This is a genomic window from Streptomyces sp. NPDC048338, from assembly GCF_043201055.1.
In the GTDB taxonomy this organism is placed as follows: Bacteria; Actinomycetota; Actinomycetes; order Streptomycetales; family Streptomycetaceae; genus Streptomyces.
The window spans coordinates 111,620-224,316 of the sequence record NZ_JBICYQ010000003.1 but is presented as its reverse complement, the minus strand read 5'-3'; the positions used below and the strand labels follow the sequence as shown (position 1 = coordinate 224,316).

Genomic DNA, 112,697 nt, shown 5'->3' with positions numbered 1-112,697 from the left:
CGGCGAGCGGGCGGCCGGGGCGAACGGTGACGGCGTCGACGTCTCTCGTACGGGCAGGTGAATGGTCCATCAGAACTTCCTCGTCGCAGGTGGGCTCGGTGGTGGGGCTCAAGGGGCGGGTCGACGGCGGCCAGCGCAGGCGGAGGGCCGTTCAGGGACCGGTGAAGGGGGAGGGCGGAGTGACGTCCGGCACGGCCACATCCACTCGATGGTCTGTGGAGTCGAGGAGTTGACCGGCCTGGGTGCGCAGCGTCCAGGCGGGCCCGGCCAGGCCGACGAAGGCGAGGAAGGCCAGAGCGATCCGGCTGCTGCGGTCCGTCCGCATGTGGGGCTCGGGGCGGGGAGCGCGGTGACGCGCACCGTTCATGAGGTCCCGCCGAGGGCGGTCTCGTGCTTGTCGAGAAGGTGGCAGGTCTGCGCGTGCAGCCGTTCCAGCTCGGCCGAGGTGAGGACGAGGGCTCCCTCGGAGGACGAGCCGTCCTCGAAATGGATCGTCACGGGCACAGAGCCCTGGCGGGAACGCGGATCGTAGACCGCGTCCGGGCCGGGCAGCAAGGTGGCGTGGGTCGCCTGCGCCTGCACCGGGCGCAGCGTCGTGCCGTCCCGCGGTGCCGACCAGGCGGGCCCGCCGCCTGGCGGGCGCAGGTGGTAGGTGGTGGCGGAGTCCTCACCGGGAAGGGTGACCACGACGCCGATCCGGCCCTCGCGGGCGGTGTCGGCGGCAAGGTCGCCGAGTCGGGGGAAGAAGGGAGCCGCTGTCCCTAACTCGGCTCCCTGTGAAGGGAGATGGGGAAGCCGTTGTCCGGTCATGGCTCGAAGTTAGGGACGGCCGAGACCCCGAGTATGAGCCGGAGGAATACGACCCCTATCCGTCCAGGTGGAAGCGGTCGGACATCCGCCGCAACTTCTCTCTCGTGGCTGCCCGTTCGGCATAGACGATGCTGCGGAGCGTGGAACGGGCGATGGGGTGGTTCCGTACGAGCTGGGGAGCGATCCGCTCGGCGGTCTCCAGCTCGACGAGGGCCTTGTCCCGGTTGCCGTCCCACAGCCAGGCCCGCGCGATGTCCATGTGGTGGTGTCCCTGACGGGAGTTGGGAAGGGATCCGACCAGCTCCGGGCTCGTGCGGCGGTTGATCTCCAGGGCCTTGCCCTGCTCGCCCATCTCCAGTGCGACGCTGATCGCGTGGATCTGTACGTTCCCGGCGGAGAACGTCAGCGAGTGCCGGTCGTACACCGGTGCCCCAGCGTAGGCGTCCATACGCTCGGCGGCGTCCTTCGCGTACCTGATCCGGTCCTCCGCCTCGGTCGCGTGGCCGGCGCGGGCGGCCGAGACCGCTGCCCGGAGCTGGAGGGTGCCCCAGACCCGTACGGCCAGCGGCTCAGCGTGCTCGAACGCCTGCTGAACTGAACTGATCGCCTTGTCCGAGAGCGTCAGCGCGTCCGACCAGTCGGCCGTCGCCCACATGTCCCAGACCCGCATCCAGTCCGCGACCGCCGGCAGCACCGGATCCCCGGACAGACGCGCCGACCACGCCGCCCGCTCACAGGCCATCGCCACCAGCTCGGGGTGGCCGAGGGAGTGGGCGGCGGTGTGGGCGAACTTGCAGCACACCGCGTAGATCGCGTACGCCTCCTCCCGCTCGTGCCCCTCCGACACCTCCGCCAGAGCCCGCGCCTCTCGAAACAGGTCGGGCAGGACGCGGAGGATCGCCACGTTGGAGGCGGTGTCGCGAAGCCGGTGCAGCCGGGTGACTTCACGCCACAGCTGCGGGGCGGGCCGCGGCGTCCCGTCGAAGACCGGGGAGAGGTCGTAGCGGCGCAGCTCGCGAAGGATCGAGGAGGCGGCTATCTGCCACTGGTTGTCGTTCGGGGAGCTGCTGTACGGGCGCCCGATCAGGTCGTTCGGGTGGACGTGCAGTTCGGCGGCGATCTGGTTGAGCAGCCCGACCCGGTCGAGCTCGATCAGGCCGCGCTCCATCTTCGACACCCAGCCCTGCGACCTCCCCAGGGCCGTCGCGAGGTCCGCCTGCGGCATCCCGAGACGCAGCCTCGCCCTGCGGACACGCCGGCCGATCTCCTCGGCTTCCTCCAGCATCAGGACACCTCCCCAGCGGTCGGGTCGTCCAGGGTGGGAGTCGCCGGCCGGTCCGTACAGAGTTCGTCACCAGCACGGTACCCAGATGGACGCCGGTCCGAGAGGCGTCAGGCGGATTGTTGCTGTGACGCCGTATCCACGGAGGTGGTTCATTGGTTGGAACCATGAAGAAGATCATCTCCGTGGCCGCCCTGGCCCTCACGAGCCTGGGGCTGGCCGCCCCCGCCCACGCTGATAAGGAAGGCAATCTCGGGCCGGGGGCAACGCCGCCAAGAATTTGGAACGTCAGTGCCGCAGCTGTCTGCTTCCAGGAGTTGGGGGTCGTCCCGGTTGACGGCGCCTGGAACGGCAACACCGCCAGCCACTGCGCCGACGGCAACGTCCTCAACCACGGCAACGGCTAGCCGCTCCGCTGCGGTGTTCACTCAGTGAACGTAGGCGGCGTTCACTCAGTGAACGCCCTTGTCGTTCACTGAGTGAACGTGTGAGCGGGTCGCCTGGGGCCGTTTCGGTGTCACCGGCTCCTTGGCCGGGCACCATCCCGTGCCCCGGCAGCTGCACTACGTCGCCGAGGCCACCGCGCATCTCGGCAAGGTCTGTGTCATCAGGCCAGGGTGAGCAGGGCCTGGGCGATGGAGCGGGTTTCGGGTGCGAGGCCGTCGAGGATGTCCCGCGTGTAGGGGGTGTCGGGCCGGGTGGCGAGGTCCTGAATGACGGTCCAGTTCTCGGCGATGAGATGGAGAGCTTGCCTGGATCGCTGGATGGTGTCCCGTCGGTGGACGACGAACTCCTCGGCACGCTGGTACGCCTCGGCCAGGGTGATGTCTCCCCGTTCGACGAGTTCGGCCAGGGGCGGGGTGGTGTCGCCATCGGCGAGGCGCACGGTGTCGGCGGTGATCACGTAGTGCCGGAGCCGTTCCGCTTCCAGCCGCTCGTTCAGCATAGCTGTGGCCTCGGCGACGGTGGTCTGGCCCTCGGTGACCTGTTCAGCGAGGTCAGGGGCGTGCTGGCGGAGTCGGTCGTATCGCTCCTGGAGCGCGGCGGCTGTGGCCTTGCGCTCGCGAGCGATGTCGTAGGCGATGTCGAGGGTGGTGGTCCCGGTGCGAACCTGTTCGGCGAGGTCGAGGGCGTGCTTGAGGACGACGTTGGCGGCGGAGAGACGGCTGCGGCTGAGGCCGTGGAGCTTGGCCAGGTCCCGCAGGGAGTGTCCCGAAACGGAACGCAAGGCCATCGCCGTGATCATTGCCTGCTGTCCCTTGCTGATGTGCCGGCGGACCACGTTGTTGGAGAGGATCAGCGCCGTGGGGTTGCTGCCGGTGTAGGTGGTGAAGCGGGGTTCGACGCCGGCGATCTCGCAGGCGGCGAGGCGGTTGCGTCCGTCGAGGAGGACGCCGTCGGAGTCAAGAATGATGGGCTTGTGCTGGCCCTCGGCCTTGATGGACTCGGCGAGGTCGAGCAGCTCGTCCGGGCTGAGCATCGGGAACATGCTGGCGGTGGGGTGGATCTTCAGGGTGTGCTCCTTGTCGGATGGCGGGATGGGGTTCAGCGCGTGCGGCGCTGCTGGTCGGTGCGGACGGGGCGGTAGGGAGCCGACTGGGTTGCCTGGGCACGGCTGTTGGTGCGTCGCGTCAGGTCGGCGAGGCGGTGCAGCCGCCAGGTGAGGACTTCACTGACGCTGGTGGCAGTGTCGAGTTCTCGCCTGGCGGTGGCTTCGATGAGGAGGGTGGCGGGGTTGTGGCCGGCGGTGCCGGCTTGGGTGAGGGTGGCTGCGAGGGCGGGCCAGCCGGGCTCGGCGAGGATCTGTTCGGCCTGTTCTGGGAGCGCTCGGCGCACGGTGGCCGCCTGCTGACGGTGAAGCCACTCGGGTAGCTGGGTTCCTCGCTGGTGGATCACGGCCAGCGGCTGGGCCGCGGCGGCCGTGTAAGCGGTCCGAAGGTGCTCGGCTGCCTGTCGTGCGGCCTCGGCCTGTTGGTTGTGGCCGCGGGTGCGGTGCCAGTGCTGCGCGGCCACGGCCGCCAGCAGGACGGCGTCGATGAGGGCCGCGAGGAGTGCTCCGTCCTTCGGGGCGGGTTCACGCAGGATCGCCTTGACTGCCCGGCGGGTGGCCTGAGCCTGCTGGTGCTGGGCGCGGATGCGGGAGCGGCTGGCCCGCTCGAAGGCGGTAGCTGCCTGCAGGAGTCCGGTCCGCAGGGCCGTAGGGGCGGCGAGTGGCAGGATGTCGAGGGTTTCGGCGAGGACGGTGATGTGTGCCTGGCCGACCTCGTCCGCGCTGTGGTCGAGGAGCTCGGGCACCTGGTCGGTGGCCTGGGCGAGGCGACGCCAGGCATGGGACTTGGACGGTGTCGCTGGTCCTGTGTCGGTGGCGGTGAGGCGTTCGCGGATCTTGGGGTAGGAGAGGTCGGGGGCGAGAGTGGAACCGGAGAACCAGACGGGCTGGCCGTCCTTGTTGGTGTCGTCGGCGAGTGCGACCTTGTAGCCGCGGATGTCGCCGGAGGGGAACCGCTGCATCTCCACGGCAACCCCGGAGCCTTCGAGGAGGCGGAAGAACTCCTCCGGTGTCGTGGCTGCTGCGAGGACGGTGCGGACGGTGGTGCGCAGGCGTTCGCGGGCGGTTGTGGCTCGGCCCGTGCGCTGGGCCTTCTCATGTTCGGCCCGGGTGGGCCGCTTGGCGGCGGTGCGATCGCCGCGCGGGACCCGGCGGAGCCCGTACTCCTTCTCGACGGCGACGAGTTCTTTGTCGGCGCGTAGGTAGTCGTTCCAGTTCCTCGGTGGGCGGAGGTCACCTCGGACCTTGGTGGCGACGATGTGGATGTGGTCGTCGGCGTGGCGGACGGCGATCCAGCGGCAGGCGTCGGGGTCGCCGGCCGGGGCGATGCCGGTGGCGTTGAGGACGCGGCGGGCGATGGTGGCCCACTCGTCGTCGGTCAGGTGGCGGTCCTCGGGCGCGGCGCGGATTGAGCAGTGCCAGACGTGGTTCTTCGGCGCCTTGTGGCTGGCCTGCTTGACCCGCAGGTCGAGGGCGGTGGCGAGCTGGGTGAGGGTGGCGTCGGGGTCGCGGCCGGGGTCGGGGGCGAAGTCGTCCCATGAGGCGACGAGGTGGGGGTCGGTGTGTTCGTTGGCGCGGCCGGGCCCGTAGAGGTAGTTGAGGACGCCCCTGGTCTTGTGGCCGGGCTTGACGATGTTCGCGATCAATCAGGCCGCCCGACGGTCCGTGGCGGACACATCGGCGGCGGTGTCGACAGCCGCGACCCCCTGCTTCACTGCCACCACGAGCTGGCGAGCTTCGGCGAGCACGGCGGCGTCCACAAGGTGTGCATCGCCGCCGGCGTTGAGGCGGTGGGCGATCTGGTTCGCGTTCGTGCCGATCCTGGAGAGCTCGGTGCGCAGTGCGGCGTACTCGTCGATCAGGTCGTCGTTGGCGGTGCGCTCTGCGGGCAGGGCAAGGTCGTCGTTCAAGTGGGCCATGACGATGGCGCCGACAAGGTGTGCGCCGGCCAGGCCGAGGCGACGGGCTTCGTCGAGGATCGCCTGCTTCTCGTCGACGCTGTAGCGCACGTCGACGCGCTCCTTGCGCTGCACGTCCCGGCGGGCGCGACGGCGGGCGACACGGCGCAGCGCGGCCTCGTCGGCGGCACGCACGCCCCCTGTCCCCGGTGCGCCCTCGCGCCGGGGACCGGCCTCCGACACCCCTGGGGCGGAGGCTTCCGCGTTGGACCGGCCCTTGGACGGTCCAACGTCATACCTTGCTCCGCCTGGGGCTGGGACAGCGGCGATTGCCTGGTGTGGGGTGGGGCGTGTGTCGTGCATGGGTGCTGTCTCCTGAGGTTGATGGTGGAGGGGACTGTGGCAGCCTGATCTGCGCCGATCCGGTGGGGACCGGTCCCGGGTCCCCACCGGGACCGGTCCCCGGTCCCCGTGCGCGTTTTCGGTCCCGAGCCGCTGCCTGCTTGGGTTCCCGATCACTCGGGAACCGGTCCCCAGTCCCCGGGCGTCTCACGGTCCCCGGGTCTCGTTGTCCGGTGGCCCCCGGTCCCCGGACGGTACCCACTCGGTCCCCGACGGGTTTGGGGAGCGGTCCCCTGCGATATGCGGTGTGACCTGGCCGTTTGCCGGTCGTGGTCGGAGCGGCCTGCCGGGACCGGACGTTGACAGTCGCGGTCCCCGTTACACGGTCCGCTGCGACGGTCGAGATGCTGGAGCCGGTCCCCGGACGGTCCCCGGTCCCCGGACGGTCCCCGGTCCCGTAACTGTCCTCCGCCGGTCGTGGTCCTCAGGGGACTCGCAAGCCGACTTGGATGCCCCCTACGGCTGGCTCCGCACCTGGCACATGGTCCTCAGGGATAGGCGGCGGGGCGAGTGCGGCGGCGGTCGGGGCCGTCGAGGATGACGCGCTCGGTCATCTCGGCGAGGCGGGACGCGACGCGGTCTCCGAGAGCGGTGCGTAGGTCGGCGGTGGGTAGGTTGGTCGTGATCAGGGTGGGGCGCAGGTGCTCGTACCGGTGGTTGATCAGCCGGTAGGTGAGCTCCTCGGTCCACTCGCTGGTCTTGGCCGCTCCGAGGTCGTCCAGGAGCAGCAGCGGGCACTTGGCCAGGGACTGCAGCTCGCGCTCGCTGTCGAAGCCAGAGCGAGGACGCAGGCGGGCGTACAGATCGGCGGCGGTGACGGCCTCCCAGCGCAGGCGGACCCCGGCGGCGAGGAGGCCGCGGATGGCGCCGTACGCCTGGTGGGTCTTGCCGGTGCCGGTGGGGCCGGCGATCAGCAGGGACGAACCCTCCGAGATTCCCGGTGCGCCTGCTGGTCCGGGGCGGCCGGTGTGGGCGATCTCGTCCACCCAGGCTGTGACTTGGGGGTGGTCGGTGAGGGCGCGCCGGTAGCGGGCGGGGATGCGCGCGTCGGCCAACTCCAGAGCGGTGACGGGCTCTGACGGCGGCTCCTGCGCGGCGACGTCGGGGCCGATGCCCCGCTGGGTCAGGATGGTGCCGAGGCGGTCGGCTATCCGGCCGACCTGGTGCGGGTCCCGGGTGAGGGTGGCGGTCACAGGTCACCTCCGTAGGCGGCTGCGACGTCGGCGGGGTTGGTCCACGGCCGGTGGGTGGCAGCGGGCGCGGATGCGGAGGCGTTCATGGCCTCGTGGACGAGGCTGGGCAGGGTGCTCGGGTGCAGGCCCTTGGCCCGGTGCCGTGCGAGGCCCGCCCGGACGTGAGCGGGGTCGATCCCCTCGTCGAGGAGCTTGCGCACCTGCCCGCCGAGATGGCTGAGAACGTCTCGGGGCGGTCGGTGGGTGCACGCGGCGGCGTACTCGCCGATGAGGTCCTTCGCCGAGACGGTCTGCGGCGCGGGGGCGCTCGCGCCCCCCAACGGGGTAGTTCCTAGATCCCTGTTCCTAGTTCCTAGATCCGGACCCTGAGGGCTCACCGCAGGCTCCGTGAGTCCTCCCTGCACCTGAGATGAGGGCGCCGTGGATCGCCTCTGACCTGCAGATTCGCCATTCACGGCAGCCTCCCTGCTTCCTCCCTGCCCCTTCGCGGAGGGCTCCGTGACCGCTCCGTGCACCAGCGGTGAGGGCTCACGCGTGACGCCGAGGTCGTGGTGGGGGCAGGCGGGGTTCCGGACGCCGCTCGGGCGGTTGATCTTCTGGTGCTTGGCGAAGGAGACGATGTGCAGGTACTGCTTGCCGTCGCCGCCCTCGTAGCGGCAGATCAACCCGGCGGCGTCGAGCTGGGTGAGATCGTCCTCGACCTCCACCGGGCCGTGCTCGCGGCGCAGTGACCACAACTGGCCGGCGATGACGGCCGCCTGGTCACGGAACCGGCCCTGGTCGTCGGCGAGGGTGAGCAGCCCGAAGAAGGTCCGCTCGGCGGAGAGGGACACGGCCGCGAGGGACTCGGACGCGAATGCCTCGGGCTTGATCGTGCGGATACGGGCGATGCCGATCGACCACCTTTCGAAAACGGGGGCAGGGAAAACCGGCGGGGCCGGGGTGCGTGGACAACACAGCCACACCCAGGGTTCAGAAGTCCAGTGTTAGTTCTGATCCCCGACACAACTTCTTCCGGCCGCACGACGGTAGACCCGAAACCCCGGTTGGCCAAATCAACCCGAAAATTCACCGGCGTTCGGCGCATCGCTCACAGCAGACAGGAAAAGCGTTCCCAAGCGGCCCGGACGCAAGCTACAACACACCAATGCCGCCACGCCCCCTCGAAATCGGACCCGCCGGACAAGCCACAGCCCGCGCCATCGAGCGCACCCGCACCGCCTGCGGCTACTCCCAGCGCCAGCTCGCCGCACGCGTCACCGCGCTGGGTCGGCCCATGACCTTCACCGCGCTCTCCCGCATCGAACGCACAGTCCGGCGCTGCGACATCGACGACCTCGTCGCCATTGCCGCCGCCCTCGGAACCCCACCGCACACCCTCCTCGCCGGCCCTCTCGCACACCCATGGCCGGTCGGAGCGGGCGGAACATAGCCGACGATCGCCGGTTAGCCAAACCGGGGATTCTCCGCATCATTGTCCTGACGCCGAACCCGGCTGCCTGTTGTGGGGTCTCCCTTGCGAGTCCCGGAAAGGGAAACGCCTCCGTTGTCTGATCCCGTGATATGTCCGGCTCTCCCCCGCCTCCATACGGCCCGGGAAGTCGCCGAAGCCTTGGGCTGTTCCGCCTGGTGGGTAAAAGAACGCGCCCGGCGCCGACTCATTCCCTTCACGTATGTGGGCGGTGCATATCGATTCACCGCGGAACACGTCGGGGAAATCGTGCGGCTGCACGAGGAAATTCCTTCACGTCCCCGGCAGCGCCCTGTGCCGCCCGTTTCCGTGTCCGTCCCCGTGTCCGTTGCTCGCGAGCCCGGCGACGCCGCCTCGTCCGGACCCACGCTCACCGCACGGCCACCGCGTCGGCTTCTCAAGACCCAGTCCCAGTACGACATCACCGCCTAGAAAGCCCCACCGAGAGAAGGGAGGGAACACTTGGGGTACGCGGAGAAGCGCAGCACCTACTGGCGGGGCCGGTACAAGCTCGCCGACGGAAAGTACGGCACCGTCTCCGACGCGACGGGCGCCGTGGTCAAGTTCGCCACGAAGCGGGAGGCCAAGCAGGCAGCCGACGCCGAGGAGGTCGCCGTCCGGCGCGGAGAGTGGCGGGACCCCGCAGCCGGCCAGGAGACCTTCGGCGAGTACGCCAGCCGCTGGTACGCAGACCAGGATCTCGCCGCGTCTACCATGCAGAACTACCGGCGCCACATCGAGGAGCACCTCCTCCCCACCTTCGCGGACAGGTCCCTCTCCGGCATCCTCCGCTCGGACGTGGAGCGCTGGGAGAAGTCGGAGAGGGCCGTGTACGCGGCCTCCAGCGTGAAGACCTGGCGATCGACCCTGCACCTCATCCTTGAGGACGCGATCGACGAGGGCCTGATCACGTCCAACCCGGCTGCCCGTCGGCGCGGGCGCGGCAAGCGCGCTGGCCGCGCCCGCGACCGCGGCCCCGAGAAAATCATCACCGACCCGCTCGGTGTTCTTCTGCTTGCCGAGCGAGCGGCCCTGCTTTCAGGACGGGACGACGAGTTCGTGGCCGTGATCCTCAAGGCGTACACCGGCATGCGGTGGGGCGAGATCGTCGGCCTGGAGACCGAGTTCGCGCGCCCCGGCACTGTCCGGGTCGAGTGGCAGCTGTACGAGCTGGACTCCGGCGAGCTGGTGCGCGTGCCGCCGAAGGACGACAGCTACCGCACCATCGACACCACGGACTGGCTGTCCGCCCTCGTCGCCGACCACATCGCCCGTACGAAGCCGACCCCGTGCCCCTGCCACGGCAAGACCTATGTCTTCCGGGGCCAGGGTGCCGCCCGCACCAGCGGACATGGCGGCGCGAAGCTCGTTGACGTGGCTCGTCGTGCGGGCGTGTCCACCGGCACGGTCTCCAACGTGCTCAACCACCCCGAGCGTGTACGGGAGGAGAGGCGCGTCCGGGTCGAACTCGCCGTCGCCGAGCTCGGCTTCGTACGCAACGCGGTCCCCTCCCTGGAGGCCGCCCACTGGCGCCGCAACGGCTTCGCCACCTGGCTCTTCCAGCCGGCGGCCACCGGCTGGTACCCCAGGAAGGCACCCCAGGAGCCACGCCCCGTCCCGCTCCTGGGCGAGCCCTGGCCCGGCGTCCCGGCCCGTGGCCGTGGCGCGAGCCAGCGGGCCGAAGCCTGCTGGCTGCCCGTCGCCAGGGGCCTCACCCCGCACGGCCTGCGCCACTCCCACCGCACCCTCATGGAGGATCTGGGCACGGAGAAGGTCCTCATGGACGAGCGCATGGGCCACCTCGACGGCTCCGTCTCGGCCCGCTACGCGCACGTGACCCCGGGCATGCGCAAGCGCCTGCTGCTCGGTCTCACCGAGCAGTGGGAGACGGCCCTGGCCGCTCGCCGCGCGATGTGTCCTCGTTCGCCCGTACGGGTTCTGGACCGCCTCCTCGCGCTCGCGGCGTGAGGAGCGGGGCGTTGGGTGCGCCGCTGTGGCGGCTACAGAGAGGGCGGCGGGCTCGGCTCTCTGCCGTACCGAGCCCGCCTGCCCCACACGCATGTACGGCTCAGAGCCGTCGACGCACGAGCATCCGGCTCGGTCGCCGAAACGAACCAGCGAGGCGTTGCAGAGGCACGGGTCCAGGACGGGCTCGCCGTCGTTCATCAGCGTCGGCGGGCGTGAGTGGCGGCCCGCTTGCGCTCAGCCTTCCATTGCAGGTACCAGCGGACGAGCGGAACCATGGCGCACCAGGCGAGGACCCCTGCGAACGGCCCGAGGCCGGACAGGTCGGCGAAGAAGAGGTCCGGCACTGTGCACAGGGCGGAGCCGAAGGCCCACTTCGCTCGGAGCACGAGCACGGCGGGGACGCCGTGTCTGGCTCAGATGCGGGGGCGGACGAGCGCGGAGCCTCCGGAGCGGAGGAGAAACGCGTCGGCGGAGAGCAGGATGAGGACGACGGCCGCGACGAATTTCGCTTCGCCTTCGCGAGTGTCCGCTGTCCCCTGGGCGGTTCCGTCGCGGGCCACAGCGACGGCGTCGTCGCGCCACAGGGTGATGGTGACCTCGTCGCCCGGGGCGAGACGATCGAGAAGCGGTCCGGCGCTCCCCTTGTCGATCTCCTGGGTTGCCGATGCCAACCCTCCCCGCGAACCGCCTGTTCGCCGGAGGGCGGTCCGGTGGAACCGGGCGTATCCTTCGAGCCAGGTGTGCCGGGAAGCCTGGTCGGCAACAAATGTCGCCTGCCCTGGAGCCGTCGATGCCACCGCCGCTCTCGCCCCGCGAGCGCCTCAGGCGCGGTTCGCGCGCCGTGCTGCGTGGGCTCCGCGCCGGCCACGGGCCCGTCGTGGTGCGTCTGAAGGGGGATCTCGACGCCGATTCGGTGCAGCACACCACTCGGCTGCTGCAATCAGCCCTGCGTGGCGCACCGAAGTGGCTCGAGGTCGATCTCTCCCGCGTCGAACGCTTGAACGCGGACGGGATACTGCCGCTGTTCCTCGCCGCCCGTGCGGCACGGGCGCAGGGTGTAGAGCTCACTTTCACGCACGCTCAAGGCCAGGTGAGGGAGGTCATGCGCAGGATGGGCCTGGAGCGTTTCCTGTCGGCGAATGCATCCGGCCAGTAGCCGTCGCTCGGGATGCGTAGGGCAGCCGCCTCATCGGCTGATGCAGGCATCCGCGCCGGGATTGTCGCATGGTTGGCTCACCCACGGCGGCTCACTCGGTCGGTCGAGCCGACGGCTTCGCATTACGTCTGTGTCGGGTGCGGCTGCAGCGTGACGAAGCGGGCCGCGTGGTCGTGTATCCATTGAGCGAGGGTGCGGGGGCGGCGTCCGGTCAGTGTGTGAACCGTGTCGGTGATCTCCGGGCCCGCGTCGTCGCGGAGCTTTCGGAACATGGTCACGATGTTGCTCGCAAGCCAGTCCGGGGCTCCCGAGGCGGCCAGGGCTGCCCGGGCGACGTCGTCGGGCACGCTGGCGTACTGGACCTCGTGGCTGGTGGCCGCCGACAGTTCGGCGGCGACGTCGTGGTAGCTCACTGCAGTCGGGCCGGTCAGAGTGAACGTCCGGTCGTCGTTGCCGTCCTCGGTGAGGAGGACAGAGGCCGTCGCGCCGATGTCCTCGGGGGCGATCATCGCGATCCGTGCCTCGCCCGCAGGGGCGATCAACCGGCCGGTCGAGGCGACCGTGTCGGCGGCGGCCAGCAGGTTCGACATGAGGAAGCTGGCGCGCAGGCACACGCTGTGTATCCCCGAGGTGCGCAGGTGCCGCTCGATCCGGCCGTGCCAGTCCCAGAAGGCGAGGTCCGAGCCGATCTCCACGTGCGGAGAGGACAGTTTGACGATCCGTCGGACCAGGGTGGTGGATGCCGCGTCGATGACCGCGGTCTCGTGTGCGACCTTGTCCGGGCCGTCCGCGGAGGTGAGGAACACCGCGTCGGCGCCCTGCAGGGCGCGCCGCAGGGACGCCGGGTCGGCGAAGTCGCCCAGGGCCAGGTCCACCTCGAAGCCGAGAATGCGACGCGCTCTGGCCTCGTCGCGTACCAACGCCCGTACTGGCGCGCCTCGGGCACGCAGCGCGGCCACGACCGTCCGGCCGACGTTGCCCGTCGCGCCGGTCACCAGAACCGTGTTCATCGTCGCTCCCTTCCCGAAGCCCAGCTACTGGGCGGGATACCGGCGTTGAGCCGGAATACGCTGTTCGGGTCGTAGCGGTCCTTGAGGGAGGTCAGCCGAGCCAACCGTGGGTAGTGGGCCCGGGGCTCGGTCGGGTCTCGCCCGTTCGCCCCCGATGGGTAGACAGGCAACCGGCCCAGCGCCCGCACGTGCACCGTGCCTTCCCGCACACCACTAGTGTCCCGCCGGGCGGCCGCCGGCACCTTCCGGGCTCTCCCTCCCTGGCCGGCTCGGCGCCCTCACGCTCGGCACCCACCTGCCCCGTCAGGCCGTCGCCGACCACGGGGCCTCGTCGCCCGGGACTTCGCAAGCGAGCACAACCCCGATGGTGTGAAGCCGCCACCTCCAGCATCGTCCGCAAAGCGTTACGCCCTCTCGGCTTCTCCGTGTCTTCCCCTGTTTACGTTTCCGGCGACGAGACGACCACCACCGAAGGACACCTCATGCGCCGTACCCGTGCGCTCATCATCAGCACGATGGGTGCCACTTTGCTGGCGGCTGCCTGCACCGGTTGCGGCCCCGGATCCGGTGCAGAGGGCAAGGCGACGGCCTCCGCGACGCCGACTCAGGCAGCCCTGACCTCAGCCCCGGCCGCTCCCCGGTCACCCTTGGCAAGCCCCACACCCGTCCCCACCCCCATGCCGACGGTGAGCGCCACCACCCGCCCCGCGTCGCGAACTGTGGCGCCGCCGTCGAAGCCGGCCACGACCAGGCCGCCCGTCCCGACCTACCTTGCGATGAGTGCGACCGCGCCTGGCAGTCGGCTCACCTTGAGGCCCGGCGGGCCGGCACGGGAATTCAGCGTCACCCTCCGCAACGGCAACACCCGCTCCTACCGGCACGTCCTGCTCGCCTTCCAGATGGAGTCCACGCCCGGCGGTTCGGCCCACCCCGGCTACATCCTGGAGCGCTGGGACCAAGCGACGGGAACCTGGCGTCCGGCCACGCTGCGCATCGCCAACGACACCCTCCCGTACGCGTTCCATGAGGGCGGGACCCCCCTGGCCAAGAACGAGGTGACCACCCACCGCTACCGCCTCCGCGCCGCGACAGGCGCCCCGTCCGGCCCCAACCCGATTCTGATCAGTCTGATCGACACAGACACGGACGCCCGCGTCTTCTACGCCTCTCTCCCCCAGTCCACCCTCGAGTAAGGGGCTGTGTGTCTGCTCGGGCGGCCAGATGGGTAGGTGGTGGATAGGTCCCCTTAGGGAGGCTGATTCGATGCCGTGGTTCGTATGGCTGCTTGCCGCCGCGGCGCTCGGTGGCGCGGAGTTTCTCACCCTGACGCTGGTCTTCGGGCTGCTGGCGGGCGCTGCGCTGGTAGCCGCTGTGGCCGCCGGCGTGGGCATCGGCCTTCTCGGCCAGCTCGTGGCGTTCGGAGTGACGGCGGTGGCGGGTCTCCTCATCGTCCGTCCTGTCGCGCTGCGGCAGATGGCACAGGCACCCCTCGCACGTGAGGGCAGCGACGCGCTGATCGGCAGGCGGGCCGAGGTCATGCAGGAGGTCACCGCGACACGCGGCCTGATCAAGGTCTCTGGTGAGGAATGGTCGGCTCGCGCTCTCGACGAAAGCCTGGTGATCCCAGTGGGAGCGCTTGTGGATGTCATGGAGATCGAAGGCGCCACAGCGGTCGTCTACCCTCGCGAACTCCTTCCGTGAACGGCGGAACACACCCAACGGAGGAACTGTGGATCCGGTTGTCATCCCGTTTCTCGTGGCGGCGATCGTTGTCGTCTTCCTGGTGGCTGCCACGGTGCGGATCGTCCCGCAGGCGCGCCGTTACAACATCGAGCGGTTCGGCCGGTATCGGCGGACGCTGCAGCCCGGCCTGAACTTCGTCGTGCCGGTGGCAGATCGTGTCAACACCAAACTCGATGTGCGCGAGCAGGTGTATTCGTCCGCCCCCAAGCCGGTGATCACCGAGGACAACCTCGTGGTGAACATCGACACGGTGCTCTACTACCAGATCACCGACCCGCGGGCGGCGGCCTACGAGGTCGCCGACTATCTGCAGGCGATCGATCAGCTCACCGTTACCACGCTGCGGAACGTCATCGGTTCCATGGACCTGGAGGAGACGCTCACCTCACGTGAGGAGATCAATGCCCGACTCCGCGCCGTCCTCGACGACGCCACCGGAAAGTGGGGCATCCGGGTCAACCGCGTCGAGATCAAGGCCATCGATCCGCCGGCCACCATCAAAGAGGCGATGGAGAAGCAGATGCGGGCCGAGCGTGACAAGCGCGCGGCCATCCTGCACGCCGAGGGGGAGCGGCAGGCCAAGATTCTTACGGCGGAGGGAACGAAGCAGAAGGACATCCTGGAAGCGCAGGGCACGCAGCAAGCCATGATCTTGCGGGCGGACGGCGAAGCGAAGGCGGTGGAGCGGGTTTTCCAGGCCGTTCATCGCAACAACGCAGACCCGAAGGTCCTGGCCTACAAGTACCTCGAGACACTCCCGCACCTGGCCAAGAGCGACAACAACACGTTCTGGGTGATCCCGGGAGAGCTGACCGAGGCAGTTCGCGCCGTCACCCACGCATTCGGCGATCAGTCGACGATGGGGCTCCCCGCAGCCGCGCAACCGCAGGAAGCAACCACCAGCGATGCCGACGGCGCGTCGGATGAAGGCGGAGCTCCGGAACTCGAGCCAGGCTCCACGTTTTCGCTCGACGCTGCCGCGGCTGCTGATGAGGTCGCGAAGCAGGTCGACGCCGTAGTGAGCGACGCGAAGGCCGAGGCCGAGGCCGCGAGGGCATCCCAGGTGCCGGGCATGAGTCAGACGTCAGACGATTGAGCGCCGACAGAGAGGCGCCTGGGATCCCGATGGACCGCTGCAGCAGCCTTGTCCGACATGCCCGCGCGCAGGGAAGGTGTCGGTACGGCTGCGGCAACGATAGGTCTACGACGTAAAGGCAACGGGGTTCTGGACCGCCTCCTCACCACGTGATGAGGGCGAGGACCGTCACACGGGGATCTGGCGTGGTCGTACGCATGAAGGTAAGACTCTTGTCACCTGCTGAGGAGTAGCCGCCCGCGCGTCCGGCATCGTTCAATGTGGGCGGCAAGCTCGGATGCGGAAGGAAATGAACATGGGTCGGGGTGGCAGACGGCGCGGTCCGCTGTTCGCAGGAGGGCTGATCGTGGCGATCATCCTCGCGGGAGTGGGGCTCTACTGGTTCCAGCCGTGGAAGCTGTGGCAGGACGAGACAGTCGAGGAAGCGCTTCCGAGTGTGGCTCCGACAGCGGCAGGGCCGGAGCCGACGACGTCCGTGCTCCCGTCCACGTCCACGTCCCCCTCTCCGACGGAGGAGGGGCCGCGGACTGTCGCTCAGGGTTCCCTGATCAGCCACGAGCACACGACCACCGGAACGGTGAAGCTCATCCGGCTGCCCGACGGCTCGCACACGGTGCGGCTGGAGAACCTGGACACCAGCAACGGCCCGGACCTGCGCGTCTGGCTGACCGACGCCCCGGTCAAGGAGGGCAAGGCGGGCTGGCACGTCTTCGACGACGGGAAGTACGTCAGCCTGGGCAAGCTGAAGGGCAACAAGGGAGACCAGAACTACGCCGTCCCCGCGGGCGCCGACCTGTCCGGTCTCACCAGTGTCGCCATCTGGTGCGACCGCTTCGACGTCTCCTTCGGTGCTGCCAAGCTGGCATAGCACTGGCATCCGCCGGGCTTGGCTGGCGGCCCCGCCTACCAGCCACTTCACGTCCGTGTCTGTGCCGTGCGGCTACCCCGCGACAGCCGCGCCGTGGCTGTCCTCCGGCGCACGGAGGATGACGACGGGACACGCGGCATGCAGGGCGCACTGCTGGCTTACGGACCCGAGCAGCAGCCGGGCGAAGCCACCTCTGCCTCGGTTCCCGACGACCAACAGCTCGGCGCCCTCGGATGCGGTGATCAGCGCCTCGACAGCGTTCCCGCGCACCACGTGCTCCTCCACCGGTACGTCATGGAGGGGGCCGAGGACGTCTCCGATCTCGGCCTTCAGCCTGCTCTTTGCCTCCTCGGCATCGAGGGCCGCGTCCACCGCGGGGGCCGACCATCCGATCCCTCCGCCCACGTCGTACGCCGCCACCGCCTCAACGCCCGCTCCGACCATCCTTGCGTAGCGTGCGGCCCAGCGCAGCGCCGCGTAGGAGGCCGGGGAGCCGTCGATGCCCACGACGACCCGTTTACCAATTGCTTCGGCCCGCATGTCAGGTCACTCCCTCCGATGGCCGACGGTGCCAATCGAAAGCCGCGAGTCTCCCCCTAGGGCGCGTACCCAGACCGCAGCTCCGTACCCTGACCGCCGCTGCGTATCCAGGAGCTCGTGGTCGAAGTCCCCACGCCTGCCGATCAGCCGGGGGATTGCGTCTCCGCGTCGCGGGCACTCGCGTGGTGTCTTCCCAGCAGTTCGGCGAGGCCGCGGCGGGTTGCGGCGATGACCACGCGGTCCTCGGGACGTAGCACGTAGCCGGGGTGGAGGTCCCACAGCAGCTGGGGCTGCTCACCGTCGTGTCGGGTGGAGGCGAGGTCGGGACGGCGTGAGCCGGGGGAGGCGGTGTCGAGGGCGAGGACGCGCCAGGCGCCGGCACGGAAGGATTCGGCGACGGTGCGGCCCTCGAGCTGAGGGTGGCCGGCGACGAGGAGGGCGGCGAAGACGAGGACCTTTCGTTCGACCGGGATCGCGCCGAGGATCTGGCGCCCCATCATGGCCCCGGCGAACGCGGGTGCCGCGAGGTGGGTGACGCTGCGGCTGCGCGTGAGGGCGTCGGGGTGGGTGGTGCGCAGGGTGCGGTAGACGGCCGTGGCGAACTCGTCGTCGTACAGGCGCAGCGCCACACGCAGATCGGCCTTCACGGTACGTGCGTAGAGGACGGCTTCCAGGTTGGTGGTGTCGGAGCTGGTGAGGGCGAGCAGGGAGTGAGCCCGGTGGACCTTGGCTGTCTCCAGTACGCCTTCCTCGGTGACGTCTCCCAGGACGACGGGTACGCCCAGATCGCGGGCGAGAGGGATGCCGCGAGCGTCGGGGTCCTCCTCGACGCACACGACGGGGATGTCCAGTTCGCGGAGTCGGGCCAGCACCCGACTGCCGATCTTGCCGAGGCCGAGCAGGACGACGTGGCCGGACAGTCCGCGAGGCGGTCGCCGTAGCGTGCCGGCGGTGCGGAACGTGCCCAGCGCTTCCAGTGCTGCCGCGACCAGGAGCGGGAGCAGGGCGAGGCCGACGAGACCGGACAGCAGCTGCAGGACCTGGTGTGTGACCGGTGCGTCGACGGCGGGGTCGTTGATGGAGAACAGGTCGAGCAGAGTGATGTACGCAGCGTGCACCGGGTCCGCGTCGGTGAGCGCGGTGGTGGTCAGTGTCAGGGCGAGTACGGACGCGACGATGCCGGCGAGCGCCCAGCGCAGGCGGCTGGAGAAGAGTTCGCGCAGAGGCGCCCCCCGGCGTGCCAGGCGTCGTGGGGGCAGGGCGGGACCGGCGTACTGGACCGTTTCCAGAACCACGCTGCCACGACCGGTGCTGCCTGCGACGGCCCGGTCGTCGGGCAGCAGGACGGGACCCTGAGGGCCGCTGGCCTCAGAGCCTTCGGCACCTGCCGGGTCGGCCGTCGTGGACGACAGCAGCGCCAGCGTGCACAGGCCGGGGTCCCGCACCTCGCCGCGCCCGGGAGGAGTGCGCTCGGCGGCACGCAGCAGGACGCCGTCGGCCTGGACGACCTTGCTCGTGCCCGCGACGGCGGTGGCTGCGAGGGCGGGGGCTGCTGTGTCGGCATCGGACAGGACGGTCGTGGAGGCGTCGAGGACGGCCCGGTCCATGCCGGGGGAGTGCACGAGCGCTGCCTGGTCGAGCAGCTCCTCCAGGTGCTGTCCGAGCTTGCGGTTGTACATGCGGACGACGAGGCGCAGCCCTGGGCTGAGGCGGCGGGCGGCGAGCGCGGCACGCAGATTGGTCTCGTCGTCCTCGTACAGCAGCGCCAGCGCCTCCGCACGGTCCACTCCTACCCGGAGCAGTGCCTCCCGGGTGGGGGCCGGGGCGGTCGTCACCTGTACGGGGAGGATCGTCCCGCCGCTTGTTGTGCCCGGTGTCTCCGCGGCTGGTCCGGCCGTGTGCTCCTCGGCCCCTGCCTCGGAGACGACCAGGACGACCCGCTGCCGGTAGACCTCCCGCAGTTCGTCGGCCAGTCGGCGGGCGAGCCCGTCGTCGCCGCAGACCACCATGTGTCCAGCGGCGTGCGCATGCGGGTTTCCCTGGTGCGGCAGCGCCGTCATGTCTCCCCCTATGTACGTGATCCGTGGTGGTTGGGCGCGGACGGCTCTCACCGGCTCCCTCGGCCTCGCCCGCCACCGTGGACCAGAAACGCGACGGCTGCCAGGCTGGTCGGGGCCCATATGGCGATGAACGTCTCGATGGCCGGGTCCCACCCATCGAGGACGAGCAACAGCAGGAACGTCCAACCGCTCAGGCCGGCCACGGCCCAGCCGCTCCTGGCGAGCGGATGCGGCCTCCGGCGGTGTGCGGCGGCCTCATGGTGCCGGAGGTACCACTGCGACGCGTGAACGCCCCAAACTCCGCCCAGCAGGAGGATGATGCCTCCTCCGGCGAAGCCCTGCGCGGTACCTTCCGGATACGCGTCGGTTCGCTGCCCGGACTCGCCTGCCCAGAGCGCGATGATCTCGCCCCGCCAGATCGTGCCGGCGACCCGATCGCCCGGGCTTACCTGAACCAGGAACGCGCTGACACCGCTCAGCCTCGCCTCCCCGGCGGCCTCGTCGGAGCCGGAGACTTCCACCCAGCCCCCCGGGCTCTTGCCACGGTGCACTCGAACGGTGTCGACGGTGAACCAGGCTGCCCGCAGGCAGTCTCCTGTGACTGTCCCACGGCACGCGCCCGCCCCCCGGAACGCGCGCTCCTCGGCCACGGCGTGGGGGAGCCGCGTGAACAGCGTTGTGCCCGCGACGAGGGCTGCCGCTCCGGCGAGCCCGATGAGGACGGCCAGTATGCGAAGCCGCGTCCTGTCATACGGCTTGCCGTGCCGTGGATCCGGTGTCACGGCCGGACCGCCCAATCGTCCAGCTTCGCGAAGACGAGGGTCATGGCGCCGCCGCCGGCCGCGATGAGGCCGTAGATCGCGAACATGGTCCGCTGGCCCTGCTTGCTCAGCACCTCGTACTGGCCTCTGGTCACCTCGATCCTCTGCCGCTGCGGATCGGTGGTGTCGACCGCGTAGTAGCGACCCCGGACGGTGTCGGTCGCCTGGAGGCCGGAGTCGTCAGAGAACGCTCCGGTGACCAGGACGGCCCCTGACAGGGCCAGTGCCACGAGCAGGGCGTGCACCCGGCCCGGCAGGGCTTTCAGGGCACGCCACTGGTTCGACTTGCTGCTCGCGAAGCCCCTGGCTCGGAACTCGAGCGAGATGCTGCGGAAGATCGTCGCGGCGTGGAGCGGGAAGAGCAGCGCGAAGCCGACGCCGAGGAGGATCCCCTCGCCGGCGAAGGGCGGAAGGTGAGGGACGGAGCTGTAGGCGGCTGCCAGCAATGCCACTGTGGCCAGAGCCAACTGAAGCCCCGCCTGCACCTTGAAACTACGTTTCACACCGTCCCCCATCAGACTCGTGTCCCAGCCGGTGATCTCGACCTGCGCACTCGTCTCCGCTGGCGCGAATGTGGGCGGCGGGGTCGACGGCGGAGAGTCCATGCCATGGGCGACATTGCCGATGACGGCAACGGTCAACAGGCTTGATTCGCTGCCCCGCCGTCAGCAGATGTTGCCACCGAACCGCACAAGGGTTCACTGCCGGATCCCGGAAGTTCTTGACGGGTTCCTGATGCCGCTACCGCGCGCCCAACGCCTCCGACACGACCGGGGCGACCCGGTCCACCGCCTCGTCCAGGACCAGGTGCCCCGCGTACGAGCGGGTGTGGGGCACCTGCCATGCGTCGAGGCGCCTCTCGCGCCAGTCGCGTACACGGTCGTGCGCGGCCGCGCTGCGGTAGATCGACCGCATCGCGGCATCGTAGAACGGCGAAACGGGCACGGCATCGTGCCAGACACCGATCCCGGCGGGCGAGGGCGATATCGTTGCGCGGTCCATTGACGTCCTTTTGACGCCATATCGGCAGGGGAAAGGGGCGGCGCCGGTGGTCGTAACCGTGCCCCAGCGCGCACGAGCTCTCTTCACGACCCATCCCGCCCGAACGGTGGTGCTCGGGTTCGCGAGTGTGGTCGTGATCGGCACGGTCCTGCTGATGCTGCCGCTCGCGACGGAGGACGGTGGCGGCGCCGTTTTGCTGACCGCACTGTTCACATCGACCTCCGCCGTGTGCGTCACCGGCCTCGCGGTCGTCGACACCGGCACCTACTGGAGCGGTTTCGGCGAGGGCGTCATCCTCGTGCTGATCCAGGTCGGCGGCTTCGGCATCATGACCATGGCGTCACTGCTCGCTCTCCTCGTCTCGGGCCGGCTCCGGCTGCGGATGCAGCTGACTGCGCAGGCGGAGACGAAGAGCCTCGGCATCGGAGACGTACGCAAGGTCCTCCTCGGTGTGGCGGGCACGACGCTGGCGGTGGAGCTCGCCGTCGGCGCGTTCCTCGCGCTGCGGTTCCGTTTCGGGTACGGCAACGGCTTCGGCGAATCTGCCTACCTGGGGTACTTCCACTCGGTGTCGGCCTTCAACAACGCCGGGTTCGGTCTGTACGCCGACAGCCTCACGCGGTATGCCCAGGACCCTTGGGTCACGCTGCCGATCGCGCTCGCCGTCATCCTCGGCGGCATCGGCTTCCCGGTCATGCTGGAACTGCTGCGCCACCGCCACCGGGTGCGTACGACCGGCCGGAGGAACTGGACTCTGCACACCAGACTCACCGTCATCACGACCGTGGTCCTGCTGGTCGTCGGGACGGTGCTCACCGGCCTGCTGGAGTGGACCAACCCCGCCACGCTCGGGGCGCACGACGTCTGGGGCAGGCTTCTGAACAGCTTCTTCTACTCGTCGATGAGCCGCACCGCCGGGTTCAACTCCCTCGACATCGGTGCACTGCAATCCTCCACGCTCCTGATGACCTGCGTCCTGATGTTCATCGGCGGCGGCAGCGCGGGAACGGCCGGCGGCATCAAGGTCACCACCTTCGCCGTCCTGGCCGCCGCGATCCTGGCCGAGGTACGTGGCGAGCCGAACTCGGTCGTCCTCGGCCGCCGTCTCGCCCCACACGTGCTGCGCCAGGCGCTCACCGTGGCGCTCCTCGGCGTGGGCCTGGTCATGGCCGCCACCCTCGCCCTGCTGTCCCTGAGCGAGGAGCCTCTGGACGCCGTCCTCTTCGAGGCGGTGTCCGCCTTCGCCACCGTCGGCCTGTCCACCGGCATCACTGCCGACCTGCCCGTCCTCGGACAGCTCATCCTCATCGGCCTGATGTTCATCGGCCGCATCGGCCCCATCACTCTCGTCTCCGCACTCGCCCTGCGCGAACGCACACGACGCTACGAACTGCCCGAGGAGCGACCCGTCATTGGCTGACTACCTGCACAACCTGCGCAAGCGCCGGCGCCAGCGGCTGACGGAGCAGCCACAGGTCTCCGCGGATCAGCGTGTCGCTGTCATCGGGCTCGGTCGCTTCGGCTTCTCCCTCGCCAACGAGCTGATGCACCGGGGCTGGGACGTCCTCGGTATCGACTCCGATGCCCGCCTCGTCCAGAAGTACAGCGACCTGCTCACCCACGCCGTCGTCGCCGACTCCACCGACCCGGACGCCCTGGTCTAGCTCGGTGTCCATGAGTTCACCAGCGCCGTCGTCGGTATCGGCAACGACGTGGAGTCCAGCATCCTGGTCAGCTCGAACCTCCTCGAAGCCGGCGTCCCGAACATCTGGGCCAAGGCGATCAGCCGCCAGCACGGCAAGATCCTCGAACGCCTCGGCGTCCACCATGTCGTCCTCCCCGAGCACGAGATGGGCGAGCGGGTCGCCCACCTCGTCACCGGACGGATGCTCGACTTCATCGAGTTCGACGACGACTACGCACTCGTCAAGACCGTCGCCCCCCAGGTCGCGACCGGCCGGCCGCTCGGGAAGTCCCAGGTCCGCAGCCGGTACGGCATCACCGTCGTCGGCATCAAGCGCCCCGGCGAAGACTTCACGTACGCCACCGCCGACACGATCGTGGAGAAGGGCGACATCATCGTCGTCACCGGCAAGACCGCGGCTGTAGAGACCTTCACAGAGCTCCCCTGACCGTTAGGATCCCCTGCGGGTGAGCCGGGAAGTCTGGTCGGCACAGTCCTCCGCCTGCCCGGAAGAAGCCACCATGTCTCTGACCCTCGTCCTGCTCGCCGTGTGGGCGCTCGCCTTCCTGACGTTCAACACCGTCATCGCCGTACGGGTCTGGCGGCTGACCCACCTGCCCCGATGGCGCCGCGCGATGCCGGCGCTTCTGCTCTGTGCCGCGGTGGCCGCGAGCCTCAGCCGGGCCACGGGCACGACCATCGTCGCGGAGACCTTCGCGTTTCCGTTGAATGCGGCCACGGCACTCGTGGGAATCCACGAAATACGTCGGCACCGCGTATGTGCGCACGGCATCGCGCAGGGTGAGTCGGCGTGAGCCCGTGGGCGAGCTGGACGCTCCTGGCCACCGGTGCCGTCTTCGTCCTCGTGCCGAGCATCGCCCTTCTACGAGGCTGGAGACCCGGCAGCTTGCGGCGGTCCGAGGGACCTGTGCCCTTGCTCGGCTGGGCGGGTGTGGCGCTGTACGGGGTGGTGCTGACCGGAGAGGTCCCGCGCCTGGCCGGCACGTCGACCGGCGTGCGCGCTGCATGCGGGTACACAGCTCTCGGGCTTGCCGCTTTGTCCGTCGCCCTCGTTGTCCTCTACGACCACCTGGCGCATGCCTCGCGGCGGAAGCGTCGCTGAATCCTGTCATCGGGACGTGGTCAGCACGGCGGAGTGCGCCCCCGGCCGGGTGATCTCACCGTCGGGAGGCCCGGGCGACGAGTTCAGGGCGGCCGTGAGGATCAGTCCCAGGAGGGCGATGGCGGCCAGGACGACAGCGGTCACGAGTCGTGGATCACGTCGTGAGAGGCGGGCCTTCACCGATCGCTCCTGGCGCCCGGGAAACTGCTGGTTCAGCGACTCCATCATGGTGCTGAGGGCGGGATCGTCGTGTGTGAGCCCTCGCTCGATATCGGCAAGGATGCGCTCGTCATCTGCGGGGTGACTCATCGTGACCCCCTCCACCTGCCGCTGCGGGAAGTCCTACCGTCAGTGTGCCCGTCCGGTGCCGCCTCGACGCGTTGAGCGGTCACAGATCCTGGTCGGGCCACCCGAGGAGGCGGGCGCCGATGACGGCGGTCTGGAGGGCGTAGCGCTGGACGGGATCGCCGGGGTCGGCGCCTGTCAGGCGTTGGATGCGGTCGAGACGGTACGTCATGGCCCGCACGCTGAGGTTCAGGCGGCGGGCCGCCTGCGCGGTGACGCAGCCGGTGTCGAAGTACGCGGTGAGGGTGTCCAGGAGCGGCCGGGCCCCGCCGCGTGCTTGCTGGAGCGGGCCGAGCACGGTGCGTACGAGGTCGGCCATGGCCTGCCGGTCGCGCGTCAGGACGGGGTAGACGAGCAGGTCGGCGGCGTGCAGGACCGGGTCGTTCAGGTCCATGCGTGCGGCGAGGTCGAGGGCGTTGAGGGCTTCTTCGTAGGAGTGGACGACGCCGCCGGCGCCGGGGTGGGACCGGCCGATGGCCACCTGACCCCCGTCGGTGGCGGCGTACGCCTGCTTCGCGAAGTAGGCCAGTACCTCGGGCTCGTCGGCCGGGGCGACGCAGATGAGTCGGCCGTCTTTGGTGGTAAGCAGGATACGGCGGTTGCCGAAGCGTGCGACGAGCGACGACTCGACGGCGCGGGTGACCGCGTAGCCGTCGTCGTACGGCTCCCGGCCCTGCGCGACGGCCACCGCGTGGGCATGGGACAGGAGCAGCCCGAAACGCTCCGCCCGTTCGGCGAGCCTGCCGAGGTCGCTGCGGCCGTAGAGGAGATCGTCGATGAACTCGCGTCGCGCTGCCTCCTCCTGGCGCATCGCCAGGTGCTGCGCCCGGTCGTGGCCCTCGGCGAAGGCGTCCACGGCCTGCCCGACAGCGCTCAGGAGATGGGCGGCTGCCGCATGCGGCAGCTCGGGGTGCACACGCTCCGCAGCGGAGAGGTGGGCCCGGACAAGACTCCGCAGCCCGATGCCGGCCTCCGCGGCCCGCTCCCCGCGGGACCGCAGCGCATCCAGCTCGTCGCGTGTGAGTCTGCGGCGTGTCGCGCACACACTCGACAGCATCTCGGAGTACCCCTCCAGATACTGCTCGGCGGTGTCTCGGTCCGTCACGGCCCCTCCCGGATTCCTGTCGCGCCTTTGACGAGTTCCTGACGCGCGCGGTCCAAGGGTGGCATGTCGCTCTTTGGGGGCGTCTCTGGCATCAAGAAGGCGTCAAAGACTGCCGGTTCACGGCAATGCCCTCGCGGTCTCTGCTGGGACAGGATGGTCTCGCAAGAAGGTCCAGGCGCCGAGTCGCTTCCTGGATCGGGAAACTTCGAGACATCACGGGGGATCGATGCGCGAGCTCTTGAACGCTGCATTCGGCTTCCCGACGATGCTGTTCACCGCCGCTGTGATCGTCGTCGCAGGCTTCTGGCTGTTGGTCCTGTTCGGTGTGGCGGAGTGCGACGGCTTCGACTCCGACGTGGACGCCGAAGCCCTGCGTCTCGACGGAGTGCCGGTCTCCGTGGCCGTAACCCTGTCGATCGCGGTCAGCTGGCTTCTGAGCGTGGGCGGCGCAGTGCTCCTGGCGCGTGCCGGCTTGCCCGGTGTTCTTTCGCACCTGCTCTCCACGGCTCTGCTGCTGGTGGCCCCGCTCCTCTCCTGGCAGGTGACGCGGCGGCTCGTACGGCCGCTGTCGAAGCTGTTCCCCGACGAACCTGCGCTGTCGCGGCAGGACGTCGTGGGTCTGTCAGGTCCGCCCGAACGGGACCGACCCACAGCTTCTGGGCAGTGCCCTTCTGCTGTGCCGGTACGACGAGGCCGATAGCTCGTCCCGGGCGCGCGCAGCCGGTAGGGCGCCCGCCCACGTAACGCCGCCGCTTGAGCCTGCGGCTCCCTATTTCCTCCACTGACACGGGGTTTCTCATGGATGCCATCACCCCGGGCATCGGCGTGTCCGTCGCCGTTGTCCTGCTCATCGCCGTCGCTCTGCTCTTCGCCGTCACCCGGCTGTTCCGGAAGGTGGAGCAGGGCAAGGCCCTGATCGTCTCCAAGATGCGGAAGGTCGACGTCACCTTCACCGGCCAGGTGGTTCTGCCTGTGCTGCACAAGGCGGAGCTCATGGACATCTCGGTCAAGACGATCGAGATCAGTCGGACCGGCCGGGACGGGCTGATCTGCCGGGACAACATCCGGGCCGACATCCGGATCTCGTTCTTCGTGCGGGTCAACAAGACGGTCGAGGACGTCATCAAGGTTGCCCAGGCCATCGGCACCCAGCGGGCCAGCGACAAGGAGACGCTGCAGGAGCTGTTCAACGCCAAGTTCTCCGAGGCGCTGAAGACCGTCGGCAAGCAGCTCGACTTCACCGATCTGTACACCAAGCGCGAGGAGCTGCGGTTCCGGATCATCGAGATCATCGGCATCGACCTCAACGGCTACAGCCTTGAGGACGCGGCCATCGACTACCTGGAGCAGACCCCGCTCTCCCAGCTCGACCCCGGCAACATCCTCGACGCCCAGGGCATCCGCAAGATCACCGAGCTGACAGCCGTCGAGAACGTCCGCACCAACGAGTTCCGCCAGCACGAGCAGAAGGAGATCACCCGGCAGAACGTCGACGCTCGCGAGGCCATCCTGGAGCTGGAGCGGCGCCAGGCGGATGCCGAGATCAAGCAGAAGCGGGAGATCGACACCGTACGGGCACGGGAGGAGGCCGAGACCGCGCGCGTGGTGGAGGAGGAGCGGCTGCGGGCGCAGAGCGCTTTCCTCAAGACGGAGGAGCAGCTCGGGATCCAGCGCGAGAACCAGGCCCGTGAGGTAGCCGTCGCGCAGAAGAACCGCGAGCGGGTCATCGCCGTCGAGAACGAGCGGATCGAGAAGGACCGGATGCTGGAGGTCATTGCCCGAGACCGGGAGACCGAGCTCACCCGCATCTCCGCGGAGAAGGAGGTCGAGGCGGAGCGCCGGGACATCGCCGAGGTGATCCGGGAACGGGTCGCCGTGGACCGTACGGTCGCCGAGCAGGAGGAGTCCATCAAGCGGCTGCGGGCCGTCGAGGAGGCCGAGCGTGAGCGGCAGGCCGTGATCATCGCCGCCGAGGCCGAGGCGCAGGAGAAGCTGGTCAAGGACATCAAGGCCGCCGAGGCCGCCGAGCAGGCCGCCGTCCACCGCGCCGCCGAGGAACTCACCCTCGCCGAGGCCCGGAACAAGGCAGCCGACATGGACGCTCGCGCCAAGATCCGCCTCGCCGAGGGCATCCAGGCCGAGGCCGCCGCCGAAGGGCTCGCGGCCGTGCAGGTGCGGGAGAAGGAGGCCGACGCGATCGAGAAGGCCGGCCGCGCCGAGGCCGAGGCCACCGAGGCCCGACTGCGCGCCGAGGCCGTCGGCACCCGCGAGAAGGCCCTGGCGGAGGCGACCGCGATCGGCGAGAAGCTCAAGGCCGAGGCGGCCGGTCTGACCGAGAAGGCGGCCGCCATGGCCGCGCTCGACGAGGCGTCCCGTACGCACGAGGAGTACCGGCTGCGTCTGGAGGCCGAGAAGGACATTCGGCTCGCCGGGCTCGAAGTGCAGCGCCAGGTCGCAGAGGCGCAGGCCACGGTGCTCGCCACCGGCCTGGAGAACGCCGATATCAACATCGTCGGCGGCGAGTCGGTCTTCCTCGACCGCCTGGTCCAGTCGATCGCGCTCGGCAAGTCCGTCGACGGCTTCGTGGAGAACTCGCACACCGCGCAGGCGCTCGCCGGCCCGTGGTTGAGCGGAGACGGGTCCTTCACCGAGGACCTGACCAAGGTGCTCGGCTCACTGTCCACCGCTGACGTGCAGAACCTCAGCGTGTCCGCGCTGCTGGCGAAGGTCATGAAGTCCGGGGTCCTGGACATGGCGGCCCCGACCGGCACCGAGGCGCTGAACGGCGCCGTCAAGAGCTGACCGCCCACGGGGGAGCGGTCAAAGCGGGTCCGGTGCCGGCAAACGGGGGAGTTACCGGCACCGGACCCGTATCCACCACGGTACAAGGAGCGGAACGGGATGAGCGCGGGAATCGACCAGGACACGTACGCGGTGCTGCGCGACCGCCTCGTCGCGCAGGCCGGTGAGCTGGCCCGGCGCGCCGAGGCCCTCAACCAGGCGCGGATCACGGAGTTCGGTTCGGGCGAGCTGACCCTCGCGGGCACCGACCGCATCCGTACCGCGAGCAACGGCCTGGCCCGAGACATCGTCGCCGTCGGCGAGGACGTCCTGCTCCTCGGCCGCCACACGGCATCAGCGGACCGGGCCAAGACTTTGGTCTCCGATGTTTTCAACCTGTACGACCGCGAGCTGAACCCGCTGCCCGAGGGCGCGGTGCCGGGTCTCCTGGACGACCCGGACTTCGTACGGGAGTTCACCGGCCTGTACCGCTACTTCCGGGGTACGCGCCTGCTGCGGCTGCGCCGCCTGGAAGGCCGCCTCCTCGCGGTGTTCCAGACGGGGGAGCAGGCCGACGACCTCCGGGTCCTGCGCTGGTCGATCGGGCCGTCGGGCGAGATGCGTTTCCTCGACGCGCAGGGTGAGCGCGATCACGTCTTCCCTCCCTCCCACGACGTCCACTGGGTGGAGACGACCCGCGACGACCACGTGCTGGGCCGGCACCCGCACATCTCGCTCGACGGCCGCCTCTTCGTCTCCACGGTCGGCGGGACGTTGACGGTGAAGACGGAGAACGACACCGAGACCGACGAAGGCGTCCACAGCGAGCCCGTCGACGAGCCTCTGCAGTCCCTGGCCGACGCGGAGGTCGCGTACGCGACGGTGGGCGCGCTGATCGTCGTGCAGGTCCGCCCGTACAAGGAGGAGACCCGGCGGTATCTCGTCTTCAACACCCTGACGGGGACCGTGGTCCGCCTCGACGGCATCGGACAGGCGTGTCTGCGGCTGCCCGAGGACGAGGGCATTGTCTTCCCCGGGGGCTACTGCCTCGCCTCCGGCACGGTGAAGACCTTCGACATGGACCTGGGGGAGCCCACGTTCGAGCGGGTGGTCCGTTCTCCCAACGGCGAGGACATCCTGTTCGTCTTCCACGCCCAGGAGTCCGGACGCAGCCTGCTGCTCCCGTACAACCTGATCCGCAAGGAGATCGCGAACCCCGTCTCCTGCCGCGGATACGCGCTGCTCGACGACGGGACGATGGTCGTGCTGCGCGCCGAGGACGCGGAGCCGAGCCGCGTGCACCCGGCCCAGTTCTGGCGGACGCCGTACGTGGCCGACACCCATGTGACACCGCCGGGCGACGGGCCGCTGGCCCGGATCGGCAACGCGGATCTCGTCCGGGGCATCTCCGACTGCCTCGCCATCGCCCGGCAGGCCGTCGAGCTGACGCCCGCCGGCGCGGTGTACGAGTCGCTGGCCGCCGCGTGCGAGCGCGCCACCGACGTTCACCACTGGCTGGGCGATCCGGAGACGGGCGACCTGCAGGGTCCGCTGGCCGAGCTGCGGCGCACCGCCGCGCAGGTCCTCGACGAGTTCGAGACCGTGACCACACTGACCCGGCAGGCGACCGACGCGCTGGCCGAGACGACCCAGCGGATCACCCGGCTCGTTCGGCGCATCCGGGGCGAGGCGCCCGCCACGGCCGAGGAGTGGATCGCGCGGATCACCGAACTGCGCCAGGCACAAGGCCACCTGGTGACCCTGAAGGAGATGCGGTACGCCGACACGGCGAGCATCGACGCGCTCGCCGCTGACGTCGAGGCCGACATCGCCTCGGCCGCGCAGCGGGCCGTCGCGTTCCTCCAGCGCGAGGACGCCTTCACCAGCCACCACAGGGAGGCGGAGACACTCGCCACGCAGGCCGGGGATCTGACCACCGTCGCCGAGGCGGGCCCCGTCGGCGACCGGCTCGACGAGCACACCCTTGGACTGCGGACGCTCAGCGAGATCGTCGCCGGCCTCGACATCGGCGACGCGACCGTACGCACCTCGATCCTGCAGCGGATCGGAGACGTCCTCAGCTCGCTCAACCGCGCCCGTGCCGTCCTCGCCTCCCGGCGCGCCGAACTCCTCGACCAGGAGGGCAGGGCGGAGTTCGCCGCCGAGCTCGCCCTGCTGGGCCAGGCCGTCACCGGCGCACTGGCGGCGGCGGACACCCCGGAGCGCTGCGACGACCAGCTCGGCCGCCTGCTGCTGCAGCTGGAGAACCTGGAGTCCCGCTTCGCCGAGCACGACGGCTTCCTGGCCGACATCGGCGACAAGCGGACGGAGATCTACGACGCCTTCACGGCGCGCAGGCAGTCCCTCCAGGACACCCGCGCCCGCCGCGCGGAGCGTCTCGCGGAGTCCGCCGGCCGGGTGCTCGAGGCGATCGCCCGGCGTGCCTCCACCCTGGGCGACCTCGACGAGGTGCACACGTACTTCGCCTCCGACCCGATGGTCGCGAAGGTCCGTCGCATCGCGGTGGAACTGCGGGAGCTCGGGGACCGGGTACGGGCGGAGGAGCTGGACGGCAGGCTGGCAGCCGCCCGCCAGGAGGCCGGACGCGCCCTGCGGGACCGTACCGACCTGTTCTCCGACGGCGGTGACACGATCCGGCTCGGCCGGCACCGCTTCGCCGTCAACAGGCAGGCCCCGGAACTCACGCTCGTACCGTACGAGGACACCCTCGCCTTCGCGCTGACCGGAACCGACTACCGCGCCCCCGTCACCGACCCGGAGTTCGCCGCGACCCGGCCGTACTGGAACCGGACACTGCCGTCCGAGTCGCCAGAGGTCTACCGCGCCGAACACCTGGCAGCCCGCCTGCTCACTGAACACGGCCCGGACGGCCTGGCCGGCGCGGACATCGCCGAACTCGCCCGGCGGGCGGCCGAGGCCGCCTACGACGAGGGCTACGAGCGCGGCGTCCACGACCACGACGCGGCGGCGATCCTGGCGGCGGTGCTCAGGCTCCACGAGGGTGCCGGACTCCTCCGGCACCCGGCGAAGGCGCGCGCGGCCGCCCAGACCTTCTGGCGCCACTCGACCACCGTTGCGGCCCGCGAGCAGTGGACCGCGCGTGCGGTCTCACTGACCCAGGCCCGTGACCTCTTCGGTTCGGCCGCGGCCTTGGACGGACTCCAGCGGGAGCTGGCCGAGGAGATCGGCGACGCGACCGCCGCCGCGTATCTGATCGCGGAACTGGCCTCCGGGCCGCCGGGCTTCGCCGTCTCCGCCCAGGCACTCACACTGCTGGACAAGTTCCGCCGCGTCGTCGTCGACTCCGCCTACGACGACACCCTCGCCGCTCTCACGGAGCCGGCCGCGCGCCGACAGCTCGTCGAGGCGTGGCTCACCTCGTACGCATCGGCCTCCGGCGAGCAGCTCGACGAGGGCGTACTCGCCGAGGCCGTCGCCGTCGAACTCAACCCGGATCTCGACCACTACGAGGTGGGCGTCGTGACCACGGCGACCGTCACCGGAATCCTCGGCACCCACCCCCGCGTGGCACGGGGCTCGATGCAGCTGCGCCTGGACGAGTACCTGGCCAGGACGCGGGCCTTCGCCGATGTGGACGTGCCCGCCTTCCGCACCTACCAGCAGCACCGGGCGGAGCTCGTCACAGCCGAGCGCGCACGCCTGCGCGTGGACGAGTACCGGCCCCGCGTCATGTCGTCCTTCGTCCGCAACCGGCTCGTCGACGAGGTCTACCTCCCCCTGATCGGTGACAACCTCGCCAAGCAACTCGGCGCGGCCGGCGACGCCAAGCGGACCGACTCCCACGGTCTGCTGCTGCTCCTGTCCCCGCCCGGCTACGGCAAGACCACGCTGATCGAGTACGTCGCCGACCGCCTCGGCTTGCTCCTCGTCAAGGTCGACGGTCCCGCCCTCGGCCAGGACACGACATCGCTGGACCCCGCTGAGGCGCCCGACGCCGCAGCGCGCCGGGAGCTGGAGAAGATCGCCTTCGCGCTCGCGGCAGGCAACAACGTCCTGCTGTACCTGGACGACATCCAGCACACGTCGCCGGAGTTCCTGCAGAAGTTCATCCCGCTCTGCGACGCCACCCGGACGCTGGGCGGCCACGACCTGCGCGGCAAGCGATTCGCCGTCTGCATGGCCGGCAACCCCTACACCGAGTCCGGGCAGCGGTTCCGCGTGCCCGACATGCTGGCCAACCGGGCCGACGTGTGGAACCTCGGCGACGTGCTGACCGGCAAGGAGGACGCCTTCGCGCTGAGCTTCGTCGAGAACGCCCTCACTTCCCACCCCGTCCTCGCACCGCTCGCGGGCCGCGACCGCGCCGACCTGGAGCTCCTGACCCGCCTGGCGGTGGACGAGCCCACCGCACGACGCGACCGGCTCACCCACCCCTACGCCCCTGCCGAACTCGACCGGGTCCTCGCCGTCCTGCGTCATCTGCTGACCGCCCGCGCGACCGTCCTCGCCGTCAACGCGGCCTACATCGCGTCCGCCGCCCAGTCCGACGATGCCCGCACCGAACCGCCCTTCCGGTTGCAGGGCTCGTACCGCAACATGAACAAGATCGCGGCCCGCCTCTCACCCGTCATGAACGACGCCGAACTCGCCGCGGTCATCGACGACCACTACACCGCCGAGGCCCAGACCCTCACCACCGAGGCCGAGGCCAACCTCCTGAAGCTCGCGGAGCTGCGGGGAACCCTCACCGCCTCGCAGGCCGCCCGCTGGTCGGAGGTCACCATCGCCTACCTGCGGGCCCAGGCACTCGGCGGCGCCGGCGAGGACCCGCTGAGCCGGGCGGTCGCCGCCCTCGGCCTGCTCGCCGACCGCATCACGGCCGTGGAAGCGGCGATCACCCGCGCGACGGGCCCGCGCCATCTGCTAGCCCGTCCGGCAGGAAGGCATGCGGCAGGACCGGCAGAAGCTGCCCGCTAGGCAGCGTGAGGTGTCTGGTGCTGCATGCGTTCCTGCATGTGGCCGAAGAACTCCTCCGGCCGCGTCACGCCGGCCGTCACTCGGGCGAACTCGTCCTGCCCCGAGCGGCTGCGGGACGTGGCGAGGAGCAGCTCCTGCATCCCGGGGGGTGGTGGTTCCAGCGTCGCGAACTCGGCCGTGAACTCGTACATGCTCATGACCTCGGAGTCCCTCGCCTCCTGGCAGGACCGCATGGCTTCGACGAAGGGCCGGCGGCCGGCGAGCACGTCGTCGAGTGCCCGCGTGCACCGCTCCGCGTCCCGGAAGGCGTCCTGGATGCCCTGGGCGGTGATGGGATCCTTCAGATACCCGGCGTCTCCGACGAGGATCCAACCGGGGCCGAACGGCTTGCGGAAGTAGTTGGGGATGGCCATGCCGACGAACCGCTCGGCCTGAGTGGCCTTCGAGACCCGCTCGGCGAAGGCCGGGGCGCGGGCCAGTGTCGCGTGGTAATTGCCTTCGATGTCGCCCCGGTTGGCCTCGAAGTCGCGCATGGGCCAAGCGGAGATGACCATCGTCAGGTCGTCGTTGGTGGGCCAAGCGGCGAAGGCGCGGTCCTCGCGGTCGAACGCCTCGAACTGCCCGTACATCGGCAGGCCGGCCCAGTACGTGTAGTAGTACGCGTTGATCTTCGGCTTCTCCGCGTAGCTGGTGGCGGCCGTGGCCTTCGCGACGGTCGAGTGGAGTCCGTCGGCGCCGACGACGATGCGCGCGTGGTCGGTGGCGGTTCTTCCGTCCTTGCCGTGCCCTTTGATTCCGGTGACCGTCCCGCCGTCGAAGAGGATCTCCTCGACGGTGAATCCCTCGCGCACCTCGGCGCCCGACCCCGCTGCAGCATCGACGAGGATCTTGTCCAGGACCGTGCGGCGCGGGGCGTAGGAGACGTCGAAGCCCTCCCCGGCAGGGGACCCTGCGATGAGGAAGGGGCCCAGGTCGAACGCGTAGATGTCGATTGCGGGGCAGCCCGTCGCGACCACCCGGTCCAGCAGTCCCCAGCGTTCGAGCGCGGCCAGCCCGGGCGGATGGATCAGATGGGTGGAGATGGTGTCGCTGGGGAACGTCGCCCGGTCGACCAGGAGGACCCGGTGACCGAGGCGGGCCAGAAGCATGGCGGTCGGGGCACCTGCACACCGTGCGCCGACGACGATCACGTCGTAATCCTGGGTTCCGGCACCGGACGCGCCGGCCGTGCTGGCCATGGACCTCACCTGCCGATCGAGCACCGCCCGACGGAACGGTCTGCGGGCAGGCGGGGTGCCTTTCGCAGTCGCGGTGCGTCACTTCCACGCTAGACCAGGCCCGCGCGCCGTTCCCGCCGAGCCAGGGACGACTGTCTGTGGCCATCCTGCTGGACAGGGGTGTCATGTACTCAAGCCCCTGACCTGCAGAGATAAGTGCACTGTGAACGGACATCCTGTCCGGATAACGGTCACGTCACGCTTGCTGGGACTTTCGAAGATCACCGTACGTTATGTGATGTCTGTCACGCTGCGTGTCGTCGACGTCGTGGTAGGAATGCGCAACTTCGCAGGTGGCGCTACCCCTTGCCACTCCTGCGCGGTGCCGGCTCGCGCCGGCAGCACCGCTCAAGGTGATCACGCTCCGAGTCCACGGACGTGACTCCTCTGGTCGCCGATCGGACAACGGCGTTCGCTCACACACCGCACACCTACTGGCGCAGCCTCCCGCGCGCCGGTCCTGCGTTACTGAGGTCCCCACCGTGTCACTCGATTCCTTCACTCAGTCCGTCGACAAGGCTGTCAGCGGATTCTTCGAGCCCATAGCCAAATGGCTCGGAGAGGTCGTCTTCTACTCCGTCCCCGTCGGAGGTACGGAGCTTCCCCTCATCGTGGCCTGGCTCGTCGTCGCCGGTCTGGTCTTCACCGGCTGGTTCGGCTTCGTCCAGCTGCGCAAGTTCAAGCTCGCCGTGAACGTGGTGCGGGGCAAGTACGACGAGAAGGGGTCGACCGGTGAGGTCAACCACTTCCAGGCGCTGACCGCCGCCGTCTCCGGCACGGTTGGTCTCGGCAACATCGCCGGTGTGGCCGTCGCGGTCTCCATCGGCGGCCCGGGCGCCACGTTCTGGATGATCCTGTGCGGCCTGTTGGGCATGGCGACGAAGTTCGTCGAGGTCACGCTCGGCGTGAAGTACCGCGAGGTGCACGCGGACGGTTCCGTGTCCGGTGGCCCGATGCACTACCTGCCCAAGGGCCTGGCCGAGCGCTTCGGTAAGAACGGCAAGACCCTCGGTAAGGTCCTCGCGGTCCTCGCCTCGTTCTTCGTGCTGTTCTTCGGCCTGTTCGGCGGCAACCTCTTCCAGGTCAACCAGTCCTACGCGCAGCTGGTCTCGGTCACCGGCGGCGAGGACGGCCTGATGGGCGGCTCCGCGGGCGCGCTCTTCTTCGGCATCCTGATCGCGGCCCTGGTCGGCATCGTGCTCCTCGGCGGCATCCGTTCGATCGCCTCCGTCACCAGCAAGCTCGTCCCGGCGATGGCCGGCATCTACATCGCCGCCTGCCTCGTCGTCATCGCCGTCCACGTCACCGCCGTCCCGGCCGCGATCTCCACGATCATCGAGGGCGCGTTCAACCCGCAGGGCGTCGCCGGTGGTGTCCTCGGCGCGCTGATCATCGGCTTCAAGCGGGCCGCGTTCTCCAACGAGGCCGGCCTCGGCTCCGCGCCGATCGCCCACTCGGCGGTGAAGACCAAGCACCCCGCGAGCGAGGGCCTGGTCGCCCTGCTCGAGCCGTTCATCGACACGGTCGTCATCTGCACCATGACCGCGCTGACCATCGTCATCGCCAACCCGGCCAGCTATGTCGAGATCCGCGAGGGCGGTGAGTCCGTCGGCGGCGTCACCATCACGTCCGACGCCTTCGCCACCGTCCTGCCCTGGTTCCCGTACATCCTGACCATTGCGGTCATGCTGTTCGCGATCTCCACGGTGCTGACCTGGGGTTACTACTGCATGAAGGCGTGGACCCACCTGTTCGGCCGTAGCAAGGTCAGCGAGGTGACCTTCAAGGTCTTCTACACCCTGTTCGCGGTGGCCGGCTCCCTGCTGACCCTGCAGACCCTGATCGACATGGCCGACGCGGTGCTCTTCATGCTCGCCGTCATCAACATCATCGGCCTCTACCTCCTCGCCCCGGTCGTCAAGCGGGAGTTGAACTCCTTCCTCGCCTTCGTCAAGCGGCGCGACGCCGGCCTCGACACGGACGACGACACCGACCAGGAGCCGGTGAAGACCACCGTCTGACCGCCCCCGGCGGCCCGGCTCCCGAAGGGCCCTGTCCCCACCTCGCGCCTTGGTGGGGACAGGGCCCTTCACCCTTGTTCCAGCAGGTGAGAGACGCCTGGTGAGACCCTCGGCCACCCGATAGGGTGTTAAGAACGCATCAACACGATGCTGGTGTGCCGGGAAGTCTGGTCGGCGTCCGAGGGGCCTCTGCGCCCACCTGTCGACATGCCCCGGAGGCTCCTCCCCATGACCCAGGCACGCTCGCGCAAGACCGTCTTCGGACTTCTGCCCTGGCCCGAGCGCCAGGCGATCGCCGCGGCACTGCGGACGGAGACGGTCGGCGGTCTGGTCCTCCTCGCGGCAGCCGTCGTCGCACTGGTGTGGGCGAACAGCCCGTGGAGCGCGGCGTACGAGTCCGTACGGGACTTCCACTTCGGCATACCCGCCCTCGGCCTCGACCTGTCGGTCGCTCACTGGACCGCCGACGGCCTTCTCGCGATCTTCTTCCTGGTCGCGGGCATCGAGCTGAAGCGCGAACTCGTCGTCGGCGAACTGCGCACCCCCGCCACGGCGGCTCTGCCGGTGATCGCGGCCCTGTGTGGCATGGCGGTACCGGCGGCCGTCTACACCCTCGTCGCCGCGTCGGGCGGCGGAAGCCTGGACGGCTGGGCCGTCCCGATGGCCACCGACATCGCCTTCGCCCTCGCCGTCCTCGCGGTGATCAGCACCCATCTGCCTTCCGCCCTGCGGGCGTTCCTGCTCACCCTCGCCGTCGTCGACGACCTCGGCGCCATCCTCATCATCGCGATCTTCTTCACCAGCGACCTCAACTTCTGGGCCCTGGGCGGAGCGTTCGCCGGACTCGTCCTCTTCTACGCCCTCCAGCGCTTCCGAGTGCGCGGCTGGTGGTGGTACGTCCCGCTCGGCGTCGCGACCTGGGCCCTGATGTACAACTCCGGTGTCCACGCCACCGTCGCCGGCGTAGCCATGGGCCTGATCCTCCGCACCACCCGTGACAAGGGCGAAGCCGCCTCCCCGGGCGCCCGCGTCTCCCACTTCATCCACCCATTCTCCGCGGGCGTCGCCGTCCCCCTCTTCGCCCTCTTCGCCGCAGGCGTCGGCATCTCAGGCGCCGCGCTCACCCACGTCTTCACCGACCCGGAGCCCCTCGGAGTCTTCCTCGGCCTCGTCGCGGGCAAGATCCTCGGCATCTTCCTCGGCACGTACCTCGCCGCCCGCTTCACCCGGGCCCAGCTCAATCCCGATCTCGCCTGGGCCGATGTCTTCGGCCTCGCCACACTGGCCGGCATCGGCTTCACCGTCGCCCTCCTCATCGGCGAACTCGCTTTCCCGAACGCCGCCGAGGCCGAACACATCAAGGCCGCCGTCCTCATCGGCTCTCTCACCGCTGCAGTCCTCGCCGCCGTCCTGCTGCGCCGCCGCAACCGCGTCTACAAGCGTTTGTGGGAAGTGGAAGAGCGCGACGAGGACGCGGACGGCATCCCCGACATCTACCAGACAGGGCCGGCAGGCGGCAGACGGTGACCATGGGGGACGCGGGGCCGGCACTTCTCGGCACGGCTGTCGTGGTGGCCATCGTGGTCATCCGCACCGCCATAGGCGAGATGAGGGAGCCCGGGAGCGCTCGACGCGAGTGGTCCGCCCTTTGGCAACGGCCGTCCTTGGCCATCGCCGCCGCCACGGCCCTGGCCCTCGGCACACTGGGCTGGGCGCACTCCGGACCGGCAGCCGTTCCATGGGCAGTCCTCGCCGGGCTCCTGGCAGCCCGGATTTTCAGCAGCGGAAAGTGACTGATGATGTTTCAGGTCGTGTGGATCGTGCTGTGTACGGCCAGCCTGGTGCCCATCGGGATCGCCTCATTGCGCGGATGGGCCCCGCGGTGGGCGCGCGACTCCAGTACGCGCGTCACCAAGGCACGCGGCATCGCCGCGTTCGCCCTCTACGCGGGCTCCCTGACCCCGGCGGTGTTGAGCCTCGCCGGAGTGCCGGGAGACGAACTCATCCCGCTGCGGATCGCGGCCGGCCCGCTCCTGATACTCGCTGCGACGGTCCTGGTGGTGTGGGCGTCGGTGACAGACCGCCGCGACACATCGCACTGATTCAGAACCGGCGGGGCAGCAACCGATGAGGTTCGTCACCAGCTCAACGATCAGACGGGGGAAAGACCATCAGCACACGCGCGAAAGCAGTCGTCGGAGTGCTCCTCATGGTGCTCGCGGGCGGGGTTCTGTTCCGTGTCGCGGGAGGAGCGGATGAGGCTTCGGGGGACGAGCTGGAGGGTGCCTGCCGTGGGTTGATGGCGACGGACGAGGCCCGCGCTTTCTTCTCAGGGGCGGACCTGAAGGCCCGCGGCCACACCTCCGAATGGGTCGGGCACGATGTCGAGCGGTGCTCCGTCTGGGCGCGTTCGGACGCGAGCGGTCCGGTCCTGCGCCTGCAGATCCGGCCGGTGGCGGCCCACCGGACCAGCGGAGCCGCCGAGGAGGCGTCGGCGACCCCGCTCGGTCATGGCTGGAGCGGCTCTTTCCTCATACGCAAGAACCCGGAGGCCGCCGTGCTCGTGGACTGCGACTCCCTTCCGGGCAAAGGACTGCTGGTTCTGACCGAGTCCGCTGAGGATGTCGAGGACCTGTCCGAGGAGCAGGTGCTCCAGGTAGCGCGGTTCGCGACCGAGAGCGCCCGTCTCGCGGCGCAGCACTTCGGTTGCCAAGGCAGCCTGGGTGAGCGTCCTATGCGGGTCGACCGGACCGACTGGCAGAAGCGGAGCCCTGCCTCGGCTTCCGGGACGTGTCGCGGCGTGGTGGACGCCCGTAGCGCGAGCGGGGCCGGAATCACCACGGTCACGGAGAAGCCGGCCGGGCGGGCGCTGACCGAGTCGTGCTCGGTGGAGACCGCCAAGGGGGGCCACTACCGACTGACCGCGTACTACGGCGCCTCGGCCAAGCAGGAGATCCATCTGGACACCCGGTACCCAGGCAGCGTGAAGGGTGCGCTGATGCGCCCGCACACGTGCCGGGGGGCCATGGAGACGGCGTACTACAAGCTCGTCCACTACAGGCCGTCCGGTGCGTCGGACAGCGCCGGACCGGCTGGGCGAGGAGCCGTCGGCGTCCCGCAGAAGTTGCTGGAGCGCTTCGCCGCCGCATCTGCCGAAAGGCACGGTTGCCCACGGTGAGTACGGATCGGCTGCCGAGCACGAGATAGGCAGCGGCGAACTTGCCGAGCACCGGCAAGTTCGCCCTGTTTCTCGTTGCGTGTCAAGGGCCTGTCAAAGATGCGTAAGGAACGTATAAGGTCGGTAGCGGTGTGCCGGGAAGTCTGGTCGGCGAACAGGGGAGACGTCTCTGTTCTCACCTGCCGACAGGAGGACTTCCGCCATGGTGCTTGTCGCCGTCTTCGGAGCAGCGCTACTCATTGCCGTCCTGCTCTCCGGGCTCGCTGCCCGGACCGTGCTGTCCACCTCACTGCTCTTCCTGGTTGGCGGGGCGTTGGTCAGCGACGGGTTTCTCGGGCTGATCCACATCACGCCCGAGAGCGAGATCGTGTCGGTCACCGCCGACCTCGCCCTGTTCGCCGTGCTGTTCACGGACGGCATGCACGTCTCGTTCGCCAAGCTGCGCGCCAACTGGCACAACCCGGTACGGGCGCTGGGCCTGGGGATGCCGCTCGCATGCGTCGGGATGGCCCTGATCACCCACTACCTGGTGGGCCTGGACTGGACGACGTCCTTCCTCGTCGGAGCCGTTCTCGCACCGACCGACCCGGTGTTCGCCTCGGCGATCGTGGGCCGTAAGGAAGTTCCCGCCAGGCTGCGTGAACTCCTCAACGTGGAAAGCGGCATCAACGACGGGCTCGCCCTCCCGGTGGTCCTGGTCCTCATCGCCGCCGCCGGTCCGACCTCGCCCCACGCCGAGGCATCCTTCGGGAAGATCGGTCTGGAGCTGGGTCTCGGTCTCGCCTTCGGTGTGGCTCTGCCACTGCTCGCCAACCTGCTCGCAAGGGTGAGGTTCCTCGGCGCCGAGCCGAAGCTCCAGCCGCTGCTGCCGCTGGCCACCGGCGTCATCCTCTACGCGGCCTGCCACCTCACCCACGCCAACCCCTACCTCGCCGCCTTCTCCGCGGGCGCGGTACTCGCGGCCGTCTCGCCGGAGTCCCAGAAGGCGTTCGAGCCCCTGGGCGAGTCGCTTGCGGAGCTTGCCAAGTTCGCCGCCCTGCTGGTGTTCGGCGCGCTGCTCACCCCGCAGCTCTTCGGTGACCTCTCCTTCGGCGGGTACGTGGCAGTGATCCTCGCGATCGTGCTGATCCGCCCAGGGTCGCTTCTGCTGTCGCTCTGGGGGACGCGGATCGACCGGAGGGAGAAGCTGGTCGCGGCCTGGTTCGGTCCGAAGGGATTCGCGTCGGTCGTGTACGGCCTGTTGGTCCTCCAGGCCGGCATCCCGCAGGGACAGGAGGCGTACACGCTCATCGCGGTCTGCATCGCCTTCTCGATCATCGCCCACAGCAGCACGGACGTCCCCATCGCCCGTCTCTTCCACGTCGACGACCTCGTCGAGGCCGGTGGAGAGCGGAGGGAGGCTCGGTCGGAAGCCGCCGACGTGGAAGCGGGTAGCCATGCGCGCACGTGACCTCGCCCGGCGGTGTGCCTCCCTGTCGGCCGACGAGTCGGTCCTCCGTGCAGTCGAGCTACTGGCCGACGAGGGCGCGGCCGCGCTCGTGGTGGTGACCGGGGAGGGGCACCCCTTCGCGATCCTGGAGGGCCATCACATCCTGGCCGGAACTCTGCCCGACGCGGTGCGCGACGATCACCTGCGCGCCAGCGTCGTGGCCGACCGCCTCGATGGCGAAGTGCGCGCGATCATGGCCTCGTTGACGGTCGCCGACATGCTGCCCCGGCGCCGGCCCACCCTCGCGCTCGTCAGCCCCCATGCCTCGCCGCTGCAGATGTCCGCGGTCATGGCCCGCACCGGCAGCCCCGTCGTCGCGGTCGTCGAGTACGACGGCGACGACCGCCCTCACCTGCTGGGGACGGTCACCGCAGCCTCGGTGCTCGCGCATTTCCGCTGACCGCCTCGGCACTCGACCACCAAGGAGCGTTCGTGAGCAACGACGACGAGCCCGTCTTCAAGAAGAGCGCATGGGGGACGAACCGCTACTACTACAACCCGAACAACCCCATCGGTCTCTTCCTGATCTTCGCCAGCGTGGCCTTGGTCATCGTGATGATGGTGATGATGGAGAACCGCGCGGGGCCTTTCGCGCCCCCCCTCCACGCCCACCTGGAGCCCGCCCGCGTACGACGAGTCGTGGACCTACTCGCCTCGTCTACAGGCCCCGAGCTCTGCGCCTTCCGCGCAGCCGTGAAAGTCGTCAGCGGTCTTCGGCCTCCAGCCGGACGAACGGGATCTGCTCACCCGCCGTGCGGTAGGCGGCCTCGCTGCCGTCGACCGTGAGGCCCATGTAGTGGCAGAGGGTCCGTGCGGCCCGTGGGTGCCGGCGGGCGTACGCGGCCATGATCCGCCCGCCCTCCTCCGGGGAGGGGAAGCGCGCGGTGACCACCTGGTATCGGCGACCGAACTGGATCGTCGCCTGGGGCGTGTGGCGGAGGTTCCGGTACCACTGGGCATCCGGGCCGAAGCCGGAGGCGACGGTCCACGTGCCCTGGTCGCGGTCGTGCGCGACCACTTCCAGGACCACCTCGCGCGATCGGCCGGACGTCCGGCCCGTGTGGATGAGGAGCAGCAGTCGCCCTCGGAACAGTGGGCCGAGACCGCCGCGGAAGAGGCTCACCGGGAGCCGGAGGAGGCGGCGTCTCCAGCCGGAAGGAGGGCGGGGGCGCTGGGGTGCGGAAAGCATCGGCGGTTCTCCTGCGCGGCTGTGGCTACCGGGCGGCTTCGGTTCGATAACAGCTGGTGGGGCGGTGTTTCTCGATGAGGCTGAACCATTGCATAGTCTAAACGTGAGGGCGTGGGCACGACTGGGCGACAGGCTCCTCGGCTCCGCCGCGTACGAGGGCAGCCCTCCGCTGTGGTTGGTGACCGAGGGTCTTGTGGTCGCTGCCGCGGGCACCGCCCTGGTCGCTGGTGCGGGCGTCGTGGCTGTTCTCGCCGGCATGCCTCCCGCCCAAGCGATAGCCGCTGTCGCGGTGGCCGTGGCCGCCGTCGCGCTCTACCTCCTGATCACCCGGGCGGGGCATCTGCTGGTGGCGGGGACCGCGCTCCTCGGGATCCTGCTCTCCCCCGGCGTCTCGGGGGTGGCGACGGAGGCCGTGTTGACCGGGGCGGGGCGCACCCAGGACGTGGTCGTGACGGTGGTCGCGCACGAGCCGGCGGGCAGTCCTGCGTACTACTGCTCCGTCCGCCACCAGGACGGCTCTCCCGTCGGGGCGAGGCTGTGGAGGGGATGCGGCCCCTCAGTGGCGCCGGGGGACCTGATCGGCATGGTCTACGACCCGGCGGGGAGAGTAGCCCCGCGCGGGATCGAAGGCCCCGGCGCACTGCTGTGGGGAATCGGCAGGACGGCGATGCTCCTTCTGGCGTTCGCCGCGGTCTGTTTCGTCGCCGTCGTGCGGTCCTACCGCGTGCCGCCGTCCGCCCAGTCGGACCACCCGAGGGGGTGCGGGCCCATGTCCGCATCGCCGAACGCCGGTTCCTGACCAGCGGAGTTGAAGGCGTCGAGAGCCTCCACGAGGGCGCTGCGCTGAGCGGGGTCGAGGCGACGGAGAATGGCCGTGATCTCCGTACGCCGTCGGGAGGTCACGTCCTGGACGACGCGGCTCCCCTCCTCGGTGAGGCGAAGGACGGTCTCGCGGCGGTTGGCCGGGTTCGTCCGACGGTCCATCAGGCCGGAGGTGATCAGCCGGTCCACCATCCGCATGGCGGTGGACGGCTGTACGCCGAGGTGGTCGGCCAGCGCCACGAGCTTCGACGGACCGCGGGTGGACAGCACCACGAGCATCCGGAACTGCGGCAGCGTGATGCTCTCCTCGACCGTCGCCAGCGACCGGGCCGAGACCGCGACGAGCAACCGCGAGGCGGTCAGCACGGCACGCGTGACGGCTTCGATGTCGTCCTGGACCGGGTCGGTCCCCTCGTGCTCTCGCATACGAACCTTTGTACCGTGCACCGGCAGGGGGGAAATCATGCGCGGTAGCGCAGCAGCAGCATCGCGGCGTCGTCCCCGAGCGGACCGCCGGCGTGCGCGACGATGTCGCTGTGCAGGGCGTCGAGGGCGAGTTCGGGGCTGTCGGCGTTCAGCAGGTGGAGCCGGGAGTCGAGCGGATAGAACTCTCCCCGGCCGTCCCGGGCTTCGGTGACGCCGTCCGTGTACAGCAGGAGCTGGTCGCCGGGGTGGAACGCCGTACTCAGCGTCTCGGGGGACCGCGCTCCGTGTATGCCGAGTCCGAGCGGCATTGCCCGTGCCTCCGGCGTGAGGAAGCGCGCCGTGCCGTCGGCGTGGACGAGCAGCGGGGACGGGTGACCGTAGTTGAGCAGCGCCACGGTCCGGTCCTCCCGGATCTCGGCGATCACCGCCGTGACGAACCGCTCCCCGCACAGCGCTCGGTTCATCGCCCTCTCCAGGCGTGCGCTCACGCCCGCGAGGTCGGGCTCGTCGTGGGCGGCCTCGCGGAAGGCGCCGAGCACATCGGCAGCCGTCTCGACGGCGTCGAGCCCCTTGCCCTGGACGTCGCCGACGATGACCCGTACGCCTCCGGGCGAGGTCACCACCTCGTACAGGTCCCCACCGATGCGGGCCTCGGCGACGGCGGCCGTGTACGAGACGGCGGCACTCAGCTCGCCGGCGGTGCGGGGCACGGGGCGGAGCAGGACCCGCTGCGCCACTTCGGCGATCGAGCGGACGCTGGCCAGCTCCGCCTCGCGGCGACGCCGCATCACCGCCGCGACCAGACCGGCGGCGGTGACCCCGGCCACCGAGACCAGCGCCGTCGTCCCGCGCCGCCCGGGAAACAGGCCGTCGTACCAGCCGAGCGCCAGGCACAGGACCAGGGCCAGCCCTCCGATCAGGGCGGTACGGCGCGGTCCGCCGGTGAGCCCGGCGAACGCGGGCCCCAGCGCCACCAGCGGCAGCAGCCCGACGGTGGGCCCGGCGGCGATGTCGGCGATCGCGGTGACCGCCATGACGACGAAGGGAAGGAGGGAGAGGGCACGTGTTCCGGGCGGCTGCTGGTCGGTCAAGGTTCTCCCCGGTGGATCCGGTGGTGGAACCCCCGCTGCAGGCCGACACCGTCCCTGCGGCATCCGACGAGGGCGCCTGTCTACCTTTAGCCTATGCAACGATCCTGTGTGCGTCGGGACGGCTTCGCGAAGGGGTTACCGAATCGATTCCGTCGACGGAACCTGATGTGTGCCCGCCCATGGGAGCGCAAGGGGCCTCGGTGGGCGTGTCATGGACCCGGCCCGCCCTCCAGTGCGGGATGTTCGTCCCGGCGACTGGTGAGTGTGCGGAGGTGTCCTGGTGGCGGCGAGCGACGGCGAACGGAATCACCCCGAGCCCACACCCCCAGCGCCGTCGGAGCCTCCAGAGCGTCCTGCTCCTCTGAGGCGCTTGCAGACTGCCGTGGATTCCGTCGTCGCGTCGGGGCCCCCGCCGGGGCCGGCGCGGCCGGAGTTCTGGCGCAGCCCGTTGCGGGGGCTGTGGCTGACCGCGGTGCTCGGTCTCGTGCTGCTGGTCGGGGTCACGGTGTTGTTCGTGACGGGCCTGGTGTCGTACGCCGCGTACAACCCGGATCTGTCGCCGGTCAACGACCAGACGCCGGACAAGGGGTGGCTCGGCTTCTACCTGTTCTCCTGGCCGACCTCGCCGTACTGGCTCTACCGGGTGAACCAGGGTGTGCACGTCGTCCTGGGCGTCGTCCTCGTGCCGGTGCTGCTGGCGAAGTTGTGGTCGGTCATCCCGAAGTTGTTCCAGTGGCCGCCTGTGCGGTCGCTCAGCCACGGCATTGAGCGCCTGTCCTTGGTCCTGCTGGTGGGCGGCGCGATCTTCGAGTTCGCCACCGGCATCCTCAACGTGCAGCTGCACTACATCTTCCCGGGCTCCTTCTGCGTCCTGCACTTCTACGGCGCGTGGGTGTTCATCGGCGCCTTCGTCGTACACGTGGCCTTCCGGCTGACGCGTGCGCTTCGCGCGGTGAGATACGGACGCGAACTGCCGGAAGCCGGCACGGAGGAGGAGGCCGGACTGGCGTCGCCCCGGCCAGCGCCGCCGACCATCTCACGGCGTGGCGCCCTGGGTATGGTCGGGCTGGGGTCCCTGGCGTTGTTCGTGGTGACGGCCGGGCAGAGCGTGGGCGGCTGGTGGCGCCGGACGGCGCTGCTCGCCCCGCACGGCCAGGATCCCGGCTCCGGGCCGAACGGCTTCCAGATCAACAAGACCGCGGCATCCGTCGGGATCCGGCCCAGCGACATCGGCCCCGCCTGGCGGCTGACCGTACGCGGCGCCGGCCGCCAAGTCGTCCTGACCCGAGACGAGCTGCTGGCCATGGAGCAGCACGAAGCGGCCCTGCCCATCGCCTGCGTGGAAGGCTGGTCGACCCCCGACCAGCTGTGGAGAGGTGTCCGGCTCACCGACCTGGCCGCACTGGTCGGGCGGGGCACGGACACCCCACGGGCCTTGGTGGAATCGGTACAGCGGGGAGGATCGTTCAGCTCGGTCGTTCTGAGGGACAACCAGGTACGCGACCACCGTTCACTCCTGGCCGTACGCGTCAACGGCGCCGTGCTCTCGCAGGACCACGGCTACCCCGCCCGCGTCATCGTCCCGGGCGCGCCCGGCGTCCACAACACCAAATGGGTCACCCGGATCACCTTCGGAGAGCCGGCATGAGCCACATGACCGCCTTCCGTCGCCGCTACGGAGCCTCCCCGCTCCACCTGCTCCTCGTCCTGGCCTCCTTCACCCTCGCCGCCTACGCCGGCGTCCGACTGCTCAAGGGCGACACCCTGGACGTGGCCCTGTGGTTCGTCGGGGCCGCGCTCCTCCACGACCTCGTGCTGCTCCCCTTCTACGCGGTCACCGACCGGGCCGCACAGCGCCTGTTCAGGGATGGGTCAGGTGCGGGGGAGAGGCCGCCGAGGCCCAGCATCAACTACGTGCGTGTTCCGGTCTTCGCCTCGGGGCTTCTGCTGCTGGTCTGGTGGCCACTGATCCTGGGGCAGGTCGACCGCTACACGGCGTACACAGGGCTCCCGGCCGACGGGTTCCTGGAGCGCTGGCTGCTGATCACAGCCGCCCTCTTCGTCGCCTCGGCGGCGACTCTCCTCGTCCGCAGGTGGCATGAATCGGCGCCTCGCCGGCGAGCGGCCCGACGTGAGCGACGAGCACGCGAAGCCGCGCGGTGACGGCGAGGGAGCCAGGGCCTGAGCCCCGAACGGTGCCGGTCGGCTGACGGCCTCTCCCGCACGGCGCGTCGTCGGGACGTGGGGGAGAGTGGGTTCCATGACGTACGACGAAGGGCTGGCCCAGCGGATCAGGGAGGAGCTCGGTGAGCGGCCGGACCTCACCGAGAAGCGGATGTTCGGCGGCCTGGCCTTCCTGCTGGGCGGGAACATGACCGTCGGCGTCGTCGGCCAAGAGCTCATCGCCCGGGTGGGCCCCGAACACGCCGAGGAGGCCCTGGCCCGCCCGGAGGCCCGACCGATGGACTTCACCGGCAAGCCCATGCGCGGCTGGGTGACCGTCGCAGGCCCCGCTCTCGCGGACGACCGGGTCCTCGGCCACTGGATCACGACGGCTTTGGGTTTCGCGAGCACGCTTCCGCCCAAGTGACAGGGGTCGCGGACGGTTTTGCCTGCCTCGGACCTGCCGCTGCCGCAGCACCTAGAGGCGGGCGCCGCGCACGCCGAGGGCTGGCGCCGCTACGTCGGCCGGCTCGCGGTTCGCGCCGAGGGCGGCGACCCGGGCCCCGATGCCTGGATGGAGACGTCCTCGGGCTGACTCCCGCCGGTCCCGCGCCGCCGCCGCACCACGTTGGCCGCGAGAACGAGGAGGGCCGCGAGACCGTACGCGATCGCGGCCGTCGGCTCCCGTTCGGCGAAGACCCGGCCGAAGACGTAGACGGCCGGGCCCGCTAGAGCGACGCCCAGCCATTCCCAGCGTCCGTCCAGTGCGACGAGGGCGACCAGGAGCAGGGCGTACCAGGAGTAGCCGGGCGTGAGGAGGACGAACGCCCAGCCCGTGACCAGGAGCGCGCCGCTCCACGGCCGTCGCGGGTCACCGCGCCACATCACGTACAGGGACACGCCCGCCATGACGGCGAGGGTCACCGGGAGAGCCCAGCCGTCGGGCAGGACCAGGCGGAGCAGCGCGTATCGGGGTCCGGCGGCGGGGTCGTCGTAGCCTTCCTCCTCCACATAGCCGCCGAGGTAGCCGAAGACGGAGCCCTCCGAGAGGAGGACGTACGGCAGGTAGGCGAGCGCGGTGAACGCGGCGGCGGGCAGCAGCACCGCGGTCGCGTCGCGGACGCGGCGGACACCGGACAGCGCCCCCGGCAGGACGATGGCGGGCATGAGCTTGGTGGCGATGGCGGCGCCGAGGACCAGCCCACCGGCGGACCGGCGATGCGGAAGGACGGCGAGCAGTCCGAGTCCGATCACGGCCAACAGCGCCCCGAGGACGTCCACATGCGCGTTGTTGACCGCCTCGATGGGCACGACGGGGCACCACGCCCAGTACGCGGCCCGGCGCGGGTCCGCGCCCCTGCGGCGCAGGATCAGCAGCACCGCGCCGGTCACACCCAGGGAGACCAGGCCGGAGCCGATCTGGAGGGGTTTGTGCCGGGCTCTCTCAGGGGAGAGCTGGTCGACGGCCAGGAAGTACGCCTCGGCGACGGGCGGGTAGATCGTGTGCACGGCGGGCCGGTTGAGACGCGTGCAGTGCGGTACCGGTCCGGTGTGGGGGATGCGGGCACGGCCGGGGCCGGTGCAGGCCGCGCCCTTGGGGAAGAGCCACGGGTCGTGCAGCCAGACCAGCTCCGGGTCCTGCGGGGCGTGGTCGTACGGGGAGATGCCGGCCGACTGGACGCGGCCGTCCCAGGCGTAGCGGTACGAGTCGGTGCTGGTCCGGGGCGGCGCCACGAGGCCGGTCACCGTGACGGCGATCGCCCCGACCACGAGCAGGGGCACGACATGGGAGGACGGAACCCGGCGCAGCGCGAGCAGAGCGCCGGCGAAGAGCACCCAGCACCCTACGTACCACCAGAACAGCCCGCCCGGGTCGGCGCGGTAGCCGTCGAACCGGACGGTGAGTACGAGGACGGTGGTGAGGATGGCGAGGACCGTGGCGGTGAGGGCGGTGCGCGAGTTCACGTCCGCAGCGTTCCAGGAACCGTCCTGGAAGTGCGGCATGGCGTCCCGCATGTCCGTGTTTCGTAAGGTGCTCAGGGCCCCGCATGGAGGGCTGGTGTGGGTCCGCCTGCTGGAAGGGGTACGCGGGCGCGTCATGCGGGACAGCGCAAGAGGCGGCCCGTCCCGTGTCAGCCCCTCCACGCTGCGTCGTCAGCGGCGCAGGCTCACGAAGTCGCGGCCCGCGGCCTGCCAGGTGAGGGATCGGGTCCAGCCGGCTTTCGGGGCCTCGGCGCAGAGCGCCCGGGTGCCGAGCCGGGCCCACCGGAAGGGCGCTCCGCGGCCGCCGCGGCCGTCGTCGACGTGGACCTCGACGCGTTCGTCGACGTCGGCGGTGGCCACCTCGACCAGCAGGGAGCCGGACGGTGAGGCGAGCCGGGCGGCGCGGCGGAGCAGGGCGGCCGGGTCGCCACCGATGCCGATGTTGCCGTCCATGAGCAACACCGTGTCCCAGCCACCCTCGCGAGGCAGAGGATCGAAGACCGATCTGCACAGGGCGCTGCCTCCCGCGCGGACGGTGCGGGCCACCGCCTCCGGGGTGACGTCCACCCCGAGAGCCCGGTGGCCGCGTGCGGCGAGGGCAGTGACGAGGCGGCCGGGGCCACACCCGACGTCCAGGACAGGACCCGCGCAGCGGTCGAGGACGGTGGTGTCGGCCTCGTCGGGTTCGGCGCACCATCGCTCGACCTCCAGGGGCAGCAGCCAGCCGTCGCCTCGGCGCAGGTAGAGCGGTCCACGGCCGGTGCGGAGCGCCTCGGTGTACGGGTCGGCTCGCCAGGCGGGGGCGGGTTCGGCCAGTTGGGCGGTCACCGCGTCACCGCGCACAGGCCACGGTGAAGGGCGGCGAAGCGCGTGGCGGGTATGGCGGCCGCGACCTGTGCCGCGTCGGCCGGGGTGTCCACGTCGCACAGCTCGGGCAGGTCCCGTACCGTCCGCCCGGACGCGGTCAGCCGTCGGCGCTGCTCCCGCCCGGTGTGCGCCACCGACATCGGGACGCCGAGGAGCAGTGCCGGGTCCGGCTCGGCCAGGCCGAGTGCCCAGAACCCACCGTCGTCCGCCGGGCCGAACCAGGCATCCGTCTCGCTGAAGTCGAGGCCCTGGGCGAGGAGGCTCGGGGTGACCTGGGGGGTGTCCATGCCGATGAGGAGGGTCGGCCCTTCGACGTGGGAGAAGGCCGCGGCCAGTCGGGCGTCGAGGCCGCCGGCACCTTGTGGAAGGACCTCGATGCCCTCGGGCACCCAGGACCCCGGTCGCCCTTCGAGAACCAGAACACGGCGCTCGGCGGGAGCGTCGAGCACAGCCTCGAGCGTGTCCTGGAGCGCTGCGCGGGCCAGCCCGGCTGCCTGCTCCGGGGTGAAGTACGGGGTCAGACGTGTCTTGACCCGACCCGCCACGGGCGCCTTGGCGATGACGAGAAGGGTGCTCATACGGAGACCTCCCCGGCCACGACGGACCGTGCGCCGGGCGGCTCGGCGAGTACCCGGCGCATGTCGCGCACGGCATGCCAGGTGCCCCGCCACGTCCCGGTGACCTTCGACTTCCCCGAGCGGGGCAGGTACGGGACGTCCGTCTCGGCGACCCGCCAGCCCGCATCCGCGGCCCGTACGACCATTTGGAGCGGGTAGCCGCTGCGCCGGTCGGTCAGCTCCAGCCCGAGGAGGGGCTCTCGGCGTGCCACCCGCATCGGCCCGAGGTCGTGCAGCCGGAGTCCGGTGCGGTGCCGCAGCATCCGGGCGAGGGCGAGGTTCCCGGCGCGGGCATGAGGGGGCCAGGCACCTCGCCCCTGCGGGCGTCGACGCCCGAGCACCAGATCTGCCTCTCCCGCTGCCACTCGCGCGGCCATCGGGGCGAGCAGTCCGGGGTCCAACGAGGCGTCGCAGTCGCAGAAGCAGACTAGATCGGCGCGGGCCGCGAGCAGCCCGGCATGGCAGGCAGCACCGAAACCACGCCGGCTCTCGCGGACGACGGTCGCCCCGAGGCTTCGGGCGATCTCCGCGGAGCCGTCGGTGGACCCGTTGTCGACGACGATGGCCCGCCACCCGGCGGGCACCCGCGCCAACACCCAGGGGAGCGCTTCGGCCTCGTCGAGGCACGGCAGGACGAGGTCCGCGAGGGGCGGCGCGCAAGCAGATGAAGTCACCCTCCACACCGTAGGAACCGAGGAGCGGGAAACGCCCCTTCCAGTCCTTACAAAACGCGGACGCTATCCCGGAGGAGGGCTACCTGCGCCAGAGCAGCGGCCGGACGGGTGACAACCAGGGGCCATGGCAATGACTGACAGGGAGAGCCCGCGACGGGCTGGAGGTCTGCCGCCGGCTGCGCGCACGGGAGAACGGGAGCCCACCAGTCCCGGGCATCATGCTGACCGAGCGCGGTGACGAGGACGACGGATCCTGGGCCCGGAAGTTGGCGCGGACGACTACGTGACCAGTCGCCCCTGTGAGCCCACTGCCGCCCTACGGCTGCCGAGCGAGTCCGGCCTCCCACTGAGCCCCTTCCGCGCCGCCCGCGAGCTCGGCCATCCCGTCTGCGAACGGCACCGTCGAACGCCAGCCCAGCTCGCTGCGTAGCCGCGCGGAGTCGGCGGTGATGTGCCGGACGTCGCCCAGCCGGTACTCGCCGGTGACGACCGGGGACGGCCCAGCGCACGCGGCGGCCAGAGCCTCGGCCATGTCGCCGACGGTCCGTGGATCGCCGCTCCCGACGTTGTACGCGGCGAAGGCCGGCCCCTCCGGCAACGCCTCCAGCGCCGTCGCGTTGGCCGATGCCACGTCCCGTACGTGGACGAAGTCCCGCCGCTGCCCGCCGTCCTCGAAGACGCGCGGCGACTCGCCGCGCGCGAGCGCGGACCGGAACAGGGCGGCCACGCCCGCGTACGGGGTGTCGCGCGGCATTCCCGGCCCGTAGACGTTGTGGTAGCGCAGCGAGATCACGCGTCCCTCGATCGCCCGGGCCCATGAGGCCGCGAGGTGTTCCTGCGCGAGTTTGGTGGTGGCGTAGACGTTCCGGGGGTCCATTGGCGCGTCCTCCGTGACCAGACCGGGCGACAGTTCGGCGCCGCAGTCCGGGCAGCGCGGCTCGAACCGACCGGCCTTCAGATCGGCCTCGGCGCGGGGTCCGGGTCGGACCACGCCGTGCGCGTCGCACGCGTACCGTCCCTCGCCGTAGACGACCATCGATCCGGCGAGTAGCAGCCTCCGCACCCCCGCCTCTGCCATCTGGGCCAGCAGCACCGCCGTACCGAGGTCATTGGCCGACACGTATCCGGGTGCGTCCCCGAAGTCCTTGCCCAGGCCCACCTTGGCCGCCTGGTGACAGACCGCGTCGACCCCGGCCAGGGCGTCCCGTACCGCTTTCGGGTCCCGTACGTCCCGGCCGTCCTCCGCCATGTCGAACACCACTGGGTGGTGCCCGCGTCCGATCAGCTCGGCGACGACGTGCGAGCCGATGAAGCCCGCTCCTCCAGTCACAAGTACGCGCATGCCCCGAAGTTATGCCGCCCCGGTCCCGGCGAGGTGTCCGACGGGCCGCACGTCACGGATCGGTAAGACGATCCGCTTCACGAACGCACAGGAGAGCCGGACGTCGCGGTCGTGCCACACGGCAGCCGCGGCGTACCTCCCCGGGAGACTCCGACCAAGATCGTCTCCCGGATTTCTCCCAAACGATCTACAAAGCCAGTCAGGGGTCTGATTCGATCTCTCGAATCAGACCCCTGACCTGGTACTTCTCTGTCGGGGTGGCGGGATTTGAACCCACGACCTCTTCGTCCCGAACGAAGCGCGCTGCCAAGCTGCGCTACACCCCGATGTCGCTGCTCTGTTCTTCACGTCGCGGCGACATCGATTACTTTAGCCCACCGGCGCCCGGAGACGAAATCCGGTTTCGGCGGGCCCTCGGCGCAGGTCGGAAGCGGTCCCGGTCGTGGTCCCGGCGGCGGACTTCGGCGTCGGCATGACCCCCGACGCAAGAAGGTGCACGGCTCAGGCCCGTGCGGTCAGGGTCAGAAGGGTCGCCTCGGGCGGGCAGGCGAACCGGACGGGGGTGAAGCGGTTGGTGCCGCAGCCCGCCGAGACGTGCAGGAACGACGTCCGGTCCGCCACCGTGTGGGTGGACAGGCCCTTCACCCGGTCGGTGTCCAGGTCGCAGTTGGTCACCAGTGCCCCGTAGAAGGGGATGCACAGCTGCCCGCCGTGCGTGTGGCCCGCCAGCATCAGCTCGTAGCCGTCCGCCGTGAAGGCGTCGAGAGCGCGCAGGTACGGTGCGTGGACCACGCCCACGGTGAAGTCGGCCGAGGTGTCCGGACCGCCGGCCACCCGCTCGTACCGGTCCCGCTTGATGTGCGGGTCGTCCAGGCCGGTGAAGGCGAGCTCCAGGCCGGGGAGCTTGAGCCGCCCGCGGGTGTTCGTCAGGTTCACCCAGCCCGCCTCGTCGAAGGCGTCCCGCAGATCCTCCCACGGGTTGTGCACCGCGCCCTGCACCGGCTTGTTGCCGTTCAGGCCGTGCCGGCCCTGGGCCTTCTCCAGCAGGTAGAGGGCGGGGTTGCGCAGCCGGGGGCCGTAGTAGTCGTTGGACCCGAAGACGAACACGCCCGGGAAGTCCATCAGCGGCCCGAGCGCGTCCAGCACCTCGGGGACGGCCTCGGTGTCGGAGAGGTTGTCACCGGTGTTGACGACGAAGTCGGGGCGCAGCCCCGCGAGCGACTGGAGCCAGGCCCGCTTCTTGCGCTGGCCGCACACCATGTGGATGTCGGAGACCTGAAGGACACGCAGATCGCGCATTCCGCGCGGCAGTACGGGAACCGTGACGCGGCGGAGGCGGAACGAACGGGCTTCGAAGCCCGCGGCGTAGACCAGTCCCGCGGCGGCCGTCGCCGTGAGACCTGCCGTGATCTTCAGGGGGATTCCGTACCGTGCGCGCATTCCCCCATCGTCGCAGACCCCACGGGGCACTTCGGGACGGGATCGCTGCACGGCGTTAATGCGCGGGCGGTCGACGCACCTCACCTGACACACTTGTCCCCATGACCACGCTCAAGGCCAAGCTGCAGGACGACCTCAACGCCGCCATCAAGGAGCGCGACGAGCTCCGCTCCTCGACGCTGCGGCTCACCCTCTCCGCGATCACCAAGGAGGAGGTCGCGGGCAAGACCAAGCGCGAGCTCTCCGACGACGAGGTGCAGAAGGTGATCGCCAAGGAGGCGAAGAAGCGCCGCGAGGCCGCGGACGCGTTCGCCCAGGGCGGCCGCGCCGAGTCCGCCGAGCGCGAGAAGGCGGAAGGCGTCATCCTCGACGCGTACCTGCCCCAGCAGCTCGGCGACGACGAGCTGGAGCAGATCGTGGCCGCGGCCGTCGCGGAGGCCACCGGTGCCGGCGCCGAGGGGCCCCGCGCGATGGGCGCCGTCATGAAGATCGTGAACCCGAAGGTGGCCGGCCGGGCCGAGGGCGGGCGCGTCGCCGCCGCCGTCAAGAAGCTGCTCGCGGGCTGACTCCCGCAACCCGCGGGCCCGGACGGGGCCCGCCGGAACGCCGAAGGGCGCCCCCTGGACTCCAGGGGGCGCCCTTCGGCGTTCGCGGGTGTCGGCGGGGCCCTTACGGACCGTTGCCGCCGCCCCCGCCGCCCTGGCCGCGGTTGCTGCCGCCGCCGATCAGGTCCGGCGGGATCGTGATCCCGGGGAAGGGGTTGGTGTCGCCCGGCTTGTCGCCCGGCTTGTTCCTGCCCTTGTCCTTGTCCTTCTCCTTGTCCTCCGGCTTCTCGCCGCGCGGCACGGAGACGGGCACGAAGCCCGGCGTCTCGGAGGCGTTGAGCGCCCCGGTCATCGCGATCTTCCAGATCGGACCCGGGAGGCAGCCACCGCAGACCTTGTCGTAGTAGACGCCGCCGATGGTGATGTTGAACATCGAGGTCTTCTCGCCGACGTCGTCACCGACCCAGACGGCGGTGGACAGGTTCGGGGTGTAGCCGACGAACCAGGCGTCCTTGCGGTCGTTGGTCGTTCCGGTCTTGCCGGCGTTGTCGCGGTCGCTCAGGCCGGCCTTCTGACCGGTGCCGTCCTCGACCACGCCCTTCAGCATCTGGTTGACGGTGTCCGCGGTGCGCTCGTTCATCGCCCGCGAGCACTGCGTCTGCGGCACCTTCAGCTTCTCGCCGTTGGCCGTGGTGATCGACTCGATGGCGATCGGGGTGCAGTACGTGCCGCGGTTGGCGAAGGTGGCGTACACCGAGGCCATGTCGAGCGGGGTGCTCTCCTGGCCGCCGAGGGTGATGGACGGGAGCTCCTTGAGGTTCTTGCCCAGGCTCCCCTCGTAGCCCATCTTCTTCGCCATCTGCACCGTCTCGCACAGACCCGTCATCTGCTCCAGGTGCGCGAAGTAGGTGTTGATGGACTTGCCGAGCGCGCTCGTCATGTCCCAGCTGCCGGCCTCGGACTCCACTTCGTTCTGGAGGTCCCAGTTGCCGCCGCCGGCCGGGCCGCCCGCGCAGGTGGTGAACGAGTTCATCGGCACCGAGATCTTCCACGGCGTGGCGAAGGACTGGGCCGGGCTCAGCCCCTTCTCCAGGGCCGCGGCGGCCGTGATCGGCTTGAAGGTCGAGCCGACCTGGAAGCCGTACGTCGTGCCGCCCATCTTGCTGCCGACGGCCAGGTTCAGCGTGGTCTGGTGCTGCTTCTGGTCCAGGCCGTACGGACGGGACTGGCCCATCGACAGGATCTTGCCGGTGCCGGGCTTGACCTGGACCACCGAGGCGGCGACCTTGTCGTCCTCGTTGATCTTCGCCACGGCGGCCTCGTTGGCCGCCTCCTGCGCGCGGGGGTCGAGCGTGGTCCGGATGGTCAGGCCACCGAGGTTCCACAGCTTCTGCCGCTCCTCGGGCGTCTTGCCGAAGACCGGGTCGCTGAGGATCGTCTTGCGGACGTAGTCGCAGAAGAAGCCGGCCCCGTCGACGGCGGTGATGCAGCCGTTCTTCGGGGTCTTCACCTTCAGCGTGACCGGCGCGGCCTTGGCCCGGTCGGCCTCGGCCTGGCTGATGTCCTTGACGTCGGCCATCCGCTGGAGGACCACGTTGCGGCGCTTGGTGGCTTCCTGGATGTCGTTGACCGGGTCGTAGCGGCTCGGCGACTGGACGAGCCCGGCCATCATGGCCGCCTCCTCCAGCTTCAGGTCGGCGGCCGGCTTGGAGAAGTAGCGCTGGGACGCCGCCTCGATGCCGTAGGCCTGCTGACCGAAGAAGGTGATGTTGAGGTAGTTCTCGAGGATCTTCTTCTTCCCGAGCTCCTCCTCGACCTGGATCGCGAACTTCAGCTCGCGCACCTTGCGGCCGATCGTCTGCTGGGTGGCCTCGGCGACCTTCTCGGGGTCGTCACCGGCCTCCTCGACGAAGACGTTCTTCACGTACTGCTGGGTCAGCGTCGAGGCGCCCTGGGCCACACCGCCGGACTGGGCGTTGCGGTTGATCGCGCGCAGCACGCCCTTGAGGTCGACCGCGCCGTGCTCGTAGAAGCGCGAGTCCTCGATCGCGACGATCGCCTTCTGCACGTACGGAGAGATCTTCTCCAGCGGCACGACCTTGCGGTCGCGGGAGTACACCGTGGCGAGGTGGCCGCCCGACGAGTCGAGGATGGTGGTGCGCTGACTCAGCGGTGGCGTCTTCAGGTTGGAGGGGATCTCGTCGAACCCCTCGACCGTGCCCTTCGCCGCCAGCCCCAGTGCTCCGGCCGCGGGCAGGGCGATGCCCGCCAGCACGGCTCCGGAGAGCACACTGACACCGAGGAACTTGGCGGCCTGCTGGGTCCCGGTCAGACCACCGCCCGAGCGCTTCTTTGCCATGGGGGCAGCCTAATCCGTAGTGATGAGCGTTCCGTAGGAGCGGGTGCCTCTCGGAGCGTTCGAGTACCAGACCGTGACATCCGTTGGTAGCCGGGCCGTGCGGCCGCCCCGCAGCGTGACCGGCCGAGTGCGGCCCGGGCCCTGCCCTGGCCACCGACCCCGGACCGGACGCCGGAGCGTGGCACCAGCGGTTGTTCCGCCGCGCCGTGAACGGAGGGCTCACCCCCTGAACGTGACGGCGCGGCAAGGCGAGGGGCCTACGTTCTCATTCGCCGGACACGCGTATATGCCTTGGCCTAAGCTGCTCTCAACTGTCACAGCAGTGTGGTCCTGCATCAAGACCCGGGCGTGACTACGGCGTGAATTCCCACGAACCCGAATCGTGGGAAGCCATGCCCGAATACGCCCCATGCGTCACTCGACGCCCTGTGTGACTCCGTGAGAGACGGGCGAACTGTCCAGGTTCGTCGGTTTGGTGACGTATGTCCTGCGATCACTCCCCTGGGTGATCTGCCGCCTACGCATAGTCCGTTCGGGCCATTCAAGATTGGGCCCGAAGGGGGTGTTGCGCTGTGCCCGCCTTCCGTAACGTCCTCAACTGGCAGCGGTGAATATGCCGCTGCCGCCGTGGGGGAGCCTCGATTCGGGAGAGGACGGCGCCGGTATGGGCTGGGTAGCTGACTGGAGTGCGCAGGCGGCCTGCCGCACTACCGATCCGGATGAACTGTTCGTTCAGGGAGCGGCGCAGAACCGGGCGAAGGCGGTGTGCACCGGATGCCCGGTGCGGACCGAGTGCCTGGCCGACGCACTGGACAACCGGGTGGAATTCGGCGTGTGGGGTGGCATGACGGAGCGCGAGCGGCGCGCCCTGTTGCGGCGGCGGCCGACCGTCACGTCGTGGCGGCGACTGCTGGAGACCGCGCGTACGGAGTACGAGCGGGGAGCGGGCCTGCTGCCCGTGGCGATGGAGGACGACGCGACGTACGAGGCGTACGCGGCGGTGGGATAGGGCGAGCCCAGGGGTCCGCTGTGGGGGATCGTGCCGGGCCGACGTGCCCCGGTACCGCACCACGCGACGGACGAGGCGGTGGGCCGGACGCCCTCCGCCCGCAGTCGTCCGAGACCGCGTGTGAGCCGGCGACAACTCACGCCCTCGTGCGTGGTCGTCGGGGCAGGGACCCGTGCAGACCGGGCACCCGCGCCCGGGAGCGTCCGGGCCGGAGACGGCCCGCGCGGCCCAGGGGTACGTGCGGGGCCGCACTCAGTACTGGGGGATGCGCCCCGTCGTGAGGCGATCACCGATGGCCCGGAGCCCGGCGAGATCGTGCACGTCGCCGGGCAGGGCGGCCACCTCGGCGACCGGTACCTCGGGGTGGAGCGCGGTGAAGCGATCACGTGTGCGCTGTTCGCGGGCGAGCACCTGCATGCGTTCGGCGTGGAGACGGAGCAGACCTGCGGTCAGTCGCCGGACATCCGGTGCTTCCGTGATGCCCGGTACATCGGTAACGCAGTCGTGCGCGGGGTCGGCTGTGGGGGCAGCCTGGGGGTCCTGCGAGGAACGTGCGGCGGCGGTGGCGATGTCTGACGGCTCGGGGATGGTGGCCCGGGAGCCACGAATCTCAGTCTTCCCGGCCGCCGGATCCGTCATGCCGCCCTCGTCAAGATTTTCCGCGGCGGCCCGCGCCCGCTCGGCCGACAGCCGGGCCGCGCCGCTGCCGTGGACGCGGTTGAGGACGAGTCCGGCCAGCGGCATCTCCTCGGCCGCCAGGCGCTCGACGAAGTACGCGGCCTCCCGCAGCGCGTCCCGCTCCGGCGTGGCCACCACGAGGAACGCCGTGCCCGGGGCCTGGAGCAGCTTGTACGTCGCGTCCGCGCGGGTCCGGAAGCCGCCGAACATCGTGTCCATCGCGGCCACGAACGTCTGGACGTCCTTCAGGAACTGACCCCCCAGCAGCTTGCCCAGGGTCCCGGTCATCATCGACATGCCGACGTTGAGGAACTTCATCCCCGCCCGGCCGCCCATCTTCGCCGGCGCCATCAGCAGCTTGATGAACTTCCCGTCCAGGAAGGAGCCCAGCCGCTTCGGCGCGTCCAGGAAGTCCAGCGCGGAGCGGGACGGCGGGGTGTCGACGACGATCAGGTCCCACTCGTCGCGAGCCCGCAGCTGACCGAGCTTCTCCATGGCCATGTACTCCTGCGTACCGGCGAAGCCGGCCGACAGGGACTGGTAGAAGGGGTTCTCCAGGATGGCCCGCGCCCGGTCGGCGTCCGCGTGCGCCTCGACGATCTCGTCGAAGGTCCGCTTCATGTCGAGCATCATGGCGTGCAGTTCGCCGCCGTCGGATCCCTTGATGCCGTCGACCTTGCGGGGGATGTTGTCGAGCGAGTCGATGCCCATCGACTGGGCGAGCCGCCGGGCCGGGTCGATCGTCAGGACGACGACCTTCCGGCCGCGCTCGGCCGCCCGGACGCCGAGCGCCGCCGCCGTGGTCGTCTTGCCGACCCCACCGGCGCCGCAGCAGACGATGATCCGGGTCCCGCGGTCGTCGAGGAGCGGATCGAGGGCCAGCGTCGGCACGGAGTCGAGGCCGTTGCCCGGGAGGGCGCCTTCCGGCCCCCCGGAAGGCGGCACGGCGCCGTCGGAGGCGGCCGCCGGGCCGGTGTCCGCGCCGGGCCGGGTGAGGTCCCCGCCGTCCGGTGCCGGGTTCGCCGCCGCCGTCGTCGGGGCTTCCGCTCGGTCCGTCACGCGCCCACCCCTTGCTTCCGCAGTTCCTTCGCCAGCCGGTACAGGCCCGCGATGTCCGCCCCGTCCCCCAGGAAGGGCAGTTCCGACGTCGAGACGCCGAGGTCGCCGAGGCCGGCCAGGACCGCCCGCTGCGTCCGTTCCAGCTCGACCCGCTGCGCGTGCTCGGCCGCCTGCTCCACGAGCGGCTCGACCAGCTTCGTGCCGCCGGAGATCCCCGCCTCGGCCAGACTGGCCGCGATGGCGTCCCGGTGGTCGCCGGCCGCCGCCCGTACCGCCGCCTCGTCGAGGACGTGCGGGCGGACCATGTTCACGATGACCCGGCCCACGGGAAGTTCGGCCTCCCGCAGCTCCGCGATCCCGTCGGCGGTCTCCTGGACGGGCATCTCCTCCAGGAGCGTCACCAGGTGCACGGCCGTCTCGGGGGACTTCAGGACCCGCATCACCGCCTGCGCCTGATGATGTATCGGGCCGATCCTGGCCAGTCCCGCGACCTCGTCGTTGACGTTGAGGAAGCGCGTGATCCGGCCGGTCGGGGGCGCGTCCATGACGACGTGGTCGTAGGTGTAGCCGCCGTGCTTCTCGCGCCGCCGGACCGCCTCGCACGCCTTGCCGGTCAGCAGGACGTCCCGTACCCCGGGCGCGATCGTCGTCGCGAAGTCGATCGCGCCGAGCTTCTTCAGGGCGCGGCCCGCGCTGCCCAGCTTGTAGAACATCTGGAGGTAGTCGAGGAGCGCGCGTTCGGCGTCGATGGCCAGCGCGAAGACCTCGCCGCCGCCCGGGGCGACGGCGATCTTGCGTTCCTCGTACGGAAGGGCCTCCGTCTCGAAGACCTGTGCGATGCCCTGCCTGCCTTCGACCTCCACGAGGAGTGTCCGCTTGCCCTCGGTCGCGAGGGCGAGCGCGAGGGCGGCGGCGACCGTCGTCTTACCGGTACCACCCTTGCCGCTGACGACCTGGAGCCTGCTCACGTCTTCGAGCCTAACCACTGGCGCACCCGCCTAAGCAGGAGGCTGCCTGTGGCAGCGGATACAGTCGGCCCCATGACCAAGTGGGAGTACGCGACTGTGCCGCTTCTGGTGCACGCGACCAAGGCAATTCTGGACACCTGGGGCGAGGACGGCTGGGAGCTCGTCCAGGTCGTGCCCGGGCCGAACAACCCCGAGCAGCTCGTGGCCTACCTGAAGCGGGAGAAGTCGTGAGCGGGGCCGTCGAGGCCAAGCTGGCCGAGCTGGGCCTGACGCTGCCGGAGGTCGTGCCGCCGCTGGCCGCGTACCAGCCGGCCGTGCAGTCGGGCGTGTACGTCTACACCTCGGGCCAGCTCCCGATCGTGGCGGGCAAGCTGCAGCTGACCGGCAAGGTCGGCGGCGAGGTCACCGCGGAGGAGGCCAAGCAGCTCGCGGCCACCTGTGCGCTGAACGCGCTCGCGGCCGTGAAGTCGGTCGCCGGTGACCTGGACCGGATCAAGCGGGTCGTGAAGGTCGTGGGCTTCGTCGCCTCGGCCCCCGACTTCACCGGGCAGCCCGGCGTCGTCAACGGTGCGAGCGAGCTGCTCGGCGCCGTCCTCGGCGACAAGGGCGTGCACGCGCGCAGCGCGGTCGGCGTCGCGGTGCTGCCGCTGGACGCCCCGGTCGAGGTCGAGGTCCAGGTGGAGCTCGACCAGGCCTGATCCCGGTCCCGTCAGCCGTGCCGAGAGCCGGTTCCGCCCCGTCCGGGGGAGGAACCGGCTCTCGAACATCCGGACCTCCCGGCATACGATCCGCCCATGGCGAATGGTCAGTGGTACCCACCGGAATGGCCCGACCGCATCCGCGCCCTCGCCGCGGGCGAGCTCACCCCCGCGACGCCCAAGCGGGCCGCCACGGTCCTGCTGCTGCGGGACGGGGACGGCGGGCCGAGCGTGCACATGCTGCGGCGGCGTGCCTCCATGGCGTTCGCGGGCGGGGCCTACGCGTATCCCGGCGGCGGCGTCGACCCGCGGGACGAGCACCCCGTGCGCTGGGCCGGGCCGTCCCTGGAGACCTGGGCCGAGCGGCTCGGCGTCCCCGACCCGGCGCAGGCGCAGGCCGTGGTGTGCGCGGCCGTCCGCGAGACCTACGAGGAGGCGGGCGTCCTGCTCGCCGGCGAGACCGCCCTGTCCGTCGTCGGCGACACGACCGGCGACGACTGGGAGAAGGACCGGGAGGCGCTGGTCGCCCGCGAGCTGTCCTTCGCCGACTTCCTCGACCGCCGAGGGCTCGTGCTGCGCTCCGATCTGCTCGGCGCGTGGGCCCGCTGGATCACGCCCGAGTTCGAGCCCCGGCGCTACGACACCTGGTTCTTCGTGGCCGTGCTGCCGGAGGGCCAGCGCACCCGCAACGCCTCCACCGAGGCGGACCGCACGGTGTGGATCCGCCCGGCGGACGCCGCCGCCGGGTACGACCGCGGCGAGCTGACCATGATGCCCCCGACCATCTCGACCCTGCGGAGCCTGCTGCCCCTCGGAGGCGCGGCCGACGCGCTGGACGCGGCGCGGGAGCAGGACATGACTCCCGTCCTCGCCCAGGCGCGTCTGGACGGCGACGAGCTGGTCCTGAGCTGGCCGGGCCACGACGAGTTCACCAAGCACATTCCCACGGGGGGCACGGGATGACCGACGCCGCCGCACTTCCCGGTCAGCCCCGGGGCGGGGCCCTGTCCGGCCGCGCGACGGACCGTGCCGTGAACGTCCTCGCGCCGAACCCGTCCGCGATGACCCTCGACGGCACCAACACGTGGATCCTGTCCGAGCCGGACTCCGCCCTCGCGGTGGTCGTCGACCCCGGTCCGCTCGACGAGGGCCACCTGCGGCACGTCGTGGCCACGGCCGAGAAGCTCGGCAAGCGGATCGCCCTCACCCTGCTCACCCACGGCCACCCGGACCACGCGGAGGGCGCGGGGCGCTTCGCCGAGCTGACCGGGACGCGGGTGCGGGCGCTCGATCCCGCGTTGCGGCTGGGGGACGAGGGTCTCGCGGCCGGACAGGTCGTCGCGGTGGGCGGCCTGGAGCTGCGGGTGGTGCCGACGCCCGGCCACACCTCGGACTCGCTCTGCTTCCACGTGCCCGCCGACGGGGCCGTCCTGACGGGCGACACGATCCTGGGGCGCGGCACGACGATGGTGGCCCATCCCGACGGCCGGCTCGGCGACTACCTCGACTCGCTGCGCCGGCTGCGCTCGCTCACGGTGGACGACGGCGTCCACACCGTGCTGCCGGGCCACGGGCCGGTCCTGCAGGACGCTCAGGGGGCCGTGGAGTTCTACCTCGCCCACCGCGCGTCGCGCCTGGCCCAGGTCGAGACGGCGGTCGAGAACGGCCACCTGACCTCGTCCGAGGTGGTGTCCCACGTCTACGCGGACGTGGACCGCTCCCTGTGGCCGGCTGCCGAATTGTCGGTCCTGGCGCAGCTGGAGTACCTGAAGGAGCATGGCCTGATCTGACCGAGGCGGTACCCCCGGAAAGCGGAACTTTTGGCTCGTGCTTTACGCTCCGCTTACTTCTGGCCGTATCACTCGGGGGAACGCACATGTTCGTCATATCGATCCTGCTGCTCATCGCGGCGGTGGTCCTCTACTTCGTGGCCCGCGCCAACGACACGCGCGGGCTGAAGCTCGGCGCTCTCGGCGCGCTGATCGCCGGCGTCTTCTCGCTGCTGGGCTCGACCCTGTACGTCGTCAGCGCGTACGAGGTCGGCGTCCCGGTCGCGTTCGGCAAGGTGGGCACGCCGATGACCTCCGGCATGCACGTCAAGTCGCCGTTCACCGACGTCACGACCTTCTCCACCCGCCCGGTCGACCTCAACCTGTCCGACAAGGACGTCGTCGAGGTCCGCTCCTCCCAGGGCGGTGTCATGTACGCCGAGGTGACCGTGAAGTGGGCGGTGACCCCGGCCAAGGCCGTCGAGCTCTACCGGCTCGCGGGCAGCGAGGACGCGATCCAGCAGCGGCTGGTCTACCCCGACAGCCGGGAGATCGTCCGCAACGTCTTCGCGCGCTACACGAGCGAGCAGGGCTACGCCACCGACCGCGAGAAGATCAACGCCGAGATCGGCGACCTGATCAAGGAGCGGCTCGCGCCGCGCGGCATCGCCGTCACCACGGTCAACCTGCGCAACGTGAAGCCCTCGGACGCCCTGCAGGGCCAGATCGACCGGAAGATCCAGCAGCAGCAGGCGACCGAGCGCGCGACCGAGGCGGCCCGCACGGCCAAGGCCGAGGCCGACCGGCGCCGTATCGAGGCCGAGGGCATCGCCCGCGCCAACAAGATCCTGAACGACTCGCTGACGGACAAGGTCCTGATGAACCAGTGCATCGAGGCGTACAAGGAGGCTTCGGCGAAGAACCCGGTCTACGCGGTCCCCTGCGGCGGCGGCACCGGCAACCCGCTGATCGTCGACGGTTCGAAGCGCTAGTAGCTCCTGTCCTGACAGGCCCCGGGTCCGGCGGTCGGCCGGGTCCGGGGCCGGACACGCGAAGGGCCGCCCCGGTTCGACCGGGGCGGCCCTTCGCGTACGTACGGGGTGTGCCTACCGCGAGCGCTTCGCGAGCCGCTCCACGTCCAGCAGGATCACGGCGCGGGCCTCCAGGCGGAGCCAGCCGCGCTGGGCGAAGTCCGCCAGGGCCTTGTTGACCGTCTCGCGGGAGGCGCCGACCAGCTGGGCGAGCTCTTCCTGCGTCAGGTCGTGCACGACGTGGATGCCCTCCTCCGACTGCACGCCGAAGCGGCGCGACAGGTCGAGGAGCGCGCGGGCCACCCGGCCCGGCACGTCGGAGAAGACCAGGTCGGACATCTGGTCGTTGGTCTTGCGCAGCCGGCGGGCGACGGCGCGCAGCAGCGCGGTGGCCACCTCGGGCCGGGCGTTCAGCCAGGGCTGGAGGTCGCCGTGGCCCAGACCCAGCAGCTTGACCTCGGTCAGCGCGGTCGCCGTGGCGGTGCGCGGACCCGGGTCGAAGAGGGACAGCTCGCCGATGAGCTCGCCGGGGCCGAGGACGGCCAGCATGTTCTCGCGGCCGTCGGGGGAGGTGCGGTGGAGCTTCACCTTGCCCTCGGTGACCACGTACAGGCGGTCGCCGGGGTCGCCCTCGTGGAAGAGCGCGTCGCCACGGGCGAGCGTCGCTTCACTCATCGAGGCGCGCAGCTCCGCGGCCTGCTCGTCATCGAGCGCCGCGAAGAGCGGGGCGCGCCGCAGAACGTCGTCCACGAATTCTCTCCTTGTCGACCTGCTCAGGGGACGGTGCATCCCCATGATGCCGCACCGGAAAACAGTGCGATCGATCACAAGGGTCCGACACAAGTCTGACGTACCGGCGCGTCCGGTCGTGCGTCAGGGGGCCGTTTCGCCCAACTCGCCGGTGGGAGCCCGGGCCCGAGGGGCTGCACAGAGCGCCCACAAGGCGTGATTCCGCTGTGGGCGAACAGCTCCCCGGCAGCGGTGCGACGGCCGTTCGCCCGTCCCGTCCGCCCTCCTCCGGGGCTTCCTCGCTCTGCAGTTCGGTGACGGACCGCTCCCCTCCCTCTTCCTCCTCGCGGTCCGGTCCCTCCCCGCGCCCGCGCCCCCGCCGCCCGCCGTTCAGGTCCGCCCGCGCCCCCGCCGCCCGCCGTTCGGCGGCACGTCGCTGCGCTGTCCGGCGTAGCCTTCGGGCATGGCAGAGAGCAACGTCCGTACGGCGAAGCCGAAGAAGCCCGCCGCCAGGCCGGAGTCGCGGCTCGCGATGGTCCGCCGCGCCCGGAAGATCAACCGGGAACTCGCCGAGGTCTACCCCTACGCCCATCCCGAGCTGGACTTCCGGAACCCCTTCGAGCTGCTCGTCGCCACGGTGCTCTCCGCCCAGACCACCGATCTGCGGGTCAACCAGACCACGCCCGCGCTCTTCGCGAAGTACCCCACTCCCGAGGACCTGGCCGCGGCCGTCCCCGAGGAGGTGGAGGAACTGATCCGGCCGACCGGCTTCTTCCGCGCCAAGACCAAGTCGATCATGGGGCTGGCCACGGCCCTCAGGGACGACTTCGGCGGCGAGGTCCCCGGCCGCCTCGACGACCTGGTCAAGCTGCCCGGCGTGGGCCGCAAGACCGCCTTCGTCGTCCTCGGCAACGCCTTCGGCGTGCCCGGCATCACCGTCGACACCCACTTCATGCGCCTCGTCCGCCGCTGGAAGTGGACCGAGCAGGAGGACCCGGTCAAGATCGAGGCCGAGATCGCCGCGATCTTCCCCAAGAGCGAGTGGACGATGCTCTCGCACCGGGTGATCTTCCACGGCCGCCGTATCTGCCACGCCCGCAAGCCGGCCTGCGGCGCCTGCCCGATCGCGCCGCTCTGCCCGGCGTACGGCGAGGGCGAGACCGACCCCGAGAAGGCGCGCAAGCTCCTGAAGTACGAGAAGGGCGGCTATCCGGGCCAGCGGCTGAACCCGCCCCCGGACTATCCGGGCATTCCCGCCTCCCCTCTGGGAGCGGGCGCATGAGGGAACGAACCCGCACGTCGATCGCGTTGTGAACCACGGGGGTGCCTATGACGCGCACGGAAGAAGACAGGGAATCGGCCCACGGCCGGACGCACGGACCCGCGACCGCGGGCATGCTCCGGGGTGACGGGCTCCCCGGCTGGCTCGCCCCGGTCGACCGGATGGCCCGCACCGTCCGGCCCGAGCAGCTCAGCCGCTTCCTGCCGCCCGAGACCGGCGGCCGCCAGTCCGCCGTCCTGATCCTGTTCGGCGAGGGCGAGCAGGGACCCGAGCTGCTCCTCATGGAGCGCTCCGGCACCCTGCGCTCGCACCCCGGCCAGCCCTCCTTCCCCGGCGGCGCGCTCGACCCCGAGGACGGCGACCCGGAGGACGGGGGGCCGCTGCGGGCAGCGCTGCGCGAGGCCGAGGAGGAGACCGGCCTCGACCCCTCGGGGGTCCAGCTCTTCGGCGTGCTGCCGCGGGTCTACATCCCGGTCAGCCGCTTCGTGGTCACCCCCGTCCTCGGCTGGTGGCGCACCCCCACCCCGGTCGGGGTGGTCGACCCCGCCGAGACCGCCCGGGTCTTCACCGTCCCCGTGTCGGATCTCACGAACCCGGCCAACCGCGCCACGACGGTCCATCCGAGCGGCTTCCAGGGCCCCGGTTTCCTGGTCGAATCGGCTCTGGTCTGGGGTTTCACCGCCGGCGTGATCGACCGGCTGCTTCACTTCGCGGGCTGGGAGCGTCCATGGGACCGGTCCAAGCAGGTCCCGTTGGACTGGCGCTCATGACAGGCTGACCCAGGGCGACCCCGGACGAATCTGCGAGGCTATTGACGGTGAACGTGCTGGACATCCTGCTGCTGCTCGCCGCCGTGTGGTTCGCGATCATCGGCTACCGCCAGGGTTTCGTGGTCGGCATCCTGTCCGTCGTCGGCTTTCTCGGCGGCGGCCTCGTGGCCGTCTTCCTGCTCCCGATCATCTGGGACCAGCTGACGGACGACTCGCAGGTCTCGACGACGGCGACCGTCCTCTTCGTGATCGTGGTCATCGTCTGCGCCTCGGTCGGGCAGGCGTTCACCACCCATCTCGGGAACAAGCTGCGCCGCCACATCACCTGGTCGCCGGCACGCGCCCTGGACGCCACCGGCGGCGCGCTCGTCAACGTCGTGGCCATGCTGCTGGTCGCCTGGCTCCTCGGCTCCGCCCTCGCCGGCACCTCGATGCCCACGCTCGGCAAGGAGGTGCGCAGCTCCAAGGTGCTCCTGGGCGTGGAACAGGTGATGCCCGATCAGGCGTCCACCTGGTTCGCGAACTTCACCTCGACCCTCGCCCAGAACGGCCTGCCCCAGGTCTTCAGCCCGTTCGCCAACGAGCCCATCACCGAGGTCCGGCCGCCGGACCCGGCGCTCGCCGGCAGCCCGGTCGCCGCCCGCGCGCAGCGCTCCATCGTGAAGGTCGTCGGCACCGCGCCGGCGTGCGGCAAGGTCCTGGAGGGCACCGGCTTCGTCTTCTCCGACCGCCGGGTCATGACCAACGCCCACGTCGTCGGCGGCGTCGACGAGCCGACCGTCCAGATAGGCGGAGAGGGCAAGCTCTACGACGCGAAGGTCGTCCTCTACGACTGGAAGCGCGACATCGCCGTCCTGGACGTGCCGGACCTGGACGCCACGCCCCTCCGGTTCACCGAGGAGGACGCCCGCAGCGGCGACGACGCGATCGTCGCGGGCTTCCCGGAGAACGGCGCGTACGACGTCCGCTCGGCGCGTGTGCGTGGCCGCATCAGCGCCAACGGTCCGGACATCTACCACCGCGGCGAGGTGCGCAGGGACGTCTACTCCCTGTACGCGACGGTCCGCCAGGGCAACTCCGGCGGCCCGCTCCTCACCGAGGACGGCAGGGTCTACGGCGTGATCTTCGCCCGCTCCCTCGACGACCAGAACACCGGGTACGCGCTGACGGCCGACGAGATCCGGGACGACATCATCCAGGGTCGCGCGGCCGACCAGCAGGTCGACACCCAGGCCTGCGCGCTGTAGCGGAGGGGCGGACGCCGGTCAGTCGCGCGTGTGCCTGAGCCGGGCCGACACCCAGCGTGCCCGGCGGCGCAGGATGCGCGAAATGCCCATGCCCTGTACGGGATGTGAGCGGCCCTCGTCCTGCGGGCCACTCCTCTCGTGAGCGCCCGGCCCAGCGGCCGAGCGGCGGTTGCGTACCGTGTCACCGTAGTCGTGCGTCCAGCCCATACCCCGACGTCTGCCCCTGCCCCAAGGTCGGTAACCGCCCGGGGGGCCGCCAATTGGAGTATGCGCCGGGCACATGGCCGTTCGGGGAACAGGGGTTCGCGTGGGCTCAGCGGTCCGGTTCGGGGTCCTTGAGCCAGTTGACGAGCTCCGTGGAGAAGGCCACCGGATCCTCCTCATGAGGGAAGTGCCCGAGGCCGTCGAACAGCCGCCAGCGGTACGGCGCCTCCACGTACGCGCCGGACCCCGCCGCGCTGCGCGTACGCATCACCGGGTCCGTCGAGCCGTGCAGGTGCAGGGTCGGTACCCGTACCGGGCGCTTCATACGCCGGTTGAACTGGATCCCGTCGGGGCGGGCGAGCGAGCGCACCATCCACCGGTACGGCTCGATCGAGCAGTGCGCCGTCGACGGGATGCACATCGCCCGCCGGTAGACCTCGATCGCCTCCTCGTCCGGCAGCCCGGGGCCCGACCAGTCCCGGATCAGCTCCCCGACGAGTGCCGCCTCGTCCGCGACGAGCTGACGCTCCGGCAGCCAGGGCCGCTGGAAGCCCCAGATGTGCGAACCGGCCCGAGACTGCGAGAAGTCGGCGAGCATCGCCGAGCGCCAGCGCCGGGGGTGCGGCATCGAGGAGACCGCGAGCCGGCGCACCAGCTTCGGCCGCATGACGGCGGCCGTCCAGGCGAGGTACCCGCCCAGGTCGTGGCCGACCAGCGCGGCGTCCGGCTCCCCGAGGGAGCGGATCACGCCGGTGATGTCGAGCGCCAGGTTGGCGGGGTCGTAACCCCGGGGCGTACGGTCGCTGCCGCCCACGCCGCGCAGGTCCATCGCCACGGCCCGGAAGCCGGCCTCGGCGAGCGCGGGCAGCTGGTGGCGCCAGGTCCACCAGAACTGCGGGAAGCCGTGCAGGAGCAGCACGAGCGGCCCGTCGCCCATCTCGGCGATGTGGAAGCGCGCGCCGTTGGCGGCCACGTCGCGATGGGTCCAGGGCCCGTCGATGCGGATGGGACTGCCACTGCCGGTGCTGCTCTCGGGGACGGTCATGCAGACGAGCGTCCCACAGTGAGGGACTTGTCCTGGACCGACGCCGTCAGCGCCGGGCGCTCGGGCCGCGGGTGCGGCTTGGCGTTCTGCAGGACCGCGGCCGTCTGCTTGGCGGAGGCGATGGACTTCTCCGGCGGCTTGACCTTCTTGAACTTGGCGTACGAGATCAGCCCGAGCAGGCCCGCGAGCAGCACGTTCGCGGCGAACGAGAGCAGGAAGCAGACCGAGATGTGCCAGTGGCTCCAGGCCTGGATGCCGTAGGCGAGCGCGAAGCTCAGCATCGGGAGCGAGAAGAGCAGCACGGTGGCCGCGGCCCCGCCGGCCGCGCCGCCCATGACGCCTCGCTTGACGTCCTGCCTGATCTCGGCCTTCGCCAGGGCGATCTCGTCGTGCACCAGTGCGGACATCTCGGCGGTCGCCGAGGCGACCAGCTGACCGAGGCTGCGCTCGGCTCCGTTGACCGGGTCGCTCATCGCTGCTCCCTTTTCTCTTCTACGGTCCGAATTCTCTTGTGCGTCCGACCTCAGATCATGCCGGACGGTCGGCGTCGTCGCGCGACGCCCCCGCGAGTCGGGCGCGCTCGCGATGCTCGGCGGCCTTCCGCTCGTGGATCTCGGCCATCCGGAGGTGGTACCCCGGATCGTCCTGCTCGTACATGTCGGGGATGCCGTCCTGGTCCTCGTCGCGCTCCTCGTCCTCCAGCAGCGCCCGGTACCTGCGCACCCGCAGTTTGAGCAGGACCGTCGCGATCACCGCCGCGATCAGCGAGCCGATCAGGACGGCGGCCTTGACCTCGGCGGTCAGGGCGGCGTCGCCCTCGAAGGCCAGCTCGCCGATGAGGAGCGAGACGGTGAAACCGATCCCGGCGAGGGTGGCGACGGCGAGGACGTCGGCCCAGGCCAGGTCCTCGTTGAGTTCCGCCCGGGTGAAGCGCGCGGCGAGCCAGGTTCCGCCGAAGATGCCGACGGCCTTGCCGACGACCAGGCCGAGCACGACACCGAGGGTCACGGGCTGGGTGAAGACCTCGGTGACGGCCTTCCCCGAGAGGCTGACGCCGGCGGAGAACAGGGCGAACAGCGGCACCGCGAGGCCCGCGGACACGGGGCGCACCAGATGCTCGATGTGCTCTCCGGGGGAGTGGTCCTCGCCCTCGCGCCGGGTGCAGCGCAGCATCAGGCCCATGGCGACGCCGGCGATGGTGGCGTGGACGCCGCTGTTGTACATCAGTGCCCAGATGACCAGGGCGAGCGGGACGTAGACGTACCAGCCGCGGACGTTCACGCGGAGCAGCAGCCAGAAGACGGCCAGTCCCGCGAAGGCGCCGCCGAGGGCCAGGAAGTCGATGTCGCCGGTGAAGAAGATCGCGATGATCAGGATCGCGAAGAGGTCGTCGACGACGGCCAGGGTCAGCAGGAACGCGCGCAGCGCGGAGGGCAGCGAGGTGCCGATGACGGCGAGGACGGCGAGCGCGAAGGCGATGTCGGTGGCGGTCGGCACGGCCCAGCCGTCCATCGAGCCGTCGCCGACGAGGTTGGTCAGCGCGTACACCCCGGCCGGCGCGATCATGCCGCAGACCGCGGCGACGACCGGGAGGGCGGCGGCCTTGGGGTCGCGCAGTTCGCCCGCGACGAGCTCGCGCTTGAGCTCGATGCCGGCGACGAAGAAGAAGACCGCGAGGAAGCCGTCGGCGGCCCAGTGCTCCAGGGAGAGGTCCAGGCCGAGGGCGGCGGGGCCGAAGTGGACGTCCTGCGCGGAGGCGTAGCTCGCGGGGGAGGTGTTGGCCCAGACGAGTGCGGCGACGGCGGCGATGAGCAGGAGGATCCCGCCGACGGTCTCGGCCCGCAGCGCGTCGGCGAGGTACCGCCGCTCGGGCAGCGACAGCCTGCCGAGGAACTTGCGGCCGGTGGGGGGTGCGGGCGCGGGCACGGTGTCGACCTCCGGTAGGTGGGCAGGGCGGAGCACATGCCGACCAGACTTCCCGGCGCACCTGGGTCTTCGTGTCGCGTCACTGACGCGTTCCTGACCTTACCCAACGACCCGGGGAGAGCGTCCGGTGAACGTCACCCTAGGGACAAACGGCCGCCGGGGCCCGTCGGCGGCGGCCGTTCAGACGGCGGCGCCCGCCCCGGATGTACCGGGGCGGGCGCACGGGGAGACCGTCGGGTCGCTCAGTCCTCGCTGGAGGCGCTCGGCAGCTTCGTCTGGATCAGGTCCATGACGGACGAGTCCGTCAGCGTCGTGACGTCCCCGAGCTCGCGGTTCTCGGCCACATCGCGCAGCAGGCGTCGCATGATCTTGCCGGAGCGGGTCTTCGGCAGCTCCGCCACCGGCAGGATCCGCTTCGGCTTGGCGATCGGCCCGAGCGTCGTGCCCACGTGGTTGCGCAGGTCCGCGACGAGGCCGTCGTCCTCGCTCGCCGTGCCCCGCAGGATGACGAAGGCCACGATGGCCTGCCCGGTGGTCTCGTCGGCGGCGCCGACCACGGCCGCCTCGGCGACGGCGGGGTGGGAGACGAGGGCCGACTCGACCTCCGTGGTGGAGATGTTGTGCCCGGAGACGAGCATGACGTCGTCGACCCGGCCCAGCAGCCAGATGTCGCCGTCCTCGTCCTTCTTCGCGCCGTCACCGGCGAAGTACCTGCCCTCGAAGCGGGACCAGTAGGTGTCGATGAACCGCTGGTCGTCGCCCCAGATGGTGCGCAGCATCGACGGCCACGGCTCGGTCAGGACCAGGTAGCCGCCGCCTCCGTTCGGGACCTCGTTCGCCTCGTCGTCCACGACGGTCGCCGCGATGCCGGGCAGGGCGCGCTGGGCGGAGCCGGGCTTGGTCTCGGTGACGCCGGGCAGCGGCGAGATCATCATCGCGCCGGTCTCGGTCTGCCACCAGGTGTCCACGATCGGGGTCTTGCCGGCGCCGATGTGCTCGCGGTACCAGATCCAGGCCTCGGGGTTGATCGGCTCGCCGACCGAGCCCAGCAGCCGCAGGCTGGACAGGTCGAACTTCGCGGGGATGTCGTCGCCCCACTTCATGAACGTGCGGATCGCGGTGGGCGCCGTGTAGAGGATCGTGACGCCGTACTTCTGGACGATCTCCCAGAACCGGCCCTGGTGCGGGGTGTCCGGGGTGCCCTCGTACATGACCTGCGTCGCGCCGTTGGCCAGCGGGCCGTAAGTGATGTACGAGTGCCCGGTCACCCAGCCGATGTCCGCGGTGCACCAGTAGACGTCGGTCTCCGGCTTGAGGTCGAAGACGGCGTGGTGGGTGTACGCGGCCTGGGTGAGGTACCCGCCGGAGGTGTGCAGGATGCCCTTCGGCTTACCCGTCGTGCCGGAGGTGTAGAGGATGAAGAGCGGGTGCTCCGCCTCGAACGCCTCGGGGGTGTGCTCGGCCGGCTGACGGGCGACGATGTCGTCCCACCAGACGTCCCGGCCCTCGGTCCAGGCCACGTCCTGGCCGGTGCGGCGCACGACGAGGACGTTGCGTACCCGCTCGACCCGCTCCAGGGCCTCGTCGACGGCCGGCTTGAGCGCGGACGGCTTGCCGCGGCGGTAGCCGCCGTCGGCGGTGATGACGAGCTTGGCGTCGGCGTCCTCGATGCGGGTCGCGATGGCGTCGGCCGAGAAGCCGCCGAAGACCACGGAGTGCGCGGCGCCGATACGGGCGCAGGCCAGCATCGAGATGACCGCCTCGGGGATCATCGGGAGGTAGACCGCGACCCGGTCGCCCTTGGTGACGCCCAGCTCGGTCAGCGCGTTGGCGGCCCTGGAGACCTCGTCCTTGAGTTCCGCGTAGGTGAGGGCGCGGCTGTCGCCGGGCTCGCCCTCGAAGTGGATGGCGACGCGGTCGCCGTTCCCGGCCTCCACGTGGCGGTCGACGCAGTTGTACGCGACGTTCAGCGCGCCGTCGGCGAACCACTTGGCGAACGGCGGGTTCGACCAGTCGAGGGTCTCGGTCGGCTCGGTGGCCCAGGTGAGCCGCTTCGCCTGCTCGGCCCAGAAGCCAAGCCTGTCCGCCGCGGCCTGCTCGTACGCCTCCGCCGTCACGTTGGCGTGCGCGGCCAGCTCGGTCGGCGGCGCGAACCGCCGCTCTTCCTTGAGCAGGTTGGCCAGGCTTTCGTTGCTCACGACATCTCCCTTTCCCAGGGCGTCCTATGTGCCTATGTGTCCCGCGTCATAGCTCATCAGCCCGAGGCCCGGGTGACAAGGGGCTCCAGGCAATTGGTTTAGACCTGTGTGGTCGCGGGTGTGCGGTGGCCCCCTCCTCCCGGGCGGCGGGAAGAGGGGGCCACACAGTCTCACGGACGTCCGGGCGGGATGGTTCAGGGCGCGCTGGCGTCCACCCGTTCCCGCGCGGCCCCGGCCGTGTGCGGGGCGACCCGGTCGAAGACGTCCTCGTATCCGTGCGTGCCGGCCGGATCGGCCAGCAGGTACGCCTGGGCCTCGCCCACGTGGAAGTACATGCCGTGCAGGGTCAGCGTGCCCTCGGCGAGCCGCCGGGCCACCGCCTCGTGGGCCCGCAGGTGCTCCAGCTGTTGCACCACGTTCGTGAGGCAGAGCTGCTCGATCGCGTCGGCGGGCAGGCGCCCGGAGATCCGGGCCCAGGCGTGGCGGCGACTCGCCATCCGGTCCAGGCTGGGCAGGCCGTGCCGCAGCCAGCGGTGCAGCGGCGTCCGCGGCGCGTCCGGCCTGCTGTTGAGCAGGGCCTGCATCGCCCCGCAGCCGGAGTGTCCGCAGACGGTGATCGAATCGACCCGCAGCACCTCCACGGCGTACTCGATCGCCGCCGCCACCGAGTCGTCGCCGCTCTCCTCGCCGGGCCGCGGCACCAGGTTGCCGACGTTCCGCACGGTGAACAGGTCGCCCGGGCCGCTCGACGTGATCATGCTCGTGACGAGCCGGGAGTCGGCGCAGGTGAGGAAGAGCTGGGAAGGCCGCTGGCCCTCCCGGGCGAGCCGTGCAAGCTCCTCACGGACCAGCGGGGCGGTGTCGCGCTGGAACTGCCCGATGCCGCTCGCCAGCCTGTGGCCGGTCGTCGTCGGGGTCGGAGTGGCCGGCGCCTCCCCGCAGCGGTGGTTGCGCCACGGGGTCCAGGGGCGGCAGCAGGCGTGCGCCTCGGCGGCCGGCTCGGCGATCCTGGCCCCGGAGGGACCGGTCATCTCGACCGTCCCGCCGTGCCGCAGATGGCTCGCCTGCCAGTCGTGCAGCGCCTCGTACGCGGCGTGGTCCATGAAGGAGCCGTCCAACTCGACCACGACCCGGGCGCCCGGCGGCAGTTGGTGCAGGGCCCGGCTCAGCCGGGGCACGGCGAGGAAGGTCAGCTGGCCGCGTACGTGCACCCGGTGGCCGTCCTCCCGCTCCTCGTGGGTGATGCGCGTCTTGGCCAGGCGCCGCATGGCGACGGCGACGGCGACGAGGATGCCGAGGGCGACGCCCTCCAGGATCCCGACGAGGACGACGCCGCTCAACGTGACGGCGTAGACGACGACTTCGCGGTGCCGGGTGACACTGCGGATGTGGGTGATGCTCACCATCTGGACGCCGACGACCATGACCAGCGCGGCCAGCGCGGGCAGCGGGATCAGGTCGAGCACGGGCACCAGCAGGAGGGCGGCGAGCACGACCCACAGGCCGTGCAGCATCGTGGAGTTGCGGCTCACGGCGCCCGCGGAGACGTTCGCGACGCTGCGGACGGCGACGCCGGCCACCGGCAGCCCGCCGAGCGCGCCGGAGACGACGTTCGCCGCGCCCTGGCCCGCGAGTTCGCGGTCGAGCCGGGAGCGTGGGACGCCGTGGCCCCGGTCGGGCCGGGCGGCCACCAGCTTGTCGACGGCGACGGCGGAGAGCAGCGACTGCACGCTCGTGACCAGCGTGATGGTCAGGACGCCCGCCGCGACGCCGAGGACCGGCCCCTCGGGCAGGCCGGGCAGGGCGTGGCTGCTCCAGGAGGGCAGGTCGACGCGGGGGACGCCGAGACCGGTGAGCTCCGCGAGCAGCGCGGCCGCCGTCACGGCGGCGAGCGCGGCGGGGATCTTCCGCACGGCACGCCCGGCGCGGCCGGGCAGGCGCGGCCACAGCAGCAGGACGGCGATGGTGAGCAGGCTCGTCACGAGCGCGGCCATGTGCGGACGGGCCACCTGGGCGGGCAGTCCGATCGCGTTGTCCACCGCGGAGCTCTGGGGGGTTCCGCCGAGCACGATGTGGAGCTGGGCGAGGGCGATGGTGACGCCGATGCCGGCGATCATGCCGTGCACGATCGCGGGGGAGACGGCGAGGGCCGAGCGGGCCACCCGCAGCGCGGCCAGACCCAGTTGGGCCAGTCCCGCCAGCACCGTGATGGCGCAGGTGGTGCGCCAGCCATAGGTCTTGATCAGCTCGGCGGTGACCACGGTGAGGCCCGCGGCGGGGCCGCTGACCTGCAGCGGCGCGCCGCCGAGCCGGCCGGCGACGATGCCGCCGACGGCTGCCGCCACCAGTCCGGCCTGGAGCGGGGCCCCGGTCGCGAGGGCGATGCCGAGGGAGAGGGGCAGGGCGATCAGGAAGACGGCGACGGACGCGGAGACGTCGGCGCCCGCGATGCGGAAGCGGCGCCCGCCCGGCGGGCCGTGCGGCCGCTGGAGGCGCGAGCGGGCGGCGTCCGTGGTCGTGCCGTCCTCGGCGGTGGCCTGGGGGGTGGTGCTTCGGGGCGTGCAGAGAGTCATGTCTTCCCGTCTCCTCCGGGGCGGCGCGGTCGCGGCTCGTGCGGGACGAACGTGGGGGTCGCGGCCGTGGGTCACGGCGTGCAGCGGCGGGACTTCGGCCGGATGCCGGAGCGCCCGCCCTTCGAAGGGAGTATCAACGCTCAGTAAATGGATCGTCATGCAGAGTAAAGTCTGCGGCATTATTTTCGGGGCAAACAGGGCAATAGTTCACCTATTCCGGTGATAAGTGCGTTCATTGCCGCTTGTCGTTTCATCTTCCCGGTGGTCGTGGTGCGACGTTGACGCCGCTCGCAGAGGACACGCGCTCGCAGAGGGCACGCGCTCGCACCGAACCGGAGGAGAGGTGGGCGGATGAACGCCACCGGGAGAAGGACCACTGTCCACAGGAGGACGCTCGCCGTCGGCGCCTTCGCCGTCGCCCTGGCCGCCGGCCTCGCCGGCTGTTCGGGCCCGGGCGGGACGAGGAGCCCCGAGAAGGGCGCGCCGGCGGCCAAGAAGCCGCCCGCCGCCGCCCCGCAGAGCGCGGTGCGCCTGATCGGCGACGGTTCCACCGCCTTCACCGGCCTGCAGCCCCGCCAGCCCACCTGGCAGCGGATGAAGGCGGGCGAGAAGCCGCCGCAGTTCGTGGTCTTCTCCTGGGACGGCGCCGGCGAGGACAGTCAGAAGCTCTTCTCCCACTTCCGCAAGGTGGGCCAGAAGTACGACGCGACGATGACGTACTTCCTGAGCGGCGTGTACCTCCTGCCCGAGGACAAGCGCTCCCTGTACGACCCGCCCCAGCACGCCGTCGGCAGCTCCGACATCGGCTTCAACGACGTCGAGGGCATCCGCAGCACCGTCCGGGAGCTGCGGGGGGCCTGGCAGGAGGGCAACGAGATCGGCACGCACTTCAACGGTCACTTCTGCGGAAAGGAGGCGGGCGTCGGCAACTGGACCGTCGAGGACTGGAAGAGCGAGATCAACCAGGCCAAGTCGTTCGTGAAGAACTGGAAGACGAACTCCGGCCTGACCGCCGAGCAGCCGCTTCCGTTCGACTACGACAAGGAGCTGGTCGGCGCCCGCACCCCGTGCCTGGAGGGCCAGAAGAACTTCGTCGAGGCGGCGGGCCAGATGGGCTTCCGCTACGACACCAGCGGCGTCAACGACCAGATCTGGCCCAAGAAGAACCAGGGGCTGTGGGATCTGTCGATGCAGCTCGTCCCGGTCCCCGGGCGCGCGTTCCAGACCCTCTCCATGGACTACAACTTCCTGGTCAACCAGTCCGGTACGACCACCCAGGGCGACCCGTCCCAGCACGTGTACTGGGGCAACCAGATGCGCGACGGCCTGGTGCAGGCGTTCGACCGGTCCTACGAGGGCAACCGGGCGCCGCTGATCATCGGCAACCACTTCGAGTCCTGGAACGGCGGCACGTACATGCGGGCCGTCGAGGAGACCATCGCCACGGTCTGCGTGAAGAAGGACGTGAAGTGCGTGTCCTTCCGCCAGCTCGCGGACTGGCTGGACGCCCAGGACCCTGCGGTCCTGGCCAAGATGCGCACCCTCAAGGTCGGCGAGGCGCCGCAGGGCGGGTGGACGACCTTCCTGGCCTCGCAGCCCGCGGCCCCGGCGGCCGCCCCGGCGACCGGAGGGTCGGGGGCCGGCCTGCCGGCGGCCAAGCGGGACGAGGAGGGCTGAGGGCCGGGAACCGAGCCGGCGGCGCCCGGTCGGGGCGGGCGGCCGCTCAGACGGGCTGGGCCGCGCCCAGCCCCTCGCTCAGCACGAATCCGGGGTCGACCTGCGCCGCCAGGTCGGCCCCGGTCTTCGCGTTGCCCCAGCTCTCCGCGTTCCTCAGGTGGAAGTGGACCATCTGGCGGGTGTAGCGGTCCCAGTCGCGGTGGGCGTAGGAGTCGTCCGCCGCGTCCTGGAGGGCCTGCAGGGCCATCCGGTTGTCCGCCTCCAGGAGCTCGAAGCGGGGCGGGCGGCCCTTCTCCATCGCGCGGACCCAGTCCGAGTGCCCGACCGTCACCAGCAGGTCGTCCCCGACCTCCGCGTGCAGGAAGTCGAGGTCGTCCCGGCCCTGCACCTTGTTGCCGACGACCTTGAGCGCGACGCCGAAGTCCCGCGCGTACTCCTTGTACTGGCGGTAGACGGACACGCCCTTGCGGGTCGGCTCGGCGATCAGGAACGTCATGTCGAAGCGGGTGAACATGCCGGAGGCGAACGAGTCCGAACCGGCCGTCATATCGACGACGACGTACTCGTCCTCCCCGTCGACCAGGTGGTTCAGGCACAGCTCGACCGCGCCGACCTTCGAGTGGTAGCAGGCCACCCCCAGGTCGGACTCGGTGAACGGCCCGGTCGCCATCAGCCTGATGTCACCGTCGTCCAGCGTCACGGTGCGGGCGCACGCGTCGTACACCGGGTTGTCCTCGCGGACCCGCAGCAGCCGCGATCCCTCCCCGGGCGGGGTCGTCTTGATCATCGTGTCGGCCGAGGCGATCCGCGGGTTCGAGCCCCGCAGGTACTCCTTGATCAGCGGCAGGTGCGCGCCCATCGCGGGCATCGCCGCGCACTCCGGCTCGTCGAGGCCGAGCGCGGCCCCGAGGTGCTGGTTGATGTCGGCGTCCACCGCCACGACATGGGCTTCGTTGGCGGCGAGGTGACGGATGAAGAGCGAGGACAGCGTCGTCTTCCCGCTGCCGCCCTTCCCTACGAAAGCGATCTTCATGTTCACCTAGCGTAGCGGCATCGTCGCGTCCCGTGGTCGAGGTGCGTGAAGAAGACCACTCCGGGGTGGGGACGCGGTCCCGGACGCGTAGCCTCCCTACTTATGAGTACGCACGCCTCTGACCCCCTGGCCGCCCTCGGTTCCCTGCCGGGCGTCGCCGACTCGGTGGACTCCGTACGCAAGGCCGTCGACCGGGTCTACGGACACCGTGTGATGCGGCGCCGCAGCCACGAGATCACCTCGGAGGCCGCCCTGCGCGGGGCGCGCGGCTCCGCCGCGCTGTCCGGCGCGGACTGGGCGCTCGAAGAGGTCCGCCGGCGCACCGATTTCGGCGGGGACGCCGAGGCGCGGACGGTCGGAGCGGCGCTCCGGCTGGGTGCCGAGGCCGGTCAGCTGCTCTCCATCTGGCGGCAGTCGCCGCTGCGGGTGCTCGCCCGGCTGCACCTGGTCGCGGTCGGTGAGGCGGGCCGCGAGCAGGGGACGGCGGACTCGGTGGGCCGGCCCCGCCAGGCCGGCGAGAAGGTCGACGAGCCGCTGATCGAGGCCCCCCTGCCCGATCCGGCCGAGGTCGCGGGACGGCTCGACGGTCTCGCGGAGCTGATCATCGCGGGCGGTACGGCCCCGGCCCTGGTGAGCGCCGCCGTGGTGCACGGCGAGCTGCTGGCGCTGCGTCCCTTCACCTCGTACAACGGGCTGATCGCGCGGGCCGCCGAGCGGATCGTGCTGATCGGCAGCGGGCTCGACCCCAAGTCGATCTGCCCGGCCGAGGTCGGCCATGCGGAGCAGGGGCGGGCGGCGTACGTCGCGGCGTTCGAGGGGTATCTCTCCGGGACCCCGGACGGCATGGCGGCCTGGATCGCCCACTGCGGCCGGGCGGTCGAGCTCGGGGTCCGGGAGTCGACGGCGGTCTGCGAGGCGCTCCAGCGGGGCGCGGCCTGATCAGTCTTCCGGGCGGCCGGGCGGCTCCTCCGGCTGACCGCCCCACGCCTGAGCGGGTGCGTGTGCCCGGGTGCGCGGCGGGGCGACAGGGCCCTGAAACGGGTTGCGGCGGTACCGAACCCGGTACCGCCGCTGGCACGTCCGCCCAGTTACCATGCGTCCTCGATATATGCCCATCAGGCGGGGAACTTTGCCCGTCGCCTGGTGCGGCTGGCCCGTAATCGACGGGTCGACGTCGCGTGGGTGCTCAGCTTCTGTGCAAGGTCCGTGGGGCCTTCTTGCTCAACAGGTGATCCTCTCGGATGTCCCAGGTCTCGCGGGCCTGATTCCTTTCTACTCCTGTCGGAAGGGAAGCGAAAGTCCTGGTTCCACTTCTTTGCTCGTGACTCAGATCCGGGCGAGGCGATCGGCGAGGGCGGCGTTCTGGCGCCGCCGGGCCGCGTACCAGACGAGTCCGGCGGTCGCGGCGGCCGCTCCCACCGCCGCCGCGGCGACGAGCGCGGGGCGCGGCGGCATCCGGAACCCCGGCAGCCGCTGCTTGAGCCGGACCGGCTTCTCGAAGGACAGGATCGGCCAGTCCCGGGTGGTGGCCTCGCGGCGCAGGGCCCGGTCGGGATTCACCGCGTACGGGTGGCCCACGGCCTCCAGCATCGGTACGTCGGTCGCCGAGTCGCTGTAGGCGTAACAGCGTGAGAGGTCGTACCCCTCCGACTCCGCGAGCTCCCGGATCGCCTCCGCCTTGGTGGGGCCGTAGGCGTAGTACTCCACCTCGCCGGTGAAGCATCCGTCGTCGCCGACGACCATGCGGGTCGCCACGACCCGGTCGGCTCCGAGCATCTCGCCGATGGGCTCGACCACCTCTGCGCCGGAGGTCGAGACGATCACGACGTCCCGGCCGGCGGTGTGGTGCTCCTCGATGAGGGAGGCGGCCTCGTCGTAGATGAGCGGATCGATCAGGTCGTGCAGGGTCTGGGCGACGAGCTCCTTGACCTGCGAGACGTTCCAGCCTTTGCAGAGCGCGGAGAGATATTCGCGCATCCGCTCCATCTGGTCGTGGTCGGCGCCGCCCACGAGGAAGACGAACTGGATGTAGGCCGTCCGCAGGACGGCGCGGCGGTTGATCAGTCCCCCTTGGTAGAAGGACTTGCTGAAGGTCAGCGTCGAGGACTTCGCAATGACCGTCTTGTCCAGGTCAAAGAAGGCGGCTGTGCGCGGCAAGGAGTGGTTTTCCACAAGCCAGAGCATAGGTGCCCGCCATTCGGCGTACGCTGGGGCGTGTGGGTTTGCCTGAGAAGGCTCTCGGGTACACCATGGAAGTCACGGATCGTTCGCGACCGTGCTAACCCGGTCCGGCTCCTCCCCCCCCGAGTCGGCCGGAAAGACGACCCCCGCTCTCCCCCCCGGCGGGGGTCGTCGCATGTCCGGACGTGTTTTCGTCCGCCGGACCCTCATGTGTCCCCCTCTCGACGGCCGTCGGGCCGCGGCAGCGTGATCCCTTCCTTTCGTCACCGAGCGTAACCGTTGTGCTGCTCTCCGGGAAGCCTCGGTAAGGGGCACGGAGTTATTCACAACCGGTGAGTTGTCCACAGTTTTCGAGCAAGATCCGCACGATTTCCCGGATGGTCCCACCGTGATTCCTGCCGCGAAGTTCGCGGACGGCAGGAATCACCGATCCCGGCCCGCGTGACCGATGCGGGCGGGATCTCACGGACAGGGAGCGTGTGCTGTGGCGGGAACCATGACTTCCGGCGCTTCGCGGACTTTCGGCGGGGGCCGGCGTGACGGGGGCGGCGGGCCCACCGGGGCCGGAGGTGCGGCCGGGGTCCGAGAAGCCGGCGCGGCGGGCGAGGGCGCGGTGCGGGCGGGACCGCTGATCGTGACCGAGGACCTCGCGCTGCTCGACGATCTGCTCCGGCTGTGTGCCGCCGCGGGGGCCGAGCCCCAGGTGCACCACACCGTGCCGGACCGCCGCGCCTGGGCCGAGGCCCCGCTCGTCCTGATCGGCGACGACGTGGCGGCCCGCTGCCGCGGAGCGGCGCGGCGGCAGGACGTGCTGCTGGTGGGGCGCGAGCCCGACGACCCGGACCTGTGGCGGACGGCCGTCGAGATCGGGGCGGACGGCGTACTCCGGCTGCCGGACGCCGAAGGACGGCTCGTCGGCCGGATCGCCGACGCGACCGAGGGCGTGGGGCGCCAGGCGCTGACCGTCGGCGTCATCGGCGGACGCGGCGGGGCCGGCGCCTCGACACTGGCCTGCGCCCTCGCCCTGGCCGCCGCCAGGACCGGCCGGCGCACCCTGCTGGTGGACGGCGACCCCCTCGGCGGCGGACTCGACGTCCTTCTCGGCGGCGAGCGGGCCGAGGGCAGACGCTGGCCTGACTTCGCCGCGTCGAAGGGGCGCGTGGCCGGTGGGGCGCTGGAGGAGTCCCTGCCCTCGGTGCGCGGTCTGCGGGTGCTCAGCTGGGACCGGGGCGACGCGGTCGCCGTGCCGCCCGAGGCCATGCGCGCGGTGCTCGCCGCGGCACGGCGCCGGGGCGGGGTCGTCGTGGTGGACCTGCCCCGCCGGCTCGACGAGGCGGTGACCGAGGCCCTGGCGCAGCTCGACCTCGGCCTTCTCGTCGTCCCCGGCGAACTGCGGGCCGTCGCGGCGGCCCACCGGGTCGCCTCGCTGGCCGGACTGGTGCTCACGGACCTGCGCGTGGTGGTGCGCGGCCCGTACGCGGCGGGGCTGGACGAGCAGTGGGTCGCCGATGCCCTGCGCCTGCCGCTCGCCGGCGAACTGCCCCACGATCCGGACCTCTTGGCCGCGCAGGACGCGGGGCTGCCGCCCGGTTCCGAGGCGCGCGCACCGCTCGGCCGTTTCTGCTCGGCGTTCTGGGAGCGGGTCCTCACTCCCGGCGGTGCGCGGTGAGCGCCGTGCGGCGCAGCGCCGGAGCGGGTGCCGGGACGGGCCTCCTGGAGGCCGTGCGTCAGCGGCTCGCGGAGAGCGGGGCCGAGCCGACGCCGGCGCGGGTGGCGGCGGCCCTGCGCGCGCAGGGGCGGCTGCTCGGCGACACGGAAGTGCTGGGCGCGGCAGAGGCGTTGCGGTGCGAACTGGTCGGCACCGGACCGCTGGAGCCACTGCTCGCCGACCCCGAGGTCACCGACGTGCTCGTCTCGGCGCCGGACCGGGTGTGGGTGGACCGGGGCGCCGGGCTGGAACTGACCGACGTCTCCTTCGCCGACGCGGCCGCCGTGCGCCGGCTGGCGCAGCGACTGGCGGCGGTGGCCGGGCGGCGCCTCGACGACGCCCGGCCCTGGGTGGACGCGCGGCTTCCGGACGGGACCCGGATGCATGCCGTGCTGCCGCCGGTGGCCGTCGCCTCGACGTGTCTGTCGCTGCGGGTGGTGCGCCCGAGGGCCTACTCCGTCGCGGAACTGACCGCCGCGGGCACGGTGCCGCCCGGCGGGGAGGGGGTGCTGCGGGCACTGATCGACGCCCGTGTGTCGTATCTGATCAGCGGCGGCACCGGCTGCGGGAAGACCACGCTGCTGTCGACCCTGCTGGGACTGGTGGGCGGGCGGGAGCGGATCGTCCTCGCCGAGGACTCGGCCGAACTGCGGCCCGATCACCCGCATGTCGTGCGGCTGGAGGCGCGACCGGCGAACCAGGAGGGGGCGGGGCTGGTGACCCTGCGGGACCTGGTCCGCCAGGCCCTGCGGATGCGGCCCGACCGCCTCGTGGTCGGCGAGGTCCGGGGCGGCGAGGCGGTGGACCTGCTCGCCGCCCTGAACACGGGCCACGAAGGCGGGTGCGGAACGGTCCACGCCAACACCGCGGCGGACGTACCGGCGCGGCTGGAGGCCCTCGGGACTGCGGCCGGGCTCGACCGGGCGGCCCTGCACAGCCAGTTGGGCGCCGGGCTCTCGGCGGTGATCCATCTGGCGCGGGACCGGACCGGTCGGCGGCGGATCGCGGAGATCCACGTGCTCGAACGGAATCGGGAGGGGCTGGTGGTCACGGTTCCCGCGTTGCGCTGGGGCGCGACCGGGTTCGCCCGGGAGCGGGGCTGGGAGCGGCTCCGCGTCCTGATCGGGGGTGACCCGGCATGACGGAGCCCTGGGTACTGGCACAGGGGGCGGTGGCCCTGTGCGCCGCAGCCGCCGGGTGGCGGGTGAGGGAGCGGGTGCGGGGCCTTCGTCGGGCCCGGGCGTTGCTGGCGGGCGGGGGGCCGGTGGGGACATCCGCGCGCGGTGCACCGCCGTGGCGGTCGGTGGGCGAGCGCTGGTGGAGTGCGGCGCGGGCCCGGCGGGAGTGGCTGTGCGTGCCGCTCGCGGCCGTTCTCGGGCTCGTGGGCCGATCGCCGCTGCCGTTGGTGGCCGGGGCCGTCGCCGTGCCTCTGCTCGGGCGGCACCTGCGGGCGGCCGGTCTGCGCAAGGAGCGTGAGGGACGGGCAGACGCGGTGGTGGCCCTGTGCGGTTCGGTGGCAGGGGAGTTGAGAGCGGGCCGGCAGCCGGCTCAGGCACTGCTCTTCGCGGCTGAGGCGACGGGCGCGCTGGGCCCGCGGGGCGAGGCGGCGGTGCTGGCGGCGGCCCGGTTCGGCGGAGACGTGCCGCAGGCGCTGCGACGCGCCGCCGAGGCGGACGGTGCGGACGGCCTGGCGGGGATGGCGGCCTGCTGGCAGGTGGCCGTGGACGGCGGCGCGGGCCTGGTCGCCGGGCTGGACCGGCTGGAGGCCGCGCTGAGGGAGCACCGCGACCAGCGCGAGCGGCTGCGGGCCCAACTGGCCGGCGCCTGGGCGACGGTGGCCGTCCTCGCCGTGCTTCCGGCGGTGGGGCTCGCCCTCGGCGCGGCGGTCGGTGCGGATCCGCTGGGGGTGCTGCTGCACACGCCGGCGGGACTGGTCTGTCTGGCCGTGGGCGGGGTTCTGGAGGCGGCCGGCCTGTGGTGGGCCGCGCGGATCGTACGGAGCGGGGAGCAGATGTGATGGGCGGGACGGGGATGTCCGGAGCACTCGGTGGGTTCGGCGAGCTGGTCGGGCCGGCGGCGGCGCCGGCCGCGACGGTGGCCGTGGCCGTCTGGGCGGCCGGGACGGTGGCGGACCGGCGCCGCGGGCGCCGGACACGGAAACGGATGGCCGTCCTGCTGGAGCCCGGGCAGGGGCGGGTCCGGCGGCGAAGAAGCGAGGCCCCGGCGTGGCTGCGGAGCTGGTCCGTGCCGTCCGTCGTCGCGGTCGCCGGATGGGTGCTGATCGGCGGGGTGGCCGGCTGCCTGGTCGGTGCCGCCGCGGCGTGGGCGCTGCGGACGTGGCGGGCACGCCGTCCGGTTCGGGAGCCGGAAGGGGCGGAAGCGGTGCGGCAGTTGCCGCTCGCCGCGGACCTGCTGGCGGCATGCGCCTCGGCCGGGGCCGGACCGGGGGAAGCCGCGGAGGCGGTCGGCAGATCGCTCGGCGGACCGGTGGGTGAGCGGCTCGTACGGACGGCGGCCGAGCTCCGCCTGGGCGGCGAACCGGCCGATGTCTGGCGGAGGTTCGGTGCCCTGGCCGGCGCGGATGGTCTGGCCCGCTGCCTGGAGCGGTCGGGCTCCTCCGGGGCGCCCGCCGCGGAGGCCGTCTCCCGGCACGCGGCCGGGCTGCGGGCGGAGCGGGCCCGCCGGGCCTCGGCCCGGGCGCAGCGGGCGCAGGTGCTGATCACCGCACCGGTGGGGCTGTGCTTCCTGCCCGCCTTCCTGGCGGTGGGAGTGGCCCCCGTGGTGATCGGACTCGCGAGCGGCCTGCTGCACGGATGACCCGGCGGGGCGGGCGGTGGACGCCGACGTGAGGCGCCGCGGAGTCCGCGACCGGGAGTCGATCGATGTGACCGACGAATGCGACGAACGAACAGAGCAGAGGCGGGGGTTGGCGTGAAGAGTGACATGAGGAGCGGCATGAGGAAGATGAGTGCGTGGTGTCGGGCCCGGCGGGCGGCCGGGAGCGACGCGGGAATGACCACGTCCGAGTACGCGATGGGCACGATCGCCGCAGCCGGGTTCGCGGCGGTGCTGTACAAGATCGTGACCAGCGATTCCGTGTCGGGCGCCCTGGAGTCGGTGATCGGGAAGGCCCTCGATGCGCCGTTCTGAGGACCGGGGCGCCGTGACCGTGGAGGCGGCGATGGCCCTGCCGGCGCTGGTGGCGTTCACCCTGGCGCTGCTGTGGTCGCTCGCCGCCGCCGCGGCGCAGATCCAGTGCGTGGACGCCGCCCGGGCCGGGGCGCGGGCGGCGGCCCGCTCCGAGCCGGTGGCCGCGGCGGAGTCCGTCGCCCGGACGGCCGCACCTGACGGAGCGAATGTCTCGGTCACCCGTTCGGGCGAGCTGTGGCAGGTGACGGTGGAGGCGGAGGCCCCCGGCCCCGGCGGGATGGGCGTCACCCTGCGCGCCGGGGCGGCCGCCCTCGCCGAGGACGCGGTGGGGGAGGTGGCCCCATGAGGAGGCAGTCAGGGGTTGGCGGCCCCGCGGGCGGCGGCGTGAGGAGGTCGTCGGTGGTGCGCGACCCGGGTGACGGGGGCACCGGCGCCGTGACGAGGTTCCGGGGGCTCCGCTGCCCGGGCGCCCGGGGCGGCGCCGTGCCGAGACGGATCCGCGGTCCGGGCACCCGGGGCACCGCGACACCGCGGATCCGCGCACCGGGCGCCCGAGGTGCTGCCCGGGGCGGCGATCGGGGGATGGCGACGGTGTGGACCGCGTTCGCGGCCTGCGTCCTGTGCGTGGTCTTCGGGGCGGTGCTGGCCCTGGGGCAGGCGGTGGCGGCCCGGCACCGGGCGGGTGGCGCCGCCGACCTGGCGGCGCTCGCCGCCGCCGGCCGGGCCGCCCTCTGGGGCGAGCGGGACGCCTGCGCCGCGGCGGCCCGGGTGGCCGGAGCCCAGGGCGCCGCCCTGGTGCGGTGCTCGGTGCGCGGCGACGTCGCGGACGTGACCGCGACCGTGCGGGTGGGGCCGTACGCGCCCGTCGTCAGGGCGCGGGCGGGGCCTGCGGAGGCTCTGCCGGGGCTTCCCGCAGCAGTTCCGTGAGGAGGCGCACGGCGCCGCGCTTGTGGAGCGGGTCGTTGCCGTTGCCGCACTTGGGGGACTGGATGCAGGACGGGCAGCCACCCTCGCACTCGCAGGAGGCGATCGCCTCCCGGGTGGCCGTCAGCCAGGCGCGTGCGGTGTGGAAGGCCCGTTCGGCGAAGCCCGCGCCGCCGGGATGGCCGTCGTACACGAAGACGGTCGGGAGCAGCGTGTCCGGGTGGAGGGGGACGGAGACCCCGCCGATGTCCCAGCGGTCGCAGGTCGCGAAGAGCGGCAGCATGCCGATGGAGGCGTGCTCGGCGGCGTGCAGGGCCCCGCCGAGGATCTCCGGGGTGATCCGGGCGGCGTCGAGCTGGTCCTCGGTGACCGTCCACCACACGGCCCGGGTGCGCAGGGTGCGGGGCGGCAGGTCGAGCTTGGTCTCGCCGAGGACCTCGCCGGTGATCAGACGGCGGCGCAGGTAGGAGACGACCTGGTTGGTGACCTCGACGGAGCCGAAGCAGAGCCGGCCGGCTCCCCACGGGATCTCGGTGTCGGTCTCCAGGACGGCGATGGAGGTGGTGTCGCGGGCGGTGGTGGAGTACGGCGGCGCGGCCTCCTCGACCAGCGCCACCGAGTCCTTCAGGTCCAGGTGCTTCACCAGATAGGTGCGGCCCTGGTGCAGGTGGACGGCCCCGTCGTGGACGGCGGTGTGGGAGGCGGCCTCGTCGACCGTGCCGAGCAGCCGGCCGGTGGCCGCCTCGACGATCTGGACGGGGCTGCCGCCCCCGCCCCGGATGTCGGTGAGGTCGGCGGCCCGCTCCCGGCGGGTCCAGTACCAGCCGCTGGAGCGGCGGCGCAGCAGTCCGGCGGCCTCCAGCTGGGGCAGCAGCTCGGGGACGGCCGGGCCGAAGAGAGCCAGGTCGGCGTCCGTCAGCGGAAGCTCCGCGGCGGCGGCGCACAGATGGGGGGCGAGGACGTAGGGGTTGTCGGGGTCCAGGACGGTCGACTCGACCGGCTGCCGGAAGAGCGCCTCGGGATGGTGGACCAGGAAGGTGTCCAGCGGGTCGTCGCGGGCGACCAGGATGGCCAGCGCCCCCTCGCCCGAGCGTCCGGCGCGGCCCGCCTGCTGCCACAGGGAGGCCCGTGTGCCGGGATAGCCGGCGATCACCACGGCGTCCAGGCCGGAGACGTCCACGCCGAGCTCCAGGGCGGTCGTGGCGGCCAGGCCGAGGAGCTCGCCGGAGTGCAGGGCGCGTTCCAGGGCACGGCGCTCCTCGGGCAGGTAGCCGCCGCGGTAGGCCGCCACCCGGCGGGCCAGGGAGCGGTCGACCTCGGCCAGGCGCTCCTGGGCGATCACGGCGATCAGCTCCGCGCCGCGCCGGGAGCGGACGAAGGCGACCGAGCGGACGCCCTGCACCGCCAGGTCCGTCAGCAGGTCGGCGGTCTCGGCGGTGGCCGTGCGGCGCACCGGGGCGCCCTGCTCGCCGTGCAGCTCGGTCAGCGGCGGCTCCCACAGCGCGAAGACCAGCTCGCCGCGCGGGGAGGCGTCGTCGGAGACCTCGACCACCGGCAGACCGGTCAGACGGCCGGCGGCGAGGGCCGGCTCGGCGGCGGTGGCGGAGGCCAGCAGGAAGACGGGGTCGGCTCCGTAACGGGCGCAGACGCGGCGCAGCCGGCGCAGCACCTGGGCGACATGGGAGCCGAAGACGCCCCGGTAGGTGTGGCACTCGTCGATGACGACGTAGCGCAGGGAGCGCAGGAAGGAGGACCACCGGGCGTGGCCGGGGAGTATCCCCCGGTGCAGCATGTCGGGATTGGTGAGCACGTAGTTCGCGTACTGGCGGACCCACTCGCGCTCCTCGACCGGCGTGTCGCCGTCGTAGACGGCGGGCCGGATCCGGTTGCCGAGCGGGGCTGCCAGCTCGCGGACGGCCCGGCGCTGGTCGGCGGCGAGGGCCTTGGTGGGGGCCAGGTACAGGGCGGTGGCGCCCCGACCGTTCGGGGCCTCCGCGCCGTCGAGGAGCGTGGAGAGCACCGGGGTCAGATAGGCCAGCGACTTGCCCGAGGCGGTGCCGGTGGCGATCACCACGGATTCGCCGTCCAGCGCGTGCTCGGCGGCTTGTGCCTGGTGGGCCCAGGGGTGCTCGATTCCGGCCGCCTGGATCGCGCCGATCACTTCCGGACGGATGCGATGCGGCCAGACTGCATGCCGACCCGCCCGGGCGGGCAAGTGCTCCGTATGAGTGATGCGCGCGGCCCGGCTCTCGCCCGATGCGAGCCGGTCGAGGACCATGCCGGGAGACGGGCGGCTGCCCGTACTTCCGGCCGGTCGACTGGGGCGGTGATTCTTGGCCATCGGCACCGAGTGTGTCACTGGCGTGACGGACAATGCTCCCAAGGCGTCGTGCATGGCTGCTGGTAAGTGATTGAATGCCATCGCGGCTGGCGATCCGTCCCCCGACTTCCGCCCGGGAGACCCGAGGGGCGAACGCCCGATAGCAAGGTGCTGGAGGATCCGTGGACCTGTCCCTGTCGACTCGCAATGTGTCCGGCCCGAGCGGCGACCGTACGGTCGTCGAGGTCGGTGGCGAGATTGATGTGTATACCGCGCCCAAGCTGCGCGAGCAGTTGGTCGAGTTGGTGAACGACGGCAGCTACCACCTCGTCGTCGACATGGAGGGTGTGGACTTCCTCGACTCGACCGGCCTCGGCGTGCTGGTGGGCGGTCTCAAGCGCGTGCGCGCGCACGAGGGATCGCTGCGACTGGTGTGCAACCAGGAGCGCATCCTGAAGATTTTCCGGATCACTGGTCTGACCAAGGTGTTCCCCATCCACACCACGGTCGAAGAGGCCGTCAACGCCACCGACTGACGCAGGCAGACGGACGGGAGAGCCGGGCGACACGCCCGGTCCTCCGAGTTGTCCGCCCACACGCTCCCAGGGGGACCGCATGGCCACCGTCGAACTCCGCTTCAGTGCCTCGCCCGAGCATGTCCGCACGGCCCGCCTGGTGGCGGCCGCGGTGGCGCGCCGGGCCGGGGTCGACGACGCGGTTCTCGACGAGGTCAGGCTCGCCGTCGGCGAGGCGTGCTCCCGTGCGGTGGGGCTGCACCGCAGCAACGGCGTCACCACCCCGGTCCGGGTCGTGCTCACCGAGGAGGAGAAGTCCTTCTCCATCGAGGTGGGCGACGAGGTCCCCGGTGCGGGGGTGGCGGCGGCCGACGCCGCCGGCGTCCCCGGAACCCGGGACGCCGCGCCCGCCGAGGAGTTCGACGACGCCGACGGCGAGGACGAGATGGGTCTCGCGGTGATCCGCGGGCTCGTCGACGACTTCGAGGTGAGCGCCGGCGAGGACGGCGGTGTGATCCGGATGAGCTGGCCGACGAATCCGGTCGACGAGCTCCCCTGACGCGCGTCCGCCGTCGCGGGAACGACGAGAACCGAAAGAGGCCCTGCTGAGCAGGGCCTCTTTTGCATTTCCCTAGATCGCCGATCATGCGTAAATGCTTTTGCCGCATTACCGTTCTCGTTGGTACGTGTGAGGAATGAGCGAATTCTGATTGCGGCACTCTGTTTTGATCGGGATCCGCTCCCTACAATCCGTCCACATCTTGACCCCGCAACGTCAAGGAGGACGAATGGCGGGTCTTGCAGCCGCGGTGCTCACCCAAGAGAACCGCGTGATCGTGATCGTCATCGCAGCCGTCGCCCTGGCGGCGCTGCTCGTCGCCCAGCTGCTGGTGCGCCAGGTCCTCGCCGCCGGTGAGGGCACCGATTCGATGAAGAAGATCGCCGCCGCCGTCCAGGAAGGCGCGAATGCCTATCTCGCACGGCAGTTGCGGACTCTCGGGATCTTCGCGGTCGTCGTGTTCTTCCTGCTCTTGCTGCTTCCGGCCGACAACTGGTCGCAGCGCGCCGGGCGTTCGCTCTTCTTCCTGGTGGGCGCGCTTTTCTCCGCGGCCACCGGATACATCGGCATGCGGCTCGCCGTGCGGGCGAATGTGCGCGTGGCCGCGGCCGCGCGCGAGGCCACTCCGGCGCCGGGTGAACCGGAAAAGGATCTGACCCTCGTCTCGCACAAGGCGATGAAGATCGCCTTCCGGACCGGCGGCGTGGTCGGCATGTTCACCGTCGGCCTCGGACTGCTCGGCGCCTCGTGCGTCGTCCTCGTCTACGCCGCCGACGCGCCCAAGGTCCTGGAGGGCTTCGGTCTGGGAGCCGCCCTCATCGCCATGTTCATGCGTGTGGGCGGCGGCATCTTCACCAAGGCCGCCGACGTCGGCGCCGACCTCGTCGGCAAGGTGGAGCAGGGCATCCCGGAGGACGACCCGCGCAACGCCGCCACCATCGCCGACAACGTGGGCGACAACGTCGGCGACTGCGCCGGCATGGCCGCCGACCTCTTCGAGTCGTACGCCGTGACCCTTGTCGCCGCGCTGATCCTCGGCAAGGCCGCCTTCGGCGACCTCGGGCTCGCGTTCCCCCTCATCGTGCCGGCGATCGGCGTCGTCACCGCGATGATCGGCATCTTCGCGGTCGCCCCGCGCCGCACCGATCGCAGCGGCATGACGGCCATCAACCGCGGGTTCTTCATCTCCGCGGTGATCTCGCTCGCCCTGGTCGCCGTCGCCGTGTTCGCCTATCTGCCGTCCTCCTACGCCGACCTCGAGGGCGTCACCGAGCCCGGTGTCCTGAGCCACGCCGGAGACCCGCGGATCCTCGCGCTGGTCGCCGTCGCCATCGGCATCGTCCTCGCCGCCCTGATCCAGCAACTCACCGGCTACTTCACGGAGACCAGCCGGCGCCCCGTCAGGGACATCGGCAAGTCCTCGCTGACCGGGCCCGCCACCGTCGTCCTCGCGGGCGTCTCCATCGGCCTGGAGTCCGCCGTCTACACGGCCCTGCTCATCGGGCTCGCCGTCTACGGCGCGTTCCTGCTCGGCGGCGCCTCCATCATGCTGGCGCTGTTCGCGGTCGCCCTGGCCGGCACGGGCCTGCTGACGACCGTCGGCGTCATCGTGGCCATGGACACCTTCGGTCCGGTCTCCGACAACGCCCAGGGCATCGCCGAGATGTCCGGCGACGTCCAGGGTGCCGGCGCGCAGGTCCTCACGGATCTGGACGCCGTCGGCAACACCACCAAGGCGATCACGAAGGGCATCGCCATCGCCACCGCGGTCCTGGCCGCCGCGGCACTGTTCGGCTCGTACCGCGACGCGATCGCCACGTCGGTGGCGGAGGTGGGGGCCAAGGCCGCCGAGACGACCCTCTCGATGGACATCTCCCAGCCCAACAACCTCTTCGGGCTCATCCTCGGGGCCGCGGTCGTCTTCCTCTTCTCCGGGCTCGCCATCAACGCGGTGTCGCGGTCGGCCGGAGCCGTGGTCTACGAGGTGCGGCGCCAGTTCCGCGAGCACCCCGGGATCATGACGTACGACGAGCAGCCCGAGTACGGGCGGGTCGTCGACATCTGCACCAAGGACGCGCTGCGCGAACTCGCCACGCCAGGGCTGCTCGCGGTGATGGCACCGATCGCGGTCGGGTTCTCGCTCGGGGTGGGCGCGCTCGGCGCGTATCTCGCCGGGGCCATCGGCACGGGAGCGCTGATGGCGGTCTTCCTGGCGAACTCCGGCGGCGCCTGGGACAACGCCAAGAAGCTGGTCGAGGACGGCCATCACGGCGGCAAGGGAAGCGAGGCGCATGCCGCCACCGTGATCGGGGACACCGTCGGCGACCCGTTCAAGGACACGGCGGGGCCCGCGATCAACCCCCTGCTGAAGGTGATGAACCTGGTGGCCCTGCTGATCGCGCCCGCGGTGGTGCAGTTCAGCTTCGGCGACGACGCGAGCGCCGGACTGAGGACGTTGATCGCCGTCCTCTCGATCGCCGTCATCGTCGGGGCGGTCTACGTCTCCAAGCGGCGCTCGGTGGCCATGGGTGACGAAGACAACACCGATGATCGGACGACCGCCGCCCCGGACGCGCCGGTCGTTTCGTAACACCAGATCAAGGAACGGGCGGGCGGCGCTTTCTGAGGTGCCGTCCGCTCGTGGCGTATCCGGAGTGAGGCGTGTCTCCCTTGGTGCAAAAGGCTGCAATGCCGGATGAATCAGTCGTACGAAAGGTGGATGTCGCCCGCTTGGCGTGTATGTTCCGGGGCCGAGAGCCTTGGAAGGGACCGATCCGGTGAACAAGAAGCTTGCGGCCGTACTGTCCGGCGGCGCGGTACTGGTGCTCACGCTGTCCGGTTGCAGCGACGACGGCGAGAAGGTGGACGCCTGGGCCAAGACGTTCTGCGACCAGGCACAACCGCAGTTCCAGAAGCAGGCCAACGCCAACGAGCTCATCAAGGCGACGGCGGCGGACAGCAAGCCCGCCGAGATCCAGGCCGCGGACTCGAAGGCGTTCGCGGACATCGCGGCGGCCGACCGGGCGCTCGCCAAGGCCGTCGAGTCGGCCGGCGCCCCGCCCGTCGACAACGGCGAGACGATCCAGCAGGACGCGATCAAGGAGCTCAACGCCGCCGCGGTGGCGTACGAGGGCCTGAAGAAGCAGGTCGACGCGCTCGACACGTCGAACCAGCAGAAGTTCGCGGACGGGTTGAAGAGCGTCGCCGACAACCTCGCGAAGATCCAGAACATGGACCAGAACGCGCTGAACAAGGTACGCGAGGGCGAGTTGGGCCAGGCGCTGGCGAAGCAGCCGGGCTGCAAGTCGCCGAAGCCGTCGGTCCCGCCGGCCGCCGGTTCCTCCCAGGACGCCGGCTCCGCCCCCTCGAAGACCCCGGCGGCGCCCTCGGCCACGACGTCGAAGAAGCCGTCGGGCGGGCCGAGCAAGAGCGCGGAGTAGCGCGGGCGACCCCCACGCATCGGAGGCCCCGGCGGGCGACGCCTGCCGGGGCCTCCGTCCTGCCCGGCCGCGGCCGCCGGGCGCCCGCGCGCCCGGCGGCCGACGGCACGGCCCGTCCCCGCTGCCCGGGCGGGGCGGGGCCCGGCGAGGCGGTCGCGGCCGTCACAATGAGGGGGTGAGTACGACCAGTCAGACCCCCAGCCTTCCGGTGCCCGCGCACGCCGCCCGACTGCGCGACGCACTGCTCGCCGCAGACTTCACCGCGGACGGCCTGCTCGAACTGCTCGGCGCCCCCGCCTACGCGGCGCTCGCCCGCAGCGAGACCGTCCCCGCGCTGCGCGCCACCCGCGGTGACTCCCCGCTCCGGACGCTCGTGCGCCTCTTCCTGCTCCAGGGAACCGTTCCCGCCGAGCGGGCCGCCGCCGCGCTGCCGCTGAAGGAGGCGCTGGCCGACGGCTGGATCGAGGAGGAGGACGGCGAGGTCCGGGCGACCGTCGACGTCCGGCCGTACGGCGGCCCCGACGGCCAGGACTGGTTCATCGTCTCCGACCTCGGCTGCGCCGTCGGCGGGGCGGGCGGCATCGGCAGCAGGGGCGGCCACGCCGGAGCGGGCGTCGTCCTCGGCGTCGGCGGCGCGTCCACCACGCTGGCCGGCATCACGATCCGTACGCCCGTCTCCACCGCGCTCGACCTCGGCACCGGCTCCGGCATCCAGGCCCTGCACGCCGCCCAGCACGCCACCCTGGTCACCGCGACCGATCTCAACCCGCGCGCACTGGACTTCACCCGGCTCACCCTCGCGCTGTCCGGCGCCCGTGAGGCCGAACTGCTCACCGGTTCGCTCTTCGAGCCCGTCGACGGCGACACGTACGACCTGATCGTCTCCAACCCGCCGTTCGTCATCTCCCCCGGTGCCCGCCTCACCTACCGCGACGGCGGCATGGGCGGCGACGACCTGTGCCGCACGCTCGTGCAGGAGTCCGGGGAGCGCCTCAACGACGGCGGCTACGCCCAGTTCCTCGCCAACTGGCAGCACGTCGAGGGCGAGGAGTGGCAGGACCGCCTCCGCTCCTGGGTGCCCCGCGGCTGCGACGCCTGGATCGTGCAGCGCGAGGTCCAGGACATCACCCAGTACGCCGAGCTGTGGCTCCGCGACAGCGGCGACCACCGCGAGGACCCGGAGCGCTACGACGAGCGGTACGGGGCCTGGCTCGACGAGTTCGAGGCCCGCGGGACCCGGGCCGTCGGCTTCGGCTGGATCACGCTGCGCAAGAACCCGGCCGTGGCCTCGGGCGCCGTCGAGCCCTCGATCGTCGTCGAGGAGTGGCCGCACCCCGTCGAGCAGCCGCTCGGCGCCGCCGTCCAGGACCACTTCGAGCGTCAGGACTACCTGCGGACGCACGACGACGCGGCCCTCCTCGCCGACCACTTCGTGCTCGCGCCCGAGGTGATGCAGGAGCAGGTCGGACTGCCCGGAGCCGAGGACCCCGAGCACGTCGTGCTGCGCCAGAACCGCGGCATGCGCCGGGCCACCAAGGTCGACCACATCGGAGCCGGTTTCGCCGGCGTGTGCGACGGATCCCTCAGCGCCGGCCGGATCCTCGACGCGATCGGCCAGTTGACCGGGGAGGACCCGGTGCTGCTGCGCGACCGCACCCCGCAGGCCATCCGGCTGCTGGTGGAGGAGGGCTTCCTGCTGCCCGTCCGGGAGGAGGACGGCGCTTGATACGGATCGAGCTGGACGAGGCCGCACTCGGGGCGACCCGGATCGCGATCAGCCCGCTGCGGGACGCGTTCTGCGCCATGCACCTGGCCCTGCCCGCCCGGAACCCGTCCTGGCCGTACCGGCAGTGGGTGGGCCGCGCGCGCGAGGTGTGGCGCGAGGACGACCGGCTCAGGCCGCTGTGGGACCTCTTCGCGGAGGGGCGCTACGAGGTGTCCGACTTCCTGTTGCCCCGTCCGGTCGGCACGGTCCACGTCCAGGAGGAGCTCGACCTGCTGCGGGCCACCGACCCGGAGTTCGTGCGCGCCCACGCGGCCGTCTGCTACCCCGGGATGGCTGACGCACCCTTCCTGCGGCCGTACCTCGAGGACCCGGAGGCGGCCTGCGCGGCGCTCGCCGACGCCTACGCCGCCTACTGGGAGGGCGCGATCGAGCCGTACTGGCCGACCATGCGCCGGCTGGTGGAGGACGAAGTCCTGGTGCGGGCCCGGACGTTCGCCACCGAGGGTGTCGACGCCCTGTTCACCGGGCTGGAGACACGGGCACGCTGGGAGCGGCCCGTGCTCGAACTGACCAAGTACTACGAGGCGGAGTACGCGGCCGGTGAGCGGCGCCTCGTCCTCGTGCCCCTCGTCTTCGCCGAGGGCTGCCGGCTCTACTCGACCGACGATCCCGAGGTGCTCGCGGTCTCCTTCCAGGCGCGGGGAGCCGCCGCCCTGCGCGAACCGGCCGAGCCCGTGGCCGAGGACCGCCTCGGGCTGATGCTGGGCCGCGGCCGGGCCGCCGTGCTCCGTGAGCTGGCCGGCCCGCTCACCACGGCCGGCCTCGCGGACCGGCTCGGGCTCGCGCCCAGCACCGTCTCGGAGCACCTGTCGGTGCTCGCGGAGGCGGCGGTGGTGACCCGGCACCGGGTCGGACGCTCTGTCTACTACCAGCTCACGGACACCGGCCGCGCGCTGCTGGCCCTGCTCGCCGGACAGGACGTGCTCGGCGCGGTCGCCTGACCGCGGGGCCGGGGCCGCTCCCGTCGCCCGGCCGGGAGGATTCGGGGCCGCCCGAATCGTTCGCCCGGCCCGGCCGTCCGCTCCTACCGTCCGCGCATGCTCGCTATCGAGGCGGACGCGCTGCGCCGCACCTACACCAGCAGGACCGGATGGCCGCGGCGCCGCCGGACCGAGACCGAGGCCGTGCGCGGAGTGACCTTCGAGGTGGCCCCCGGCGAGCTGTTCGGGCTGCTCGGCCCGAACGGCGCGGGGAAGACCACGACCATCAAGATGCTCAACACCCTGCTGCTGCCGACCTCCGGCACGGCCAGGGTCTTCGGCCACGACGTGGCCCGCGAGCCGGTCGCCGTTCGCCGCCGGATCGGGTACGTCTTCGGCGGCGACCGCGGTCTCTACGACCGGCTCTCCGCGCTCGACAACCTCCGGTACTTCGCCGAGCTGTACGGCGTCGCCCCTCGTGCGCAGAAGCGGCGGATCGCCGAACTCCTCGACCTGGTCGGCCTCGCCGGCCGCGAGGGCGAGCGCGTCGAGGGGTACTCGCGGGGGATGCGGCAGCGGCTGCACATCGCGCGCGGACTCCTGCACCGGCCCGACGTCCTCTTCCTCGACGAGCCGTCGATCGGCGTCGACCCGGTCGCCGCCCGCGACCTGCGCCGCACGGTCGCCGACCTCACCGCCGGCGGCACCACGGTCCTGCTGACCACGCACTACATGGCCGAGGCCGACGAGCTCTGCGACCGCATCGCCGTCGTCGCCGACGGCCGGATCCGGGCGCTGGGCACCCCCGACAGCCTCAAGTCCCGTGTCCGGGAGCGGGACGTGCTGGAGATCGAGGCGTACGGAGCGGACGAGGAGCACCTGGCCCGGATCCGTGAACTGCCCGGGGTGCGCGGTGCGTCGGCGGAGGACCGGGGCGGGCGGCAGACCGTGACCGTGCAGAGCGACCGCGGGGCCGAGCCGCACGCCGGGATCCTGACCGCCCTGGACGGGGTCCGCGTCGGCCGGGTCACCAGTCGCGAACCGTCCCTGGAGGACGCGTACATCGCGATCGTGGCGGAGGCGGCGGGGCACGCCGACCGGGACGGGGTGCCGGCATGAGGCGGGACACGCGGCCGGCCGGAGCCGGCACGGGACGGCGCCCAGGTGGCGTCCGACCCGCGACGGCCCGGCCGGGGCGCGGCCCGGCGGCCGTGCGCCGCGGCCTGCGGCTGGTCGGGGTCGGCGTCCGGACCCATGTCTCGTACATGTCGCGCTCGCCGATCGAGATCACCTTCGCCGTCCTCGTCCCCCTCGTCCACGCGACGCTCGCCGTCTTCCTGTTCCGGGCCGCGGGCGATCCCGACCGGCTGCTGACCGCCTCCGTCGGCGCCGGTCTGATGGGCATCTGGGGTTCGGTGCTGTTCGGTTCGGGCGGGGCGGTGCAGAACCAGCGCTGGCTCGGCACCCTGGAGACCCTGGTCGTGGCGCCCGCGCCGCTGGCGATGGTGCTGCTGCCGATCACCCTCGCGACCGCCGTCGTCGGCACGTACGCGATGGGCGCGACCGTCCTGTGGGGCGTCGTTCTCTTCGGCGTCCCGCTGGACTTCGCGCACCCGCTGCTCTTCGCCGTCGCCGTTCCCGTGTGCGTGCTCTCGCTCGGGATGACGGGTCTCCTGCTCGCCGCCTGCTTCGTCCTCCTGCGCAACGCCAACGCGCTGGCGAACCCGCTCGACACCCCGGTCTGGCTGCTGTCCGGGCTGCTCGTGCCGATCACCGTGCTGCCGTCCTGGACGCACCCGGTCTCGTGGGCGCTGCCCACGACCTGGGGCGCGCGGGCGGTGCACGCCGCGACCTCCGGCGGGGACGTGGTCCCGCCACTGCTGGCGGCCCTGGGCCTCGGCGTCGTGTACGCGCTCGCCGCCGTCCTCGTCCTCGGCCGGGTGGAGCGCCGGGCGCGCGCCGCGGCCACCCTCGCCCTCGCCTGAAAGGCCACCGACGGATGTTCCGCTTCCGCCTCCGCTCCCTCGCCTTCCGCTTCCGCTCCTGCGTCCGGCTCGTGGTGGTCGGCGGAGTCCTCTCCTACCGGGCCCTGTTCAACTGGACGACGCCGCCGATGTTCATCGGAACCCTGCTGGTCGGACCGTTGCTGCAGGTCTTCTTCTTCGTCTTCCTCAGCCGTGAGCTGGGCGTCGCGGACGACCGCTTCCCGCTGATCGGCAACGCCGTGCTGGCGGCTTCCGCCTCCGGTGTCTACGGCGGCACCATGGCCGTCGCGAACGAGCGCCGCCACGGCACGCTCGGCGCCGTGCTGCTCTCACCGCGTTCCCGGATTCCGCTGTGGGCCGGCCGCGCCCTGCCGTACGCCCTGAACGGCACGCTGGTCAGCGCGTTCGTGCTCACCGTCGCGGCGGTGACGCTGGGTCTGCCCGTGCCGGCGGGCGCACTGCCCGGCCTCGCCCTGGTGCTGCTCGTCGCCGCCGCCGGCTGCGCCGCGTTCGGCCTCGCGCTGGGCGCGCTCGGGCTGCGCCTACGGGATGTGTTCCTCGTCTCGAACGTGGCCGGTTCGGTGCTGCTCCTGCTGACCGGTGCCGTCGTGCCCCGCGACACCCTGCCGGCGTGGATGCGGGCCGTCGGGGAGCTGCTGCCGCTGACCCACGCGGCCGACGCGGCGCGCCGGCTCGTCGACGGCGGCGGCCTCGACCGGACCCTGCTCGGCGCCGAGCTCGCGGTGGGAGCCGGGTACGCGGTGCTGGCCCTGGCGCTGCTCGCCCTCTTCGAACGGGGCAGCCGGCGCCGGGCCACGCTCGACGTGATGTGACGAAGACCCCCCGGAGGCCCCCACGGGCGTCCACCGGAGCCTCGGGGCCGCGCCGCCGAAGCCGTGGGGCAGGCCACTACCGGCCATATTCGTGAACCCGTGCGGGGAGCGCCCGTGTCGTTCACCCGGAGTTCGCGCGCACGACGCCGGGGGGTGTCAGCCTCGGGCCCCAGGGCCGCGCGGGCCCGCCGAGGGGAACGGGGTACGGGCATGGAGAGCGGGCCTGCGATCTTCGCCGGGACGGCGTTCGCGCTGTTCGGGGGAGCGCTGCTGCTGTGGACCGCGGCACGCGTACGACACGGCCGGCCCGTGGCCCACGGCGTCGACACCCGCGCGGCGGCGACCCTGACGACGCTCTTCGGCGCCGGCTTCCTTCTTCTCGGCGTGTGGTGCTTCGGACGGCTCTGACGCGCGCCTCCGGCACCCGCCGCGCGCGACCGCGCCCCGCCGGACCAGCGGTCCGGGCGGCAGGAATGCCAGCACTCGGGTTACCGTTCGAGTGGCCGTTGCGGGCTTTCGCCGTTTGACACGGGGGCGGGTTGTACCGTCACACTCCGCAGCGTCGGCAGCGTCACCGTCCGTGCCGCTGCTGTGCGTGCCAGCGCCGCACGTGCCACCGAGCGTCGATCCGGAGAGAAGAGCGAAGTTGTCCCCGACCAGCGAGACCGCAGAGGGCGGCCGCCGACTCGTGATCGTCGAGTCGCCTGCCAAGGCGAAGACGATCAAGGGCTACCTCGGCCCCGGATACGTCGTCGAGGCGAGCGTCGGGCACATCCGCGACCTGCCCAGCGGTGCCGCCGAGGTGCCGGAGAAGTACACGGGCGAGGTGCGCCGTCTCGGAGTCGACGTCGAACACGACTTCCAGCCGATCTACGTCGTCAACGCCGACAAGAAGGCCCAGGTCAGGAAGCTCAAGGAGCTGCTGGCCGAGTCCGACGAACTCTTCCTCGCCACCGATGAGGACCGCGAGGGCGAGGCCATCGCGTGGCACCTCCAGGAAGTCCTGAAGCCCAAGGTCCCGGTCCACCGGATGGTCTTCCACGAGATCACCAAGGACGCGATCCGCGAGGCCGTCGCCAACCCGCGCGAGCTGAACCAGCGCATGGTCGACGCCCAGGAGACCCGCCGCATCCTCGACCGGCTGTACGGCTACGAGGTCTCGCCGGTCCTGTGGAAGAAGGTCATGCCGCGGCTGTCCGCCGGCCGCGTGCAGTCCGTCGCCACCCGGCTCGTCGTCGAGCGGGAGCGCGAGCGCATCGCCTTCCGCTCCGCCGAGTACTGGGACCTGACCGGCACGTTCTCCACCGGCCGCGCCGGGGACCCGTCCGACCCGTCGTCGCTGGTCGCGCGGCTCGCCACGGTCGACGGCCGGCGTGTCGCCCAGGGTCGTGACTTCGGTGCGGACGGTCAGCTGAAGTCCGCCCAGGTGCTGCACCTGGACGAGGCGAACGCCCGGGCCCTGGCCGCCGCCCTGGCCGAGACCTCCTTCGCCGTCCGATCGGTCGAGTCGAAGCCGTACCGCCGCTCCCCGTACGCCCCGTTCCGGACGACGACCCTCCAGCAGGAGGCGAGCCGCAAGCTGGGCTTCGGCGCGAAGGCGACCATGCAGGTGGCCCAGAAGCTGTACGAGAACGGCTTCATCACCTACATGCGTACGGACTCGACGACCCTGTCCGACACCGCCGTCGCGGCGGCCCGGGCGCAGGTCACGCAGCTGTACGGCGCCGACTACCTCCCGGAGAAGCCGCGCGTCTACGCCGGCAAGGTCAAGAACGCCCAGGAGGCGCACGAGGCGATCCGCCCCTCGGGTGATCGTTTCCGCACCCCCGCGGAGACCGGTCTGACCGGCGACCAGTTCCGGCTGTACGAGCTGATCTGGAAGCGCACCGTCGCCTCCCAGATGAAGGACGCGACCGGCAACTCGGTCACCGTGAAGATCGGCGGGGTCTCGGCCGACGGCCGCGACGCCGAGTTCACGGCCTCCGGCAAGACGATCACCTTCCACGGCTTCATGAAGGCGTACGTGGAGGGTGCCGACGACCCGAACGCCGAGCTGGACGACCGCGAGCGCAGGCTCCCGCAGGTCGCCGAGGGCGACGCGCTGTCGGCGCAGGAGATCACGGCGGACGGCCACGCGACGAAGCCGCCGGCCCGCTACACCGAGGCCACGCTCGTCAAGGAGCTGGAAGAGCGCGAGATCGGCCGCCCGTCGACGTACGCGTCGATCATCGGCACGATCCTGGACCGCGGCTACGTCTTCAAGAAGGGGACGGCCCTCGTGCCCTCCTTCCTGAGCTTCGCCGTGGTCAACCTGCTGGAGAAGCACTTCGGCCGGCTCGTCGACTACGACTTCACCGCCAGGATGGAGGACGACCTCGACCGCATCGCGCGGGGCGAGGCCCAGTCCGTCCCGTGGCTGAAGCGCTTCTACTTCGGTGAGGGCGAGGCGAGCGGCGGCGCCGGCGCGGCCGACGCGGGCAACGGCGACGGCGACCACCTGGGCGGACTGAAGGAGCTGGTCACGGACCTCGGCGCGATCGACGCGCGCGAGATCTCCTCCTTCCCCGTCGGCAACGGCATCGTGCTGCGGGTCGGGCGCTACGGCCCGTACGTCGAGCGCGGGGAGAAGGACGCCGAGGGGCACCAGCGCGCGGACGTCCCCGACGACCTCGCCCCGGACGAGCTGACCGTCGAGCACGCGGAGGAGCTGCTGGCCAAGCCCAGCGGTGACTTCGAGCTGGGCGCCGACCCGGTGACCGGGAACCAGATCGTGGCCAAGGACGGCCGCTACGGCCCCTACGTCACCGAGATCCTGCCCGAGGGCACACCGAAGACGGGCAAGAACGCGGTGAAGCCGCGGACCGCCTCGCTCTTCAAGTCCATGGCGCTCGACACGGTGACGCTGGACGAGGCGCTGAGGCTGATGTCGCTGCCGCGGGTGGTGGGCGCGGACGCCGAGGGTGTCGAGATCACCGCGCAGAACGGCCGCTACGGCCCGTACCTGAAGAAGGGCACGGACTCGCGGTCGCTGACGGACGAGGAGCAGCTCTTCACGATCACGCTGGAGGAGGCGCTCGCGATCTACGCGCAGCCCAAGCAGCGTGGCCGGGCGGCCGCCAAGCCGCCGCTGAAGGAGCTGGGCGTCGACCCGGTCAGCGAGAAGCCGGTCGTGGTCAAGGACGGCCGCTTCGGTCCGTACGTGACCGACGGCGAGACCAACGCGACCCTGCGGACCGCCGACAGCGTGGAGACGATCACGCCGGAGCGCGGCTTCGAGCTGCTGGCGGAGAAGCGGGCCAAGGGGCCGGCCAAGAAGACGGCGAAGAAGGCACCGGCCAAGAAGACGGCCGCGAAGAAGACCGTCGCGAAGAAGACCGCGGCCAAGAAGACGGCCGCGAAGAAGACGACGGCGAAGGCCACGGCGACCAAGACGACGGCGGCGAAGAAGACCGCCGCCGCGAAGTCGACGGCGGCCGAGGCGGAGTAAGGGCTGTCGGGACGGCTTGAGCGAGGGGCGGGAGCGCAAGCTCCCGCCCCTTTCGCGTCGGCGTCGCCCCCGGGATCGGCGGGACCAGGTGCGTGGGTCCTGCGTCCCTCGTGTGGACGGGCGGTGCCCGCCCCCGGGCGGGGCGACGTTTGTTCGGGTGGAGGCCACGGGGAGTAAAGGGGTCCGGATAGGGTGGACGGATGACGCGAGCAGAGCAGACGGACTCCGGAGCCGCACTTGTCGCAGATTCCAGGGAGCGTGCCGTGCGAGCACTCCTGCGCCATCAGCCGCTGCGGCGATTGTGGAGTGCGCAGTTCGTCGGGGGGACGGGCGACGCCCTCGCCCTGCTGGTCCTGGTTCTGCTCGGCCTCCAGGCCGCGGTCACCGAAGGCTCCTTCGGCGGCGGCTACCAGGGTGCGGCGCTCGCCGTCGCCGCCGTCGTCGGCGCGCGGCTGCTGGCCGCCGTGCTCTTCGGGGCCGTACTCCTCGGCCCGCTCACCGCGCTGACCGGTCCCGGCGGCGTGCTCGACCGGCGCTGGACCATGATCGGGGCGGACGTCCTGCGGGTCGCGCTGCTCGTCGTGGCACCGCTGTGGATCGACTGGACCCCCGACAGGGCGCTGTGGTTCGTGCTCGGCACCGTCTTCGTCACCGGCGCGGCCGAGCGGCTGTGGACCGTGGCGCGCGAGGGCGCGGCGCCCGCGCTGCTGCCCGCCCCGCCGCTGGAGGGCGCCACCGTCCGGCCCCTGCCGGACCACCTGGACGCGCTGCGCCGGCTGTCCCAGCGCACCGGCTTCCTCGCCGTCCCGGCCGCGGCGGCCGTGCTGCTCGTCGCCACTCTGCTCGGCGACCTGCTCGGCACCGGCATCGAGTGGTTCTCGCTGCACCAGGCCGCCCTCGGCTCGTACGTCGCCGCCGGCCTGTTCGCCGCGTCCGTCTCCGTCCTCTACTTCATCGAGCTGCCCGGCGGCCAGACGCCGAGGCCGCGCTCGCCGCTGGAGGGCCTGCGCCGCCCCCGCACGGACAAGGGCAAGGAGAACGGCCGGACCGGAACCGTCCCGCTGCTCGTCCTCGCCTGCGCCATCGTCGCCGGAGCCGTCACCGCCGCGGCCGCCGTATCGGTCCTGCACGCCTACGACCTCGGCGGCGGCCCCGTCACCTTCGCGCTGCTGATCCTCGCGCTGAGCGGGTCCACCGCCGTCGGCATCCGTACGGCCGGCTCCGTGCTCACCGTCCTGTCCCGCCGCCGCCTCCTCGCCCTGGCGATCGCCCTCGCGGGCGTCGCCCTGCTGGCGATGGGCCTGGTGCCGGACACGGCGACCGTGCTGTTCCTCGCCGTCCTCGCCGGATACGCGAGCGGGGTGGCCGCCCACACCGGCCACACCCTCATCGACCAGGAGACCGAGGAGGCCCGGCGCCCCCGGGTCACCGAGCACCTCCAGGCCGTCGTCCGGGTCGGCATGGCCATCGGCGCCCTCGGCGCGCCGCTGCTCGCCGCCGTGATCGGCCGGCACCGCCTCGGCTCCGGCAGCTTCGTCTTCGCCCACGGCGGCGCCGCCTTCACCCTGATGCTGGTCGGCGCGCTGCTCCTGCCGGTCGCCGTGGTCGTCCTGGCCAAGACCGACGACCGGTCCGGCGTACCGCTGCGCCGTGACCTGCGCGACGCGCTGCGCGGCGCCGACCCGGTCCAGGCCCCTGCGCCGACCGGCTTCTTCATCGCCCTGGAGGGCGGCGACGGCGCCGGCAAGTCCACCCAGGCCCAGGCCCTCGCCGACTGGATCCGGGCCAAGGGCCACGAGGTCGTCGTCACCCGCGAGCCGGGTGCCACCCCGATCGGCAAGCGACTGCGCTCGATCCTGCTCGACGTCTCCAGCGCCGGCCTGTCCAACCGCGCCGAGGCGCTGCTGTACGCCGCCGACCGCGCCGAGCACGTCGACTCCCTGGTCAAGCCCGCCCTGGAGCGGGGCGCGATCGTCATCTCCGACCGCTACATCGACTCGTCCGTGGCGTACCAGGGCGCCGGGCGCGACCTCTCGCCGACCGAGATCGCCCGCATCAACCGCTGGGCGACGGGCGGGCTCGTCCCGCACCTGACCGTGCTCCTCGACGTCTCCCCGGAGACCGCGCGGGAACGGTTCACCGAGGCGCCCGACCGGCTGGAGTCCGAGCCGCCGGAGTTCCACGCCCGTGTGCGGGCCGGCTTCCTCGCCCTCGCCGCCGGCGACCCCGGCCGCTACCTGGTCGTCGACGCCGGCCAGGAGCCGGAGGCCGTGACCACCGTCGTACGCCACCGGCTCGACCGGATGCTGCCGCTGTCCGAGGCCGAGGTGAAGGCCCAGGAGGAGGCCCGCCGCAAGGCCGAGGAGGACGCCCGCCGCCGCGCCGAGGAGGAGGCCGCCCGCAAGGCGGAGGAGGAGCGACTGGAGCGCGAGCGCCAGGCCCAGCTCGCCAAGCTCCGCGCGGAGGAGGAGGAGCGCAAGCGCCGCGAGGAGGAAGAGGCGCGGCAGCGCGAGGCCGAGCGGCAGGCCGAGGAGGCCCGGCGGCGCGCCGAGGAGGCCCGGGTGGCCGCCGAGGAGGAGCGCAAGCGGCGCGAGGCCGAGGAGAAGGCCCGCCGCGAGGAGGAGGAACGCCGCCGCAAGCAGGCCGAGGAAGAGGCCCGGCTGCGCGAGGAGGCGGAGGAGCGCCGCCGCGAGAAGCAGCGCAAGGCCGAGGAGGCCCTGCTCCGTGCCGAGGAGGCACGGCGCCTGGCCGAGGCCTCGGCGGCGAAGGCCGCCGAGGAGGCTGCGCGCAAGGCCGCGGCGGAAGCGGCGGAGAAGGCGGCCGCCGAGGCGGCGGCTGCGGAGGCGGCCGCCGTCGTGAAGGCCGCGGAGGACGCCAGGGCGGCGGAAGCCGCCCGCGCCGCCGAGAAGGTCCGGGCCGCCGAAGCCCAGAAGGCCGCCGAGCAGGCCCGGGCCGCGGAGGCGGAGAAGGCCGCGAAGGCGGCGGAGGCCGCCCGCGCGCGGAAGGCCGAGGAGGACGCCCGCGCCACCGCCGAGGTGTCCGCGAACGAGGTCACCGTCCCGACGCCGGTCGTGCAGCCCGACGACGTGACGCAGACCGTGCCGACCGTCTCGGCGAACGAGATCACCGTCCCCACCCCGATCGTGCAGCCCCAGGCACGGCCCGAGGAGGAGACCACGGTGATGCCCCCGGTCCGGGACGTGGCGGAGACGGCGGTGCTTCCGCCCGTCCGGGACACCGACCCCGCCCACCGGGTGCCGCCGGGCTTCTTCCGCGACGAGGCGGCCGGGCCCGACGGGGCCGACGACCGCACGCGCGAGCTGCCCCAGCTCGACGAGCAGGGACGACCGCGGCGCCGCTCCGACTGGGCGGAGGAGACCCCGCTCGACGACCTGCCGACCCTGGCGGACGAGCTCCTCGGCCCGCACGACGACGAGGACGACGGCCGCCGCCGGCGTCGCTGACCGTCCGCCGGTGACGGGGCCGCGCCCCGTCACCGGCGTTCCGCGGCTTGGAAGGACGGCGAGTGTGCGCCGTTCCGCTCCGGTCGGCGCCTCCTCCTCTGCCCTCACCTTCTCCGCCCGGCGATCCGAGACCCGCTGTCGGCGGGGTGCCCCACAATGGAGGGCGTACCTGAGGAGGGGCACATGGCCGTATGGGACGACCTGGTCGGACAGGCGAAGGTCGAGGAGCAGCTCGCCGCCGCCGCGCGCGACGCCGACACGCTCGTGACCGCCCAGGCCGCCGGCGACCCCGGCCCCGACGCGTCCAAGATGACCCATGCCTGGCTGTTCACCGGCCCGCCGGGGTCGGGCCGGGCGACGGCGGCGCGCGCCTTCGCCGCCGCCCTGCAGTGCGTGAGCCCCGACCGCGCCCTCGGCGGGGCCCCGGGCTGCGGCTTCTGCGACGGCTGCCACACCGCCCTGATCGGGACGCACGCCGACGTCGAGGTCGTGCGCACGGACCTGCTCTCCATCGGTGTGAAGGAGACCCGCGACCTGGTCCGCCGGGCCCAGCTCTCGCCGGCCAACGGCCGCTGGCAGGTGATCGTCCTGGAGGACGCCGACCGGCTCACCGAAGGCGCCGGCAACGTCCTCCTGAAGGCCGTCGAGGAGCCCGCGCCGCGTACGGTCTGGCTGCTCTGCGCACCCTCCCTGGAGGACGTGCTGCCCACCATCCGCTCCCGCTGCCGCCACCTGACGCTGCGTACGCCCCCGGTGGACGCGGTCGCCGACGTGCTCGTACGCCGCGACGGTATCGAGCCGGCCGTGGCCCAGGCCGCGGCCCGCGCCACCCAGGGCCACATCGACCGGGCCCGCCGGCTGGCCACCGACGAGCGGGCCCGTGCCCGCCGGGCCACCGTCCTCAGGCTGCCGCTGCGGGTCGAGGACATCGGCGGCTGCCTCAAGGCCGCCCAGGAGCTGGTGGACGCGGCGGGCGAGGACGCCAAGCAGGTGGCCGAGGAGGTCGACGTCAAGGAGACCGAGGAACTGAAGGCCGCCCTCGGCGGAGGTCAGGGCGGGCGGATGCCGCGCGGCACGGCGGGGGCCATGAAGGAGCTGGAGGAGCGGCAGAAGCGCCGCAAGACGCGTACCCAGCGCGACAGCCTGGACCTGGCGCTCACCGACCTGACCGGCTTCTACCGTGACGTGCTGGCCCTGCAGCTGCGGGCCCGGACGCCGCTGGCCAACGAGGACGTACGGGACGCCGTCGAGCGGATCGCCCGGGACACCGGCCCGGACCGGACCCTGCGCCGGATCGAGGCGGTGCTCGCCTGCCGCGAGGCCCTCGACCGGAACGTCGCCCCGCTGCTGGCGGTGGAGGCGATGACCATGGCCCTGCGGGGCTGAGATGGCGCGCGAGCCGCTCCGCCGGGTCCGAGGCGGGGCCGGGCGCGGCCCCGGACCGGCGATTGGACACGCTCCGCACTCGTACGGATACGCTCCGGGAATGGACTCCAGGCGCTTGCTCCGTACGTCCGCCACGGCCCTCGCGGCGGCCGGGCTGATCCTCTCCGGCTGCACGGGCGGAAACGACGCCGCCGCCGGGCCGTCGTCCGCGAAGACCTCCGCGTCGGCGACCGCCTCCCCGGCGTCCGCGGCCGCCCTGAAGGGCTTCTATGCGCAGAAGCTCGCCTGGCGCGACTGCGGTGTCCCCGGCTTCCAGTGCGCCACGCTCCGCGCGCCGCTCGACTACGCCGCGCCGGAAGCGGGGGAGATCAAGCTGGCGGTCTCCCGGATCAAGGCCACCGGTCCCGGCAAGCGGCTCGGCTCGCTCCTGGTCAACCCGGGCGGGCCCGGGGGCTCGGCCGTCGGCTACCTCCAGGGCTACGCGGGCATCGGCTACCCCGCTCCCGTCCGCGCCCGCTACGACATGGTCGCCGTCGACCCGCGCGGCGTGGCCCGCAGCGAGCCCGTCGAGTGCCTGACCGGACCGCAGATGGACGCGTACACCCAGGTCGACCAGACGCCGGACGACCGTGCCGAGACGGCCGCGCTCGCCGCCTCCTTCAAGGGGTTCGCGGCCGGCTGCGCGAAGCGGTCGTCGAAGATCCTCCCCCATGTCTCCACCGTGGACACGGCCCGGGACATGGACCTGCTGCGGGAGGTGCTGGGCGACCGGAAGCTGACCTACGTCGGCGCCTCCTACGGCACCTTCCTCGGTGCCACCTACGCCGAGCTGTTCCCCGACCGGGTCGGCCGGCTCGTGCTCGACGGGGCGATGGACCCGTCCCTGCCCGCGGTCGACCTCAACCGCGACCAGACGGCCGGCTTCGAGACCGCCTTCCGGTCCTTCGCCGCGGACTGCGTGAAGAAGACGGACTGCCCGCTGGGCACCGGATCCGTCGACGAGGCCGGCACGAACCTGCGGGACTTCTTCCGCCAGGTCGACGCGCAGCCGCTGCCGACCGGCGAGAGCCGCGAACTGACCGAGTCGCTGGCCACCACCGGGGTGATCGCCGCGATGTACGACGAGGCGGCCTGGCCGCAGCTGCGCGAGGCGCTGAACCAGGCGATGGGCGGCGAGGGCTCCGGACTGCTCGCCCTGGCGGACAGCTACTACGAGCGCGAGGCCAACGGCACGTACGCGAACCTGATGGCCGCCAACGCGGCCGTGAACTGCCTCGACCTCCCGCCGGCCTTCACCGGGCCCGCCGACGTGGAGAAGGCGGTGCCGTCCTTCGAGAAGGCGTCCCCGGTCTTCGGCGAGGGCCTGGCCTGGGCCGCCCTGAACTGCACCTACTGGCCCACCCCCGCGACCGGCCGCCCGCACCGCATCACCGCCGAGGGCGCGGCCCCGATCGTCGTGGTCGGCACCACCCGCGACCCGGCGACCCCGTACAAGTGGGCCGAGTCGCTCGCCTCCCAGCTCTCCTCGGGCGCGCTGCTGACCTACGAGGGCGACGGACACACCGCGTACGGCCGAGGCAGCGACTGCATCGACACCGCGATCAACACCTACCTCCTGGAGGGCACGGTCCCGCAGAAGGGAAAGCGCTGCTCGTGAGGGTGGCGAGGCCCACGCGGGGGGTGGTCGGAGCACCCTCGGAAACTGTGTAGACTTGGCGACGCTGCTGCGCCCAGTATGGACCGCACAGCATGCCGCCTTAGCTCAGTTGGCCAGAGCAACGCACTCGTAATGCGTAGGTCTCGGGTTCGAATCCCGAAGGCGGCTCGGAATTACCCCAGGACTCACTCGCCGTGACCTGGGGTTTTTTCATTTACCGGATCCGACGGCGGAGCTGTGCACGGGTGGCGCGCGTGGCGCTGGTCTCATTCCTGGTCTCAGTAGGGGCCTGTGCGGGCCTCTCGGGCTGGGGTTGAATCTGCGGGAGGAACGCCTCTCCCATCCGCCGCATCGCGTCCACGGACTGCTCAGACCGGCCCTTCACGTACCGCCGGGTCTGGGTCACCTGCGTGTGCCGCAGGATCTCCATGATGGTCACGAGCGGGACCCCGAGTTCGTTCAGGATCGTGCCGGCCGTGTGGCGGCTCCCGTCGTACAGGCGCCGGTCGTCGATACCGCACTCGTCGAGCAGCTCCTTGAACTCCTCCCAGTCCTGACGGGGGTCGAGCGGCCGTCCGTCCGGTCGGGCGAACAGGACGTCGTGCTCCTGCCAGAGCTCACCTGCCGCCGCTCGCTCCTGCTCCTGGAGTGCACGCAGCTTCCGCAGGGGCTGGACGAACGGCGGGGGGATCGGGACGGGCTCTTTGCTCTTCTTCGTCTTGGGACGAGTGAAGACCAGACCGCCCCCCTTTCGAACGGGGCAGACGCTCGCGTGCTTGGTGCACGACTTCTCGCACGGCGTCGGGCATCCCCGCTTGTAACCCTTGTGGGTGGCGCAGGCCGGCGGGCACGGCTCGAACCGGTGCAGCCGCTCGCCACAGCGGTGCGCGTCGGTGCATCCGTGCCGCCAGGTGAGCCGCTGGAGCTGCCAGCGGGGGTGAAAGAGTCCCGCCTCCAAGTCCACGTACTTCCAGCGCATCCCGAGCGTCTCGCCCTGACGGAACCCCATGCCGACGCCGACCAGCCAGCGGACGAACGTCGGGCGCTTGGCCGCCGCCTCCAGGAACGTCCGCGCCTCCTCCTGGGTGAACGGGTTCGCCTCCGTCTCGTCCACGGTCGGCGGGTCCACCAAGGTGGCGACGTTCTCCACGATCATCCGGCGGCGGTGGGCAATCTTCAGCGCCCGCGACAGGATGCGGTGGACTTTCAGCACGTGGGACGGCGCATGTCCCTCCTGGAGCATGGCGGCGTACATGGTCTCCAGGTGCTCCGGTTCCAGCTTGTTCAGCCGGTGTTGGCCGATCCCGGGGACGATGTCGTTACGGGTCTTGGACCAGTAGTCGTCCAGGGACCGGGGCTTGAGTTTCAGGCTCGCGATCGTCGTCAGGTAGGTGTCCATCCACTGTGCGACGGTGGGGACGCGACCCGCCTTCGGCGCCCGCTGCTCGTCGCGCAGCTTCTCCAACTCCTTGACCTTGCGCTTGACCTCGGCCTCGGTCGCGGCGCTGCGGTGGCGGCGGTCGGGGCTACCGTCGACCCTCAGACCCATGGTGACGCGGCCGTGCCACCGACCGTCGTTCCCCTCGTAGATGGAAGACTCCATGTTGGGCTTGCGGTTCATCTTCGCCTTTCACGTGTGAGGCGGCCCCGGCTGTAGCCGGGGCCGCCTTAGGGTTCTCAGGTGGTCAGTTGGCCGACGTCTCCAGCTGGGCGACGAAGGCGTCGAGTTCGACCAGGCGGAGCCTGCGGATGCGACCGACCTTGACGTACGGCAGCTTGTTCGTGGCCATGAGCTCGTAGACGGTCGAGCGGCCGAGAGAGAGGTACTCGGCGGCTCCCTTGACGGTGAACAGGGCGCGGGTCGGGGCGGGGTTCGCGGCGGTGGTCACTACGTGTGCCTCCTTGGCAGAGCTCCGAGGTGTCGAGGATCGGGGTGCCAGAGTGTCGGCACCTGTCCGAGGTGGGGATTTCTGCGTCACTGCGTCATTAGCGTCACTCAGGGCTTTGACCTGCGAGGTTCCGTGACGCAGAGGTCTGCGGGCTGCGTCACCGGTGACGCAGCCGTCCGTGAGGGCATGACGCAGGTGACGCAAGGTGACGCAGACTTTTGGGCTCTGCGTCACCCCGGTTGATGCAGGTGGGGAGCGGTTTTGGGGCCCGTCGTGACGCAGGTGACGCAGCGTCTTCTTACTTAGGAAAAAGAGGGGCCTGTGTCTGTTGTTGTGCGCGCCTCGGCGTTAATGGGGAGCCGCTTCGCGGCACGACTTTGGGAGCGGCTGCCGCCGCCGAAGAGCAAGAGGAGCACCGCCCGCGCTGGGCCGGGGTGCTCCTCTTGCCTGTGCGGCCGGGACCGCGCGGCGCGGGTTAGAACGCCTGCTGCTGCTCGTCCTGCGGGGGCTTGGTCCGGGTCATCTCGATGTAGCGGGCGGTGTTGCTCCTGCCCCAGTCGACCAGGACTCCGCGCGCGGCGAGGACGGGCTGGAGGCGCTTGAGTCGGTCGGAGAGGACCTTGCCGGTGGTGGGCCATCCCTTGGGCAGGGGGCGGAAGTCCTCGCCGGTGTAGAGCTGGGTGAGACCGTGGAGCCACTCGGCGGACGTCATCCGCACATCGGTGCCCGGCTCGATGTCGGTCGCGCGCTTGAGGACGGTCTGGGCGAGGAGGTCGCCCTCGATGACATCGTCGTTGAGGTCGTCCAGGCTGGCTCGGTAGGCGTCCAGGGCCCCGAAGTTCCGGGCGGTGTCGAGCTGGGCGCAAAGGTGGGCGAAGTCTGCCATCCGTAGGTCGGTGGGGATGTCGGCCTGGGCCGCGCGGACCTCAACGGTCAGATCGAGGACGGAGCCGAGGATCACGGGCAGAGCCTCGGCGAACTCAGTCCACAGTTCCGCCTCGGTCCGCCGGATGCGGGGGCGTTCCAGGCGGAGGGGGAGGAGGCGTTCGGCGAGGTCGGGGCGGATGACGCCGACGTCGATGCCTGTGAGCAGCATCGGCCGGCGGTAGCGGGAGCGGACGACGTCGCCGTCGGTGAACAGGGCGCGCTTGATGTTCTCGGCGCCGGTGACGATGCAGCACATGAGATCGGAGAGGTCGGGGCCGAGGTGGGAGAGGTTGTCCAGGCCGGTGATCCATCCGGCGGCGACGGCGGTGATCAGGTTCTCTTCGTCCTTCGGGGCGCGGCGCAGGTCGCCGCTCATGCCCTCGATGATCCGGACGAGCATCTTGCCGGCGGTGGACTTGCCCGCGCCCTGGGGGCCGGTGAGGAAGGGGGCGGGGACCGGGGCGTCGGGGCCGAGGCAGCCGATCAGCCAGGCCAGGGCCAGGCTCTCGGCGCGGGCGTCGGTGAAGTTGCACAGTCGCATGAGCAGGTCGATGCCCTTGCCGTCGGTCTTCTGGACAGGGAGGGGGAGTTCTCCGGTGAGTTGGGTGCGGCGCCAGCAGACCTCGCGCGGGTCGGGGGTGAGGATGTCCCAGCCGGTGGGGTGGATGCGGACGGACTTGCCGTCGTCGCGGCCGAGGTCGAACCAGGTGGCGCCGTCGAATCCGGGGGCGACGCGGATGTGAATGGGCTGGACGTCCTCGGTGAGCGCGAGTGCTTCGATCAAGTCGAGTGCCTCCTTCAAGGCGGTTCCGTTGAAGACGCCCAAGCCGTCGCGGAACAGGCCGACCATGAGTTCCTGGCGGTGGCTGCCGGTCGTTCCCTGGGAGCGGATGGGGCGGGCGACGGGGTGTCCGTTGCGCTGGGCGTAGACGGTGCCGTCGATGGTCCGGAAGTACCGGAAGTTGGACTGCGCGTAGTCGGTGATGATTTCGCGGGCGGGGTTCTTCTCGTCCTCGGACATCTCACATCCCCAGAGCAGTCAGTGCGTTGGACCAGGCAGCGGTGCAGTGCCGGGGCGATTCACCCTTGGCCTGTGCGGCGGCGAACAGCCGGGCGATGTGTGCCTCGGCCAGGCAGCCGCACCGGCCGTGGGCGGACAGCACCGCCAGGAACGTCCGATACACCGTCGCGTGCACCCCGCTGGTGGCGTCGGTGATGCGCTGCTCCGCCATGACGATCCCGCGCTCCAGATAGGCGGGCGAGCGGTGGCGGCACTTCTCGCCGCCGGCGGGCGCGGGCACGGTGACGGCTTGCCGCGCCG

The 112,697-nt window shown here is 71.4% G+C and carries 104 protein-coding genes, 2 tRNA genes and 2 pseudogenes (2 of these 108 running past the window's edge); 60 read left to right on the top strand and 48 right to left on the bottom strand.

What is annotated here, in order from left to right; all coding sequences use genetic code 11:
• The 4 genes from ACGFZF_RS08540 to ACGFZF_RS08525 all read right to left on the bottom strand — a co-directional run.
• Nucleotides 1-70: the beginning of a UDP-N-acetylglucosamine 1-carboxyvinyltransferase gene (locus ACGFZF_RS08540; RefSeq protein WP_392582785.1), read on the bottom strand. The gene continues 1,247 nt to the left of window position 1, outside the view; the window shows 70 of its 1,317 coding nt (coding positions 1-70); the start codon lies at nt 68-70; its stop codon lies off the left edge, out of view.
• 81 nt (nt 71-151) lie between these two features.
• On the bottom strand, nt 152-367 hold the full coding sequence (locus tag ACGFZF_RS08535) for a hypothetical protein (protein ID WP_392582786.1): 216 nt from the start codon (nt 365-367) through the stop codon (nt 152-154).
• Nucleotides 364-810: a hypothetical protein gene (locus tag ACGFZF_RS08530; RefSeq protein WP_392582787.1), complete on the bottom strand. Its 447-nt coding sequence runs from the start codon at nt 808-810 to the stop codon at nt 364-366. The genes ACGFZF_RS08535 and ACGFZF_RS08530 overlap by 4 nt, the downstream gene beginning before the upstream one ends.
• Nucleotides 811-865: 55 nt before the next feature.
• Complete coding sequence (locus tag ACGFZF_RS08525) at nt 866-2,095, bottom strand: helix-turn-helix domain-containing protein (RefSeq protein WP_393552105.1); 1,230 nt, start codon at nt 2,093-2,095, stop codon at nt 866-868.
• A 164-nt stretch (nt 2,096-2,259) separates the two neighbouring features.
• On the opposite strand from ACGFZF_RS08525, the gene ACGFZF_RS08520 reads away from it, so the two are divergent.
• On the top strand, nt 2,260-2,499 hold the full coding sequence (locus ACGFZF_RS08520) for a hypothetical protein (protein ID WP_392582789.1): 240 nt from the start codon (nt 2,260-2,262) through the stop codon (nt 2,497-2,499).
• Between the two features lie 200 nt (nt 2,500-2,699).
• On the opposite strand, the gene ACGFZF_RS08515 is transcribed toward ACGFZF_RS08520, so the two are convergent.
• The 5 genes from ACGFZF_RS08515 to ACGFZF_RS08495 all read right to left on the bottom strand — a co-directional run bounded on the left by ACGFZF_RS08515 (nt 2,700) and on the right by ACGFZF_RS08495 (nt 8,024).
• Entirely contained in the window at nt 2,700-3,572 is an 873-nt protein-coding gene (locus tag ACGFZF_RS08515) for a ParB/RepB/Spo0J family partition protein (protein WP_392582790.1), read from the bottom strand.
• A 65-nt stretch (nt 3,573-3,637) separates the two neighbouring features.
• Nucleotides 3,638-5,287: a relaxase/mobilization nuclease domain-containing protein gene (locus ACGFZF_RS08510; protein WP_392582791.1), complete on the bottom strand. Its 1,650-nt coding sequence runs from the start codon at nt 5,285-5,287 to the stop codon at nt 3,638-3,640.
• Entirely contained in the window at nt 5,288-5,734 is a 447-nt protein-coding gene (mobC, locus tag ACGFZF_RS08505; protein ID WP_392582792.1) for a plasmid mobilization relaxosome protein MobC, read from the bottom strand.
• A gap of 695 nt (nt 5,735-6,429) precedes the next feature.
• Nucleotides 6,430-7,134 (bottom strand): ATP-binding protein, encoded by a 705-nt coding sequence (locus ACGFZF_RS08500; protein WP_392582793.1) that lies wholly within the window; start codon nt 7,132-7,134, stop codon nt 6,430-6,432.
• Nucleotides 7,131-8,024 carry a hypothetical protein gene (locus tag ACGFZF_RS08495; RefSeq protein WP_392583020.1) on the bottom strand — a complete coding sequence of 298 codons (894 nt, stop codon included), beginning with the start codon at nt 8,022-8,024 and terminating at the stop codon, nt 7,131-7,133. Before ACGFZF_RS08495 ends, ACGFZF_RS08500 begins: the two co-directional genes overlap by 4 nt.
• 257 nt (nt 8,025-8,281) lie before the next feature.
• Here ACGFZF_RS08495 and ACGFZF_RS08490 point away from each other — a divergent pair, with 257 nt between their 5' ends.
• Together ACGFZF_RS08490 and ACGFZF_RS08485 are read left to right on the top strand one after the other, a co-directional pair.
• A complete protein-coding gene (locus ACGFZF_RS08490; protein WP_392582794.1) occupies nt 8,282-8,566 on the top strand; it encodes a helix-turn-helix domain-containing protein in 285 nt (94 codons plus the stop codon).
• A gap of 501 nt (nt 8,567-9,067) precedes the next feature.
• Nucleotides 9,068-10,573: a LacI family DNA-binding transcriptional regulator gene (locus ACGFZF_RS08485; protein WP_392627059.1), complete on the top strand. Its 1,506-nt coding sequence runs from the start codon at nt 9,068-9,070 to the stop codon at nt 10,571-10,573.
• 197 nt (nt 10,574-10,770) lie between these two features.
• Here ACGFZF_RS08485 and ACGFZF_RS08480 read toward each other — a convergent pair whose 3' ends face one another.
• A complete protein-coding gene (locus tag ACGFZF_RS08480; protein ID WP_392627061.1) occupies nt 10,771-10,965 on the bottom strand; it encodes a hypothetical protein in 195 nt (64 codons plus the stop codon).
• Nucleotides 10,966-10,986: 21 nt separating this feature from the next.
• Nucleotides 10,987-11,244: a hypothetical protein gene (locus tag ACGFZF_RS08475; protein WP_392582797.1), complete on the bottom strand. Its 258-nt coding sequence runs from the start codon at nt 11,242-11,244 to the stop codon at nt 10,987-10,989.
• Nucleotides 11,245-11,450: 206 nt separating this feature from the next.
• Between ACGFZF_RS08475 and ACGFZF_RS08470 the strand changes: the two genes are divergently transcribed.
• Nucleotides 11,451-11,729 (top strand): STAS domain-containing protein, encoded by a 279-nt coding sequence (locus ACGFZF_RS08470; protein WP_392582798.1) that lies wholly within the window; start codon nt 11,451-11,453, stop codon nt 11,727-11,729.
• 122 nt (nt 11,730-11,851) lie between these two features.
• Here ACGFZF_RS08470 and ACGFZF_RS08465 read toward each other — a convergent pair whose 3' ends face one another.
• Nucleotides 11,852-12,739: an NAD(P)H-binding protein gene (locus ACGFZF_RS08465; RefSeq protein WP_392582799.1), complete on the bottom strand. Its 888-nt coding sequence runs from the start codon at nt 12,737-12,739 to the stop codon at nt 11,852-11,854.
• A complete protein-coding gene (locus tag ACGFZF_RS08460; RefSeq protein WP_393552951.1) occupies nt 12,736-12,927 on the bottom strand; it encodes a BBE domain-containing protein in 192 nt (63 codons plus the stop codon). Before ACGFZF_RS08460 ends, ACGFZF_RS08465 begins: the two co-directional genes overlap by 4 nt.
• A gap of 588 nt (nt 12,928-13,515) precedes the next feature.
• Here ACGFZF_RS08460 and ACGFZF_RS08455 point away from each other — a divergent pair.
• From ACGFZF_RS08455 to ACGFZF_RS08440, 4 genes are all read left to right on the top strand, one after another.
• Nucleotides 13,516-13,932, top strand: a complete 417-nt coding sequence (locus ACGFZF_RS08455) for a hypothetical protein (protein ID WP_393552100.1) — start codon at nt 13,516-13,518, stop codon at nt 13,930-13,932.
• A 70-nt stretch (nt 13,933-14,002) separates the two neighbouring features.
• The gene (locus tag ACGFZF_RS08450; RefSeq protein WP_392582802.1) at nt 14,003-14,440 is read left to right on the top strand and encodes an NfeD family protein; all 438 of its coding nucleotides are present in this window, start codon (nt 14,003-14,005) and stop codon (nt 14,438-14,440) included.
• Nucleotides 14,441-14,468: 28 nt separating this feature from the next.
• The gene (locus tag ACGFZF_RS08445) at nt 14,469-15,578 is read left to right on the top strand and encodes an SPFH domain-containing protein (RefSeq protein ID WP_392582803.1); all 1,110 of its coding nucleotides are present in this window, start codon (nt 14,469-14,471) and stop codon (nt 15,576-15,578) included.
• Nucleotides 15,579-15,873: 295 nt separating this feature from the next.
• Nucleotides 15,874-16,446, top strand: coding sequence for a DM13 domain-containing protein (locus tag ACGFZF_RS08440; protein ID WP_392582804.1), 573 nt, complete (start codon nt 15,874-15,876; stop codon nt 16,444-16,446).
• A 72-nt stretch (nt 16,447-16,518) separates the two neighbouring features.
• Here the strand turns inward: ACGFZF_RS08440 and ACGFZF_RS08435 are convergent, their stop codons facing one another.
• From ACGFZF_RS08435 to ACGFZF_RS08415, 5 genes are all read right to left on the bottom strand, one after another.
• Nucleotides 16,519-16,986: a universal stress protein gene (locus ACGFZF_RS08435; RefSeq protein ID WP_392582805.1), complete on the bottom strand. Its 468-nt coding sequence runs from the start codon at nt 16,984-16,986 to the stop codon at nt 16,519-16,521.
• 143 nt (nt 16,987-17,129) lie between these two features.
• Nucleotides 17,130-18,995, bottom strand: a complete 1,866-nt coding sequence (locus ACGFZF_RS08430; protein WP_392583021.1) for a potassium channel family protein — start codon at nt 18,993-18,995, stop codon at nt 17,130-17,132.
• A gap of 98 nt (nt 18,996-19,093) precedes the next feature.
• Entirely contained in the window at nt 19,094-19,828 is a 735-nt protein-coding gene (locus ACGFZF_RS08425; RefSeq protein WP_392582807.1) for a hypothetical protein, read from the bottom strand.
• Entirely contained in the window at nt 19,825-20,370 is a 546-nt protein-coding gene (locus tag ACGFZF_RS08420; protein WP_392582808.1) for a hypothetical protein, read from the bottom strand. Before ACGFZF_RS08420 ends, ACGFZF_RS08425 begins: the two co-directional genes overlap by 4 nt.
• Nucleotides 20,371-20,608: 238 nt before the next feature.
• Entirely contained in the window at nt 20,609-20,782 is a 174-nt protein-coding gene (locus ACGFZF_RS08415) for a hypothetical protein (RefSeq protein ID WP_392582809.1), read from the bottom strand.
• Between the two features lie 133 nt (nt 20,783-20,915).
• Here ACGFZF_RS08415 and ACGFZF_RS08410 point away from each other — a divergent pair, with 133 nt between their 5' ends.
• The 4 genes and pseudogenes from ACGFZF_RS08410 to ACGFZF_RS08395 all read left to right on the top strand — a co-directional run bounded on the left by ACGFZF_RS08410 (nt 20,916) and on the right by ACGFZF_RS08395 (nt 23,368).
• A complete protein-coding gene (locus ACGFZF_RS08410) occupies nt 20,916-22,289 on the top strand; it encodes a TrkH family potassium uptake protein (protein WP_392582810.1) in 1,374 nt (457 codons plus the stop codon).
• A pseudogene (locus ACGFZF_RS08405) lies at nt 22,282-22,698 on the top strand (potassium channel family protein); the annotation flags it as partial. The gene ACGFZF_RS08410 and the pseudogene ACGFZF_RS08405, both read left to right, overlap by 8 nt.
• Before the next feature lie 21 nt (nt 22,699-22,719).
• Entirely contained in the window at nt 22,720-23,001 is a 282-nt protein-coding gene (locus ACGFZF_RS08400) for a TrkA C-terminal domain-containing protein (RefSeq protein ID WP_393552948.1), read from the top strand.
• 73 nt (nt 23,002-23,074) lie between these two features.
• Nucleotides 23,075-23,368, top strand: a complete 294-nt coding sequence (locus ACGFZF_RS08395; RefSeq protein WP_392582812.1) for a hypothetical protein — start codon at nt 23,075-23,077, stop codon at nt 23,366-23,368.
• Nucleotides 23,369-23,682: 314 nt separating this feature from the next.
• Here ACGFZF_RS08395 and ACGFZF_RS08390 read toward each other — a convergent pair whose 3' ends face one another.
• Nucleotides 23,683-23,985 (bottom strand): DUF3040 domain-containing protein, encoded by a 303-nt coding sequence (locus ACGFZF_RS08390; protein WP_392582813.1) that lies wholly within the window; start codon nt 23,983-23,985, stop codon nt 23,683-23,685.
• A 79-nt stretch (nt 23,986-24,064) separates the two neighbouring features.
• On the bottom strand, nt 24,065-25,078 hold the full coding sequence (locus ACGFZF_RS08385) for a PucR family transcriptional regulator (RefSeq protein WP_392583022.1): 1,014 nt from the start codon (nt 25,076-25,078) through the stop codon (nt 24,065-24,067).
• A gap of 274 nt (nt 25,079-25,352) precedes the next feature.
• Here ACGFZF_RS08385 and ACGFZF_RS08380 point away from each other — a divergent pair, with 274 nt between their 5' ends.
• The 3 genes from ACGFZF_RS08380 (at nt 25,353) to ACGFZF_RS08370 (ending at nt 32,866) form a co-directional block, all read left to right on the top strand.
• Nucleotides 25,353-25,826 carry a hypothetical protein gene (locus ACGFZF_RS08380; protein ID WP_392582814.1) on the top strand — a complete coding sequence of 158 codons (474 nt, stop codon included), beginning with the start codon at nt 25,353-25,355 and terminating at the stop codon, nt 25,824-25,826.
• Between the two features lie 98 nt (nt 25,827-25,924).
• On the top strand, nt 25,925-27,928 hold the full coding sequence (locus ACGFZF_RS08375) for a flotillin family protein (RefSeq protein WP_392582815.1): 2,004 nt from the start codon (nt 25,925-25,927) through the stop codon (nt 27,926-27,928).
• Between the two features lie 99 nt (nt 27,929-28,027).
• The gene (locus ACGFZF_RS08370; RefSeq protein ID WP_392582816.1) at nt 28,028-32,866 is read left to right on the top strand and encodes a DNA repair ATPase; all 4,839 of its coding nucleotides are present in this window, start codon (nt 28,028-28,030) and stop codon (nt 32,864-32,866) included.
• Here ACGFZF_RS08370 and ACGFZF_RS08365 read toward each other — a convergent pair.
• A complete protein-coding gene (locus ACGFZF_RS08365; protein WP_392582817.1) occupies nt 32,863-34,104 on the bottom strand; it encodes an NAD(P)/FAD-dependent oxidoreductase in 1,242 nt (413 codons plus the stop codon). The genes ACGFZF_RS08370 and ACGFZF_RS08365 overlap by 4 nt on opposite strands.
• A gap of 521 nt (nt 34,105-34,625) precedes the next feature.
• On the opposite strand from ACGFZF_RS08365, the gene ACGFZF_RS08360 reads away from it, so the two are divergent.
• The 6 genes from ACGFZF_RS08360 to ACGFZF_RS08335 all read left to right on the top strand — a co-directional run bounded on the left by ACGFZF_RS08360 (nt 34,626) and on the right by ACGFZF_RS08335 (nt 41,231).
• Nucleotides 34,626-36,164, top strand: coding sequence for an alanine/glycine:cation symporter family protein (locus tag ACGFZF_RS08360; protein WP_392582818.1), 1,539 nt, complete (start codon nt 34,626-34,628; stop codon nt 36,162-36,164).
• A gap of 228 nt (nt 36,165-36,392) precedes the next feature.
• The gene (gene nhaA, locus ACGFZF_RS08355; protein ID WP_392582819.1) at nt 36,393-37,691 is read left to right on the top strand and encodes a Na+/H+ antiporter NhaA; all 1,299 of its coding nucleotides are present in this window, start codon (nt 36,393-36,395) and stop codon (nt 37,689-37,691) included.
• Nucleotides 37,692-37,960: 269 nt separating this feature from the next.
• Entirely contained in the window at nt 37,961-38,266 is a 306-nt protein-coding gene (locus ACGFZF_RS08350; RefSeq protein WP_392627065.1) for a hypothetical protein, read from the top strand.
• A gap of 197 nt (nt 38,267-38,463) precedes the next feature.
• Nucleotides 38,464-39,342, top strand: a complete 879-nt coding sequence (locus ACGFZF_RS08345) for a hypothetical protein (protein ID WP_392582821.1) — start codon at nt 38,464-38,466, stop codon at nt 39,340-39,342.
• Between the two features lie 202 nt (nt 39,343-39,544).
• Nucleotides 39,545-40,792: a cation:proton antiporter gene (locus tag ACGFZF_RS08340; protein WP_392582822.1), complete on the top strand. Its 1,248-nt coding sequence runs from the start codon at nt 39,545-39,547 to the stop codon at nt 40,790-40,792.
• Nucleotides 40,779-41,231 carry a hypothetical protein gene (locus tag ACGFZF_RS08335; protein ID WP_392582823.1) on the top strand — a complete coding sequence of 151 codons (453 nt, stop codon included), beginning with the start codon at nt 40,779-40,781 and terminating at the stop codon, nt 41,229-41,231. The genes ACGFZF_RS08340 and ACGFZF_RS08335 overlap by 14 nt, the downstream gene beginning before the upstream one ends.
• A gap of 303 nt (nt 41,232-41,534) precedes the next feature.
• On the opposite strand, the gene ACGFZF_RS08330 is transcribed toward ACGFZF_RS08335, so the two are convergent.
• Nucleotides 41,535-42,020, bottom strand: a complete 486-nt coding sequence (locus ACGFZF_RS08330; RefSeq protein WP_392582825.1) for a nitroreductase family deazaflavin-dependent oxidoreductase — start codon at nt 42,018-42,020, stop codon at nt 41,535-41,537.
• Nucleotides 42,021-42,123: 103 nt separating this feature from the next.
• Between ACGFZF_RS08330 and ACGFZF_RS08325 the strand changes: the two genes are divergently transcribed.
• Complete coding sequence (locus ACGFZF_RS08325; RefSeq protein WP_392582826.1) at nt 42,124-42,819, top strand: hypothetical protein; 696 nt, start codon at nt 42,124-42,126, stop codon at nt 42,817-42,819.
• On the opposite strand, the gene ACGFZF_RS08320 is transcribed toward ACGFZF_RS08325, so the two are convergent.
• Together ACGFZF_RS08320 and ACGFZF_RS08315 are read right to left on the bottom strand one after the other, a co-directional pair.
• Complete coding sequence (locus ACGFZF_RS08320) at nt 42,738-43,268, bottom strand: MarR family winged helix-turn-helix transcriptional regulator (RefSeq protein ID WP_392582827.1); 531 nt, start codon at nt 43,266-43,268, stop codon at nt 42,738-42,740. The genes ACGFZF_RS08325 and ACGFZF_RS08320 overlap by 82 nt on opposite strands.
• A gap of 35 nt (nt 43,269-43,303) precedes the next feature.
• Nucleotides 43,304-44,302, bottom strand: coding sequence for a PP2C family protein-serine/threonine phosphatase (locus tag ACGFZF_RS08315; protein ID WP_392583023.1), 999 nt, complete (start codon nt 44,300-44,302; stop codon nt 43,304-43,306).
• 427 nt (nt 44,303-44,729) lie between these two features.
• Between ACGFZF_RS08315 and ACGFZF_RS08310 the strand changes: the two genes are divergently transcribed.
• From ACGFZF_RS08310 to ACGFZF_RS08300, 3 genes are all read left to right on the top strand, one after another.
• Entirely contained in the window at nt 44,730-46,007 is a 1,278-nt protein-coding gene (locus tag ACGFZF_RS08310) for a molybdopterin-dependent oxidoreductase (protein ID WP_392582828.1), read from the top strand.
• 5 nt (nt 46,008-46,012) lie between these two features.
• Nucleotides 46,013-46,522, top strand: coding sequence for a hypothetical protein (locus tag ACGFZF_RS08305; protein WP_392583024.1), 510 nt, complete (start codon nt 46,013-46,015; stop codon nt 46,520-46,522).
• A 97-nt stretch (nt 46,523-46,619) separates the two neighbouring features.
• On the top strand, nt 46,620-46,949 hold the full coding sequence (locus ACGFZF_RS08300) for a TfoX/Sxy family protein (RefSeq protein WP_392582829.1): 330 nt from the start codon (nt 46,620-46,622) through the stop codon (nt 46,947-46,949).
• A gap of 89 nt (nt 46,950-47,038) precedes the next feature.
• On the opposite strand, the gene ACGFZF_RS08295 is transcribed toward ACGFZF_RS08300, so the two are convergent.
• The 4 genes from ACGFZF_RS08295 to ACGFZF_RS08280 all read right to left on the bottom strand — a co-directional run bounded on the left by ACGFZF_RS08295 (nt 47,039) and on the right by ACGFZF_RS08280 (nt 50,663).
• A complete protein-coding gene (locus ACGFZF_RS08295; protein WP_392582830.1) occupies nt 47,039-48,538 on the bottom strand; it encodes a glycosyltransferase 87 family protein in 1,500 nt (499 codons plus the stop codon).
• 138 nt (nt 48,539-48,676) lie between these two features.
• Nucleotides 48,677-49,333, bottom strand: a complete 657-nt coding sequence (locus ACGFZF_RS08290; RefSeq protein ID WP_392582831.1) for a class I SAM-dependent methyltransferase — start codon at nt 49,331-49,333, stop codon at nt 48,677-48,679.
• Complete coding sequence (locus tag ACGFZF_RS08285; protein ID WP_392582832.1) at nt 49,330-49,950, bottom strand: DUF2064 domain-containing protein; 621 nt, start codon at nt 49,948-49,950, stop codon at nt 49,330-49,332. The genes ACGFZF_RS08290 and ACGFZF_RS08285 overlap by 4 nt, the downstream gene beginning before the upstream one ends.
• Nucleotides 49,947-50,663 (bottom strand): glycosyltransferase family 2 protein, encoded by a 717-nt coding sequence (locus tag ACGFZF_RS08280; RefSeq protein ID WP_393552086.1) that lies wholly within the window; start codon nt 50,661-50,663, stop codon nt 49,947-49,949. Before ACGFZF_RS08280 ends, ACGFZF_RS08285 begins: the two co-directional genes overlap by 4 nt.
• A 152-nt stretch (nt 50,664-50,815) precedes the next feature.
• On the opposite strand from ACGFZF_RS08280, the pseudogene ACGFZF_RS08275 reads away from it, so the two are divergent.
• Nucleotides 50,816-50,970 (top strand): annotated as a pseudogene (locus tag ACGFZF_RS08275) (DNA-binding response regulator); the annotation flags it as partial.
• A 9-nt stretch (nt 50,971-50,979) separates the two neighbouring features.
• Here the strand turns inward: ACGFZF_RS08275 and ACGFZF_RS08270 are convergent.
• From ACGFZF_RS08270 to ACGFZF_RS08260, 3 genes are all read right to left on the bottom strand, one after another.
• On the bottom strand, nt 50,980-52,005 hold the full coding sequence (locus ACGFZF_RS08270) for an NAD-dependent epimerase/dehydratase family protein (RefSeq protein WP_392582834.1): 1,026 nt from the start codon (nt 52,003-52,005) through the stop codon (nt 50,980-50,982).
• Between the two features lie 252 nt (nt 52,006-52,257).
• Nucleotides 52,258-52,331: transfer RNA gene (locus tag ACGFZF_RS08265), tRNA-Pro, on the bottom strand.
• A gap of 175 nt (nt 52,332-52,506) precedes the next feature.
• On the bottom strand, nt 52,507-53,445 hold the full coding sequence (locus tag ACGFZF_RS08260) for a metallophosphoesterase (protein ID WP_393552083.1): 939 nt from the start codon (nt 53,443-53,445) through the stop codon (nt 52,507-52,509).
• Between the two features lie 101 nt (nt 53,446-53,546).
• On the opposite strand from ACGFZF_RS08260, the gene ACGFZF_RS08255 reads away from it, so the two are divergent.
• Complete coding sequence (locus ACGFZF_RS08255; RefSeq protein ID WP_147978933.1) at nt 53,547-54,011, top strand: GatB/YqeY domain-containing protein; 465 nt, start codon at nt 53,547-53,549, stop codon at nt 54,009-54,011.
• A 103-nt stretch (nt 54,012-54,114) separates the two neighbouring features.
• Here the strand turns inward: ACGFZF_RS08255 and ACGFZF_RS08250 are convergent, their stop codons facing one another.
• Entirely contained in the window at nt 54,115-56,349 is a 2,235-nt protein-coding gene (locus ACGFZF_RS08250; protein WP_393552081.1) for a transglycosylase domain-containing protein, read from the bottom strand.
• Between the two features lie 664 nt (nt 56,350-57,013).
• On the opposite strand from ACGFZF_RS08250, the gene ACGFZF_RS08245 reads away from it, so the two are divergent.
• Complete coding sequence (locus ACGFZF_RS08245; RefSeq protein ID WP_026058363.1) at nt 57,014-57,358, top strand: WhiB family transcriptional regulator; 345 nt, start codon at nt 57,014-57,016, stop codon at nt 57,356-57,358.
• Between the two features lie 252 nt (nt 57,359-57,610).
• On the opposite strand, the gene ACGFZF_RS08240 is transcribed toward ACGFZF_RS08245, so the two are convergent.
• Entirely contained in the window at nt 57,611-58,927 is a 1,317-nt protein-coding gene (locus ACGFZF_RS08240) for an ArsA family ATPase (protein ID WP_393552944.1), read from the bottom strand.
• Between the two features lie 164 nt (nt 58,928-59,091).
• Nucleotides 59,092-60,063, bottom strand: a complete 972-nt coding sequence (locus tag ACGFZF_RS08235; RefSeq protein WP_393552079.1) for an ArsA family ATPase — start codon at nt 60,061-60,063, stop codon at nt 59,092-59,094.
• 72 nt (nt 60,064-60,135) lie between these two features.
• Between ACGFZF_RS08235 and ACGFZF_RS08230 the strand changes: the two genes are divergently transcribed.
• The 5 genes from ACGFZF_RS08230 (at nt 60,136) to ACGFZF_RS08210 (ending at nt 63,522) form a co-directional block, all read left to right on the top strand.
• Nucleotides 60,136-60,294, top strand: a complete 159-nt coding sequence (locus ACGFZF_RS08230; protein WP_356603612.1) for a DUF4177 domain-containing protein — start codon at nt 60,136-60,138, stop codon at nt 60,292-60,294.
• Nucleotides 60,291-60,761 (top strand): RidA family protein, encoded by a 471-nt coding sequence (locus ACGFZF_RS08225; protein WP_393552076.1) that lies wholly within the window; start codon nt 60,291-60,293, stop codon nt 60,759-60,761. Before ACGFZF_RS08230 ends, ACGFZF_RS08225 begins: the two co-directional genes overlap by 4 nt.
• 96 nt (nt 60,762-60,857) lie before the next feature.
• Nucleotides 60,858-61,724 (top strand): NUDIX hydrolase, encoded by an 867-nt coding sequence (locus ACGFZF_RS08220; protein WP_393552074.1) that lies wholly within the window; start codon nt 60,858-60,860, stop codon nt 61,722-61,724.
• The gene (locus ACGFZF_RS08215) at nt 61,721-62,551 is read left to right on the top strand and encodes an MBL fold metallo-hydrolase (protein WP_393552072.1); all 831 of its coding nucleotides are present in this window, start codon (nt 61,721-61,723) and stop codon (nt 62,549-62,551) included. Before ACGFZF_RS08220 ends, ACGFZF_RS08215 begins: the two co-directional genes overlap by 4 nt.
• A gap of 86 nt (nt 62,552-62,637) precedes the next feature.
• On the top strand, nt 62,638-63,522 hold the full coding sequence (locus tag ACGFZF_RS08210) for a prohibitin family protein (protein WP_393552070.1): 885 nt from the start codon (nt 62,638-62,640) through the stop codon (nt 63,520-63,522).
• A gap of 114 nt (nt 63,523-63,636) precedes the next feature.
• Here the strand turns inward: ACGFZF_RS08210 and ACGFZF_RS08205 are convergent, their stop codons facing one another.
• Complete coding sequence (locus tag ACGFZF_RS08205) at nt 63,637-64,311, bottom strand: Crp/Fnr family transcriptional regulator (RefSeq protein ID WP_015034542.1); 675 nt, start codon at nt 64,309-64,311, stop codon at nt 63,637-63,639.
• A gap of 442 nt (nt 64,312-64,753) precedes the next feature.
• Between ACGFZF_RS08205 and nth the strand changes: the two genes are divergently transcribed.
• Genes nth through ACGFZF_RS08190 form a run of 3 tightly spaced genes read left to right on the top strand, consistent with a single transcriptional unit; the run spans nt 64,754 to nt 67,589 of the window.
• On the top strand, nt 64,754-65,572 hold the full coding sequence (gene nth / locus ACGFZF_RS08200) for an endonuclease III (RefSeq protein WP_393552068.1): 819 nt from the start codon (nt 64,754-64,756) through the stop codon (nt 65,570-65,572).
• 47 nt (nt 65,573-65,619) lie between these two features.
• Entirely contained in the window at nt 65,620-66,342 is a 723-nt protein-coding gene (locus ACGFZF_RS08195; protein ID WP_393552066.1) for an NUDIX hydrolase, read from the top strand.
• Nucleotides 66,343-66,389: 47 nt separating this feature from the next.
• Entirely contained in the window at nt 66,390-67,589 is a 1,200-nt protein-coding gene (locus ACGFZF_RS08190; RefSeq protein WP_393552064.1) for a MarP family serine protease, read from the top strand.
• Between the two features lie 18 nt (nt 67,590-67,607).
• On the opposite strand, the gene ACGFZF_RS08185 is transcribed toward ACGFZF_RS08190, so the two are convergent.
• The 6 genes from ACGFZF_RS08185 to ACGFZF_RS08160 form a co-directional block, all read right to left on the bottom strand.
• Nucleotides 67,608-67,796 (bottom strand): hypothetical protein, encoded by a 189-nt coding sequence (locus ACGFZF_RS08185; RefSeq protein ID WP_147978943.1) that lies wholly within the window; start codon nt 67,794-67,796, stop codon nt 67,608-67,610.
• A 106-nt stretch (nt 67,797-67,902) separates the two neighbouring features.
• Entirely contained in the window at nt 67,903-68,838 is a 936-nt protein-coding gene (locus ACGFZF_RS08180) for an alpha/beta fold hydrolase (protein ID WP_393552062.1), read from the bottom strand.
• Nucleotides 68,835-69,311 carry a phage holin family protein gene (locus ACGFZF_RS08175; protein WP_356776252.1) on the bottom strand — a complete coding sequence of 159 codons (477 nt, stop codon included), beginning with the start codon at nt 69,309-69,311 and terminating at the stop codon, nt 68,835-68,837. Before ACGFZF_RS08175 ends, ACGFZF_RS08180 begins: the two co-directional genes overlap by 4 nt.
• 55 nt (nt 69,312-69,366) lie before the next feature.
• On the bottom strand, nt 69,367-70,764 hold the full coding sequence (gene nhaA / locus ACGFZF_RS08170) for a Na+/H+ antiporter NhaA (RefSeq protein WP_393552059.1): 1,398 nt from the start codon (nt 70,762-70,764) through the stop codon (nt 69,367-69,369).
• A gap of 242 nt (nt 70,765-71,006) precedes the next feature.
• Nucleotides 71,007-72,962, bottom strand: coding sequence for an acetate--CoA ligase (gene acs, locus ACGFZF_RS08165; protein ID WP_393552057.1), 1,956 nt, complete (start codon nt 72,960-72,962; stop codon nt 71,007-71,009).
• Between the two features lie 194 nt (nt 72,963-73,156).
• Nucleotides 73,157-75,535: a bifunctional SulP family inorganic anion transporter/carbonic anhydrase gene (locus tag ACGFZF_RS08160; protein ID WP_393552055.1), complete on the bottom strand. Its 2,379-nt coding sequence runs from the start codon at nt 75,533-75,535 to the stop codon at nt 73,157-73,159.
• A gap of 351 nt (nt 75,536-75,886) precedes the next feature.
• On the opposite strand from ACGFZF_RS08160, the gene ACGFZF_RS08155 reads away from it, so the two are divergent.
• Nucleotides 75,887-77,212, top strand: coding sequence for a hypothetical protein (locus ACGFZF_RS08155; RefSeq protein ID WP_393552053.1), 1,326 nt, complete (start codon nt 75,887-75,889; stop codon nt 77,210-77,212).
• A gap of 46 nt (nt 77,213-77,258) precedes the next feature.
• Here ACGFZF_RS08155 and ACGFZF_RS08150 read toward each other — a convergent pair whose 3' ends face one another.
• Nucleotides 77,259-78,245, bottom strand: a complete 987-nt coding sequence (locus tag ACGFZF_RS08150) for an ATP-binding protein (RefSeq protein WP_393552048.1) — start codon at nt 78,243-78,245, stop codon at nt 77,259-77,261.
• Nucleotides 78,246-78,347: 102 nt separating this feature from the next.
• On the opposite strand from ACGFZF_RS08150, the gene ACGFZF_RS08145 reads away from it, so the two are divergent.
• Entirely contained in the window at nt 78,348-79,184 is an 837-nt protein-coding gene (locus ACGFZF_RS08145; RefSeq protein ID WP_393552046.1) for an oxidoreductase, read from the top strand.
• Nucleotides 79,185-79,571: 387 nt separating this feature from the next.
• Here ACGFZF_RS08145 and ACGFZF_RS08140 read toward each other — a convergent pair whose 3' ends face one another.
• Nucleotides 79,572-80,429, bottom strand: a complete 858-nt coding sequence (locus ACGFZF_RS08140; protein ID WP_147978952.1) for an HAD family phosphatase — start codon at nt 80,427-80,429, stop codon at nt 79,572-79,574.
• Nucleotides 80,430-80,922: 493 nt separating this feature from the next.
• Between ACGFZF_RS08140 and ssd the strand changes: the two genes are divergently transcribed.
• From ssd to ACGFZF_RS08105, 7 genes are all read left to right on the top strand, one after another.
• Nucleotides 80,923-82,095, top strand: coding sequence for a septum site-determining protein Ssd (gene ssd, locus ACGFZF_RS08135; RefSeq protein WP_393552043.1), 1,173 nt, complete (start codon nt 80,923-80,925; stop codon nt 82,093-82,095).
• Complete coding sequence (locus ACGFZF_RS08130; protein ID WP_393552041.1) at nt 82,092-83,276, top strand: TadA family conjugal transfer-associated ATPase; 1,185 nt, start codon at nt 82,092-82,094, stop codon at nt 83,274-83,276. Before ssd ends, ACGFZF_RS08130 begins: the two co-directional genes overlap by 4 nt.
• The gene (locus ACGFZF_RS08125) at nt 83,273-84,151 is read left to right on the top strand and encodes a type II secretion system F family protein (protein WP_393552039.1); all 879 of its coding nucleotides are present in this window, start codon (nt 83,273-83,275) and stop codon (nt 84,149-84,151) included. The genes ACGFZF_RS08130 and ACGFZF_RS08125 overlap by 4 nt, the downstream gene beginning before the upstream one ends.
• A 14-nt stretch (nt 84,152-84,165) precedes the next feature.
• Entirely contained in the window at nt 84,166-84,951 is a 786-nt protein-coding gene (locus ACGFZF_RS08120) for a type II secretion system F family protein (RefSeq protein ID WP_393552037.1), read from the top strand.
• Nucleotides 84,952-85,089: 138 nt separating this feature from the next.
• On the top strand, nt 85,090-85,284 hold the full coding sequence (locus ACGFZF_RS08115; RefSeq protein ID WP_393552035.1) for a DUF4244 domain-containing protein: 195 nt from the start codon (nt 85,090-85,092) through the stop codon (nt 85,282-85,284).
• Nucleotides 85,271-85,630 (top strand): TadE family type IV pilus minor pilin, encoded by a 360-nt coding sequence (locus tag ACGFZF_RS08110; RefSeq protein WP_393552033.1) that lies wholly within the window; start codon nt 85,271-85,273, stop codon nt 85,628-85,630. The genes ACGFZF_RS08115 and ACGFZF_RS08110 overlap by 14 nt, the downstream gene beginning before the upstream one ends.
• 236 nt (nt 85,631-85,866) lie before the next feature.
• Complete coding sequence (locus ACGFZF_RS08105; RefSeq protein ID WP_356776274.1) at nt 85,867-86,211, top strand: Rv3654c family TadE-like protein; 345 nt, start codon at nt 85,867-85,869, stop codon at nt 86,209-86,211.
• Here ACGFZF_RS08105 and ACGFZF_RS08100 read toward each other — a convergent pair.
• Nucleotides 86,153-88,630, bottom strand: coding sequence for a DEAD/DEAH box helicase (locus ACGFZF_RS08100; RefSeq protein ID WP_393552030.1), 2,478 nt, complete (start codon nt 88,628-88,630; stop codon nt 86,153-86,155). The two genes, ACGFZF_RS08105 and ACGFZF_RS08100, sit on opposite strands and share 59 nt — an antisense overlap.
• An 80-nt stretch (nt 88,631-88,710) precedes the next feature.
• Here ACGFZF_RS08100 and ACGFZF_RS08095 point away from each other — a divergent pair, with 80 nt between their 5' ends.
• The 15 genes from ACGFZF_RS08095 to ACGFZF_RS08025 all read left to right on the top strand — a co-directional run bounded on the left by ACGFZF_RS08095 (nt 88,711) and on the right by ACGFZF_RS08025 (nt 108,728).
• A complete protein-coding gene (locus ACGFZF_RS08095) occupies nt 88,711-89,064 on the top strand; it encodes an STAS domain-containing protein (protein ID WP_147979000.1) in 354 nt (117 codons plus the stop codon).
• A gap of 79 nt (nt 89,065-89,143) precedes the next feature.
• Nucleotides 89,144-89,602 carry an ATP-binding protein gene (locus ACGFZF_RS08090; RefSeq protein ID WP_393552027.1) on the top strand — a complete coding sequence of 153 codons (459 nt, stop codon included), beginning with the start codon at nt 89,144-89,146 and terminating at the stop codon, nt 89,600-89,602.
• A 229-nt stretch (nt 89,603-89,831) separates the two neighbouring features.
• Nucleotides 89,832-92,192 carry a sodium-translocating pyrophosphatase gene (locus ACGFZF_RS08085; RefSeq protein ID WP_393552025.1) on the top strand — a complete coding sequence of 787 codons (2,361 nt, stop codon included), beginning with the start codon at nt 89,832-89,834 and terminating at the stop codon, nt 92,190-92,192.
• A 187-nt stretch (nt 92,193-92,379) separates the two neighbouring features.
• Nucleotides 92,380-93,042 (top strand): small secreted protein, encoded by a 663-nt coding sequence (locus tag ACGFZF_RS08080; protein WP_393552023.1) that lies wholly within the window; start codon nt 92,380-92,382, stop codon nt 93,040-93,042.
• 175 nt (nt 93,043-93,217) lie between these two features.
• Nucleotides 93,218-94,768: a methyltransferase gene (locus ACGFZF_RS08075; protein ID WP_393552021.1), complete on the top strand. Its 1,551-nt coding sequence runs from the start codon at nt 93,218-93,220 to the stop codon at nt 94,766-94,768.
• Nucleotides 94,765-95,769 (top strand): ArsR/SmtB family transcription factor, encoded by a 1,005-nt coding sequence (locus tag ACGFZF_RS08070; protein ID WP_393552019.1) that lies wholly within the window; start codon nt 94,765-94,767, stop codon nt 95,767-95,769. Before ACGFZF_RS08075 ends, ACGFZF_RS08070 begins: the two co-directional genes overlap by 4 nt.
• 96 nt (nt 95,770-95,865) lie before the next feature.
• A complete protein-coding gene (locus tag ACGFZF_RS08065; protein ID WP_393552017.1) occupies nt 95,866-96,867 on the top strand; it encodes an ATP-binding cassette domain-containing protein in 1,002 nt (333 codons plus the stop codon).
• Nucleotides 96,864-97,733: an ABC transporter permease gene (locus tag ACGFZF_RS08060; RefSeq protein ID WP_393552015.1), complete on the top strand. Its 870-nt coding sequence runs from the start codon at nt 96,864-96,866 to the stop codon at nt 97,731-97,733. Before ACGFZF_RS08065 ends, ACGFZF_RS08060 begins: the two co-directional genes overlap by 4 nt.
• A 14-nt stretch (nt 97,734-97,747) precedes the next feature.
• Complete coding sequence (locus tag ACGFZF_RS08055; RefSeq protein ID WP_393552014.1) at nt 97,748-98,566, top strand: ABC transporter permease; 819 nt, start codon at nt 97,748-97,750, stop codon at nt 98,564-98,566.
• A gap of 210 nt (nt 98,567-98,776) precedes the next feature.
• Complete coding sequence (locus tag ACGFZF_RS08050) at nt 98,777-98,974, top strand: hypothetical protein (RefSeq protein WP_393552012.1); 198 nt, start codon at nt 98,777-98,779, stop codon at nt 98,972-98,974.
• 238 nt (nt 98,975-99,212) lie between these two features.
• Nucleotides 99,213-102,053, top strand: a complete 2,841-nt coding sequence (gene topA, locus ACGFZF_RS08045) for a type I DNA topoisomerase (protein WP_393552010.1) — start codon at nt 99,213-99,215, stop codon at nt 102,051-102,053.
• A 200-nt stretch (nt 102,054-102,253) separates the two neighbouring features.
• On the top strand, nt 102,254-105,517 hold the full coding sequence (gene tmk, locus ACGFZF_RS08040) for a dTMP kinase (RefSeq protein WP_393552008.1): 3,264 nt from the start codon (nt 102,254-102,256) through the stop codon (nt 105,515-105,517).
• 183 nt (nt 105,518-105,700) lie between these two features.
• The gene (locus tag ACGFZF_RS08035) at nt 105,701-106,903 is read left to right on the top strand and encodes a DNA polymerase III subunit delta' (RefSeq protein ID WP_393552006.1); all 1,203 of its coding nucleotides are present in this window, start codon (nt 105,701-105,703) and stop codon (nt 106,901-106,903) included.
• A gap of 100 nt (nt 106,904-107,003) precedes the next feature.
• On the top strand, nt 107,004-108,560 hold the full coding sequence (locus ACGFZF_RS08030; RefSeq protein ID WP_393552004.1) for an alpha/beta hydrolase: 1,557 nt from the start codon (nt 107,004-107,006) through the stop codon (nt 108,558-108,560).
• Nucleotides 108,561-108,654: 94 nt separating this feature from the next.
• Nucleotides 108,655-108,728: transfer RNA gene (locus ACGFZF_RS08025), tRNA-Thr, on the top strand.
• A 46-nt stretch (nt 108,729-108,774) separates the two neighbouring features.
• Here the strand turns inward: ACGFZF_RS08025 and ACGFZF_RS08020 are convergent.
• The 4 genes from ACGFZF_RS08020 to ACGFZF_RS08005 form a co-directional block, all read right to left on the bottom strand.
• Nucleotides 108,775-110,181, bottom strand: a complete 1,407-nt coding sequence (locus tag ACGFZF_RS08020; protein WP_393552002.1) for a tyrosine-type recombinase/integrase — start codon at nt 110,179-110,181, stop codon at nt 108,775-108,777.
• Between the two features lie 64 nt (nt 110,182-110,245).
• The gene (locus ACGFZF_RS08015; protein WP_393552000.1) at nt 110,246-110,449 is read right to left on the bottom strand and encodes an excisionase family DNA-binding protein; all 204 of its coding nucleotides are present in this window, start codon (nt 110,447-110,449) and stop codon (nt 110,246-110,248) included.
• Between the two features lie 475 nt (nt 110,450-110,924).
• Nucleotides 110,925-112,397, bottom strand: coding sequence for an ATP-binding protein (locus ACGFZF_RS08010; protein ID WP_393551998.1), 1,473 nt, complete (start codon nt 112,395-112,397; stop codon nt 110,925-110,927).
• 1 nt (nt 112,398) lies between these two features.
• Nucleotides 112,399-112,697 carry the 3' end of a bifunctional DNA primase/polymerase gene (locus ACGFZF_RS08005; RefSeq protein ID WP_393551996.1) on the bottom strand. It continues 541 nt past the right edge of the window, so only the last 299 of its 840 coding nucleotides appear in the window; its start codon lies off the right edge, out of view; its stop codon occupies nt 112,399-112,401.

Bases quoted from the DNA above. Each gene is read 5' to 3' on its own strand.
- ACGFZF_RS08535 (WP_392582786.1), bottom strand. From the start codon at position 367: ATGAACGGTGCGCGTCACCGCGCTCCCCGCCCCGAGCCCCACATGCGG.
- ACGFZF_RS08530 (WP_392582787.1), bottom strand. From the start codon at position 810: ATGACCGGACAACGGCTTCCCCATCTCCCTTCACAGGGAGCCGAGTTA.
- ACGFZF_RS08525 (WP_393552105.1), bottom strand. From the start codon at position 2,095: ATGCTGGAGGAAGCCGAGGAGATCGGCCGGCGTGTCCGCAGGGCGAGG.
- ACGFZF_RS08520 (WP_392582789.1), top strand. From the start codon at position 2,260: ATGAAGAAGATCATCTCCGTGGCCGCCCTGGCCCTCACGAGCCTGGGG.
- ACGFZF_RS08515 (WP_392582790.1), bottom strand. From the start codon at position 3,572: ATGCTCAGCCCGGACGAGCTGCTCGACCTCGCCGAGTCCATCAAGGCC.
- ACGFZF_RS08490 (WP_392582794.1), top strand. From the start codon at position 8,282: ATGCCGCCACGCCCCCTCGAAATCGGACCCGCCGGACAAGCCACAGCC.
- ACGFZF_RS08465 (WP_392582799.1), bottom strand. From the start codon at position 12,739: ATGAACACGGTTCTGGTGACCGGCGCGACGGGCAACGTCGGCCGGACG.
- ACGFZF_RS08455 (WP_393552100.1), top strand. From the start codon at position 13,516: ATGAGTGCGACCGCGCCTGGCAGTCGGCTCACCTTGAGGCCCGGCGGG.
- ACGFZF_RS08450 (WP_392582802.1), top strand. From the start codon at position 14,003: ATGCCGTGGTTCGTATGGCTGCTTGCCGCCGCGGCGCTCGGTGGCGCG.
- ACGFZF_RS08440 (WP_392582804.1), top strand. From the start codon at position 15,874: ATGGGTCGGGGTGGCAGACGGCGCGGTCCGCTGTTCGCAGGAGGGCTG.
- ACGFZF_RS08435 (WP_392582805.1), bottom strand. From the start codon at position 16,986: ATGCGGGCCGAAGCAATTGGTAAACGGGTCGTCGTGGGCATCGACGGC.
- ACGFZF_RS08430 (WP_392583021.1), bottom strand. From the start codon at position 18,995: ATGGTGGTCTGCGGCGACGACGGGCTCGCCCGCCGACTGGCCGACGAA.
- ACGFZF_RS08415 (WP_392582809.1), bottom strand. From the start codon at position 20,782: ATGCGGTCGATCTACCGCAGCGCGGCCGCGCACGACCGTGTACGCGAC.
- ACGFZF_RS08400 (WP_393552948.1), top strand. From the start codon at position 22,720: ATGGGCGAGCGGGTCGCCCACCTCGTCACCGGACGGATGCTCGACTTC.
- ACGFZF_RS08395 (WP_392582812.1), top strand. From the start codon at position 23,075: ATGTCTCTGACCCTCGTCCTGCTCGCCGTGTGGGCGCTCGCCTTCCTG.
- ACGFZF_RS08390 (WP_392582813.1), bottom strand. From the start codon at position 23,985: ATGAGTCACCCCGCAGATGACGAGCGCATCCTTGCCGATATCGAGCGA.
- ACGFZF_RS08385 (WP_392583022.1), bottom strand. From the start codon at position 25,078: ATGCTGTCGAGTGTGTGCGCGACACGCCGCAGACTCACACGCGACGAG.
- ACGFZF_RS08380 (WP_392582814.1), top strand. From the start codon at position 25,353: ATGCGCGAGCTCTTGAACGCTGCATTCGGCTTCCCGACGATGCTGTTC.
- ACGFZF_RS08375 (WP_392582815.1), top strand. From the start codon at position 25,925: ATGGATGCCATCACCCCGGGCATCGGCGTGTCCGTCGCCGTTGTCCTG.
- ACGFZF_RS08370 (WP_392582816.1), top strand. From the start codon at position 28,028: ATGAGCGCGGGAATCGACCAGGACACGTACGCGGTGCTGCGCGACCGC.
- ACGFZF_RS08365 (WP_392582817.1), bottom strand. From the start codon at position 34,104: ATGGCCAGCACGGCCGGCGCGTCCGGTGCCGGAACCCAGGATTACGAC.
- nhaA (WP_392582819.1), top strand. From the start codon at position 36,393: ATGACCCAGGCACGCTCGCGCAAGACCGTCTTCGGACTTCTGCCCTGG.
- ACGFZF_RS08350 (WP_392627065.1), top strand. From the start codon at position 37,961: ATGATGTTTCAGGTCGTGTGGATCGTGCTGTGTACGGCCAGCCTGGTG.
- ACGFZF_RS08345 (WP_392582821.1), top strand. From the start codon at position 38,464: ATGGCGACGGACGAGGCCCGCGCTTTCTTCTCAGGGGCGGACCTGAAG.
- ACGFZF_RS08340 (WP_392582822.1), top strand. From the start codon at position 39,545: ATGGTGCTTGTCGCCGTCTTCGGAGCAGCGCTACTCATTGCCGTCCTG.
- ACGFZF_RS08335 (WP_392582823.1), top strand. From the start codon at position 40,779: ATGCGCGCACGTGACCTCGCCCGGCGGTGTGCCTCCCTGTCGGCCGAC.
- ACGFZF_RS08330 (WP_392582825.1), bottom strand. From the start codon at position 42,020: ATGCTTTCCGCACCCCAGCGCCCCCGCCCTCCTTCCGGCTGGAGACGC.
- ACGFZF_RS08320 (WP_392582827.1), bottom strand. From the start codon at position 43,268: ATGCGAGAGCACGAGGGGACCGACCCGGTCCAGGACGACATCGAAGCC.
- ACGFZF_RS08315 (WP_392583023.1), bottom strand. From the start codon at position 44,302: ATGGCGGTCACCGCGATCGCCGACATCGCCGCCGGGCCCACCGTCGGG.
- ACGFZF_RS08305 (WP_392583024.1), top strand. From the start codon at position 46,013: ATGACCGCCTTCCGTCGCCGCTACGGAGCCTCCCCGCTCCACCTGCTC.
- ACGFZF_RS08300 (WP_392582829.1), top strand. From the start codon at position 46,620: ATGACGTACGACGAAGGGCTGGCCCAGCGGATCAGGGAGGAGCTCGGT.
- ACGFZF_RS08295 (WP_392582830.1), bottom strand. From the start codon at position 48,538: ATGCGGGACGCCATGCCGCACTTCCAGGACGGTTCCTGGAACGCTGCG.
- ACGFZF_RS08285 (WP_392582832.1), bottom strand. From the start codon at position 49,950: ATGAGCACCCTTCTCGTCATCGCCAAGGCGCCCGTGGCGGGTCGGGTC.
- ACGFZF_RS08270 (WP_392582834.1), bottom strand. From the start codon at position 52,005: ATGCGCGTACTTGTGACTGGAGGAGCGGGCTTCATCGGCTCGCACGTC.
- ACGFZF_RS08260 (WP_393552083.1), bottom strand. From the start codon at position 53,445: ATGCGCGCACGGTACGGAATCCCCCTGAAGATCACGGCAGGTCTCACG.
- ACGFZF_RS08255 (WP_147978933.1), top strand. From the start codon at position 53,547: ATGACCACGCTCAAGGCCAAGCTGCAGGACGACCTCAACGCCGCCATC.
- ACGFZF_RS08250 (WP_393552081.1), bottom strand. From the start codon at position 56,349: ATGGCAAAGAAGCGCTCGGGCGGTGGTCTGACCGGGACCCAGCAGGCC.
- ACGFZF_RS08245 (WP_026058363.1), top strand. From the start codon at position 57,014: ATGGGCTGGGTAGCTGACTGGAGTGCGCAGGCGGCCTGCCGCACTACC.
- ACGFZF_RS08230 (WP_356603612.1), top strand. From the start codon at position 60,136: ATGACCAAGTGGGAGTACGCGACTGTGCCGCTTCTGGTGCACGCGACC.
- ACGFZF_RS08220 (WP_393552074.1), top strand. From the start codon at position 60,858: ATGGCGAATGGTCAGTGGTACCCACCGGAATGGCCCGACCGCATCCGC.
- ACGFZF_RS08215 (WP_393552072.1), top strand. From the start codon at position 61,721: ATGACCGACGCCGCCGCACTTCCCGGTCAGCCCCGGGGCGGGGCCCTG.
- ACGFZF_RS08210 (WP_393552070.1), top strand. From the start codon at position 62,638: ATGTTCGTCATATCGATCCTGCTGCTCATCGCGGCGGTGGTCCTCTAC.
- nth (WP_393552068.1), top strand. From the start codon at position 64,754: ATGGCAGAGAGCAACGTCCGTACGGCGAAGCCGAAGAAGCCCGCCGCC.
- ACGFZF_RS08195 (WP_393552066.1), top strand. From the start codon at position 65,620: ATGACGCGCACGGAAGAAGACAGGGAATCGGCCCACGGCCGGACGCAC.
- ACGFZF_RS08185 (WP_147978943.1), bottom strand. From the start codon at position 67,796: ATGGGCTGGACGCACGACTACGGTGACACGGTACGCAACCGCCGCTCG.
- ACGFZF_RS08180 (WP_393552062.1), bottom strand. From the start codon at position 68,838: ATGACCGTCCCCGAGAGCAGCACCGGCAGTGGCAGTCCCATCCGCATC.
- ACGFZF_RS08175 (WP_356776252.1), bottom strand. From the start codon at position 69,311: ATGAGCGACCCGGTCAACGGAGCCGAGCGCAGCCTCGGTCAGCTGGTC.
- ACGFZF_RS08160 (WP_393552055.1), bottom strand. From the start codon at position 75,535: ATGACTCTCTGCACGCCCCGAAGCACCACCCCCCAGGCCACCGCCGAG.
- ACGFZF_RS08155 (WP_393552053.1), top strand. From the start codon at position 75,887: ATGAACGCCACCGGGAGAAGGACCACTGTCCACAGGAGGACGCTCGCC.
- ACGFZF_RS08150 (WP_393552048.1), bottom strand. From the start codon at position 78,245: ATGAAGATCGCTTTCGTAGGGAAGGGCGGCAGCGGGAAGACGACGCTG.
- ACGFZF_RS08145 (WP_393552046.1), top strand. From the start codon at position 78,348: ATGAGTACGCACGCCTCTGACCCCCTGGCCGCCCTCGGTTCCCTGCCG.
- ACGFZF_RS08140 (WP_147978952.1), bottom strand. From the start codon at position 80,429: ATGCTCTGGCTTGTGGAAAACCACTCCTTGCCGCGCACAGCCGCCTTC.
- ssd (WP_393552043.1), top strand. From the start codon at position 80,923: ATGACTTCCGGCGCTTCGCGGACTTTCGGCGGGGGCCGGCGTGACGGG.
- ACGFZF_RS08125 (WP_393552039.1), top strand. From the start codon at position 83,273: ATGACGGAGCCCTGGGTACTGGCACAGGGGGCGGTGGCCCTGTGCGCC.
- ACGFZF_RS08120 (WP_393552037.1), top strand. From the start codon at position 84,166: ATGTCCGGAGCACTCGGTGGGTTCGGCGAGCTGGTCGGGCCGGCGGCG.
- ACGFZF_RS08115 (WP_393552035.1), top strand. From the start codon at position 85,090: ATGAGGAAGATGAGTGCGTGGTGTCGGGCCCGGCGGGCGGCCGGGAGC.
- ACGFZF_RS08110 (WP_393552033.1), top strand. From the start codon at position 85,271: ATGCGCCGTTCTGAGGACCGGGGCGCCGTGACCGTGGAGGCGGCGATG.
- ACGFZF_RS08105 (WP_356776274.1), top strand. From the start codon at position 85,867: ATGGCGACGGTGTGGACCGCGTTCGCGGCCTGCGTCCTGTGCGTGGTC.
- ACGFZF_RS08100 (WP_393552030.1), bottom strand. From the start codon at position 88,630: ATGGCATTCAATCACTTACCAGCAGCCATGCACGACGCCTTGGGAGCA.
- ACGFZF_RS08090 (WP_393552027.1), top strand. From the start codon at position 89,144: ATGGCCACCGTCGAACTCCGCTTCAGTGCCTCGCCCGAGCATGTCCGC.
- ACGFZF_RS08085 (WP_393552025.1), top strand. From the start codon at position 89,832: ATGGCGGGTCTTGCAGCCGCGGTGCTCACCCAAGAGAACCGCGTGATC.
- ACGFZF_RS08065 (WP_393552017.1), top strand. From the start codon at position 95,866: ATGCTCGCTATCGAGGCGGACGCGCTGCGCCGCACCTACACCAGCAGG.
- ACGFZF_RS08060 (WP_393552015.1), top strand. From the start codon at position 96,864: ATGAGGCGGGACACGCGGCCGGCCGGAGCCGGCACGGGACGGCGCCCA.
- ACGFZF_RS08055 (WP_393552014.1), top strand. From the start codon at position 97,748: ATGTTCCGCTTCCGCCTCCGCTCCCTCGCCTTCCGCTTCCGCTCCTGC.
- ACGFZF_RS08050 (WP_393552012.1), top strand. From the start codon at position 98,777: ATGGAGAGCGGGCCTGCGATCTTCGCCGGGACGGCGTTCGCGCTGTTC.
- tmk (WP_393552008.1), top strand. From the start codon at position 102,254: ATGACGCGAGCAGAGCAGACGGACTCCGGAGCCGCACTTGTCGCAGAT.
- ACGFZF_RS08035 (WP_393552006.1), top strand. From the start codon at position 105,701: ATGGCCGTATGGGACGACCTGGTCGGACAGGCGAAGGTCGAGGAGCAG.
- ACGFZF_RS08030 (WP_393552004.1), top strand. From the start codon at position 107,004: ATGGACTCCAGGCGCTTGCTCCGTACGTCCGCCACGGCCCTCGCGGCG.
- ACGFZF_RS08020 (WP_393552002.1), bottom strand. From the start codon at position 110,181: ATGAACCGCAAGCCCAACATGGAGTCTTCCATCTACGAGGGGAACGAC.
- ACGFZF_RS08010 (WP_393551998.1), bottom strand. From the start codon at position 112,397: ATGTCCGAGGACGAGAAGAACCCCGCCCGCGAAATCATCACCGACTAC.